Source organism: Comamonas sp. 4034 (assembly GCF_050434545.1).
GTDB classification, from domain to species: domain Bacteria; phylum Pseudomonadota; class Gammaproteobacteria; order Burkholderiales; family Burkholderiaceae_C; genus Comamonas; species Comamonas odontotermitis.
Map to the genome: position 1 here is coordinate 54497 of NZ_JBNDIT010000003.1, position 114561 is coordinate 169057.

At 63.4% G+C, this 114561-nt stretch carries 98 protein-coding genes and 1 pseudogene (2 of these 99 only partly in view); 45 read left to right on the top strand and 54 right to left on the bottom strand.

The genetic code is table 11. The features are described 5' to 3' along the window. Window positions 1-788: the beginning of a DEAD/DEAH box helicase gene (locus ABIE32_RS04500; RefSeq protein ID WP_224152000.1), read on the bottom strand. 985 nt of this gene lie to the left of the window's left edge; 788 of the gene's 1773 nt are visible here — the first part of the coding sequence; it begins with the start codon at window positions 786-788; the stop codon falls past the left edge of the window. Window positions 789-1042: 254 nt separating this feature from the next. Here ABIE32_RS04500 and ettA point away from each other — a divergent pair, with 254 nt between their 5' ends. The 9 genes from ettA (at window position 1043) to ABIE32_RS04545 (ending at window position 19497) form a co-directional block, all read left to right on the top strand. Continuing rightward, a complete protein-coding gene (gene ettA / locus ABIE32_RS04505; RefSeq protein ID WP_224152001.1) occupies window positions 1043-2704 on the top strand; it encodes an energy-dependent translational throttle protein EttA in 1662 nt (553 codons plus the stop codon). Window positions 2705-2767: 63 nt separating this feature from the next. After that, the gene (locus ABIE32_RS04510) at window positions 2768-4708 is read left to right on the top strand and encodes a DUF1631 family protein (RefSeq protein ID WP_429014354.1); all 1941 of its coding nucleotides are present in this window, start codon (window positions 2768-2770) and stop codon (window positions 4706-4708) included. A 528-nt stretch (window positions 4709-5236) separates the two neighbouring features. Beyond that, complete coding sequence (locus tag ABIE32_RS04515) at window positions 5237-6259, top strand: Bug family tripartite tricarboxylate transporter substrate binding protein (RefSeq protein ID WP_429014355.1); 1023 nt, start codon at window positions 5237-5239, stop codon at window positions 6257-6259. A gap of 195 nt (window positions 6260-6454) precedes the next feature. Continuing rightward, window positions 6455-10105, top strand: a complete 3651-nt coding sequence (recC, locus tag ABIE32_RS04520; RefSeq protein WP_429014357.1) for an exodeoxyribonuclease V subunit gamma — start codon at window positions 6455-6457, stop codon at window positions 10103-10105. After that, window positions 10102-14025 carry an exodeoxyribonuclease V subunit beta gene (recB, locus tag ABIE32_RS04525; RefSeq protein WP_429014359.1) on the top strand — a complete coding sequence of 1308 codons (3924 nt, stop codon included), beginning with the start codon at window positions 10102-10104 and terminating at the stop codon, window positions 14023-14025. The genes recC and recB overlap by 4 nt, the downstream gene beginning before the upstream one ends. Before the next feature lie 38 nt (window positions 14026-14063). After that, window positions 14064-16301, top strand: coding sequence for an exodeoxyribonuclease V subunit alpha (gene recD / locus ABIE32_RS04530; protein WP_429014361.1), 2238 nt, complete (start codon window positions 14064-14066; stop codon window positions 16299-16301). A gap of 523 nt (window positions 16302-16824) precedes the next feature. Next, on the top strand, window positions 16825-17151 hold the full coding sequence (locus ABIE32_RS04535; RefSeq protein ID WP_429014363.1) for a hypothetical protein: 327 nt from the start codon (window positions 16825-16827) through the stop codon (window positions 17149-17151). A gap of 230 nt (window positions 17152-17381) precedes the next feature. Beyond that, window positions 17382-18902 (top strand): 23S rRNA (uracil(1939)-C(5))-methyltransferase RlmD, encoded by a 1521-nt coding sequence (rlmD, locus tag ABIE32_RS04540; RefSeq protein WP_429014365.1) that lies wholly within the window; start codon window positions 17382-17384, stop codon window positions 18900-18902. Between the two features lie 187 nt (window positions 18903-19089). Continuing rightward, complete coding sequence (locus tag ABIE32_RS04545; protein ID WP_224152009.1) at window positions 19090-19497, top strand: heme-binding protein; 408 nt, start codon at window positions 19090-19092, stop codon at window positions 19495-19497. 165 nt (window positions 19498-19662) lie between these two features. Here ABIE32_RS04545 and ABIE32_RS04550 read toward each other — a convergent pair whose 3' ends face one another. The 5 genes from ABIE32_RS04550 to ABIE32_RS04570 all read right to left on the bottom strand — a co-directional run bounded on the left by ABIE32_RS04550 (window position 19663) and on the right by ABIE32_RS04570 (window position 24251). Continuing rightward, window positions 19663-19962: a hypothetical protein gene (locus tag ABIE32_RS04550; RefSeq protein WP_429014366.1), complete on the bottom strand. Its 300-nt coding sequence runs from the start codon at window positions 19960-19962 to the stop codon at window positions 19663-19665. Between the two features lie 259 nt (window positions 19963-20221). Then, window positions 20222-20419, bottom strand: a complete 198-nt coding sequence (gene hemP, locus ABIE32_RS04555; protein ID WP_395026206.1) for a hemin uptake protein HemP — start codon at window positions 20417-20419, stop codon at window positions 20222-20224. Window positions 20420-20859: 440 nt separating this feature from the next. After that, the gene (locus ABIE32_RS04560; RefSeq protein ID WP_429014368.1) at window positions 20860-21867 is read right to left on the bottom strand and encodes an alpha/beta hydrolase; all 1008 of its coding nucleotides are present in this window, start codon (window positions 21865-21867) and stop codon (window positions 20860-20862) included. Between the two features lie 123 nt (window positions 21868-21990). Next, window positions 21991-23052 (bottom strand): alpha/beta hydrolase, encoded by a 1062-nt coding sequence (locus ABIE32_RS04565; RefSeq protein ID WP_429014370.1) that lies wholly within the window; start codon window positions 23050-23052, stop codon window positions 21991-21993. Then, the gene (locus tag ABIE32_RS04570; RefSeq protein ID WP_429014371.1) at window positions 23049-24251 is read right to left on the bottom strand and encodes a (R)-mandelonitrile lyase; all 1203 of its coding nucleotides are present in this window, start codon (window positions 24249-24251) and stop codon (window positions 23049-23051) included. The genes ABIE32_RS04565 and ABIE32_RS04570 overlap by 4 nt, the downstream gene beginning before the upstream one ends. A 172-nt stretch (window positions 24252-24423) precedes the next feature. Here ABIE32_RS04570 and ABIE32_RS04575 point away from each other — a divergent pair, with 172 nt between their 5' ends. Further along, a complete protein-coding gene (locus ABIE32_RS04575) occupies window positions 24424-25404 on the top strand; it encodes a LysR substrate-binding domain-containing protein (RefSeq protein ID WP_429014373.1) in 981 nt (326 codons plus the stop codon). A 105-nt stretch (window positions 25405-25509) separates the two neighbouring features. Next, complete coding sequence (locus ABIE32_RS04580) at window positions 25510-26199, top strand: L-2-amino-thiazoline-4-carboxylic acid hydrolase (RefSeq protein ID WP_429014375.1); 690 nt, start codon at window positions 25510-25512, stop codon at window positions 26197-26199. A gap of 100 nt (window positions 26200-26299) precedes the next feature. Here the strand turns inward: ABIE32_RS04580 and ABIE32_RS04585 are convergent, their stop codons facing one another. Then, window positions 26300-26431: a transcription initiation factor TFIID subunit D10 gene (locus ABIE32_RS04585; protein ID WP_224152014.1), complete on the bottom strand. Its 132-nt coding sequence runs from the start codon at window positions 26429-26431 to the stop codon at window positions 26300-26302. A 259-nt stretch (window positions 26432-26690) separates the two neighbouring features. On the opposite strand from ABIE32_RS04585, the gene ABIE32_RS04590 reads away from it, so the two are divergent. Further along, on the top strand, window positions 26691-26870 hold the full coding sequence (locus ABIE32_RS04590; RefSeq protein ID WP_224152015.1) for a hypothetical protein: 180 nt from the start codon (window positions 26691-26693) through the stop codon (window positions 26868-26870). 96 nt (window positions 26871-26966) lie between these two features. On the opposite strand, the gene ABIE32_RS04595 is transcribed toward ABIE32_RS04590, so the two are convergent. Continuing rightward, the gene (locus ABIE32_RS04595) at window positions 26967-27221 is read right to left on the bottom strand and encodes a hypothetical protein (protein WP_429014377.1); all 255 of its coding nucleotides are present in this window, start codon (window positions 27219-27221) and stop codon (window positions 26967-26969) included. A gap of 85 nt (window positions 27222-27306) precedes the next feature. Here ABIE32_RS04595 and ABIE32_RS04600 point away from each other — a divergent pair, with 85 nt between their 5' ends. Further along, on the top strand, window positions 27307-28089 hold the full coding sequence (locus ABIE32_RS04600; RefSeq protein ID WP_429014378.1) for a lipocalin family protein: 783 nt from the start codon (window positions 27307-27309) through the stop codon (window positions 28087-28089). A 399-nt stretch (window positions 28090-28488) separates the two neighbouring features. Then, window positions 28489-29427, top strand: a complete 939-nt coding sequence (locus tag ABIE32_RS04605; protein WP_429014380.1) for a nitroreductase family protein — start codon at window positions 28489-28491, stop codon at window positions 29425-29427. 88 nt (window positions 29428-29515) lie between these two features. Here ABIE32_RS04605 and ABIE32_RS04610 read toward each other — a convergent pair whose 3' ends face one another. The 9 genes from ABIE32_RS04610 to ABIE32_RS04650 all read right to left on the bottom strand — a co-directional run bounded on the left by ABIE32_RS04610 (window position 29516) and on the right by ABIE32_RS04650 (window position 38509). Then, window positions 29516-30544, bottom strand: a complete 1029-nt coding sequence (locus ABIE32_RS04610; RefSeq protein WP_429014382.1) for a Bug family tripartite tricarboxylate transporter substrate binding protein — start codon at window positions 30542-30544, stop codon at window positions 29516-29518. A 412-nt stretch (window positions 30545-30956) separates the two neighbouring features. Next, the gene (locus ABIE32_RS04615) at window positions 30957-31370 is read right to left on the bottom strand and encodes an ExbD/TolR family protein (protein ID WP_224152020.1); all 414 of its coding nucleotides are present in this window, start codon (window positions 31368-31370) and stop codon (window positions 30957-30959) included. A 2-nt stretch (window positions 31371-31372) separates the two neighbouring features. Next, a complete protein-coding gene (locus ABIE32_RS04620) occupies window positions 31373-32098 on the bottom strand; it encodes a MotA/TolQ/ExbB proton channel family protein (protein ID WP_429014383.1) in 726 nt (241 codons plus the stop codon). Between the two features lie 23 nt (window positions 32099-32121). Then, window positions 32122-32853, bottom strand: coding sequence for an energy transducer TonB (locus tag ABIE32_RS04625; protein ID WP_429014385.1), 732 nt, complete (start codon window positions 32851-32853; stop codon window positions 32122-32124). 97 nt (window positions 32854-32950) lie between these two features. After that, complete coding sequence (locus ABIE32_RS04630) at window positions 32951-33223, bottom strand: (2Fe-2S)-binding protein (RefSeq protein WP_184707353.1); 273 nt, start codon at window positions 33221-33223, stop codon at window positions 32951-32953. Between the two features lie 216 nt (window positions 33224-33439). Beyond that, on the bottom strand, window positions 33440-34570 hold the full coding sequence (locus ABIE32_RS04635) for an alpha-hydroxy acid oxidase (RefSeq protein ID WP_429014386.1): 1131 nt from the start codon (window positions 34568-34570) through the stop codon (window positions 33440-33442). Window positions 34571-34616: 46 nt separating this feature from the next. Beyond that, window positions 34617-35306, bottom strand: a complete 690-nt coding sequence (locus ABIE32_RS04640) for a Fe2+-dependent dioxygenase (protein WP_224152024.1) — start codon at window positions 35304-35306, stop codon at window positions 34617-34619. 84 nt (window positions 35307-35390) lie between these two features. Next, the gene (locus tag ABIE32_RS04645) at window positions 35391-37544 is read right to left on the bottom strand and encodes a TonB-dependent receptor (RefSeq protein ID WP_429014615.1); all 2154 of its coding nucleotides are present in this window, start codon (window positions 37542-37544) and stop codon (window positions 35391-35393) included. Window positions 37545-38209: 665 nt separating this feature from the next. Beyond that, window positions 38210-38509, bottom strand: a complete 300-nt coding sequence (locus tag ABIE32_RS04650; RefSeq protein WP_184707359.1) for an SWIB/MDM2 domain-containing protein — start codon at window positions 38507-38509, stop codon at window positions 38210-38212. On the opposite strand from ABIE32_RS04650, the gene ABIE32_RS04655 reads away from it, so the two are divergent. Beyond that, window positions 38436-38744, top strand: a complete 309-nt coding sequence (locus ABIE32_RS04655) for a hypothetical protein (protein ID WP_429014625.1) — start codon at window positions 38436-38438, stop codon at window positions 38742-38744. The two genes, ABIE32_RS04650 and ABIE32_RS04655, sit on opposite strands and share 74 nt — an antisense overlap. Window positions 38745-39012: 268 nt before the next feature. Here ABIE32_RS04655 and ABIE32_RS04660 read toward each other — a convergent pair whose 3' ends face one another. Then, on the bottom strand, window positions 39013-39936 hold the full coding sequence (locus tag ABIE32_RS04660) for a DMT family transporter (protein WP_224152025.1): 924 nt from the start codon (window positions 39934-39936) through the stop codon (window positions 39013-39015). A 184-nt stretch (window positions 39937-40120) separates the two neighbouring features. Here ABIE32_RS04660 and ABIE32_RS04665 point away from each other — a divergent pair, with 184 nt between their 5' ends. Both ABIE32_RS04665 and aceA read left to right on the top strand, forming a co-directional pair. Beyond that, on the top strand, window positions 40121-40288 hold the full coding sequence (locus tag ABIE32_RS04665; protein ID WP_429014388.1) for a hypothetical protein: 168 nt from the start codon (window positions 40121-40123) through the stop codon (window positions 40286-40288). Window positions 40289-40445: 157 nt separating this feature from the next. Beyond that, the gene (gene aceA, locus ABIE32_RS04670; RefSeq protein WP_224152027.1) at window positions 40446-41777 is read left to right on the top strand and encodes an isocitrate lyase; all 1332 of its coding nucleotides are present in this window, start codon (window positions 40446-40448) and stop codon (window positions 41775-41777) included. Window positions 41778-41905: 128 nt separating this feature from the next. Here the strand turns inward: aceA and fabF are convergent, their stop codons facing one another. Further along, window positions 41906-43213: a beta-ketoacyl-ACP synthase II gene (gene fabF / locus ABIE32_RS04675; protein ID WP_429014389.1), complete on the bottom strand. Its 1308-nt coding sequence runs from the start codon at window positions 43211-43213 to the stop codon at window positions 41906-41908. A 95-nt stretch (window positions 43214-43308) separates the two neighbouring features. Here fabF and ABIE32_RS04680 point away from each other — a divergent pair, with 95 nt between their 5' ends. Both ABIE32_RS04680 and ABIE32_RS04685 read left to right on the top strand, forming a co-directional pair. Next, window positions 43309-43974: a TetR/AcrR family transcriptional regulator gene (locus ABIE32_RS04680; RefSeq protein WP_429014390.1), complete on the top strand. Its 666-nt coding sequence runs from the start codon at window positions 43309-43311 to the stop codon at window positions 43972-43974. 94 nt (window positions 43975-44068) lie between these two features. Next, window positions 44069-44440, top strand: a complete 372-nt coding sequence (locus tag ABIE32_RS04685) for a cupin domain-containing protein (protein ID WP_429014391.1) — start codon at window positions 44069-44071, stop codon at window positions 44438-44440. 133 nt (window positions 44441-44573) lie between these two features. Here ABIE32_RS04685 and ABIE32_RS04690 read toward each other — a convergent pair whose 3' ends face one another. Together ABIE32_RS04690 and ABIE32_RS04695 are read right to left on the bottom strand one after the other, a co-directional pair. Further along, complete coding sequence (locus tag ABIE32_RS04690; protein WP_429014393.1) at window positions 44574-45989, bottom strand: sigma-54-dependent transcriptional regulator; 1416 nt, start codon at window positions 45987-45989, stop codon at window positions 44574-44576. Next, window positions 45986-47833 (bottom strand): ATP-binding protein, encoded by a 1848-nt coding sequence (locus ABIE32_RS04695; RefSeq protein WP_429014394.1) that lies wholly within the window; start codon window positions 47831-47833, stop codon window positions 45986-45988. Before ABIE32_RS04695 ends, ABIE32_RS04690 begins: the two co-directional genes overlap by 4 nt. Before the next feature lie 125 nt (window positions 47834-47958). On the opposite strand from ABIE32_RS04695, the gene ABIE32_RS04700 reads away from it, so the two are divergent. Both ABIE32_RS04700 and ABIE32_RS04705 read left to right on the top strand, forming a co-directional pair. Beyond that, window positions 47959-48603 (top strand): DUF4166 domain-containing protein, encoded by a 645-nt coding sequence (locus ABIE32_RS04700; RefSeq protein ID WP_429014395.1) that lies wholly within the window; start codon window positions 47959-47961, stop codon window positions 48601-48603. A 1-nt stretch (window position 48604) separates the two neighbouring features. Then, on the top strand, window positions 48605-50074 hold the full coding sequence (locus ABIE32_RS04705) for a TIGR01777 family oxidoreductase (protein ID WP_429014397.1): 1470 nt from the start codon (window positions 48605-48607) through the stop codon (window positions 50072-50074). Between the two features lie 86 nt (window positions 50075-50160). Here ABIE32_RS04705 and ABIE32_RS04710 read toward each other — a convergent pair whose 3' ends face one another. The 5 genes from ABIE32_RS04710 to ABIE32_RS04730 form a co-directional block, all read right to left on the bottom strand. Beyond that, window positions 50161-51246, bottom strand: a complete 1086-nt coding sequence (locus tag ABIE32_RS04710) for a metallophosphoesterase (protein WP_429014399.1) — start codon at window positions 51244-51246, stop codon at window positions 50161-50163. Window positions 51247-51458: 212 nt separating this feature from the next. After that, window positions 51459-51974, bottom strand: coding sequence for a dihydrofolate reductase (locus ABIE32_RS04715; RefSeq protein ID WP_224152036.1), 516 nt, complete (start codon window positions 51972-51974; stop codon window positions 51459-51461). Further along, window positions 51971-53062, bottom strand: a complete 1092-nt coding sequence (locus tag ABIE32_RS04720) for an acyltransferase family protein (protein WP_429014401.1) — start codon at window positions 53060-53062, stop codon at window positions 51971-51973. Before ABIE32_RS04720 ends, ABIE32_RS04715 begins: the two co-directional genes overlap by 4 nt. A 179-nt stretch (window positions 53063-53241) precedes the next feature. Further along, a complete protein-coding gene (locus tag ABIE32_RS04725; RefSeq protein WP_429014402.1) occupies window positions 53242-54636 on the bottom strand; it encodes a YdgA family protein in 1395 nt (464 codons plus the stop codon). Window positions 54637-54857: 221 nt separating this feature from the next. After that, window positions 54858-56675, bottom strand: coding sequence for a glutamine--tRNA ligase/YqeY domain fusion protein (locus ABIE32_RS04730; RefSeq protein ID WP_429014404.1), 1818 nt, complete (start codon window positions 56673-56675; stop codon window positions 54858-54860). A 428-nt stretch (window positions 56676-57103) separates the two neighbouring features. Between ABIE32_RS04730 and ABIE32_RS04735 the strand changes: the two genes are divergently transcribed. The 8 genes from ABIE32_RS04735 to gsiD all read left to right on the top strand — a co-directional run bounded on the left by ABIE32_RS04735 (window position 57104) and on the right by gsiD (window position 65725). Next, a complete protein-coding gene (locus ABIE32_RS04735; protein ID WP_224152040.1) occupies window positions 57104-57445 on the top strand; it encodes a hypothetical protein in 342 nt (113 codons plus the stop codon). A 147-nt stretch (window positions 57446-57592) separates the two neighbouring features. Next, the gene (aroQ, locus tag ABIE32_RS04740; RefSeq protein WP_429014406.1) at window positions 57593-58054 is read left to right on the top strand and encodes a type II 3-dehydroquinate dehydratase; all 462 of its coding nucleotides are present in this window, start codon (window positions 57593-57595) and stop codon (window positions 58052-58054) included. 54 nt (window positions 58055-58108) lie between these two features. Next, window positions 58109-58990: an alpha/beta fold hydrolase gene (locus ABIE32_RS04745; RefSeq protein ID WP_429014408.1), complete on the top strand. Its 882-nt coding sequence runs from the start codon at window positions 58109-58111 to the stop codon at window positions 58988-58990. Window positions 58991-59017: 27 nt separating this feature from the next. After that, window positions 59018-60040: an isoaspartyl peptidase/L-asparaginase family protein gene (locus ABIE32_RS04750; RefSeq protein ID WP_429014410.1), complete on the top strand. Its 1023-nt coding sequence runs from the start codon at window positions 59018-59020 to the stop codon at window positions 60038-60040. Between the two features lie 271 nt (window positions 60041-60311). Further along, window positions 60312-62216: a dipeptide ABC transporter ATP-binding protein gene (locus ABIE32_RS04755; RefSeq protein WP_429014412.1), complete on the top strand. Its 1905-nt coding sequence runs from the start codon at window positions 60312-60314 to the stop codon at window positions 62214-62216. Between the two features lie 87 nt (window positions 62217-62303). Next, the gene (gene gsiB / locus ABIE32_RS04760; RefSeq protein ID WP_429014414.1) at window positions 62304-63836 is read left to right on the top strand and encodes a glutathione ABC transporter substrate-binding protein GsiB; all 1533 of its coding nucleotides are present in this window, start codon (window positions 62304-62306) and stop codon (window positions 63834-63836) included. Between the two features lie 3 nt (window positions 63837-63839). Beyond that, on the top strand, window positions 63840-64760 hold the full coding sequence (gsiC, locus tag ABIE32_RS04765; RefSeq protein WP_184707402.1) for a glutathione ABC transporter permease GsiC: 921 nt from the start codon (window positions 63840-63842) through the stop codon (window positions 64758-64760). Between the two features lie 11 nt (window positions 64761-64771). Then, on the top strand, window positions 64772-65725 hold the full coding sequence (gsiD, locus tag ABIE32_RS04770; RefSeq protein ID WP_429014416.1) for a glutathione ABC transporter permease GsiD: 954 nt from the start codon (window positions 64772-64774) through the stop codon (window positions 65723-65725). 122 nt (window positions 65726-65847) lie between these two features. Here gsiD and ABIE32_RS04775 read toward each other — a convergent pair whose 3' ends face one another. The 3 genes from ABIE32_RS04775 to gloB all read right to left on the bottom strand — a co-directional run bounded on the left by ABIE32_RS04775 (window position 65848) and on the right by gloB (window position 68636). Beyond that, entirely contained in the window at window positions 65848-66165 is a 318-nt protein-coding gene (locus ABIE32_RS04775; protein ID WP_224152047.1) for a tetratricopeptide repeat protein, read from the bottom strand. 120 nt (window positions 66166-66285) lie between these two features. Continuing rightward, on the bottom strand, window positions 66286-67851 hold the full coding sequence (locus ABIE32_RS04780; protein ID WP_429014419.1) for a transglycosylase SLT domain-containing protein: 1566 nt from the start codon (window positions 67849-67851) through the stop codon (window positions 66286-66288). After that, window positions 67848-68636 (bottom strand): hydroxyacylglutathione hydrolase, encoded by a 789-nt coding sequence (gene gloB / locus ABIE32_RS04785; protein WP_429014420.1) that lies wholly within the window; start codon window positions 68634-68636, stop codon window positions 67848-67850. Before gloB ends, ABIE32_RS04780 begins: the two co-directional genes overlap by 4 nt. Between gloB and ABIE32_RS04790 the strand changes: the two genes are divergently transcribed. Then, the gene (locus tag ABIE32_RS04790) at window positions 68635-69594 is read left to right on the top strand and encodes a class I SAM-dependent methyltransferase (RefSeq protein ID WP_429014422.1); all 960 of its coding nucleotides are present in this window, start codon (window positions 68635-68637) and stop codon (window positions 69592-69594) included. The two genes, gloB and ABIE32_RS04790, sit on opposite strands and share 2 nt — an antisense overlap. A 133-nt stretch (window positions 69595-69727) precedes the next feature. After that, window positions 69728-70177: a ribonuclease HI gene (gene rnhA, locus ABIE32_RS04795; protein ID WP_224152051.1), complete on the top strand. Its 450-nt coding sequence runs from the start codon at window positions 69728-69730 to the stop codon at window positions 70175-70177. 187 nt (window positions 70178-70364) lie between these two features. Here the strand turns inward: rnhA and ABIE32_RS04800 are convergent, their stop codons facing one another. The 7 genes from ABIE32_RS04800 to ABIE32_RS04830 form a co-directional block, all read right to left on the bottom strand. Then, window positions 70365-71078, bottom strand: coding sequence for a Crp/Fnr family transcriptional regulator (locus ABIE32_RS04800; protein WP_224152052.1), 714 nt, complete (start codon window positions 71076-71078; stop codon window positions 70365-70367). Window positions 71079-71488: 410 nt separating this feature from the next. Further along, a complete protein-coding gene (locus ABIE32_RS04805; RefSeq protein WP_429014423.1) occupies window positions 71489-72373 on the bottom strand; it encodes a DMT family transporter in 885 nt (294 codons plus the stop codon). A 73-nt stretch (window positions 72374-72446) separates the two neighbouring features. Beyond that, window positions 72447-73088, bottom strand: a complete 642-nt coding sequence (locus tag ABIE32_RS04810; RefSeq protein WP_429014425.1) for a LysE family translocator — start codon at window positions 73086-73088, stop codon at window positions 72447-72449. 252 nt (window positions 73089-73340) lie between these two features. Continuing rightward, window positions 73341-74843 carry a PepSY domain-containing protein gene (locus ABIE32_RS04815; protein ID WP_429014426.1) on the bottom strand — a complete coding sequence of 501 codons (1503 nt, stop codon included), beginning with the start codon at window positions 74841-74843 and terminating at the stop codon, window positions 73341-73343. 4 nt (window positions 74844-74847) lie between these two features. After that, the gene (locus ABIE32_RS04820) at window positions 74848-77118 is read right to left on the bottom strand and encodes a TonB-dependent receptor (RefSeq protein WP_429014428.1); all 2271 of its coding nucleotides are present in this window, start codon (window positions 77116-77118) and stop codon (window positions 74848-74850) included. Window positions 77119-77461: 343 nt separating this feature from the next. Continuing rightward, on the bottom strand, window positions 77462-77812 hold the full coding sequence (locus tag ABIE32_RS04825; protein ID WP_429014429.1) for a DUF2946 family protein: 351 nt from the start codon (window positions 77810-77812) through the stop codon (window positions 77462-77464). Window positions 77813-77953: 141 nt separating this feature from the next. Beyond that, window positions 77954-78589: an FMN-dependent NADH-azoreductase gene (locus tag ABIE32_RS04830; protein WP_429014431.1), complete on the bottom strand. Its 636-nt coding sequence runs from the start codon at window positions 78587-78589 to the stop codon at window positions 77954-77956. Between the two features lie 308 nt (window positions 78590-78897). Between ABIE32_RS04830 and ABIE32_RS04835 the strand changes: the two genes are divergently transcribed. From ABIE32_RS04835 to ABIE32_RS04845, 3 genes are all read left to right on the top strand, one after another. Beyond that, a complete protein-coding gene (locus ABIE32_RS04835; protein WP_224152609.1) occupies window positions 78898-79824 on the top strand; it encodes a LysR family transcriptional regulator in 927 nt (308 codons plus the stop codon). A gap of 81 nt (window positions 79825-79905) precedes the next feature. Next, window positions 79906-80625, top strand: a complete 720-nt coding sequence (locus ABIE32_RS04840; RefSeq protein WP_429014433.1) for an RBBP9/YdeN family alpha/beta hydrolase — start codon at window positions 79906-79908, stop codon at window positions 80623-80625. A 102-nt stretch (window positions 80626-80727) separates the two neighbouring features. Next, window positions 80728-81372: a trimeric intracellular cation channel family protein gene (locus tag ABIE32_RS04845; RefSeq protein ID WP_224152059.1), complete on the top strand. Its 645-nt coding sequence runs from the start codon at window positions 80728-80730 to the stop codon at window positions 81370-81372. Window positions 81373-81455: 83 nt separating this feature from the next. Here ABIE32_RS04845 and ABIE32_RS04850 read toward each other — a convergent pair whose 3' ends face one another. The 10 genes and pseudogenes from ABIE32_RS04850 to ABIE32_RS04895 form a co-directional block, all read right to left on the bottom strand. Beyond that, window positions 81456-82526: an alcohol dehydrogenase gene (locus tag ABIE32_RS04850; protein WP_224152060.1), complete on the bottom strand. Its 1071-nt coding sequence runs from the start codon at window positions 82524-82526 to the stop codon at window positions 81456-81458. A gap of 305 nt (window positions 82527-82831) precedes the next feature. After that, on the bottom strand, window positions 82832-83332 hold the full coding sequence (locus ABIE32_RS04855; protein ID WP_429014616.1) for a disulfide bond formation protein B: 501 nt from the start codon (window positions 83330-83332) through the stop codon (window positions 82832-82834). Between the two features lie 182 nt (window positions 83333-83514). After that, window positions 83515-84648 carry a sulfate/molybdate ABC transporter ATP-binding protein gene (locus tag ABIE32_RS04860; RefSeq protein ID WP_429014435.1) on the bottom strand — a complete coding sequence of 378 codons (1134 nt, stop codon included), beginning with the start codon at window positions 84646-84648 and terminating at the stop codon, window positions 83515-83517. Window positions 84649-84674: 26 nt separating this feature from the next. Continuing rightward, the gene (gene cysW, locus ABIE32_RS04865) at window positions 84675-85652 is read right to left on the bottom strand and encodes a sulfate ABC transporter permease subunit CysW (RefSeq protein WP_429014436.1); all 978 of its coding nucleotides are present in this window, start codon (window positions 85650-85652) and stop codon (window positions 84675-84677) included. Between the two features lie 3 nt (window positions 85653-85655). Next, window positions 85656-86528, bottom strand: coding sequence for a sulfate ABC transporter permease subunit CysT (cysT, locus tag ABIE32_RS04870; protein WP_224152061.1), 873 nt, complete (start codon window positions 86526-86528; stop codon window positions 85656-85658). A 78-nt stretch (window positions 86529-86606) separates the two neighbouring features. Next, entirely contained in the window at window positions 86607-87611 is a 1005-nt protein-coding gene (locus ABIE32_RS04875; RefSeq protein WP_224152062.1) for a sulfate ABC transporter substrate-binding protein, read from the bottom strand. A gap of 291 nt (window positions 87612-87902) precedes the next feature. Further along, window positions 87903-88607: a glutathione S-transferase gene (locus tag ABIE32_RS04880; RefSeq protein ID WP_429014617.1), complete on the bottom strand. Its 705-nt coding sequence runs from the start codon at window positions 88605-88607 to the stop codon at window positions 87903-87905. 48 nt (window positions 88608-88655) lie between these two features. Next, a pseudogene (locus ABIE32_RS04885) lies at window positions 88656-89609 on the bottom strand (rhodanese-related sulfurtransferase); the annotation flags it as partial. A gap of 133 nt (window positions 89610-89742) precedes the next feature. Beyond that, window positions 89743-90273: a DUF3617 domain-containing protein gene (locus ABIE32_RS04890; RefSeq protein WP_224152063.1), complete on the bottom strand. Its 531-nt coding sequence runs from the start codon at window positions 90271-90273 to the stop codon at window positions 89743-89745. A gap of 173 nt (window positions 90274-90446) precedes the next feature. Then, a complete protein-coding gene (locus ABIE32_RS04895; protein WP_224152064.1) occupies window positions 90447-91328 on the bottom strand; it encodes a LysR family transcriptional regulator in 882 nt (293 codons plus the stop codon). Between the two features lie 114 nt (window positions 91329-91442). Here ABIE32_RS04895 and bla point away from each other — a divergent pair, with 114 nt between their 5' ends. Further along, the gene (gene bla, locus ABIE32_RS04900) at window positions 91443-92333 is read left to right on the top strand and encodes a class A beta-lactamase (protein ID WP_429014438.1); all 891 of its coding nucleotides are present in this window, start codon (window positions 91443-91445) and stop codon (window positions 92331-92333) included. A gap of 21 nt (window positions 92334-92354) precedes the next feature. On the opposite strand, the gene argA is transcribed toward bla, so the two are convergent. After that, window positions 92355-93701, bottom strand: a complete 1347-nt coding sequence (gene argA / locus ABIE32_RS04905) for an amino-acid N-acetyltransferase (RefSeq protein ID WP_429014440.1) — start codon at window positions 93699-93701, stop codon at window positions 92355-92357. A gap of 285 nt (window positions 93702-93986) precedes the next feature. Between argA and ABIE32_RS04910 the strand changes: the two genes are divergently transcribed. Both ABIE32_RS04910 and ABIE32_RS04915 read left to right on the top strand, forming a co-directional pair. Next, window positions 93987-94967, top strand: a complete 981-nt coding sequence (locus ABIE32_RS04910; RefSeq protein WP_429014442.1) for a Bug family tripartite tricarboxylate transporter substrate binding protein — start codon at window positions 93987-93989, stop codon at window positions 94965-94967. 89 nt (window positions 94968-95056) lie between these two features. Next, window positions 95057-95674, top strand: a complete 618-nt coding sequence (locus tag ABIE32_RS04915) for a flavin reductase family protein (RefSeq protein WP_429014444.1) — start codon at window positions 95057-95059, stop codon at window positions 95672-95674. Between the two features lie 89 nt (window positions 95675-95763). Here ABIE32_RS04915 and ABIE32_RS04920 read toward each other — a convergent pair whose 3' ends face one another. From ABIE32_RS04920 to ABIE32_RS04930, 3 genes are all read right to left on the bottom strand, one after another. Further along, entirely contained in the window at window positions 95764-96072 is a 309-nt protein-coding gene (locus tag ABIE32_RS04920; protein ID WP_429014446.1) for a pentapeptide MXKDX repeat protein, read from the bottom strand. A gap of 93 nt (window positions 96073-96165) precedes the next feature. Beyond that, entirely contained in the window at window positions 96166-96948 is a 783-nt protein-coding gene (locus ABIE32_RS04925) for a molybdopterin-dependent oxidoreductase (RefSeq protein WP_429014448.1), read from the bottom strand. Continuing rightward, window positions 96945-97607, bottom strand: a complete 663-nt coding sequence (locus ABIE32_RS04930) for a cytochrome b/b6 domain-containing protein (protein WP_429014449.1) — start codon at window positions 97605-97607, stop codon at window positions 96945-96947. The genes ABIE32_RS04925 and ABIE32_RS04930 overlap by 4 nt, the downstream gene beginning before the upstream one ends. A 95-nt stretch (window positions 97608-97702) precedes the next feature. Here ABIE32_RS04930 and ABIE32_RS04935 point away from each other — a divergent pair, with 95 nt between their 5' ends. From ABIE32_RS04935 to ABIE32_RS04945, 3 genes are all read left to right on the top strand, one after another. Next, the gene (locus ABIE32_RS04935; protein WP_429014451.1) at window positions 97703-98413 is read left to right on the top strand and encodes a winged helix-turn-helix domain-containing protein; all 711 of its coding nucleotides are present in this window, start codon (window positions 97703-97705) and stop codon (window positions 98411-98413) included. Next, the gene (locus ABIE32_RS04940; protein WP_429014453.1) at window positions 98410-99906 is read left to right on the top strand and encodes a sensor histidine kinase; all 1497 of its coding nucleotides are present in this window, start codon (window positions 98410-98412) and stop codon (window positions 99904-99906) included. Before ABIE32_RS04935 ends, ABIE32_RS04940 begins: the two co-directional genes overlap by 4 nt. Before the next feature lie 89 nt (window positions 99907-99995). Continuing rightward, the gene (locus tag ABIE32_RS04945) at window positions 99996-100814 is read left to right on the top strand and encodes a glycine-rich domain-containing protein (protein WP_429014454.1); all 819 of its coding nucleotides are present in this window, start codon (window positions 99996-99998) and stop codon (window positions 100812-100814) included. A gap of 9 nt (window positions 100815-100823) precedes the next feature. On the opposite strand, the gene ABIE32_RS04950 is transcribed toward ABIE32_RS04945, so the two are convergent. The 3 genes from ABIE32_RS04950 to ABIE32_RS04960 are packed head-to-tail and all read right to left on the bottom strand — an operon-like array spanning window position 100824 to window position 103767. Then, window positions 100824-101024, bottom strand: a complete 201-nt coding sequence (locus ABIE32_RS04950; protein WP_429014455.1) for a DUF2783 domain-containing protein — start codon at window positions 101022-101024, stop codon at window positions 100824-100826. An 11-nt stretch (window positions 101025-101035) separates the two neighbouring features. Further along, complete coding sequence (locus ABIE32_RS04955; protein ID WP_429014457.1) at window positions 101036-102784, bottom strand: FAD-dependent oxidoreductase; 1749 nt, start codon at window positions 102782-102784, stop codon at window positions 101036-101038. A gap of 26 nt (window positions 102785-102810) precedes the next feature. Next, a complete protein-coding gene (locus ABIE32_RS04960) occupies window positions 102811-103767 on the bottom strand; it encodes an MBL fold metallo-hydrolase (RefSeq protein ID WP_224152075.1) in 957 nt (318 codons plus the stop codon). 235 nt (window positions 103768-104002) lie between these two features. On the opposite strand from ABIE32_RS04960, the gene ABIE32_RS04965 reads away from it, so the two are divergent. Further along, window positions 104003-104809, top strand: a complete 807-nt coding sequence (locus ABIE32_RS04965) for an IclR family transcriptional regulator (RefSeq protein WP_224152076.1) — start codon at window positions 104003-104005, stop codon at window positions 104807-104809. Between the two features lie 171 nt (window positions 104810-104980). Further along, complete coding sequence (gene hrpA / locus ABIE32_RS04970) at window positions 104981-109132, top strand: ATP-dependent RNA helicase HrpA (RefSeq protein WP_429014459.1); 4152 nt, start codon at window positions 104981-104983, stop codon at window positions 109130-109132. 76 nt (window positions 109133-109208) lie between these two features. On the opposite strand, the gene ABIE32_RS04975 is transcribed toward hrpA, so the two are convergent. Next, on the bottom strand, window positions 109209-110132 hold the full coding sequence (locus ABIE32_RS04975) for a LysR family transcriptional regulator (RefSeq protein ID WP_224152078.1): 924 nt from the start codon (window positions 110130-110132) through the stop codon (window positions 109209-109211). A gap of 176 nt (window positions 110133-110308) precedes the next feature. Between ABIE32_RS04975 and ABIE32_RS04980 the strand changes: the two genes are divergently transcribed. From ABIE32_RS04980 to ABIE32_RS04990, 3 genes are all read left to right on the top strand, one after another. Beyond that, window positions 110309-111145: an alpha/beta hydrolase gene (locus ABIE32_RS04980; RefSeq protein WP_429014461.1), complete on the top strand. Its 837-nt coding sequence runs from the start codon at window positions 110309-110311 to the stop codon at window positions 111143-111145. A gap of 192 nt (window positions 111146-111337) precedes the next feature. Then, on the top strand, window positions 111338-112579 hold the full coding sequence (locus ABIE32_RS04985) for an efflux RND transporter periplasmic adaptor subunit (RefSeq protein ID WP_224152080.1): 1242 nt from the start codon (window positions 111338-111340) through the stop codon (window positions 112577-112579). Window positions 112580-112602: 23 nt separating this feature from the next. After that, window positions 112603-114561 carry the 5' portion of an efflux RND transporter permease subunit gene (locus ABIE32_RS04990; protein WP_429014463.1) on the top strand. Its footprint extends 1272 nt past the window's final position, so the window shows 1959 of its 3231 coding nt (coding positions 1-1959); it begins with the start codon at window positions 112603-112605; the stop codon falls past the right edge of the window.

Genomic DNA, 114561 nt, shown 5'->3' on the forward strand with positions numbered 1-114561 from the left:
ACGTTGTTGGCGCCAAACTTGGTGCGCGTGAACACCAGCACCTGGCTCCAGTTGTTTTCCTGAATGATGTGCAGCAGCACCTGCTTTTTCTTGCCGCGGCCCACAGGGTGGATCACCTGCTTGATGCGCTGCACCGTGGTGTTGCGCGGGGTGACCTGGATGGATTGCGGGTTCTTCAGCAGGCCATTGGCCAGTTCGCGGATCTCGTCGCTGAAGGTCGCGGAGAACAGCAGGCTCTGCTTGTCCTTGGGCACCAGGGCCAGCACCTTCTTCACATCGTGGATGAAGCCCATGTCCAGCATGCGGTCGGCTTCGTCCAGCACCAGGATTTCCACGGTGGACAGGTCCAGAAAGCCTTGCTGCTGCAGATCCAGCAGACGGCCAGGCGTGGCCACCAGTACGTCGATACCTTTTTTGATGCGGTCGATCTGTGGCTTCATGCCAACGCCGCCAAAGATGACGGTGGATTGGATGTCCAGATGCGTTGCATAGTGGCGCACGTTCTCTTCCACCTGGGCTGCCAGCTCGCGGGTGGGCGCCAGGATCAGCGCGCGGATGGCCTTGCCGCCCCATTTGTTGCGGCTACCTTCGGATTGGGTGAGGCGGTGCAGCAAGGGCAGCGTGAACGCTGCGGTCTTGCCGGTGCCGGTCTGTGCACCGGCCAACAGGTCTCCACCTTGGAGCACCACGGGAATGGCTTGGGCCTGGATGGGGGTAGGGGCGTCATAGCCCTGCTCGCGCACAGCCTGCACAATGGCTGGTGCCAGATTCAGTTCTTCAAATGTCATTGGATCAGATGCGTCCAACCTGGACGCTGGGTATCAGCCTTGTCTCAGCAATTTCTTGGAGTTATTGCCGCCAGTCAAAGGCAGATGGGTTCAAAGAGTGGAGCCTGGAACTGATGTCCGTCGTCCCCAGCATTAGCGCTGAAGTCCTAGGCAACTGGAGCCTTTGACTGGGGGTATTGTCGCATGCACCGATAATCCTGGGGTGGCCGCGACCAAAAATCGCATATTTTTTTACTGATTTACCAAAACAACACATGGCTCAATACGTTTTTTCGATGAACAACGTCACCAAGACGGTTCCTCCGAAGCGACAGATTCTGAAGGGCATTTCGCTCAGCTTCTTCCCCGGTGCCAAGATCGGCGTGCTGGGCCTGAACGGCTCTGGCAAATCGTCGCTGCTCAAGATCATGGCAGGCGTGGACAAGGAGTTCGAAGGAGAGGCCATTCCCATGCAGGGCCTGTCCATCGGCTACCTGCCGCAGGAGCCACAGCTCAACCCCGAGCACACCGTGCGCCAGGCAGTGGAAGAAGCCATGGCCGAGGTGAACAACGCCAAGGCGCGCCTGGAAGAGGTGTATGCCGCCTATGCCGAAGAAGACGCCGATTTTGATGCGCTGGCTGCGGAGCAAGGCCAGCTCGAAGCCATCATTGCAGCTGCTGGCACTGATTCGGAACACCAGCTCGAAATCGCAGCGGATGCGCTGCGCCTGCCGCCATGGGATGCCATCGTTGGCAAGCTCTCCGGTGGTGAAAAGCGCCGCGTCGCGCTGTGCAAGCTGCTGTTGTCCAAACCCGACATGCTGCTGCTCGACGAACCCACCAACCACTTGGATGCGGAATCCGTCGACTGGCTGGAGCAGTTCCTGCACCGCTTCAGCGGCACCGTCGTGGCCATTACCCACGACCGCTACTTCCTCGACAACGCTGCCGAGTGGATTCTGGAACTGGACCGGGGCCACGGCATTCCCTACAAGGGCAATTACTCCGATTGGCTCTTGCAGAAGGGCAACCGTCTGGAGCAGGAACAGAAGGGCGAGGAAGCCCGTGCCAAGGCGCTGAAGAAAGAGCTGGAATGGGTGCGCCAGAACGCCAAGGGGCGCCAGGCCAAGTCCAAGGCCCGTATTGCCCGCTTCGAAGAGCTGAGCGACTACGAATACCAGCAGCGCAACGAGACGCAGGAAATCTTCATTCCTGTGGCCGAGCGCCTGGGCAGCCGTGTGATCGAGTTCAAGAACGTCTCCAAGGCCTTTGGCGACCGTCTGCTGATCGACAACCTGAGCATGAACATTCCCGCTGGTGCCATCGTCGGCATCATCGGCCCCAATGGTGCGGGCAAGTCGACCCTGTTCAAGCTGATTGCAGGCAAGGAGCAGCCCGATTCCGGTGAAGTCGACATCGGCCAGACCGTGAAGATGGCCTATGTGGAACAGAGCCGCGATGCCCTCTCCGATGAAAAGACGGTGTGGGAAGACATCTCCGGCGGCCTCGATATCATCAATGTGGGCAAGTTCCAGATGGCTTCGCGCGCCTATGCGGGGCGCTTCAACTTCAATGGTCAGGATCAGCAGAAGAAGGTCGGCAACCTCTCCGGCGGGGAACGTGGCCGCCTGCACCTGGCAAAGACCTTGATCCAGGGTGGCAACGTGCTGCTGCTGGACGAGCCGTCCAATGACCTGGACGTGGAAACCCTGCGTGCGCTGGAAGACGCTTTGCTGGAATATGCAGGGACTGTGTTGGTGATTTCCCACGACCGCTGGTTCCTCGATCGCATCGCTACCCATATCCTTGCTGCAGAAGGGGATAGCCAATGGGTGTTTTTTGATGGAAACTATCAGGAATACGAAATAGATAAAAAGAAGCGGTTGGGCGAAGAAGGGGCGGCGCCAAAGCGTATGCGCTACAAAGCCCTGAAGTAAAGCCGACCACCGCCCGCCGCTTCGCGCAAGCGCCGGGCGTTTTACTTTGGGGGAGTAATTACCGTGGAACAGCGCGCAGCATCCGTATTCGACACCTGCCTGGAGCAGGCTTTGCAGGAGGCAGAGCCCTTGATGAAGGCCATGGGCAATGCCGCCCTGGCCTCTTTGCGTGCCAAGTTGTTGGATTCAGCCAACAGTCATCAGGAACCGGTTCTGCGAGATGCCATAGAGCAACTCAAGCGCCGCCGAGACACCTTGCCGGTCGGTTACGCCAGGCGGCTGCGCGAGCTGGCCTTTCTGATTGCACAGGGAAAAACGGCCGATTACCACCAGTTGATGGGGGGTGACGGCATGGCCTTTGCTGGTGTGCTGGAGTCGGAGATGCTGCGGGCCCAGATCGAGTGGGGCCGTGCCCAGATCAGCCTGCTGCAGCAGACCGAGGAAAGCAGGACTGCACTGGAGCGTGTGTACCAGCCGCTGCGCAAGATCACCCGCTACTGGCGCAATGGCAACCCGTTGCACCATACGGTGTATCTGGACAGCCTGCAGGCAAGCCTGCAGGACCAGGGCATCTCCATCGAAGTGACTTCGCTCTTCCTCGCCGACATGGTGGGCGTGATGGCCGATCACCTGCAGATCAGCTACCGGCGCATCATGACTTTGGCGATGAACAGCTATGCCGAGCTGCTGTCCAAGGCCGAAGCCAAGCGCCAGGCGGATAAAGCCAATACCAAGGCGTTTGCGCGCAAATTGAAAAAGCTGTTCGCGATACCGGAGCATTGCCCCGTGGGCGCCGTGCGTGCCTACAAGCGGCTGATCCCCGTGCTGGAGCGCCTGTCGGAGCACGATGCCGGCTTCTGGACGGATGCAGCGCACCCGGCGCGCCTGCTGGTGCAGGCCATCGTGGACAAGGCCACCACATTGAAAGAGGGCGGCAGCACCGTGTCTTACCCGCAGTTTCCGGGCGTGGTCTCGGAGACGGTCGAGACCTTGTCGGCGCTCAAGCTGCCAGCCAGCGCGGATTTTGCGCAGGCGCTGGTGCGGTTGAATGCTGCCGCACCCGTGGCACCCCGCAAGGCGCCTGTCAGCATCAGGGCTGGCCTTGTCGGCGAGCCCAGCAGCATGCCCATGGAAAGCCAATGGGATGCCTCCGAGCTGATCAGCATCCATCCCGAATCCGAACTGGCGGCATCGGATGGCGTCGGCCTGGAATCTGCACTCGCACCGCTGGCAGAGCCGTCAGCACGCGCCACGCCTGCAGGCAGTGCGCAACCGGCGCACGCAGGCAGCCTTGATGCCATGGAGCAGGACGTCATGGCCATGGTGGCCATGCATGTGCGCAGCATTGACGCTGATCCGGCGGTACTGGCGGTGCTCACCAATGCCTGGCCCCGGGTGCTGTGCCAGACAGCACAACGCGCGGGCATGGATTCGTCGAGCTTTCGCGCCTACCGCCAGGTGGTGCCCGAGGTGCTGGCATTGGCTGATGCCCACGCCGGAGCCGGGGTGCGCATCGAAACGGACATGCTGATCCCGTCCTTGCTGACCCGCCTGAAATCGGGGCTGACCGGCATTGGCTGGATGCCGGAGCGGATTGCACCTGTACTGACTGCGGTGGCCCATATGGCACCCAGTGCCATTGTGGAGTTGCAGGTCGTGCAGGAGGATGAGGTGGCCGAGGTAGCAGAGGTGGTCAGCGGCTCACCGCATGCCCACGCTGCCGTGGCGCAGGCACCCGCTGCCGCGCCTGTTTCGGTGGCGCAAGCAGCTCCGGCGGCCTCAGCCGCTTCGGGTGCAGCAGGCCTGCACATATGTGGCCGCAAGGTGCAAAAAGGGGTGCGTCTGGAGTTCCTCAGCCGTGGCGAATGGGTTGCCAAGGAGCTGAGCTGGTCCAACCCGCAGGCGACGATGTTCCTGTTCACGGCCAGCAATGGCGCCAACCAGTCCATCACCCGGCGCATGCTTGAAAAGCTTGAGCAGGAGCGAGCCGTTCGCGCCACCTGATCCGGTTCCTTCGCACTGGGGGCTGGAGCCGCCTTGCGCCGCAGCGCCGGTGCGTCGTTACGCCGGTACGTCGTTGCGCCGGGGCGGCCTGCAGGCATGGGGCAAGGCCTTTGACAACCGGGTTCGCGACCGGTGACTGCTCGCCTGCCCATCCATGCATGCATGGCTGCACGCCAAGGCCCCGGTTCCGTTGGGTGGCCCATGGCACAATGGCGGCCATTGGTGGTTTCCGGGCAATTACGACCGGCGCCACCTGCCGTCATGTGCGGCTGCGGGCAACGATCCTGCCGCTGTGCATGCAGCGCCACACCCGGTGAGCCTCTGCAAAAATCCCTGCCGTGGTCTGAGCGTGGTCTCGGGCGACCCGCTGCAATGTCTTTTTGTCGATAGCGATGGTTATTGGCTTCAAAAGACGCTTTGTGGTGAGTCCCGATCCACGTTCAGCCCATCTGGCGAGGGTTCTGCGGGGGATCCCTGGCAAACAAACCGGCCTGCCGTGCTCAGCGGCAGGCTCTCAAGGGGACAAACATGAGCCATATTTCTCGCCGCGCCCAGGGCCTGCGCAATGCTGCATCGCGCCGTACCGTTCTGGCCGCTACACTGCTGGGTGCCAGCGCCCTGGTGCCTTTGGCCGCGCAGGCAGCCGACGTCAAAAAATACCCGGAGCGCCCCGTGCGCGTGGTGGTCGGCTTTTCTGCCGGCGGCACCACCGATGTGGTGGCCCGCATCATGGCCAAGGAGTTGACGGCCGAGCTCGGCCAGTCGTTCGTGATCGACAACAAACCTGGCGCTGGCAGCAACATCGCCACCGAACAGGTGGCGCGCGCTGAGCCCGATGGCTACACCTTGCTGTTTGTCGCGGTGACCAGCGCCATCAACCAGACGCTGTACCCCAAGGTGCGTTTTGACCTCGTCAAGGACTTTGCGCCAGTCGCCCTGGGCGCCAAGGTGCCCAATGTGCTGGTGGTCAACCCCAGCGTGCCCGTCAAGAACGTGCAGGAGCTGATCGCCTACGCCAAGGCCAACCCGGACAAGGTGTCCTACGCTTCTTCCGGGAGCGGCACCTCCATCCACATGGCGGGTGAACTGTTCAAGCTGCGCACCGGCCTCAAGACCCAGCACATTCCCTACAAGGGCAGCGCCCCCGCGCTCACCGACCTGATGGCTGGCCAGGTGCAGTTCATGTTCGACAACATGCCCTCCTCGTGGCCGCATGTGATGAACGGCAAACTCAAGGCGTTGGCGGTCACCACCAGCAAGCGCTCGCCCACGGCGCCTGATCTGCCCACCATGGAAGAAAGTGGCATCAAGCCGTTTGATGTATCTTCCTGGTTCGGCCTGATCGCCCCTGCAGGCACGCCGCCCGAGGTGGTCAACAAGCTCAATGCCGCCATGAACAAGGCCTTTGACAAGCCCGAGGTGAAGGAAGCCTATGCCAAGCTGGGCGCCGTATCGGAAAAGAACACCCCCGAGCAGTTCGGCGCTTTCATCAAATCGGAAGTGGCCAGCTGGGCGCCTGTGGTCAAATCCTCGGGTGCCACGGTGGATTGATGGGGCAGGCCGCGCGTAGCGGCTGCCGCAATCTATCAAAACGAGAGCTGTCAGCGCTTGTTGGTGTTGGATTTCATGGTGTTTAAATTCTGAAATCAAGCAATGACATGCGCGGACAGCTATTATTTTTTATAGCCAACCCCTGGGTGGTGTGGCGTGCCATGTTTTCCGCCCTGCAGGACTGATCCGCCATCGATGAACGCCCCCGTATCGCCAGCCATCACCCCCGGTCTGATGGTGATCCACAGCAACCACCCCGAAGCCCTGCGCGATCTGGTGGTGGCCTGGATGCGGCGCTACCCGCTCGCGCCACTGGAGAGCGAAACCATTCTGGTGCAGAGCAATGGCATCGCGCAGTGGCTCAAGCTGTCGCTGGCGCAGCCCGTGGCGCAAGGCGGCTGTGGGGTGACGGCTGCCGTCGATGTGCAGCTGCCCGCGCAGTTTCTGTGGCGCGCCTACCGCACCGTGCTGGGCAAGCACCAGGTGCCCGAGATTTCGCCGCTCGACAAGCAACCGCTGACCTGGCGGCTGATGCACCTGCTGCCCCAGTTGCTGCAGCAGGACACCTTTGCCGCGCTGCGCCGCTTTCTGCAGGATGATGGCGACCAGCGCAAGCGCTACCAGCTGGCCGAGCGCATTGCCGATTTGTTCGACCAGTACCAGGTCTACCGTGCAGACTGGCTCGAAGACTGGGCGCAGGGCCGCGATGTGCTGCGCACGGCCAGAGGCAGCGAGGCACCACTCGCGGCAGACCAGCGCTGGCAGGCCGCGCTGTGGCGCAGCCTGCTGGGCGACGTAGGCGCTGTCGGCATGCAGACCAGCCGTGCTGCCGTGCACCAGCAGTTTCTGGGCTTCTGGCAGGCACCGCACACCACACCCCTGGGGTTGCCACGCCGCATTGTGGTGTTCGGTATCTCGTCCATGCCTGCCCAGACCTTGCAGGCGCTGGCTGCCATTTCTTCTACCTGCCAGGTGCTGCTGTGCGTGCACAACCCGTGCCGCCACCATTGGTCGGACATCGTGGCCGACAAGGACCTGCTGCGCCACCAGTACCGCCGCCAGGCCCGCAAGCGCAGCATGGCCCATGTGCTGAGCGATGACGAACTGCACCAGCATGCCCACCCCCTGTTGGCAGCCTGGGGCAAGCAGGGGCGCGATTACATCCATCTGATCGACGAGTTTGATGACTCGCGCCAATGCGCAGCGCAACTGGCACCCATCAACGGTGGCCGCATCGACCTGTTCAGCGACGATGAACCTCGCCACATGCTGGCCCAGTTGCAGGACGACATTCTGGACCTGCGACCGCTCGCAGAAAGCCGCGCGCGCTGGCCGGCGTTCTCGCCTGTGCAGGACGGCTCCATCCGCTTTGCGACGGCCTACAGCCCGCAGCGCGAGGTGGAAGCCCTGCACGACCAGCTGCTGGCGCGCATGGATGCCGACCCCGCGCTTGCGCCGCGCGACATCATCGTGATGGTGCCGGACATCAACGACTACGCGCCGCATATCGAGGCCGTGTTTGGCCGCATCGGCCGCGACGACCCGCGCTACATCCCCTACACCGTGGCAGACCAGGGCCAGCGCGGCCGTGCGCCGCTGCTGGTGGCGCTGGAGCATGTGCTGGCCATGCCGGAGAGCCGCTTTGCCGTCAGCGAAATTCTGGATCTGCTGGCGGTGGACGCCGTGCGCCAGCGCTTTGGCATTGGTGAAAGCGATGTGCCGCTGCTGCACCGCTGGATCGAAGGCGCGGGCGTGCGCTGGGGGCTGGATGGCGCGCAGCGCGCGCGCATCGGCCTTGCACAGGCCGGAGAAACCAACAGCTGGCGCTTTGGCCTGCGCCGCATGCTGCTGGGTTTTGCCGTGGGGCAGGGCGAGGCGCTGGCAGACATCGAGCCATACGACGAAATTGGCGGCCTCGATGCCGTGACGCTGGGCGGGCTGGCCGCGCTGCTGCGCGCGCTGGAGCAATCCTGCACCCTGCTGGCCGAGCCGGTGTCGCCCGAGGAATGGGTGGAGCGCGCCCGCACCGTGCTGGAGCTGCTGCTGGCACCCCGCCAGGAGCGCGAAAGCCTGCTGCGCGATCAGTTGCTGCAGGGGCTGGACAAATGGCTCACCCAGTGCAAGGTCGCGGAGTTTGCAGACGCGGTGCCGCTGTCGGTGCTGCGCGAGGTATGGCTGGCGGGCATGGATGCCGGCAGCCTCAACCAGCGCTTCATGGCAGGCTCGGTGAGCTTCTGCTCGCTGATGCCGATGCGGGCGATCCCGTTCAAGCTCGTGTGCCTGCTGGGCATGAACGACGGCGCCTACCCGCGCCCCGTCTCCGTACTCGATTTTGACCTGATGCGCCAGGAATACCGGCCGGGCGACCGCTCGCGCCGCGACGACGACCGCTACCTGCTGCTGGAAGCCGTGCTCTCGGCGCGCGATCAGCTCTACATCAGCTGGGTAGGGCGCAGCATCCGCGACAGCACCGTGCGGCCTGCCTCGGTGCTGGTTGACCAGTTGCGCGACCATCTCTCACAAGGCTGGCGACTGGCGGCGGGTGGCGAGGCGCCGGACGGCAGCCAGCCGCCCACCGACGCGGAGCGCGCACGCATGCTTGCCGCCATCACGCTGGAACACCCGCTGCAGGCCTTCAGCCCGCGTTACTTCGCGCAGCCTATGGCAGGCGGCAACCCCACGGGCAGCCTGTTCACCTATGCGCAGGAATGGCACGGCGTGCATGCGCCTGCAATTCTTGATGAATATCAAGAGGCAGGCGCAGGTCTGCTGCCGATGGAGGAGCGCGATACCGCAGTGGGATTGCGCATGCTGCAGGACTTTGCCCTGCAACCCGTGCAGGCCTTCTTCCGTCAGCGCCTGCGCGTCTACTTTGCCGAGGAAGACCTGACCAGCCAGGACGACGAAATGTTCACCCCCGATGGCCTGCAGGCCTGGCAGTTGCAGGCCCGCCTGCTGGCGGATGTGCAGCCCTGGCTGGAGTCGCAGGACGCCCAGGCCCTGCAGGGCCAGAGTCTGCCGGTCGATCTGGCAGCGCAGCTGGCGCTGTCAGCAGCCCGCCTGCAGCGCGAAGGCATGCTGCCGCTGCAAGGCTTTGCCGAATGTGCGGTGCAGCCTGCCACCCAGGCGGCCCAGCGCGGCCTGCTGCATTACGCCCAGGCACTGCGCATCTGGCCGCAGCGAATGGGCGAAGCCTGGGAGCTGCGCAGCAGCGATGCCGATGCCGGTATCGACGTGGCAGACTGGCTGCGCGGCCTGCGCGCGGCGGCGGGCGTGGCCGAGGCGGACCTGCCCCGGCCAGACCTCACACGCCCCGAGCAATGTGCGCGCATCACGCTCTCCGCCGGGCGGCTGCATTCAGGCAAGGAAGTGCGGCATGACCGCCTGCTGCGCCACTGGGTGGAGCACCTGGCCTGGCACGTGGCTGGGCGGCCGCTGGTGAGCGTCGTGTGCAGCGAATCGGGCATTGCCGTATTACCGCCGCTGCCCGGCGAGCAGGCCCGGATGCACTGGCACGGCCTGCTGGCGCTGTGGGCTGAAGGCATGCGCGAGCCACTGCCGCTGGCCGCACGCACCGGCATTGCCGCTGCGCAGGGCATGCAGGCGCAGCAGGTTGCCAGCGTATATGACGACGCCTACCGTGGCACCGGCGAGGTGCAGCGCCTGCCCGAGCTGGCGCGCAGCTACCCCGATTTTGACCACCTGCAGGCCGATGGCCGTTTTGCGCAACTGGCGGCGCAGCTGTATGGCCCGATGCTGGAATGCGTGCGTCTCATCAGCAGCCACGACCCCGCAGCGCTGGGCCGCATCGCCCGTGGCGAGACAGATAAGGGAGGCGCGCCATGAGCGGGCAGGGCAGCGTGCCGCAAGGCCTGGCAGACGCGGTGCAGGCCCTGCACCCCCTGCAGTTTCCACTCTGGGGCAGCCGCCTGATCGAGGCGAGCGCGGGCACCGGCAAAACCTACACCATTGCGGCCCTCTACCTGCGGCTGGTGCTGCAGCATGGCGCAGGCAATGCCTATGGCCGCCCGCTGGTGCCGCCAGAAATCCTGGTGGTCACCTTCACCGACGCTGCGACCCAGGAGCTGCGCGACCGCATTCGCCAGCGCCTGGCCGAGGCAGCTGAGCTGTTTGGCCGCGACCCGGCAGACACCATCGGGCTGGATGCGGTCGACCCCTTGCTGCTGGCGCTGCGTGCAGACTACCCCGACGCACAATGGCCCGGCTGCGCCCGCCGCTTGCGTGAAGCCGCCAACTGGATGGACGAGGCCGCCGTCTCCACCATCCACAGCTGGTGCTACCGCATGCTGCGCGAACATGCCTTTGACAGCGGCAGCCTGTTCCAGCAGCAACTGGTGACCGACCAGACCGAGCTGCTCACCCAGGTCGTGCAGGATTACTGGCGCACCCAGTTCTACGGCCTGCCCGCCAGCGCGTTGCGCAGCCTGCAGACCGTGGTGGCTTCCCCCGCGGCGCTGCAAGATGCGCTGCAAGGCATGCTGGCGCGGCAGGAGGCCGAGTGGCAGTTCGAGGGCCAGGCGCTGCCAGCCTCCGCCGAGGTGGATGTTGCGGCGCTCCTGAACCAGGCCGCCGAGCAGGCCGAGCGCTGCGAGCAGCTGCAGGCAGTCGCTCGTGATGCCTGGCGTGCCCACCGTGCCGATCTGGAGCAACTCTTTGCCACGCTGCTGCCGCACTTCAATGGCACCACCTACCCCAAGAAAGACGAAGAGGGCGTGTTCGACGGCTGGATGGCCGGCATGGCCGCATGGAGCGAAGGGGCCGATGCACCCGCAAAGATCCGCGCCTTCAGCCAGTCGGGCATTCGCCTGAAAAAGGGCGCCAATGTACCCACGCACACCGCGCTGGCAGCGCTGGACGACTGGCTGGCTGCCGACGGCGAAGCCTTGCCAGCCGCAGCGCAGATCAAGCCGCTTTTGCTGCGCCATGCGCTGGGCCACGTCAGGCGTGCGCTGAACGCCGAAAAGCAGCGCCGCGCCGAGCTGGGTTTTGACGACCTGCTGCAACGCCTGGACGCCGCCTTGCAGGCCGAAGGAGGCGAGGCGCTGGCAGCACGCATCCGCGCGCAGTTTCCGGTGGCGATGATCGACGAGTTTCAGGACACCGACCCGCTGCAGTACCGTATCTTCGAGCGGGTGTATGCCATCGACGCCAACGACGCCGCTTTGGGTTTTTTCATGATTGGCGACCCCAAGCAGGCGATCTATGCGTTTCGTGGTGCAGATATCTACACCTACCTGCGCGCCCGTGCGGCAACGGCCGGGCGCCACTATTCGCTGGGCACCAACTACCGCTCCACCACTGCGGTGGTCGACGTCGTCAACCACTGCTTTGCCCATGCAGAGGGGCATGACAGCGGTGCATTCCGCTTTCGCCAGGGCGGAGCCAACCCGGTACCGTTTGTACCCGTGGGCGCCAATGGCCGCAGGGATGGCTTGTTTCTGGAAGGAGCCCCCCAGCCCGCCATGACGCTGTGGACCGTGCTGGCACCGGAGCGGGAAGCGGATGGCGAAGGCGCGGAGGGGGCAGGTGGTGCAGAGGATGCCGCCGCCAGTGCCGCATCCACGCGCACCGGCGTGCCCGAAGGCCAGTACCGCCGCCGCATGGCAGCGTCTGCGGCTGCGCAGATCACCGAATGGCTCAATGCCGCGCAACGCGGGCAGGCCGGGTTTGGCACCGGCCCCGATGCCCTGCAGCGGGCGCTGCGCCCGGCTGATATCGCCGTGCTGGTGCGCGGCCGTGCCGAGGCCGAGCTGGTGCGCGAGCAGCTCGCGCTGCGCGGCTTGGCCAGCGTCTACCTGTCCGACCGCGATTCGGTCTTCCAGACTGCAGAAGCCGCCGACATGCTGCGCTGGCTGCGCGCGGTGCATGCGCCGTCTGATGACGGCCTGCTGCGCGCCGCCCTGGCAACCGCCGCCATGGGCTGGTCCTGGCAGGCGCTGGACCGGCTCAACCACGACGAACAACACTGGGAGCAACTGGCCCTGCGCATGCGCGCGCTGCAGCAGCTGTGGCAGAAAAAGGGCGTGTTGCCCATGCTGCGCCAGTGGCTGCTCGATTTTGACCTGCCCGCGCGCTGGCTGGCGCAGGCCGGAGGCGAGCGCCGCCTCACCAATGTGCTGCACCTGGCCGAATGGCTGCAGCGCACCTCGGCCGCCGTCGATGGCGAGCAGGCGCTGATGCGCGCCCTGGCCGAGCAGATGGCGCGGCCCGAGGGCGACGAGGAAATCCTGCACCTGGAAAGCGATGCCGATCTGATCAAGATCGTCACCATCCACAAATCCAAAGGGCTGGAGTACCCGCTGGTGCTGCTGCCATTCATCAGCAGCTGGCGCGATTTCGATGGCAAGAGCCGGGGCTATGCCCAGTTTCACGACGCGGCCACGGGCGCCCTGGTGGTGGAGCTGAGCAACAGGTACGCGCCCGCCGTGGCCGGCCACAACGACGAGCGCCTCAGCGAAGACATGCGCCTGCTGTACGTGGCGCTCACGCGCGCGCAGTACGCGCTGTGGCTGGGCATTGCGCCCATCGCCAAGGGCAGCAGCAAGGCCGGTACGCTGGAGAAAAGCGCCGTCGGCTACCTGCTGGCGGGCGGCAACAAGCTGCCGGATGCGACGCTGGGTGCCACCTTGCAGGCGTTTGCCCAAGGCTGCACAGGCATGGCCGTGCAGCCGCTGCCGCCAGCAACCAGCCCGGACGCTGTGCGCTACACGCCGCCGCCGGCCCCCGCACTGCATGCGCCGCGCCAACCGCAGCGTCGCTACGACGAGCACTGGTGGATCGCCAGCTTCTCGGCGCTGACCGACAAGCTCGGCCCTGTTGGAGCGGTTGGCCCTGTTGGCGACGTGGCAGGCCTGGCCCCGCAGCCAGTGGATGCTATTGATTTTGATGCCTTGGCGCAGGATGGACGGGTGCCAGAGCCCGAAACGGCCCAGGAAGACCAGTACCTGGAGCTGCAGGACGTGGCCCCCGATACGCCAGGCGCTACGCTGCCCGTGCGTCCAGCTGCTGCCGAGCCCGGCAGCCTGCACGCCTTCCCCAAGGGGCCGGATGCCGGTAATTTTCTGCACGGCATGCTGGAATGGTGCGCGCAGGAAGGCTTTGGCACCGTACTGGCGCAGCCTGCGCAACTCGACAGCCTCATTGCCCACCGCTGCAAGGTGCGTGGCTGGGCCGACTGGGCCGAGCCGCTGCAGGGCATCGTGCGCCAATGGTTGCAGGCGCCGCTGGTGTTGCAGGGCGAAGCCGGGCCATCACTGGCCGAACTGGCGCAGTGGCAGGTCGAGATGGAATTCTGGCTGCCCGTGGTGGGCCAGGCATCGTCTGCCCAGCTCAATGCGCTGGTGCAGCAGCACATTGCGCCCGGCCAGCCCCGGCCTGCGCTCGCTTACAACCGGCTCCATGGCATGCTCAAGGGCTACATGGACCTGGTGCTGGAGCACGGCGGTCGCTACTACGTGCTCGACTACAAATCGAACTGGCTGGGCACGGACAGCACGGCCTATACACCCGCTGCCATGCAGGCAGCAGTGCTCCAGCACCGTTACGATGTGCAGTATGTGATCTACACCTATGCGCTGCACCGCCTGTTGCAGCTGCGCCTGCCTGGTTACGATTACGAGCGCGATGTGGGTGGCGTGGTGTACTGGTTTCTGCGGGGCGTGGATGCTGCGGGCGCCGGCATGTATGCCGACAAGCCGCCGCGCGCGCTGATGGATGCGCTCGATGCCCTGTGGGCTGCGCCGTGATGAAGAATGCAATGACACGAGAAGAACAAGATCTGACTGTGAACACCCCTGGCCAGGAGCACCGCCGGGAGGCGCAGACGCGGCCTGCTGCAAAGGTGGCCGCCGACAGCGCCACGGCCACCCTGCTGCACACGGTGCAGCGCTGGACGGCGCACGGCTGGCTGCGCAGCCTGGATGAGGCGCTGGTGCTCTTTCTGCACGAGCTGGATCCTTCTGCATCGCCGCTGGTGCTGCTGGCCGCGGCGCTGGCCAGCCACCAACTGGGGCGTGGCCACGTCTGCCTGGACTTGCGCGCCACCCTGGCCGGCAGCCGTTTTGTCCTGTCACTGCCACCCGACGCGGCCGACCAGGGCAGCGGCGCGGTGGAGGCTACGCCCCTGCCTTTGCCCAGCGAACTGCTGGCGAACGTGAGCCTGCCCCAATGGCAGGGCGCGCTGCTGGCCAGCGCACTGGTGGCGGGCGAAGGCAAGGCCACGCAAGGCGGCACGCCGCTGGTGCTGCAGGGCGACCGCCTGTACCTTCGCCGTTACTGGCAGCATGAACAGGACGTGGCGCGCGCCATCGGCCAGCGCATCGATGCCAGCGGCATCCTGCGCGCCGCGCGCACGCCCGCGCAGGATGCCGCGCTGCGCGAGGCGCTCGATGTGCTGTTTGCCCCGCAGAGCGCAGATGCCGAGGGCCCTGACTGGCAGAAGATGGCCTGCGCGCTGGCTGCCACCAGCGCCTTTGCCATCATCACCGGCGGCCCGGGCACCGGCAAGACCACCACCGTCGTCAAACTGCTGGCGCTGCTGCAGCACATGGCCTTGCAGCCCGATGCGGCCAGCGGCAAGCCTGCGCGTCCGTTGCGCATTTGCCTGGCCGCCCCCACGGGCAAGGCGGCCGCGCGGCTGACCGAATCCATTGTGCAGGCGCTGGGCCGCATCTCCGATGCCGAAATGCCTGAGACGCCGCCGGTGGTGATGAACGGCGAGTCGCGCAGCCTGAAGCAACTGATTCCCGCCGAGGCGCAGACCCTGCACCGCCTGCTGGGCAGCCGGCCCGAGAGCCGCCACTTTCGCCACAATGCGCAGAACCCTCTGGCGCTCGATGTGCTGGTGATCGACGAGGCGTCGATGGTCGATCTGGAAATGATGGCCGCCGTGCTGACCGCACTGCCGCGCGATGCGCGCCTGGTGCTGCTGGGCGACAAGGACCAGCTCGCATCGGTGGAGGCGGGAGCCGTGCTTGGCGAGCTGTGTGCGCAATCGGAGCGCGGCCTGTACTGGCACGAGACTGCGCACTGGCTGCAGCAGGTGACTGGCCAGCAAGTGCCCGCGCAGCTGCAGGACATTGCGGGCAAACCGCTCGACCAGGCGGTGGTGATGCTGCGCGTAAGCCACCGCTTTCATGCCCAAAGCGGCATTGGCAGGCTGGCGCGCGAAGTCAACGCAGGCAACGGCAAGGCCATCAAGGGCCTGCTCAAGGAGCAGTACCCCGATGTGGCCGCCTACCCGGTGCCGGACATCACCCACTCATCGCTGGCGCAGCTGGTGATTGATGGCGGCGGCAAGCGCTTTCCTGAAAGCATGCAAAAGCAGCAGGGCGGTCCGGTAGGCTATGGCCATTACCTGCAACTGCTGCGCGCCATGCCCCAAGAAGGAGGCCAGGCCGCGCTGGATGAGTGGGCCCACGCCCTGTTGGCCGCGCACAGCCGTTTTCAGGTGCTGTGCGCGCTGCGCAGTGGGCCCTGGGGTGTGGAGGGCATGAACGAGCGCATTGCCCAGCTGCTGGCCCATCGCGACCTGATTGCGCACAGCAGCGGCTGGTATGCCGGCCGGCCGGTACTGGTCACGCGCAACGACTACAGCCTGAAGCTGATGAATGGCGACATCGGCATCACGGTCGAAGTTCCGCTACACAATCAGGAACTGATGGCGCATGCAGGTCGGGCGCAAGAGACCCATACGTCTGCAAACCCGGCGCGCGGCCTGCGCGTGGTATTTGCCACCAGTGAAGGCCTGCGCTGGGTGCTGCCCAGTCGCTTGCAGGCGGTGGAGACGGTGTACGCAATGACCATCCACAAATCGCAGGGCTCGGAGTTCGACCACGCCGCCGTGGTGTTGCCGCCGCAGCTCTCGCCCATCATGACGCGCGAACTCGTCTACACCGGCATCACCCGCGCCAAGAACTGGCTGACGGTGGTGGCAGGCGGCACCAGCAGCTTTGCGGTGCTGGAGCAGGCGAGCCACCTGCAGGTCAAACGCGCCAGCGGTCTGCGGCAGGGCGAGCTGTGATGTGATGCACAAAGGCTGGCAGGTGGCGCGGGCAGAGCCCCGTGCGCCTTGCGCAGCGACTGAAAAAGCAAAAAGCGCCGACAGTGCAGACTGCGGCGCAATGGAAAGCGGAAGCCAGCCCATGCTGGATGGGCAGGCTGAGCGACAAGGCACTCAGGGCCAAAATCGTTTCATCGAAAAAATGCGTGGCTACCCGACAAGTCGTTGGCTGGCTAAAACGACCCCGAAGCTGAACAGGCCCCGAGTGTCGCCCCACGATGAAACAATCACTGTTGCGTTGGCACAAGCGCTTTTTGAGGGAGCGTTTGCGCCGTCTGCAGCGGCGATGGGTGAACTATAACATTGAATGAGAATAATTATCAATAAGAATGTGGATGAATTCTTTGCCAGACCCCAGTTTTGTGTAAGTGTTTGTTTTTGTGTTGGTTCCTGCCGCAAATTGCGCATAGGCAGAGGTGCGCGCGCTGCGAAATTTTGGTAACTTCTAGCTATCAATACAACAAGATTGCGGAGGATTGCAATGATGAACAACAGCGAGAGTTTTCGATCGAGTGTGGTGGCGCTTTTGGCGCTGACGGCTTCTGCATGGTCGCACGCAGCGTGCTACACCGTCTACAACGCCAAGAGTGAAGTGGTGTACCGCAGCGTAGAGCCGCCGGTGGACATGTCCAAGCAACTGCACCAAACACAGAACCAACTGCCTGCCGGCAGCCAGGTGGTGTTTTCGCCCAACAACAGCATTTGCGTGACCGAGGTGAACGAGCTGCAAAAGGGCAAGGGGTTCAAGTCCACCAACGCCAATATGGTCACCGATCAGTTGAATCTGGGCAGCATGATCACCGCCCAGTGATCCGGGTCGTAGAGTCATAGGCAGCTTGCCTGCCTGCAAAGCCAGCTTCGTGCTGGCTTTTGTTTTTTGGGGAGTAGCGCCGGGCCCGCCTTTTGCGCGCTGCGCCTGCCCATTCCGGCTGAAATTGCCAGAGGTTTGCTTTGGGCCATTGCCCGGCCTGCGAAAATAGCGGGATGAGTGAAGCGCAGACCCCACCAACACATCCCACCCCACCCCCGACAGCCGCCGAAATGGCAGCCGGCATTGCCGCCAGCGAAGCTGCGCAATTTCCTGCAGATGCCCTGTGCATCACCTCCATGGACATGGACGCCCAAGGCGTGGCGCGCCGCGCCGACGGCAAGGTCGTGTTTGTCGACGGTGCCTTGCCTACCGAATGGGTCAGTGCCAAGACCCGCCGCAAGAAAAACAACTGGGAGCAGGCCGATCTGCTGCAGATCCACCGCGAGTCCTCGCAGCGCGTGCGCCCCGGCTGCCCCCACTTTGGCCTGCATGCCGGCGCCTGCGGCGGCTGCAAGATGCAGCACATGCATGTGAGCGGGCAGATCGCCATCAAGCAGCGGGTGCTGGAGGACAACCTCTGGCACCTGGGCAAGGTGGTGCCCGAGACCGTGATGCGCCCCATCGAAGGCCCGAGCTGGGGCTACCGCTTCCGGGCGCGCCTGTCGGTGCGCTATGTGGCCAAGAAGGGCAAGGTGCTGGTGGGCTTTCATGAGCGCAAGAGCCGCTACATCGCCGACATGGAAACCTGCAAGGTGCTGCCGCCCCATGTCGATGCCCTGCTGATGCCCATGCGCGAGCTGATCGCCAGCATGGATGCGCGCGAGACCTGCCCGCAGATTGAGGTGGCCTGCGGCGATGAGGTGACCGCGCTGGTGCTGCGCCACCTAGAGCCGCTGTCCGATGCCGATCAGCAGCGCCTGCGCGATTTTGCCGCTGCCCACAACGTGCAATGGTGGCTGCAGCCCAAGGGGCCGGACACCGTGCGCCTGATGGACGAGGGCGGCACGCAGCTGTCGTACGGTCTGCCCGATTTCGGCATCACCATGCCTTTCAAGCCGACCGACTTCACCCAGGTCAACCCGCACATCAACCGGGTGCTGGTCACCCGCGCGCTGCGCCTCTTGGATGCGAAGAAGACCGAGCGCGTGATCGACTGGTTCTGCGGCTTGGGCAACTTCACGCTGCCGATTGCCACCATGGCGCGCGAAGTGCTCGGTATCGAGGGATCGGACACGCTGGTACAGCGCTCGCATGAGAACTACGCGGCCAACAATGCTGCAAGGCCAGCTGGTCAGGCGCTTGCTGCTACTAGCTTTGTAGCGCGTAACCTGTTCGAGATGACGCCCGATATGCTGGTGGCCGATGGCCAGGCTGACAAATGGCTGGTGGATCCGCCACGCGAAGGCGCGTTTGCTCTCTCCAAGGCACTGGCGGACATCCACAAGGCGCGTCACCAGGTGCCCGATGCGCCTGTGCTGCCCACATCTGCCAAGGAATGGACGCCGCCCCGCCGCATTGTCTATGTCAGCTGCAACCCGGCCACGCTCGCGCGTGATGCGGGGCTGCTGGTGCACCAGGGCGGTTACCGTTGCGTGGCAGCGGGCGTGGTCAACATGTTCCCGCATACGGCCCACGTCGAGAGCATGGCCGTCTTCGAATGGGACGGCCACCCGCCCTCCGTCAAGACAGACGCAGAGGCAGACCTGGCCGCGCTGGCTGCAGAGAGCGAAAACAACCTCATGGATGCCTGATAAGGCGGATTACCACCTTTTCAGGCACAAATGATGTGATGACGGCGACGGATTCCATCTGTTCATAGCCGGTTATGCTTGTGGAACGAGGAATGTGCGCAAAGTCCCCTCCTGCCCGGGAAAGTGGCTTTGGACACATCCTTTCCATCTGAACTGAGTTGAACCGATTCGATTGAGGAGAGACACCATGAAAACCAAACCCGTGCTGGAACTGGCCGACGTCAAGGCCATCCTGAACGCTGCCGAGGCCGAAGCGGCCAAGAACAACTGGGTTGTCAGCATTGCCGTGGTGGACGACGGCGGCAACCTGCTGGGCATGATCCGCCGCGACGGCGCAGCCCCCGTGTCTGCCCACATCTGCCAGGCCAAGGCGCGCACCGCTGCGCTGGGCCGCCGCGACACCAAGGGCTACGAAGACATGATCAACGGTGGCCGTACCGCATTCCTGAGCGCTCCCGTGATCGACGGCATGCTCGAAGGCGGCCTGCCGGTCATGAAGGATGGCGAATGCCTGGGTGCTGTGGGCGTGAGCGGCGTCAAGTCCAACGAAGACGCGCAGATCGCCAAGGCCGGTATTGCTGGCATCGGCCTGTAATCACCAGCTTCACTGGCAGGAGAGCAATCTCTATGCGCAAGGCGGCCGCGAGGCCGCTTTTTTCATGCAGGGACGCCACGGCAAACTGCCCGGACTGCCGTCAGGCGCAAGGCTTGTACCCACCGTCTCGGGCACGTCAGCTGCAGGTATGGCTCAATGCCTGGTTCACATCGCCTGAGCCGTTGTACCGAGGATAGAGGGGTAACGGCAGACCGGCTTTCTGCGGGTTGTTGCGCCGCTGGCGGCGGTATAGACCAACTGCTCATGGCGCGTGGTTTTGGTGATGGTCACCCCTTCGATGACCTGACCGGCAAGGCTCAGGCAGATCGCCTTCAATTGCTCTGCAGTCGGCGGGGTAGGCGCTGGAGAAATGCTGCCCCCGCCGCCACAGTCTTGCAGGACCAATCCCGCCGCAAGCAACAGTTCACTCAAGGGCCGGGCGTGGGGCGGGAGTTCTTCGCTCATGGTTGTCTCTCTGACCTGTGTGGCGTAACAGAGGCCGAAGGGGCAGATGCCGTCGGATGACTTGCGTCAAGTGTTGCCGGTTCTGCAGTGCCTGCCGTACTGCAGGAGAGGGAGTTCCAAAACCACAACGGCCGCAATAGCGGCCGTTGTGCGTGTGTGACAGTGGGAAAAAAGTGCCTGGCTACGTGGCAAGCCTCTGGCTGGCAAATACGACCTTTGGAGGGTGTGTTGGCCTCCTAGAGTCGCCCCACGATGAAACCTATTTCGTCAGAATGAGCTTGCCCAGCTTGGTGGCCTGCAAGCGGTAGATGGCGCCATTGTGCAGAATGGAAACGGCCTTGGCGCCTTGCAGCAATTCGCTGCTCTCCAGGGTACCTGCAGGGCACGCGGGCTGGGCCGTGCTGGCAGTGCTGAGCGGAGCAGTCGTTGGAAGGGCAAGAGGTGCGCTGGTTTGCATGGCAATCGCTTGTTGATTCAAAACTCGATCAAATGATAACGATTCTTATTTCCATAGTCCAGAGAATCTTTCGAATAACCATACAGAACGTCAGAAAAAGCCGCATTGGTGGATTGCGTTGCGCGCGCTTTGGCACAAATTTGCACGGGCTTTGGCACACAAATCGGCCAATCTTTAAACAAGCCCAGCTGGCTCGGCTGATCTGTCCTAGTTGTTAATGAGGAGCTCCCCATGTTCGCCCCGGTTTGCCGCTCCTCCAACGGAGTAGTCCAGCTTTAAAGACTTCATATCAAAGGCTTTGAAGCACCTTCGGATTGCCGGGTGCTCAACAGCACCCTTCGGGTCGAACCGGGAACGGATGTCATCGGACAGGGCCTTCTATGAACGCTGCAGGCTGAAGTGGAACCAGAGCATCATTTCGGCCCTTTGAGCGCGAACCATCAAAGCGTTTTGGCGTAAAACGGCATCATCTTGCCCAATGCGGCTTCCACATACTTTGGAACCCAATAGGTCTCGATGTGTGTCGCACCTTCAATCTTGAACAGTTCCTTGTTTTTTGAGCCCGTTGCCTTGGCAAATGCGTCTTCGGTCATGTACAGGCTATCGGCGGCACTACCTGCGATCATCAGCAAGGGCTGCTCGATCAAGTCGATCTGGTCTGTTGCATCCCAGCGCATCAGGTCCAACAAGCTGCTGGTGGTGTATTTGAAGGTCGAGTTGGGGTGCGCGTGGGTGCGCCAGTAGTATTCGTAGCCTTGGCGGTACATCTCAAAGGGGAGCGCCGCGATCTGCGCGTCGGTCATGTCTGCATCTCCTGCGTACAGGATCTTGCCTCCCGCCATTTCCTGAGCCCGCGCATCACTGGCTTGCTGGAGGCGTTGCTGCAACGTAGCCAGTTGCGAGTCTGCAAACCCGTTGCGACGCACGCGTCCCGAGTTGAACATACTCAAGGTGGCAATCGACTTGAAGCGTTTGTCCGACTTGGCTGCAGATAGCGCGTAGCCGCCGCCGCCGCAAATGCCCAGAAGGCCCAATCGCGATGGGTCGACGCCAGCAAAGCGGGCAATGAAGTCGGCCATTCCGTGAATATCTTCCACCCGAAACTGGGGCTTGTCGGTACTGCGCGGGGTTCCGCCACTACCGCCTTGATAGGCGGCATCTGCGGTGATGGTGATGTAGCCCTGTTCTGCGAGGTGCTGGGCATACAGGCCTGCCACTTGCTCCTTGACGCCGCCGTTGGGGTGGGCAACGACGATTGCAGGATATTGATGCTTGGGGTCGTAGTTGGCTGGCGTGTAGACATTGGCCGCAATGTCCAGGCCATTGAGCTTGTATGTCACCGGATGGATATTGATCTTTCCAGCTTCGTTTTTAGAGATCGCACCGGCGTACACCAGCGTGAAGGGATTTTTCTTATCTTCTGCAGCGAATGCTGTGGTGGTGGGCATGGTGGAAATTCCTAGGGTGGAGAGGGAGAGTGTGAGCGCGGAATTTTTCACCAGCGCACGTCGCGTGAGATTGATCATTTCAGGTTGCCTATCCGTCGTTGTTGATGAGCCCGTCACTGGTCATCAGTCAAGCTTTTGCGCCGAGAGGAACTGCGCAACCAATGCCGCAATCTCCTGGTTATTGAGATCCGACATCAGAAAGTGCGTGTTGCCATGCACACCCATCTCGGGCAGATGTACCAATTGCGCATTGCCGCCGTGTTTGTTGATGGCATCCACCCACAGTTTGGCCATGGCAAGTCGCACCCGCCAGTTGTCTTGCCCACGTTCTGCGGTAGGGGTGGTGGGGAAGTTGTCCCCGTAGTAGATGACGATGGGAATGCGGGTCAGTTTCAGAAAATCTGCCAGCGGCACGATCTCGGGCGACAAGGTGCCTGCGGCACTGGGCATGGGCGGCGGTGCGTCTTCCTGTGCAAAGATGAAACCACTGCCGGGTTCAAAAGCCACGATTGCCTTGACATTCGGATTCTTGATGGCCGTCAACCAACCGGGGCCACCTCCCTGGGAGTGCGTGAAAAGGATGCCTGGCCCTACCTGGGAGAACAAGGCGGACATGGCTTGTGCAATCACGCCGGCGTCATAGGGGCCGGTATTGGGAGTGATCGAGCGCAGGAACTGGTTCAGCGTTTGAGGGGACCGGTCAAACTGCACGTTGTCAAAGTGCTTGGGCCATTTGCCAATGCGAAACTGGTCGAAGAACAGTTGGTCGTTCGGCGTGGGCTCGATGGTTGTTGCAACGGTGCTGTTGCCTGCACGTCCCCGGCGAGGCTGGTCAACCAGATACACCGAAAAGCCGCGTCGCAAAAACAAGTTCTGAAAACCTTCGCGACCGTCTGGTGTGCTCTCCCAACTGCGCGCCGACTGGAAAGCCCCATGGAGCATGACGATGGGCAGTGGTTTGGGGTGGGTCGGGATTTGGTAGAAGGTATAGAGGTGGTCCCCATGAAAACTCTGCCCAGCTGCAGTGGGCTTGTTGTTGTCATAGGTTCCCGGGGTCTGCTGTACAACGCCTCCCACTGAGAAGCTTCCTTGTGATTGGATGGTCAGGGGGCCGGGGGTGATTCCTGAGTGCGTAGCGCATCCGGTCGCCAAAGCCGTGGCGCATAACAGCTGGGGGATGTTCATTGCGTTCCTTTCATTGCAGTGGCAAGCGCTTGCGTCAGCGCGGCATTTGCGCGGTCGCTGCTTGCCGTCTGGCCTCGCAGGGCCAGCTCCTGTGTGAGCTCCTGCAATTGCGAAGGGCGCAGTCCCACGCGCAGGCTGGCCAGCATGTGTGAGCGCAGCTGTGCTTGCGCTCCAGGCGTGGCAGCAAGGGCACCGACAGTGGCCAGCTCGCGGCTTTGCCAATCGAGGTTGTCGCGCTCAAAGATGTCACCAAACAAATGCGCCTGCAAAAACTGGTTGATGACAGGCGCAAAGTCAAACACTGCGCCTTGAACAGGTCCACCCGAGATTTCTGTCTGGTTTCTGCGGCCTGCGGCGACAAGGTCCGGGCCTGTGGCGACTGTATGGCTGGGCTCTGCGCCAGGGGTATCCTGAATGCCTTGCTGCTGGCGTAGCTCAACCACTTTGAGCAACTGACCCAGTGCGTTCAGGCTTTTGGGGAATCCTACGTAGGCATACAACTGCACCAGCAATTCCTTGGACTCGCTGATGCTGAGGCCTGCATCCAGGCCTTGGTGCAAGGCCGCATCCAGCTGCGGCATGTCGCTGCTTGCGGTAAATGCAGCAATCAAAGGAATCGCCCTTTGCCTGGCCGTCAGCGTGTCTGAACTGGGGTAGCTGCGTGCTGGGCTGGGAGGCTGAGCCGCATTGAACTCTTGCAGGCCCGCGCTGCGCCAGGCTGTCTGGTAGTCCTGGTCGCTCACTTTGTCTTGCCAGGCCACGGATTGACCATCTTGCTTCTCTGCAATGGCAACGTGGGTCATCGCGCCATGGGGGCCTGCTCCGTGCCAATGACGGACATTGGCAGGAATGGTGACCACGTCGCCCACTCGCATCGCAAGCACAGGCTGTCCCTGTTGCTGCACCAAGCCGAGGCCATCTGTCACGATCAACGTCTGCCCCAAGGGATGGGTGTGCCACGCCGTGCGTGCGCCTGCCTCAAATTTCACCGTCGCACCGCCAGCGCGGCCAGGCGCTTGTGCCGCAAAAGGCGTTGTGATGCGAACCATGCCTGTGAAGGTGTCTGCCGATCCCATTGCCATGGGCTGGTTGGCTGCAGCGCGGATCTCCACGACAGGGAGGCTAGAGGCGGTGCCTGGCGACTGCGCTCCAACGCTGGTTGCTGCACCAGACAGGGCGATGCATAGCAGTGATTTCATGGTGATAACTCCTGCAAATGTAGGCGGCGATACGTGGGCGCACGAAGGTTATTTCTCGTCACCAGACGCTCGGTGGGATGAACTTTAAGCAAAGGATTTAGGTATGGATAGTGGTGAATAGGTTGATTTATTCGCATCAAATTGATGACAATAGGTGTGCAGGGAGATACCTATGGCCATGAACGAGCTGCGATCCATCACCACTTTCATCAAAGCTGCCGAACTCGGAAGCCTGCGCAAGGCAGCCATGGACTTGGGCATCAGCCCTCAGGCTGCGAGCAAAGCGCTTGCTCAGTTGGAAGCGCATCTGGATGCGCGCCTGTTCCACCGCACCACAAGAGTGATGTCACTGACCGATGCGGGCCAGCGTTTACTGGAGGAGGTGCAACCTTCCGTGCAAGGCATGCAACGTGCGCTGGAAAATGCCCGCAAAGGAAAGGACGACTTCACCGGCCCATTGCGCATTGCCGGGCCGCGCAGTACCTTTGGGCCGATCCTGTGGCGCTTGGTGGAGGAGTTTTGTGATCTTCACCCAGGGATTCAACCCGATGTGTTGCTGGAGGACCGGGTGGGCAACTGGGTGGAAGACCGCGTGGATGTGGGCTTCAGACTGGGTGCCTCACCGCATGAGGGGGTGATTGCGCGCAAGTTGTTTGCGCTGCAGATGGTGATATGCGGCTCTCCCGCCTACCTTCAGCGCCACGGGGTGCCGCGATCGCTCAGCGCTTTGGAAGCGCATCGATGCAGTGCGTACCGTCACCCTGCTACGGGCAAGGTGGTGCCTTGGCATGTGCTCATGGGCGAGCAGATTGTGGACCTGCCAGTGGTACCCGCCATTTGCAGCAATGATGAAGGCTTTGAGCTGGAGGCGGTGCTGGCAGGAAAGGTGCTGGGGCAGCTGGCTGGGGTGACCGCCGCTCCCTACATCCGGGATGGGCGCTTGGTGCCGATTCTGGTGGAGCACACGGCAGAGTACATCCACTATTTTGTGTACTTTGGCAGCAGAACCTCTCAGCCGGCGCGCGCACGCGCATTTATCGATCTGGCGGTGCAGCGACTTGTGGGTAACCCTGAATACATTCTGAGCGAAGAGGAGCTTCGGCGATTCATGCAGGTACCCGTGAAGCCAAGGGACAAACAAAAGCCCCAGTGAGCATTGATAGAGTTGGAATAGCTGCTTGCTTGCGGCACATGATCCGTCATAAGCTCTGAGATGGCAGCCTGCTCACCTGCTGCATCTTGATCCGGAAGGCATCCCATGGCTCACTCCACCCATCCGTACTATGAAGAAAACCGTGACGCCATGGTCTCCAGCATGGTCCAGCGCATGGCTTTGGCAGCACCATTGATACGTGAACGCACGCAGCTCACCGACACCGAGGGCATTCAGCACGAGGTACTGGCCGAGTTTGAGGTTGTGCTCACGCAATTGCCGTATGTAGGCGGCAACGCCAATCGTATGAGCCACTTTTTCATGAGGCTCATCGGCTTTTTGGCAATAGGCCGTGTGCTGCAGCGGCACGGTGTACCGCTGCAGGTCATCAGTGATATTGGCCGTCTGACGCTGAAGGAGCAAGGGCTCTTGCAGCCAGAGGCACAGAGGCTTGCCGCTGGGCGACAGTATCTGTCGCCGGAGAATCAAGCCGCGATCAAGGAGCAGGCGGCAATGAGCATGACGCAGGCGCATCGCCAACAGTTTCCGGATGACTTCGCCTACGAGTTTGTGGAGCCAGGCCCTGGCGAGAACTTTGAGTTTGGCATCAACTACCAGGCCTGCGGTTTTTGCAAGTTCGCGGCAAAACATGGAGACAGGGAAATCCTGTCGAGTATCTGCGGCCTTGATTTCGACGACTATGCGACGCGCGGTGTGCACCTGGAGAGAACCCAAACGCTGGCAAGCGGGGCAAGCCATTGCAACTTTCGCTTCTCCCGGATGAACCCAGGGTAGAGCAGGTGGGTGAGACCGAGTCGTTGGAAGCAGCCCGCCCTGGGCGCAACCCGGAGGTCGCTCGCCCTTGCGGGCATGGATTCCTCAAAGGTGGCATCAGCTACATCTGCTTTTTCTGCTGGTCCTGCTTTTGTTGATCGGTCTGTTGACCGGGCTTCTGGGGATTCGATTGGTCTTGCTGTTTTTGACCGGGCTTCTGGTCGTGCTGGTTGGGTTGCTGTTGGTTCGTCATGTCGATCTCCTGATGAACTGGCGGTGGATGACGCAGTATCTCCGCTGTTTCGCCCCATAAAGGGCTGGCGGACACTGCAAGTTCAGAGTACGCCTTGCCCGGACATGCCGCTGTAGTCCGTCGGGCCGCACCGACGTAGTGCCATCTGGCCAGAACGGCTGTTCGAAGTTGAAACAATTGATGCTCCTGGGCGCAGATAGGCATACAGTGAATGGGTCATTTGCCCAAGCAGGGGAGTCCTGCAGCAAAGGGGGACAAAATGACAAATCCAGACAGAACAGGAATCAAAGTCTTCCAGTACCTGCAACGCTTGCAGGAAGAGTTCAGGCAATTGCAGGTTTTGGAGCCTTTGGTAGGATCTTTACAGCATGATCGGATGAAAATAGTTGAGCGAGAGCTATCTGAGTTGAAAGCAGAGCAGCCAGTACCAGCGTTGTAAATCGAAATTGCGAACCAAGCCGCCCACATGGGCGGCTTTCTCAATGCGGGCTGCAGCTCGCAGCGGTTTTCATTGAATGCGGGTGCATTCCTCTACCTATCCTTCAGCGGGCTTCTTGCTGCCCAATGGGCGTCCATCCGTGCCCCGGGCGTCGGTGTTTTCCAGCCCGCGCTTGACATCCTTGAATGCCTGCTGGACTTCCGGGTGCGGTTCCTTGCGGGTCGCGCCAATCGATTGGTCGCGCTCATGGGGAAGTTTTGCAGACGAACCAGGGTTGGATGGTGTCTGCTGCGAGGTTGTATCGACTTCAACTTCTGGCGTGGTTGTGCCTTTGACTGGTTTTCGAGTCATGGAGCCTCCTCAAAAGAACCATTAGGCCGGGGCCCGAGCGCAGGGGGCGTAGGTCTATCGCTCAGTTGCTTGGCTGGATATCTCGATGAATCGCTACTCCACACGCCATCCTGCATGGGGTCTCCTACAGTGCAGCGAACCTGATGAGGAAAAAAATTCGCTGGTACCGGCTTGTTTTCTGGAGCACCAGGCAGGCTTGCACAGAGATCTTCTGGAGGATTTCCTACCTGAAACCGCCTCTGGAGCACCTATAAACAAGGTTTCGAAAGGGAGTTCCATGGAAAGAAAGCTGCCTTCTTCGCGTCGCTCCACGTCTTGCGCTGCAACATGCATTCTCACGGGAGGCGCCGCTATCGTCGCCGGATGGTACTTTGCGCAGCGTGTTTCGGTACCGGACGATGTGCTTCCGGTCGAGGATTTTGACCTTGAGCGCTACCTGGGACACTGGTATGAGATAGCCCGGATCGACTACTTCTTTGAACAAGGGCTCACATCATGCACTGCAGACTACCGCCTTGGCGCTGATGGCTCGCTGCGTGTGTTTAACCAGGGGTTTGATCCCGAGAAGGGCGTCTGGAAGTCTGCAAAGGCCGTAGCCCAATTCATCGGGGCACCAACGGATGGTTCTTTGAAGGTCTCGTTCTTTCGTCCGTTCTACTCCGGGTACTACGTGGTGCATGTGGACGACGACTATCAGCACGCGGTTGTCGTCGGAGATGGATGCAGGTACTGCTGGGTGTTGTCACGCACACCGGAAATGGACGACAAGCTCTATACAGGCCTGCTTTCAGTGGCTGCGGCCAATGGAGTGGACATCAGCCGCATGCACCGGGTTCCCCATGGTGCCTTGTTTGACGATGGCCGCTGAACAGGCCGACCATTCAGGCTGAGAGCCAGACACACCCAGGTATTCCCCTGACGCCGAAAGGCGCGGTTTGTTTCAAGAGCCCGGCTCTCTGAGTGGGAGGTGCAGTGCCGGTAGGAGGTGTTTGCCGCTTGCTCGTCGTCAAGGTGCAGGGCTGCCCATACGCAGCGTGCTTGGCGACATTGACTGGAATCAAGAGGCAGCAGGTTCAAGCCTCATGGCTGATGGGGCCTGGAAGGCCTTTTCTTGTATCGCTATTCCAAAATATAATAGCGATTGCCGAATGGTTCACTGCCGACCTCATGCAAGGACGGATTCTGTTGCAGGGGGTGGCGGGATCTCGGCCTTCCGCTGAGGTTTCGTCGTTGAACCCTAAAAGCCAGTTCCCATGCCGGAGATGCCATGCCCATGCGCGCAGAATCGTTGCCCACAGATCTCCACCTGGTGGATATTGCGCCTCAGTTGTTGGCCTTGCAGCGCACGCTCGACTGGGGCGGTGCGGCACGCGCTTGCGCGCTCTCCCGCGAGGGGCTGCAGGAGTCGATTGCGCGCGCAGAGGCGGAATATGGGCAGAAACTGGTGGTTTGGGGAGACCCATTTGCAGGGTTCACCGAGCCGGGTCTCCAGGTGCTGGAATGGGCCCGCAGCCTGACCGATTCCGTCGAAGAGCTCAAGCAGGTTTTTGCGGCATCCAGAAAAAGGGCGGCGCTGGCCGCGCTGACGGGGCGCAGATCCATTTCGCCCAAGCGCCTGGGTGAGCCAGGGCCTTCGCAGGAGGACATGGATCTGATGATTGAAGCGGCGCTCTGCGCCCCCGACCATGGCAGCCTGCATCCCTGGCGCGTGCTCACGTTCGAGCCGGATCAGCGCCAGGCATTGGCCTGTCTGTTCATGGAGGAGAAGCTGCGCCGCGACCCGCTCGCCTCCCGGGCCGATCTCGACCGCGCCATGGAGCATGCGACGCGCAGCCCCGTTCTGCTCGCCTTCATCGTGTCGCTGCAGGAGCGCAGGAATGTTCCCTTCCGTGAGCAATGGCTTGGCGCTGGCGCCGCAATCGGCAATTTTCTCAATGCGGCGCACCAGCTGGGCTTTGGCGGCATTTTGCTCAGCGGTGATCGCTGTTTTGACCCCCCGCTCAAAGCGGCCTTGGGTGTTGGGCCGCATGAGTTTCTTGCTGGATTCATCAGCCTGGGGAGCATCACTGCAGCGCCTCCGGCTCGCCGCAAGCCGCAGGCGCAGAGCATGCGCAGCCAGTGGGCGCCTGTTTTTCCGGGCCCGGATATGGCTGTGGCGGCACACGCTGGCGCAGCACAAGAGGGGCACGCAGGCAAGCCCGCCTGAACCGCTGGCCTGCAGGGGGTGCGCCCGTCCGGCACGTATCTGTCGCTATCCCCGCGTGCCGTCCTGTGCTTCGGCTTAGAACAGGTTCTTAGGTGGGCTGCACGCCCGCGTCCTGCAGCAGTTGCTTCCAGATCGGTAGCTCCCGCTTCCAGTCAGCCTGGTATTTCTGCGGGCTGTCGTCGGTCAGTGGCACAAAGCCAGCCATCAGCACACGGGCGTTGACTTCGCGGGTCTGCAATGTCTTTCGAATCTGTGCGCCCAACTGGTCTACCACGGCCGCCGGTGTGCTGCCAGTGGCCGCCACCCCCAGCCAGCCCGAGACGGTGAACGCATCCTGCTGGTGGCCCAGCTCGGCAAAGGTGGGAACGTCGGGCAGGGCAGGCACACGGGTGCGGCCGGTGAAGGCGATGGCACGCAGCTTGCCGCTGTCGATATGCTGCTTGAGCGAGAGGATGCTGCCGATGCCGATCATCAACTGGCCGCCCACGAGGTCCTGCACCATGGGGGCCTCGCCCTTGTAGGCGATGTGGGTCATGTCCGAATCCGTGACCTTGCTCAAGGTGGCCAGCGCCAGATGGCCTTGCGAGCCGATGCCGTAGCTGCCGTAGGTGAGCTGGCCCTTGTTGGCCTTGGCGTGGGCCATCAGCTCCGGCAGGCTGCGTGCGGCCAGCTTGCTGTTGACCACGAGCACGATCGGCGCCCAGCAGATGCGTACCACCGGCACCAGGTCCTTTTGCGGGTCATAGGACAGTTTCTTGAACATGAACTGGTTGGACAGCATGGTGCTGGTGGTACCCAGGGTCAAGGTATGGCCGTCGGGCGCCGCCTTGGCGACGGCGTCGCATGCGAGCAGGCCTGCGGCGCCCGGGCGGTTGTCCACGATGGATGGCTGGCCTATCTGCTGTCCCAGCTTGTCGCAGACGGCGCGGGCGAGGACATCGGTGGCGCCCCCTGCGGCAAAAGGCACGATGACACGCACAGGCTTGGTAGGGAACGCTGGTTTGTCACCAGAGGCCAGGGTCCAGCTGGTGGTGCCTGCAGCGGAGGCAGCCGTTGCCAGGCGAAGCAGTTGGCGGCGGCTCAGGGAGGGGAATGGTTGGCCGGATTCAGTCTTCAAAATGTCTCCTCATTGCACGGTAACAGGTCAGGGGAGGCGCTGGAGAGTGAATGCCAGCCGCTGCTTCGGCCAGTGCAGCTCGCCCAGGATCCTGAGACCAGTGTAGAGGCTGGTCCGGCAGGCTGCTTTTGGGGTAAACCTGAGGGCACGGTGTTGTGGAGCGAGCGGCCCTGACGAAGCGCAATGGCATTGATTGCTATCGAAATAATAGCTATATGCGTATGCTGCATTGGCGCATGCGTCAGGAAATGGTTGAAATGCCGTTGAAATGCCTTGCGGGCACCGCACGGGTGTGAACAGGGGCAGGGCATGGGCGCGATGAGCGCGGCAAGAGCGAGCTGCGGCCACTGCAGTGCAAAACAGAAAAGGGCTCCTGCAGGAGCCCTTGTTGTGGTGGCGATACCAATTTTGCTTACTTGGCGGCCTGGTCGGTGATGAAGCCGATTTTCTTGATGTTGCTGCGCTGGGCAGCGGCCATGGCTTGCGCCACCTTTTCGTAGAGCACATCGCGCGCACCACGGATGTGCAGCTCGGGCTGCGGTTCCTTGGTGGCTTCTGCCTGCAGCTTCTGCTCCAGCTCGGCGTCGGTGACGGCCTGGCCATTCCAGTTGTAGCTGCCGTCCGAGAGGATGGCCAGCTGGATGGTTTCGGGCTTGGTCTCCTCCTGCACGTTCTCGGCGCGCGGCAGATCCACGTTCACCGAGTGCTTCATCACCGGCACGGTGATGATGAAGATGATCAGCAGCACCAGCATGACGTCGACCAGCGGCGTCATGTTGATCTCGTTCATCACCTCATCGGATTCGTCTTGGGTTCCGAAGGCCATGTTCAGGCCCCTTTCTTCAGCGGCGTCACCACGGCACGGGCGCTGCCACCTTCCACATTGAGGCGTGCACCGGTCACGAAGAAGGCGTGCAGGTCATGGGCAAAGCTGTTCAAGCGGTTGAGCACCGACTTGTTGCCGCGCACCAGCGCGTTGTAACCCAGCACGGCGGGGATGGCGACTGCCAGGCCCAGGGCCGTCATGATCAGTGCTTCACCGATGGGGCCGGCCACCTTGTCGATCGACGCCTGTCCCGACAGACCGATGGCGACCAGCGCGTGGTAAATGCCCCAGACGGTACCAAACAGGCCGATGAAGGGAGCGGTGGAGCCGACGGAGGCCAGCACGGCCAGGCCCGATTGCGCACGGGCGGTGAACTCGTCGATGCCGTTGCGCAGGCAGCGCGTCACCCAGTCGCTGATGTCGAGCGAGTCATGCAGGTGCTCGGCCGTCTTGCGGTGGTGGGAAGTGGCTTCACGGCCTTCCAGGGCCAGTTGGCGGAAGGGGTTGTCGGTTTGGGCGCCCAGCTTGTCCAGGCCAGCGGCGAAGTCGGCGCTGTGCCAGAAGTCCTGTGCGCTGCGGGCGTACTTCTTGAAGCGCACGATGTCCAGCGCCTTGATGATGATCACGATCCAAGAGGCGAGCGACATGCCGACCAGAATCAAGGCGACTGCCTTGGTCACGAAATCTCCCTGGGCCCAGACGTGGGCGATGCCGAATTGCGAGTCCATAGCTTTTCCTGTTTCCGAAATATTTAATTGAGTTCCCACTTCATGGGCACATTGACCCACATGGGTTGAGGGGTTCCGTTGGACGTGCCGGGCTTGAAGCGCCACTTGCGGATGCCATCGAGTGCAGCCTGGTCCAGGCGGTCATAGCCGCTGGATTTCTTCAGCTGAATGTCGAGCACCTTGCCTTCTTCGTCGATGTGGACGCGCACGATGGTCGTCCCCGTCTCGCCCATGCGCTTGCTGATGCTCGGGTAAGGCGGCAGCGGATTGCTCAGGTAGGCGGCATTGACATCGGGCAGGCGGATCACCGGCTGGGCAGGCGGCGCAGGAGGCGCTGGCGGCGGAGACGGTGGGGTCGGCGGCGCGGGCGGCGTCGGCGCCTCAATGGGCGGCGCTGGCGGTTGCGGCTCTGCACTGCCCTTGACGGCGTTGGGCGCTGGCGTCGGGTCCTTGATCGCCTGCGGCTTGGGCATGGGCTTGGGCGCTGGCGTGGGTTTGGGCTGTGGTTTGGGTGCTGGTGCGGGAGGCGGCGGCTTGGGCGCAGGCGGTGGAGGCGGGGCCACCACGGGCATGGGCTCAGGCGCGATCAGCTGCACCACCACGGGTTCAGGCTTGGGCAGTTCGACGGCAGCGCTTTTGAGCAAGCCCGCCTGCAAGGCCCACAGGCCGGCAACGTGTGCTGCCAGCACTGATCCCGCGACCATGATGTTACGCCCCGTATTCTTGGGGGGGCTGGTAGGGTCTGAAGGATGCATAAGGCGATAAAAAGTGCTGCGGGCAGAGTGCCGCAGCACGGCAAATCAATGGCGGTTTACTTCTGAAAGACCCACCAGATGGAGGCAGCGACCAGGATCAGGCTGCCTGTGACAGCGGCGAGGAGTTCCATGCTTTGCTTTCCGTAATGGCTTTGGCAAGCTGGACCGGCTGTGTCATCGCTTCGTTACGTAAAGCGGCAACCGGGCGCGACGCGCTGCACTGTTCGACCACATCGCGGGCGCAGCCTTCGCAGCAACCGCATTGCAGTCCAACACCCAGTTCGAACTGGATTTCATCAAACGACATGCCTGCATGCGCGTGGCGTGCAATCTCTCGATCCGAGACCCGACGGCAAACACAAACGATCATGGTGTGATGAACAGCGTGGTGGCTGGCTAGTGATAAATGTTGGGTGAATTATAAATAAGAATTTGTCGCATTCGCAATAATCACATGAAAGCGATAGGGATGCTGTGTTGCGGTAATGCGCATTGGCTATGACCTTTTCTGGATGAAATTGATGTCAATCCCAATCAGGATGTGCGATATTTGCTCCTTATTTTGAAGTGGAAAAGTCCTGCTTTGCTAGCTGCGCCAGTCCCCAGCCAGCAGGGCAGGGCCGATATCGGCGATGCTGGGGCAGCCGGTGAGCGCCATGGCGGCCTCCAGCTCATCGCGCAGCAGCCGGATGACATGGGCTACACCGGCTGCACCGGCGGTGGCCAGCCCATACACCAGGGGGCGGCCCACCAGCACGGCCGATGCGCCCAGCGCCAGGGCCTTGAAGACATCGGTACCGCGCCGGATGCCGCCATCCACCAGCACGGGAACAGCGCCGCCCACGGCAGCCACCACGCTTGGCAGCACGCGGGCGGTGGCAGGCATGGTGTCCAGGGTGCGGCCGCCATGGTTGCTGCAGATGATGCCATTGGCCCCCAGTTCCACGGCTTGCTGCGCATCAAGCGGATGGGTAATGCCTTTGAGCAGAATCGGCAAAGTCGTCTGATTGCGAAGCCAAGCAATGTCATCCCAGGTGGGTGCATGGCGCAGCAGGTCGTCAAACAAGGGGCTGTCGGCAGGGGTGAGCTGTACCGACTCGGCAGCAGGCAGACCTGCCATGTTGACGGGCCCAATGCCTGCGGGCAACCTGAACTGGGCACGCCGCTCGCGGTCGCGCACGCCGCTGGTCGGGGCATCTACCGTCACCACCAGGGCCTGGTAGCCCGCCGCTTCTGCGCGGCGCAGCAGGTCGATGTTGAAAGCGCGGTCATGCTGCAGGTAGAGCTGAAACCACAGCGGGCCACGGGCCGCGTCCTGCAGGTAGCTGTCGGCAATGGCATCCAGCGGCTGGCTGGCCTGGGTGCTGACGACCATCCCCGCACCCATGGCGGCGCAGGCATAGGCCATGCCGATTTCACCCGATTCCTGCGCCAGGCACTGAAAGGCCATGGGAGCTGCCAGCAAGGGGTGTGCCAGGCGCTGGCCCAGCAGTTGCATCTGTGTATTGCCGTGGGCCAGCGGGCGCAGCACGCGGGGCGCGAGCTCGATCTGCTGCCAGGCGCTGGCATTGGCGCGCAGGGTGATTTCATCGCCTGCACCGCCGCTGAAATAGGCCCAGGCATTGGCATCCATGCGCGCCTGTGCATGGCGTTCGTAATCGGCCAGGTTGATGGTACCCGGTGGAATGGGAAGCAGGGTGGGCGTAGGGGCGGTCATGTCCTGAAAGCTTCAGTTTGCTATGAATAATGTAGCTAATCGCGCTTTATACATCTGCCCAAAGGCGCAAAAGGTTGTGGTAGGTGCCTGTGAGGCCGATGATGGACGGGTTCTGCTCACCCACTTGCTGGCGCAGGCGCAAAAGCTGCATGTCCATGTCAAACAGCATCTGGCGCTGCTCGGTGGAGCGCACCATGCTTTCCACCCAGAAGAAACTCGCCAGGCGTGTGCCGCGCGTCACCGGCATGACCTGGTGCACGGTGCTGCCGGGGTAGAGGATCATGTCGCCAGCGGCCAGCTTGATCTTTTTTTCACCAAAATGCTCGCGCATCACCAGCTCGCCGCCTTCGTATTCGGTGGGTTCGCTGAAAAACAGGGTGCACGAGATGTCGCTGCGCACCCACTGCTGCGTGGCCCTGGAATGCAGCACCGCGCCATCGACGTGCTCGCCATAGAAGTTGCTGGCGCCGCTATAGCGGTTGAACAGCGGGTTGAAGATGCGCTTGGGCAGGGCCGCAGAGAAGAACAGCGGGTCTCGCTTGAGCGCTGCAAGCACCAGATCCTGCAGCTCGCGCGAGGCATCGCTGTCCTGCGCAAGCTGCTGGTTGTGCTTTTGGTGCACGGCCTGCGCTCCGGCGCTGGTGGCGCCATCGCTCCAGTGAGGGCTGTGGTCCAGCAGTGCGCGGGCGCGGTTCAATTCATCTGGGGTCAGCAGCTTGGGGACGTGAAGAAACATGGCAGAAATCGATGGGCAATCCGGCGATGAAAAAAGGGCGTGCGCTGGATGCGCACGCCCTCAGGCCTTGGAGACTGGCTGACTTTAGAAGCGGTGCTTCAGAGTCATCTGTACGGCGCGCGCAGCACCTGGCTGGTAGAAGCCACGGTACAGCGTATCAGCATACAGCTTGTCGGTCAGGTTGGTGACGTTGAGCTTGAGCGAAGTCTTCTGGTCGAAAGTGTATTCGGCCATGGCGTCGATCGTGGTGAAGCCCGATGCCTGCACCTGGCGGGCGCCTTCTGGACTTTGCGCGCTGCGATAGGTCAGGCCGGTACCAATGCGCAGCTTGGGCAGAACCTGGTAGGTGGTCCACACGCTGCCGCTGTGCTTGGGGGTCAGGCCTGGGCGGTCGCCTTCCACCTGGGCGCCGCCACCATTGGCAGCCAACACCACATTGCTCTTGTCGATCTTGGCACGGGGAATCCAGGTGTGGTTCCACATCACTTCCCACTGAGGTGTGATGCGGCCGGCGAAGTTGAATTCCATGCCTGCAGCGTGGCGCTTGCCAGACAGCAGCTCTTGCGTGGCGGTGGTGTCCGGGTCGGTGTTGCGCTCGTTGTACTTCTCGCTGTAGAACAGGGCAACGCCGGCCAGTGCCTTGCGATCGAACAGCTCCCACTTGCCGCCGATTTCGAAGTTGCGGCTCTTTTCAGGGTCGGTGTTGGCGGTACGGCTGGTTCCGTTGCTGATGTTGACGGCGTACTGGTAGGTATCGCCTGAGGTGTTGTACGAGGTGCCGTACGACATGTAGTAGCTGCTCAGCTCATCAGGCTGGAAGATCAGGCCGATGCGGGGGCTCCACAGGCCGTCGCTGCGCTCGCTCGACAGGCTGCCGTCCGCATTGCGGTACGAAGCCTTGAAGTGGTCATAGCGCAGGCCACCGACCAGCTTGACGGTGTTGGTCAGCGACATGGTGTCCTGGGCATACAGACCCAGGTTGCGGGCCTTGAAGGTGTTGAAGGCAATCGGGCCACGGTTGTCAGGCACCCAGTCGCCATTGTTGGGCGTGCCCACGCTGGTGTTGGGGCGCGTGCCGGTGTTGGCCACGTTGCTGTTGCGGTCGGCATCGTCGTTATAGAAGTCGAAGCCGGTGATGATGTCGTGCTTCATGCCACCGAGCTTGATGCTGTTGGTGTAGTCGCTCTGCAGCTGGGTCATCGTGCTTTCGCCGATGCGGCCCTTCGAGCCACGGGTCAGCTGGGTGCTGTCGGTGATATCGCTGAGCACGGTGGGGCGTGGGTTGGCAAAACCGATGGTCGAGGCCAGCAGGTCACGCTCGTACTTGCCGTGGCGCACGCGGGTCTTGAGCTCGCCGCCGTCGTCAAAACGGTGGATGTGGCCCAGGGTCAGGTACTTGGCCGAGGTGTTCAGGTGGTCACCGTTCAAGCCATAGAAGTTCTTGGCTGGCAGGGTTGGAATGATCTTGCCATCAGCCGTCAGCCAGGGGTGGTTGTAGCTGGGACGGCCCTTGATGTCCAGATAGTAGGCGCCGATCGAGAACTCATCCCGCGTGCCGATGCCCCACGAGAAGGTGGGCGCAATGCCGCGCTTCTTCTGGAAGGCACCATAGTTGTAATCGTTGTTGATCATGGCGTTCAGACGCAGGGCTGCGTTCTCGCCAGTCACAAAGTTGAAGTCGCCGGTCGCGCGATGGAACTGGCCGGTGCCGAAGGTGTAGCTGACTTCCTTCTGGTCGATCAGCAGGGGCGATTTGTTGACCTGGTTGACCACGCCACCGGTCGAGCCCTTGCCAAACAGCATCGAGGCCGAGCCCTTGAGCACTTCCACGCGGTCGAGGTTGAAGGTGTCGCGCTCGTAGAGAGGGGCATCCTTCATGCCGTCCACATAGATGTCGCCAGCCTGACCCAGCGAGAAGCCGCGCAGGCGCACATCTTCTTCACCGGTTTCGCCCGCCTGGAAGGTCACGCCGGCGGTGGTACGCAGCACGTCGCGGAAGTCATCCTGGTTGCGGTCGGTCATCAGCTTTTCGGTGAACACCGTTACCGATTGCGGAATGTCCTTGATGTCCTGGTTGCCTTTGCCGACCGTGGTCTTCTTGACCATGATCGTGTCCTTGCTCTGCACTTCGGCTGCATCCTTAACCGTCACCGTGCCCAGCGTGGTCTCCGGGGTTGCGGCTGGGGCTGCAGGGGCGGGCTGCGTCTGGGCCCAGCTGCTGACGGAGGCGGCCAGCATCAGTGCGCCCAGAGGCAGTATGGCTTTGTCAGCCACGTTGGACACTGGCGCTGCAGAGGCACGCACAGCGAGGCTCGCCTGGTGTGCGCGCTGGCGGTTTTGGCGTTTCTTGGACAAGTTTTTCTCCTAAGGCAGGATGTTATGAAGCTCTCAAACGGGAATGCCAGCGTCCCAAAAAGACGCTGGCATGACAGATGTTGGCTGGCAGAGGGAAAAGGCGAAGGCGGCGCCATCAGTACGCAGCGCAGACCCTCGCGCTCTTCTTCACTCGCTCGGGTCGTAATGCTACGCCAAATGAGTCTGATTCTTATTTTGAATTTTGCACAAAAGCAACAAAAAACCTGAAAATCTTCACAATTGTGCGCTGCGGAATGGAGCTTTCGAGGGGAGTGTGCGCAAGTTGCGCTGCCCATATGTAACCGGAACCGGGTGGCCGCAGACCAAAACAGCAGCCGCGAAGCAGGGTGCAATGGTGGAGAAGGGCCAGGTGATGGGGTGAAGCGGGGTTGCGTGGCCGGGGAACCGCTTTGCCGGAATCAGGAGATCCGCCCGAAAGAGAGCGTCTTTGTGCACGCATAAAAAAACCAGCACGCATGAAGCGGCTGGTTCTTTGGCAGCGCCTGCCTTGTGCGGCAGGCCTGCGGGGCCGGTAACTGGTACAGGACTTACTTGACGTGCTTGCCGATCAGGCCAGCCATTTCGAACATCGAAACCTGTGGCTTGCCAAATACCTTTTTGAGCTTGTCGTCGGCATTGATCATGCGCTTGTTGCTGGCATCTTGCAGGTTGTGCGCCTTGATGTAGACCCACAGCTTGCTGATGATTTCGGTGCGTGGCAGTGGAGCGGTGCCCACCACGGCGCCCAATTCAGCGCTGGGAGTCAGCGGCTTCATGAAAGCAGCATTAGGGGTGCGCTTCTTGGCAGGAGCAGCAGTCTTTGCAGCGGTCTTGGATGCAGTTGCCATGTGTTGGTTTCCTTGTATCAATATCTTTGTCTGCCAGACAGAGATTCCCTCCGCTGGTTACAGCCATGCTAACGGTAAAAAAAGGGCTTTCCAAGGGAGGGGAGCAATTTTTTGCCTCGAAATGTTGCTTCTTTCAGGCCCGCTGACCTTTGTTGATGGATTACAACTATCAATCAAAAACAGTTTTTATTTGATTTCAATAAAGAATTGCGTCTTTTTCGCATCTCTTCTGTAATACCGGCTGCTGGCGAGGAAGACCTTGCGAGGTAACAACACCTGCCGACTCGTGGGGTCATGCCTGGGGCATTTGGAGCCGCTAACACAACTACAACTCTTTCTCTTGATACGTCGTTGCTTTGCCGGGGGCGCTTCGTCTCAACCGCAAATCTACGATTTGCTGGGTTGTGTGAGTGGCGCTTGCTGCAAAATGCCCTGCCGAGGTCTGAACGCGGTCTGGCGCGGTCCATGCACATTCCATTTGCCGGGGTGTGTGCAAAGGAGGCTCAGGCAGGGCTGCGTTCGCGCCCGGGCAACGGAGCCGTGGCCAACACGAGGCTAGACACCGCTATCGCGAACGCCAGAAGCTGCAGGCCCGTGAGCGTTTCGCCGAGAAACACCACGCCTACCAGCGCCGTGGAGACCGGCAGCATGACGGTGAACACCGCGCTTTGCGATGCAGGCACCGCCTGCAGGCCCGTCATCCACAGCCACACGGTGAACACGCAGGCTGCCAGCGCATAGCCCAGCAGCAGCAGCCAAAGCGGTGCTGCCACGCTGCCGAAGTCGAAGTGCCAGGCCAGGTACAGGCCAAATGGCATGGTCAGTACAAAGCCCCACAGGTTGATGAGCGCGGCAATGCGCTTGGGGCTCAGGCTGGCCGTGAGTTTCTTGCCGATGACCGCGTAGCTGGCTTCGCAGAACACGGCAGCAATCAGCAGCAACTGACCGATCCAGCTGTGCTGGGCGGCCTCACCCTGCGCGGGTGCGTGTGCAGGTTTGGCAAAGGCAAACAAGGCAATGCCCAGAACAGCCAGGCCGATGGCGCACAGCACGCGGCCGGTGATGTGCTCCTTGAGCAACAGCCAGCTGAAAAGCGCAATGGCCGCCGGAATGGCCGCCATGGTCACGCTCGCCGCCACGGCGCCTGTCATCGACACCCCGGTGATCATGCAGATGGTGAAGAGAAAGTTGCCGAAGAAGGATTCCAGGAACAGCAGGCCGCGCTCTCGGCCAGACAGCCGTGGCTCGCCCGCAGGGCGCCGCAGCCAGCCTGCCATGGCCACGACACCGATGCCAAACCGCAGCCAGGCCAGCAGCAGCACCGGCAGTACGGCTGCCAGTGGCTTGGAGAGCGCGACATAGGCGCCCACCAGCGACATGCTCAGTGCCAGGTAGGTATAGGCCAGCGGTTTGCTGATATTGCTCATAAATCAATAGCTGAAAGAAATAGTGCGACAGCCGCTGGAGGCTCTTTCTGCGGGGTGTGCAGGGGTGGCTGTCACCGACCTGCCATGGGGCCGGGCGATCATCATGCCAGAGCCATCCGTGGCAGATGCGCCGCGCAGGCGACCGGTGCGGCGTGCCTGGCAATGAAGAGGCGATGCTCTGCGGATGGATGCCTGCCGCGGGCGCCCGGTTGCTATCGAAATTGCTGCGCGGCAGCATGATTTTTCAGCAATGAAAATGGCTTTTTGCATTATGAAATTTCAAAATGCTGCATTGCGCAAAAATTTCTCAATACGAGAAATTGAATTTCATAATGTGGTTTTAAATACATAATTTTATGATTTTAAATGATTTAATTTTGGTCTTATATAAGACATAAGACAAAAAATAGTGGACGATCGGGCGTACAGTTAAAGCCATGGACAGCACAGCGGTCCTCCGGTTCTTCCCACAGTTTTCAACTACCACCTTTTTTTGATAGGAGTTCCCCATGTCTCAGAAACTGAACCAACAACTCAGCCGCGAACAGCAAATTGCCGCCCTGGAAAAGGACTGGGCACAAAATCCTCGCTGGAAGGGCGTCAAGCGTGGTTACAGCGCAGCCGACGTGGTGCGCCTGCGCGGCAGCCTGCAGCCAGAGTACACCCTGGCCCAGCGCGGCGCCGATGTGCTGTGGGAAAAGATCAATGGCGGCGCCAAGAAGGGCTACGTCAACGCCTTTGGTGCCATCTCTGCCGGCCAGGCCATGCAGCAGGCCAAGGCTGGGCTGGAAGCGGTGTACCTGTCGGGCTGGCAGGTGGCTGCCGACGGCAATAGTTCTGAAACCATGTACCCCGACCAGTCGCTGTATGCCTACGATTCGGTGCCGACGATGGTGCGCCGCATCAACAACACCTTCAAGCGCGCCGATGAAATCCAGTGGGGCAAGGGCGTCAATCCTGGCGACAAGGAATTCATCGACTACTTCCTGCCCATCGTGGCCGATGCGGAAGCCGGTTTTGGCGGCGTGCTCAACGCTTTCGAGCTGATGAAGAACATGATTGCCGCAGGTGCTGCAGGCGTTCACTTTGAAGACCAGCTGGCCGCCGTCAAGAAGTGCGGCCACATGGGTGGCAAGGTGCTGGTGCCGACCCGCGAAGCCTGCGAAAAGCTGATCGCCGCACGTTTTGCCGCCGATGTGATGGGCGTGCCCACCATCATCCTGGCCCGCACCGATGCGGAAGCCGCCAACCTGATCACCAGCAACCACGATGCGAATGACCAGGCTTTCCTGACCGGCGAGCGTACGCAAGAGGGCTTCTACCGTGTCAAGAACGGTCTGGAGCAATCCATCAGCCGCGGTGTGGCCTACGCGCCATACGCCGATCTGGTGTGGTGCGAAACGGGTGTGCCTGACATCGGCTTTGCCCGCGAGTTTGCCCAGGCAGTGCATGCGGCTGCACCCGGCAAGCTGCTGTCGTACAACTGCTCGCCTTCGTTCAACTGGAAGAAGAACCTCAACGACAGCCAGATCGCATCCTTCCAGGAAGACCTGTCTGCGCTGGGCTACAAGTTCCAGTTCATCACGCTGGCCGGTATTCACAGCAACTGGTACAACACCTTCAAGTTTGCCCACGAGTACGCTCGCGGCGAAGGCATGAAGCACTACGTGGAAATGATCCAGGAACCCGAATTCGCCGCTCGCGACAAGGGCTACACCTTTGTGTCGCACCAGCAGGAAGTGGGCGCCGGTTACTTCGACGACGTGACCACCGTCATCCAGGGCGGCAGCTCCAGCGTGAAGGCGCTGACGGGCTCGACCGAGGAAGAGCAATTCCACTGATCAGCGGGTCTGCAAGACACACCGGGGATTGGTCTCCCCGGTGGGCAAAAGAGAGAAAGGCGGTCTGCGGACCGCCTTTTTCATGGGCTTTTGGCGTTTGCGCGGGTGACAAACCCAGGCGCGAGGCCTCAACCCGTATAACGCTTCAGAATGAGCGTGGCATTGACACCACCAAAACCAAAACCATTGAGCATGGCGTGCTCGATATGCTGCGGCCGGGCCTCGCCCCGGATCAGGTCCAGGCCTTCGGTCAGCGGGTCCGGGTTTTCGAGGTTGAGCACGGGCGGTGCGACCTGGTCGCGCAGCGCCAGTACCGTGAAGATGGCCGCCGCACCGCCCGCCGCGCCCAGCATGTGGCCCAGGGCAGATTTGGTGGCGGTGATGGAGGGGCCTGCCGCTGCGTCCGCGCTTGCACTTGAACCAGCTTCTGCACCGCCACCAAATACTTCGCGGATGGCCGCCAGCTCGCCCCTGTCGCCCACGGGCGTGGAGGTAGCGTGGGCGTTGAGATGCTGAATGTCACCGGGCTGCAGGCGCGCATTGCGCAAGGCGTTGCGCATGGAGCGCGCGGCGCCCGCGCCATCTTCCGGCCCGGAGGTGATGTGGTAGGCGTCTGCCGACGTGCCGTATCCCACGACTTCGGCCAGCGGCGTGGCTCCGCGCGCCAGTGCATGCTCCAGTGACTCCAGCACCAGAAGGCCCGCGCCTTCAGCCATGACAAAGCCGTCCCGTGCCTGATCGAAAGGGCGGGACGCGCGCGCCGGGTCATCGTTGAAGCGGGTGGCCACCGCCTTGGCAGCAGCAAAGCTGCCCAGGGCCACGCGGTCGATGGTGGCTTCGCTGCCGCCGCACAGGGCCATGTCGGCTTCGTCGTTGCGAATGAGGCGTGCCGCGTCTCCAATCGCCTGGATGCTGGCCGCGCAGGCGGTGACCGGCGCGCCGAGCGGGCCCTTGAGCTGGTGCCGGATCGACACCTGGCCTGCTGCCAGATTGGCCAGAAAGGCAGGCACCGTGAAAGGCGAGAGGCGCTGCGGGCCCTTGGTGTCTGTGGTGCGCACTGCTTCTGCAATGGTGCCAAAGCCGCCCACGCCAGAGCCGATGATGGTTGCCGCGCGCTCCTGCTGGTCGGCACCGCCCTGCGTCCAGCGCGCATGCGCCAGCGCCTGGTCTGCCGCGCCCAGGGCAAAGGCGATGAAGCGGTCCATGCGGCGCAACTCCTTGGCGGAGATGACGGCCTCGGCATTCCAGCCGGCCTGGGGGTCTTCGTCCAGGCCGGGAACCCGTCCGGCAATGGCGACCCCCGTGCCTTCTCCCACCTCGCTGGCGAGGGCGCGCACGCCCGACTGGCCTGCCAGCAGCCGCTGCCATGCCATCTCCACATCGCACCCCAGAGGGGAGACCAGGCCCAGGCCTGTGATGACCACCCGTCGATTCATATCGCACCTTTCGTCTGCAGTGGCCAAGGCCTGTTTTGCAGTATTGATGATGATCGTCATCATACTGAGTTTTGATGATGGTTATCATCTAACGTATGAAAGTCAGCAAAGCCCAGGCCGCCGAAAATCGCGAAGGAATCGTGGATGCCGCAGCGCGCCTGTACCGACAGAAGGGTCTGGATGGTGTGGGCGTGGCCGAGATCACGCGCGACGCCGGGTTGACGCATGGCGGCCTGTACCGGCACTTCGAATCCAAGGACGCCCTGGCACGCGAGGCTTGCCTGCGCGCCTTTGACTGGACGATCACACCGCTCGATGGCCTGGCCGCGGCGGGGGCAGGGGATGCGGATGCGGCATCTACCGCCAGGCTGCACGCGCTGGTGCAGGGCTATCTTTCTGCAGACCACCGCGATCACCCTGGCGAGGGCTGTCCCGCTGCGGCGTTGGCTGCCGATGCCGCGCGCGCCGGGCCGGAAATGTCGGAAGTGTTTGCCCAGGGGGTAGAGCGCAATATCGCGCGCTTCATGGACGTGTTGCCGGGCGAGGATACGGCCGCTCGCCGCACCCGGACCATTGTCACGCTCAGCAGCATGGTGGGCGCCCTGGTGCTGGCGCGCGCCACGGCAGCGGGCAACCCGCAACTGTCTGAAGAGATACTGGCCACCTTGCGCGGACACCTGACAGCGCCTACCGATGCGCCGGGATCAACTGCGGAGGGCGGATCTGGCTCGGGGCAGTCGGTACATGCTAAAAAACGCTGATACGCATCAGCCAATTGCTGTAGATGCAATCGCTGTGGGGCATGCGCTGCCCCGTCGATAATCACTTCTTTTCCCTTTTTGAGTTTTCGCGATCATGTCCGGCACCTCTGAAAAAACCGTCTCCATCGTTCACTGGCCCGCCAGGACCCTGGTCAACCCCGTTATCGGCAAACCCAGTCGTCCGATCAGCGGCGATACCGAGTACCAGACCATGCATGTGTTTGAAGGGCTGGGCGGCAAGGTGAGCTCCGGCACCTGGCAGTCGACCGCTGGCACCTTCCGCTCCAACATCGTCGGCTACATCGAGTTTTGCTACATCGTCGAAGGCGCATGCCGCCTGGTAGACCCGGACGGCACGGTGCATGCGTTTGGCGTGGGTGACCATTTCATCATGCCCGAAGGCTGGACGGGCCACTGGGAGGTGGAGGAGTTTGTGAAGAAGGTCTACATGGTGGCCGAGGCCTGATTCTGCAGATGTTTGATGAAAATGGCTTGCAGCGCTTGTTCAGAAAGCGCTATTTGCTATCGATTTTGCAGCTAAGGGCCATGCGAATGTCGCCGTGCCATTGCCGCAGGCGGCTCGGATCGCAGACCCATGCTTACTTCAGGCCCAGCCGGCCCAGTTTTTTGATCAGCCCCACGCGCGAGATGCCCAGGCGCCGCGCCGCCTCGGACTGGTTGCCGCCAGCCTGCGCCATGGCATCGCGCAGCATGCGGGTCTCCAGCTCCAGCATGGCTGCATCGAGCGCGCCGTGGCCATCGGCGGCAGTGCCCTGGGTGCCTGCTGCGTCGGCGCCGGGGGATTCGGGCAGGTGGGTGGTGTCGCCGTTGGCAAATTTCAGCAGTTCGGCATCTACGAGGGCGCTGCCCGGGGTGATCAGCGCGCCAGCGGATTCCACCACCGCGCGCAGCTGGCGCACATTGCCCGGCCAGTCACGCGACTGCAGCCACTGCATGGCGTCGGCGGACAGGCGCGCCTGCGGTGCCACATTCTTCAGAAAACGTGCTGCCAGAACGGGAACATCTGCCGCACGCTCGGCCAGAGATGGCGTACGCAGCACCATGCCTTTCAAGCGGTAGAACAGGTCTTCGCGGAAGGTGCCTGCCTGCACCATGGCTTCCAGATCGCGGTGGGTGGCAGCAATCACGCGCACTTCGGCGCGGCGTAGTTCGCGCCCGCCCACCGGCAGAAAGCTGCCTTCCTGCAAGAAGCGCAGCAGCTTGACCTGCATGGGGGCGGGCATTTCGCCCACTTCATCAAGAAACAGGGTGCCGCCGTGTGCAGTCTCCAGCAGCCCAGGCTGGTCGCGGTGGGCCCCAGTAAAGCTGCCTTTGAGGTGGCCAAAGAGTTCGCTCTCCAGCAGCTCGGCCGACAGCGCGCCGCAGTGGATCACGGCAAACGGCCCGTCGGCGCGCGGGCTGCATTGGTGCAGGGCGCGCGCCACCAGCTCCTTGCCGGTACCCGTGGGGCCCAGCACGATCAGGTTGACCGAGGTGGCACCCACGCGCTGCACCAGTGTGCGCAACTGCTGCATGGCTGCTGTCTGGCCGATCAGCCCCATCTCGCCCGGGTCCTGCCCCTGCTGGGCACTGCGCAGGGCGCGCACCTGCTCGTCGAGCCGGGCCTTGTGCATGGCGCGCGTCAGCACGAGGCGCAGCACATCGGGGTCGATGGGCTTGGTCAGGAAATCCCAGACGCCGCGCTCCACCGCCTGCAGTGCGATGTCGCGCTCGCCATGGCCGCTCAGCACCACAACGACCGATTGCGCAAAGTGCGGAATCAGCGACAGCCCGGCCTGCGGGTCCATGCTGGGCGGCATGGCCAGATCGAGCAGCACCACATGCGGCCGGTCGCCCGCAAAGGCCTGCAGCGCGCTGTCCACATCGCCTGCTACCGACACGCGGTAGCCCAGCTGGCGCAGAAAGCTCGCGCCCAGGCGCTGGTAGGCAGGTTCGTCGTCCACCAGCAGCACGTGGCCGGATACCGAGGGTGTGGATGGGGCGGCAGAAGTCATGGTGCAAGCAGGCCGGAGGCCGAAGAATCAGTGGACGCAATCCGTGGAAAGCGCAGTGTGAAGCAGGTTCGCCATGGCGCGCGCTCGGTCACGGAGGCCGCGCCGCCATGCGCGGCCATGATGCGCGCCGCAATGGCCAGGCCCAGGCCGGTGCCACCGGGGCTGCGTGAGGCAAAGGGCTCGAAGAGGCGTTCGCGCAGATCGGCAGGAATGCCCGGGCCGTCGTCGCACACATGCACCAGCACCGCATCGGGCAGCAGTTCGGTATCCACCAGCACCCGCCGTTTGCCTGCGGCCGTGCAGGCGTTGGAGAGCAGGTTGCCCAGTGCCTGGTCGAACCGGGCCGGGTCGATGGTGGCCATGCGTGGCTCCTGCAGCGCGGCGCCCAGCTCCACCTCGGGGCGATGGCGTACCTGGGCCTGGATGCGGGCGTGCAAGTCGGTTGCCACCGGTGCAATCTGCCAGGGCTTGGCGTAGTCGAGCAGATCGCTGGTCAGGTGCGAGATGCGGGCAATCTGCTCGCCCACTTCCTGCCGGGTTTCGGCCGGGGCCATCGCCACGGCCATGGCGATGATGTTGAGCGGATTGCGCACATCGTGGGCCACCGTGGCCGCCAGCGAGCCCAGTTCTGCCAGGCGCGCCTGCAACTGGCGCTCGCGCTCGCGCTGCTGGGCCAGTTCGGCCAGCTCGACCTGCGCTGCCGCATCGGCCAGAGCATCGCCAAACAGCGCCGCCAGATGGCGCTGGCCGGGCGGCGCTTCTTCAAAACCCAGCAAGTGCGTCTGCCAGTCGCCCTGAGGGCCCTTATGGCACAGCAGGCCCGGCTGGCTGCGGTCGGTGGTGGCGGGTGGCGCGCCATCGGCCTGTACCTGCATCTGCAGCGGCGTGCCCATGCGGGTGGACAGCAGGGTGGCGGCAACCGCCTCCAGTGCTGCCATGGATTCGGCTTGCCCCATGGCACTGCGCCACTGGCGCAGATCGCCCGCAGAGGGTGTGCCGCCCGGGTACACCAGGCGCGAGGCGAACCGCCACACCGGACCGCTGAGGATGAAGCATGCGGTTGCCACGGCGGCGGCGTTGAGCCATTTCGATTCAACCGGCAGCAGCACGGTCAGCGACACCACCGCCAGCCCCAGCACGATGAAGATGGCAGACGCCAGCGCGCGCCGTGCCCAGACGTTGACGACAAACACCCGGTAGCGCAGCACGCCATACACCAGCAGCAGCGGAAACACCGGCATGGTCAGCACCGGCCAGGGATAGTGCTCGAAACCGAGTGCCGCAAAGGCAAAGCCGGAAATGGCCAGAAGCCCCCAGGCACACGAGATGGCAATCGAGGCGAACTGCTTGCGGCGCAGCGGCGAGGGCGCATGCAGCCAGCCCCAGCCCAGCACCAGCAGGCCCGCAGTGGCGAGGATGCCCCAGGCCAGGCTGTGAACCCAGCCCACTGCATTGGGCACCACCACCCATTGAAAGCCGGTGAACGGCGGAAAGTGGACGAAGTCGCCCGGTGAACGCACAAGCGACAACAGCGCCACCAGCATCGCCATGGCATAACCCGCGCGCACCCAGTGCCGGTGCAATGGCGCGCCGCAGAAGATCACGCAGAAGTGAAAGAAGGCGGCAGAGGTGAAGGTGAGCGAAGACAGCAGGGCCATGGCGACCGGCACGCTGCCCAGGCCTGCCCAGTTGGGCAATTCGTTGCCAACGATCCACGTCGCCACACCCAGGAGGAACACCACCAGCAACCGGGCACCGGCCACCTGTTTGGCCCACAGCAGCAGAACGCTGCCAAGGGCCAGGATTTCGAGCAGGGTGAGCAGCAGGGCAAGGTGAATGGCCATGGCAGGACTGTATACGGCGTTGACGCCTCCGGCAACGGTGTTGTATCTGGCGTTTACAGGTAAAAGAAAAATTTCAATAAAATCAACATGCTATTGAATGGCATGGATGCTGCATTGGTGTAAGTATGAGCACCTTGCATTCCCCCCATCCGAACATCCATCTGGCCCATGCCGATGCGTTGGATATCAGCGTGCTGGTCGGGCCCGCTGCCTGGCAGCAGCTCTCCCCCGCCATCCGTCGCCGTTTTGCCAGCCAGCATGCGCCAGTGGCCTATGCCGGGCACATGGAGCTGCGCACATCGCGTATCGGCCGGTTGTTTGCGTGGGCTGCGCAACTGTTGGGCAGCCCGCTGGCTGGCAGCCGCGCTGGCCTGGTGCCCACGCAGGTGCAGGTGGCAAGCGACGGGCGGGGTGGCGTGGTGTGGTCGCGCCAGTTGGGCGAGTGCGGCAGTGCGGGTAGCCAGGCCGTGCGATCGACCAAGCGCCTGGGGCCCGGTGGCCAGCTCGAAGAGTGCACCGAAGGCGGCCTGTCGATGGCGCTGGAGGTGTGTGTGGAGCAGGGCGCTCTGGTGTTTTACAGCCGCCGCTACTTCTGGCTGCTGGGCCGGTGGCGGCTGCCGGTGCCAGCGCTGCTGACGCCCGGTGTGTGCCGTGTCGAGCACCGCGACGAAGGCCCAAGGCGCTTTCGCTTCACGCTTGAGATGACGCACCCGCTGTGGGGCCGCACCTTCTACCAAACCGGCGTTTTTTCCGATCCTCTGGAGTCCTGAGATGACTATCGTTTTTGTGTTGCTCACCGTGCAGTCGCTGCTGGGCGCGTTTGACAACTTCTGGCACCACGAGCGCGAAGCGCGCCTGCCGCAGCGCACATCGGCGCGCTACGAACTGCGCCTGCACGCCGCGCGTGAAGCCATCTACGGCCTGCTGTTTGCCAGCTTTGCATGGCTGCAGTGGCGCGGATGGTGGGTGCTGCTGCCTGCGGGCCTGCTGGTGGCCGAGATGTTCATCACCATTGCCGATTTTCTGGAAGAAGACCGGAGCCGCAAGCTGCCGCCGCTCGAGCGCGCGCTGCACACGGTGCTGGCGGTGAGCTATGGCCTGCTGGTGGGGCTGGTGGGGCCGCTGTTCTGGCAGGCGGCGCAACTGCCTGCGGGTGTTTCGGTGGTGACGCATGGCGGGTGGACAGCGATGTTCAGCGTGGCATCGGTCTGCGTGCTGGCCTGGAGCGTGCGCAATGCATTGGCGGTGCGCAAGCTGGGTGCGGCCGTGCAGCAGACCGGCTCGGTCCCTCGTGCCCAGGGCGCTGCCCTGCAAGGGCTTGGGCAGCAGACGGTGCTGGTGACCGGTGGTACCGGCTTTGTCGGCCAGGCGCTGGTGCAGCGCCTGCTGCGCGAAGGCCGTCGGGTGCTGGTGCTGAGCCGTGACCCCTTGCAGGCGCGTGCAGCGCTGGGTGATGGCGTGTGGGTGGTGGACAGGCTGGACGACATTCCCTGCGAAACCCGCATCGACGCCGTGGTGCACCTGGCTGGCACAGGCATCCTGGGCGCGCCTTGGACGGCCGGCCGCCGCCGCCTGCTGCTGCAAAGCCGCCTGCAGGTGATGGCGCAATTGCAGAATCTGATGACACGCCTGTCCCACAAGCCCGAGGTGCTGGTCTGTGCATCGGCAGTGGGCTACTACGGCGTGCCGCCGGATGCTGCGCTGCTGGACGAGGCTGCGCCACCGCAGCCGGGGCGCTTTCAATCCGATCTGTGCAGGCTGGTCGAAGCCGCTGCCTTGCGCAGCAGCGCGCTGGGGGTGCGCGTGGTCTGCCTGCGCCCCGGCATTGTGCTGGGCCAGGGCGATGGGGCCTTTCCTGCGCTGGCGTTTGCAGTCCGCTGCGGCCTGGGCGCCGTGCTGGGCGGCGGCCTGCAGCCCATGCCCTGGATCCACCTGGACGATGCCGTGGGTCTGGTCTGCCATGCTTTGGCGGAGCCCGCGCTGCATGGCCCGCTGAACGCTGTGGCCCCGCAGGCCGTCACGCAGGGGCAATTTGCCCGTCGCCTCTCGGCTGTGGTGGGGCGCCCCCTGTGGCTGCGGATGCCCGGCTGGCCACTGCGCCTGCTGCTGGGCGAGATGTCGGAGTTGCTGCTTTGTGGCCAGAATGTGGTGCCAGCGCAGGCCCTGCGCAGTGGCTACCGCTTTCGGTATGCCAGCCTGGCCGCGGCGCTGGCCCAACTGACAGGCAAGTCAGCGGCTTGAGGGCCCATTAGGCCATTGGGCCATCGGGCCTTTGGGGCGCGATGTGGCGTGGCGATCACGTGGACCCGTTTCTGGTTGCTGCCGTATCAGGCTGCGATGGATTCGGGGCTGGTCATGAAGCCGGTAGTGGCGTGGCGGCTGCCGTCGTCAAGCACCAGTTCACGCTCAGGCCAGCGCATGGCAGCCAGTTTGAAGTCGTCTTCGGGCCGCGTGCCTGCGAGGCGCGCCGTCCAGCGTGCGCCGACGGAGAAATCAACGCAGAACACATTGTGGCGCAGGCCATGCCATGACGTGGGGGCGATGTCTGCAAACAGATCCTGGTCGCCCTTGCCCAGCACGGCACGGTCGACCGGCGTGATGCGGCGCCAGTAGTGGCCTATCAGCACGGGGGTGGCATCGGCATAGCGGTCCCACCATGCCACGCGCTCCACAAAGCGCCATTTGCCGCCGGCAAAGAAGGGTTCGGTGCCACGGCGCTCCACGCCACAGGTCAGCACCTTGAGCGGGTTGTACTGCGATTTGTTCAGTTCGCTGTCGGCATGGGCGGGCATGAAAGGGGGCTGGTGCGCGCCATCTTCCAGGCTGTAAGGCCAGGCGGCACTTTCGGCAGCGGAGCGGGCCGGAATGCCCTGGGCGCGGGCATGGACGGCTGCGCCTTCCTCCAGCCGGTCGTAGTCGTCTGCCACCTCGCCGGTCTGCAACTGGCGGGCCTGGGTGATTTTCTCGTCCATCCACGCGGCATGCACGATGCGGATATCGTCGCGCTCCAGCGCCAGGGGGAGCTGGCGCAGGAACGGGAACATGGCCTGCGGAAAGTCACGGTCTGCGCGCTGGTAGGGGGCGTACTTGCGGTTGTCGGCCTCAATGCGCTCGTCAAAGAACCAGCCCGAGCCGTCCTTGGCGTCGTCGCGCAGCAGGTTGATCTCGTGGTTGCCCAGCACGGCGTAGGCATGGCCTGCCTCGACCCAGCGGCGCACCAGGGCGAGCACGCCGGGGCTGTCCGGGCCGCGGTCGCAGAAATCCCCGACGAACACCAGCTTGCGGCCTGCCGGATGGCGGCCGTCGTCGTCATAGCCCAGATGCCTGACCAGCTGCTCCAGTGCCTGGCGCTCGCCATGCACATCACCGATCACATCCAACGGGCCGGGGGGCAGTGTATGTACCAGGCTCATCGTCGCTGTTCCATCAACAGTGCAGCGCGAATTCATGCATGTCATGCATGCGCTGCGGCGTATTACAAACGGATGACCCATTGTGCCCGATTATGTTGCGCTGCACCAGAGAGGGTGCACGCAAGCCGTTGCAGGACAAAAGCAGGCCTTGGCGCTTTACCTGTAAGTGCTATCAGCTATCAATTTTGATAGCCTTGTCTTGCCCGACACATCTAGGCGACAGTGCGTCGATAGCAAACAAAGCTGAACGGCAATCCGCTGGCGCTGGTGTGCGCTTCGCGCGAGGCTTGCTGCCACTCGGCGCCCAGGCTGGGCGCGTAGGCGTCACCGGCAAAATCCTGGGCGATTTCGGTCACCCACACCTCGTCGGCCAGGGGCAGCGCCTGGGCATAGATCTGCGCGCCACCGATCACCCAGGCCGGTTTGCCGATGGCACGGGCTGCATCCAGCGCCTGGGCGACATCACCCGCGACGGTGACATGCGCGGATGCCGGGTCTGGCTGCCAGTCTGCCTGGCGCGTCACCACCACATTGTGGCGGCCGGGCAAGGGGCGAAAACGCGGTGGGAGCGAATCCCAGGTCTTGCGGCCCATGATGACGGTGCCGCCGGTGGTCTTCTGCTTGAAGAAGGCCATATCTTCTGGCAGATGCCAGGGCAATTGGTTGTTGATGCCGATCACGCCATTGGCGGCACGGGCGTAGATGAGGTGGATATGCGGTGTGGTCATGCAGAAGGGCCCAGCCAGCGGGCGATCTGGCGCCGGCAAGCCTGGTAGAGAGGACGTTCGATGGAGTGATGGTACAGCGCGGCAAAGGCGACCAACAGCAGCAGCACGGCCACCGCTGCGCCTGCGCGGGGCAGGGCCTGCCAGCCCAGCGCCTGCAGCGCGCGGCCCGCCAGCAACAGCACCAGGGGATGCAGCAGGTAGATGGCAAAGGAGTAGTCGCCCAGGCGGCCCAGCCCGTGCTGCAGCGATTGGAGGCGAGGGCTGTGAGGCACGGGGGCCAAGAGGGCTGCACCGACAAGTGCCACGGCGGCTGAACCTGCCCACAGGGCGCGTTCGGGCCAATGGAAGAAGCCGCTCATTCCGGGCGCGTGCGGGCTGTGGAACCAGGCCACATAGGTGGCCATGCCGGCCAGCACAGCTGCTGCCAGCAACCACCAGCCCCAGTGCTGGCGCGGAAAGCGCTGCACCAGCAGGTAAAGAAAATACCCGGCAAAAAACTCCAGCACCAGCGGCGCTGCGTAGAACCACACGAGCAGCGTGGCACGATCAAACGCGCCGGGGGCATACCGGCCCGTGAACCAGAAATGGAGCACCAGAGTCGCGATGCCGCCTGCCAGGGCCGCCATGGCACGCTGGCGCCACGGCGGGGCCAGCAACAGGCTGGCAGCGACCAGCAGGTAGAAATACAGCTCGTATACCAGCGTCCAGATCACATTGCTGATATGTAGCGAGAAATTGCTGGGGTAGAGCAGGGCCGATGACAGCAGGTTGACATTGGCTGGCAGGCTGCCGATTGCGACAAGTGCCAGCAGGCTGATGCCCATTACCGGCCACCAACCCGTGTAGATGCGGCCAAAGCGCGTCAGCGCAAACTGGCTGGCGGCACGGATGCCGGGCGCGCTGCGTGCCGTGCCCAGCGCCATGATCACGCCGCTGATGACAAAGAAGATATCCACCCCGGCATAGCCACCCGCTGCAATGGTCTGGAACCATGAGGGCGCATGGGGAAACCAGCCCCACAGCTGCGCATGGTAGACCGCAACCCACATGGCCGCCGCAAAGCGCAGCATTTGGATGGACTGGATCATGATGGGGCGAGGGCAGTTCGGCGGGGGGAATGAAAGTGCACGATGATAGCGTTTTGATGGAGTTTTGATAGCGGCATGCGCGCTGTGGGTGTGCGCTGACGGCCTGAAACACATGAAAAAGGCCTGCAAGGCAGGCCGATTCATGGGGTGCGAGGCAGCATTGGCTGCGGCAACCGCTGTTAAGGCATTGCCGCCATCACTCCCATCATTTCTTCGCCGCCCAGCTTCTTGCCATTGGCCTTGACTTCGCCACCGGCGTACTCGATCAGTGCGCTCATCTGGTTGTCCTTTTCCTGCAGCACGCCCGCTTGCATCAGGGTGTCGATGCGCAGCTTCACATCGTCCTGCACCAGCGTGGCCAGTTGCTGCACGTCGTAGTCCTCATCGCCTTCATTGTCGGCAATCAGGGCATCGCGCACCCTGCTGCTCATCAGCGACTCCAGCACGGGCTTGGGCATGTTCAGCTTGGCGTGGGCCTTGATGTCGGTGGCCGGGTTCAGCCCCTTGGTGGCGTCGCCCTGGTAGGACACGCCAGCCGACAGTTCGGCTGCGCCTTCATCCGAACGCCAGGCAAGGCGCTTGATTTCCAGCTCCGGCTTGCGCGCCAGCAACTGCTGCAGGCCGCCCATCATCAAGGCCTGCAGCGCCTGCGGATTGCCCTGGGCTTGCTGCGATTGCTTGGTGAACTGGTTGAGCCAGGCAGCATCGAGGTTGCGCAAGGCCAGGTCCACAGCAATGTCGTTGATCTTCTTGCCCGGAATCGTCACCAGCTTGACGGCGGTGTTGACGCCGGTGTTGACCACATCACCCTCTTGCTTGGTGTCGATGTCCATGGTCAGGCCATCGATCTGCACGGGTTCGCCGCCATTCTTGGGCTCGGTGTTCAGGCTGTCGAGCTTCCAGTTCACGCTGCCCACCATGAATTCCTGCCCCTGGGGCTGGAACAGGTCAAAGCGCATGCTGTTGCCCTTGAGCAGCATCTTGGCAGGGCCGCTGCTGTCGCCTTCTTCATCGTCCACCGGCGATGCGGTCGAGTCCAGTTGCAGGCTGGGCATGGTGGCCGTGCCCTTCATGCCCTTGAGGTCGGCAGACATTTCAAAATCTGCCGTCAGCCCTGCAAAGCTGACCTTGTCCTTGTCGAACTGGCCGGTCACGGCGGGCGAGCTCATCTGGTGCTTTGACGTGTGGGTCCAGCCGACCTGGGTGTTCCACTCCAGGGGCGACTTGTCCTTGTACAGGCTCAGCAGCTCGGGGGGCGCATCGTCATTCCAGGCAAAGCGCGAGGCGATCTCTGCGGCGTGGCCACGTGGCCAGGGTCCGTGCGAAATGTCGTGGCTGGCGGTGAAGCTCAGTTGTTCCTCGCCGGTATTTACCGTCCACAGGGTCTTGGCGGTAGAGGTGAACAGGCCGCGCTCATAGCTTTGCACCTGCACCATCAGCGGCGGCTTGCTCCACTCCTTGGCGGTCGACTCAAACCCCTCCTGTACCTTGCCGCCCATCACGTAGCTGGTGGCAACACTGCCCGCCAACAGCACAGCCACAGCGGCTGCAATCCCGATTCCAAGCTTTTTCATGTGTTTTCCACTGGTGTCGCACGCCTGCGTTGTTGTTGTGTGAGTTCTATTGCGGCGCAGCAATTGATGAAGCGGGAATTGTATGCGGTGGAGGTCTGCGTGCGAGGTGTTTTTGTTTGACCTCGCGATACGACAACAAACGGGGGGATTGGGCAGTCAGGGAATGAAAAAGGGCTGCCATAGATGGCAGCCCTCCGAGGCAGACAAGGCGTGATTCCGAATCACTTGCCCCAGGAATCCTTCAGTCCGGTGATCTTGTTGAACACCGGCTTGGCGGCTGTGTGGTCCTTGCGGTCTGCCACAAAGTAGCCAAAGCGTTCGAACTGGTACTTGTCATCGGCCTGGGCCGACTTCAGCGACGGTTCGACATAGGCAGTGACTACCTTCAGGCTGTCGGGGTTGAGCAGGGCGAGGTAATCCTTGCCGCCGGCATCGGGTTGGGGATCGGTGAAGAGCCGGTCGTAGAGGCGCACTTCGGCCTCAATGCCGTCCTGCACGCCCACCCAGGTGATGGCCGCCTTGACCTTGACGCTGTCGGCGCCGGGCGTGCCGCTCTTGGTATCAGGCACCACCGTGGCCAGCACCTTGCTCACGTTGCCGTCGGCATCCTTCTCGCAGCCCGTGCACTCGATCACATAGCCGCCCTTGAGGCGAACCTTGTTGCCGGGGAACAGGCGCTTGTAGCCCTTGGGAGGCACTTCGGCGAAATCCTCGCGCTCGATCCAGACTTCGCGGCCCAGTGTGAAATGGCGCTCGGGCACGGTTTCACCTTCGGCGTGGTGGGGCAGGGCCGGCAGCGTGCATTGCTCCAGATGGTCTGCGCTGCCAAATACCTCGGCCCAGTTGGTCAGCTCCAGCTTGACGGGGTCCAGCACCACCATCGCGCGGTGGGCCTTGTTCTCCAGGTCTTCGCGCAGGCAACCATCCAGCGTGCCGTAGTCGATCCAGGCGTAATCCTTGGTCACGCCGATGCGCTCGCAGAAATTGCGGATGGATGCTGGCGTGTAACCCCTGCGGCGCAGGCCGACGACGGTAGGCATGCGGGGGTCGTCCCAGCCGGTCACGAAGTGGTTGTCCACCAGGTGCTTGAGCTTGCGCTTGCTGGTGATCACATAGGTGAGGTTCAGGCGCGAGAACTCATACTGGCGCGGCTGCGGCGCGTCGATCAGGCCGCCCGTGCGCAGGTTGTCGAGCAACCAGTCATAGAACGGGCGCTGGTCCTCGAACTCCAGCGTGCAGATGGAGTGGGTGATGTGCTCGTACGCATCCTCGATGGGGTGCGCGAAGGTGTACATCGGGTAGATGCACCATTGGTTGCCGGTGTTGTGGTGCTCGGCATGGCGCACGCGGTAGATGGCCGGGTCGCGCAGGTTGATGTTGGGCGCGGCCATGTCGATCTTGGCGCGCAGCACGGCGGCGCCGTCCGCCAGCTTGCCGTCCTTCATGTCGGCAAAACGCTGCAGGTTCTCGGCCACCGAACGGTCGCGGAACGGGCTGTTCACGCCGGGACGGGTGAAGTCGCCCCGATTGGCCTTCATCTCGTCGGCAGACTGCTCGTCCACATAGGCCAGGCCCTGCTCGATCAGGTAGACCGCGCAGCGGTGCATGAAGTCGAAGTAGTTGCTGGCGAAATACAGGTTCTCGTGGCCGTCCGGGTCCTTCCAGTCAAAGCCCAGCCATTTGACGGCGTCGATGATGCCGTCCACGTATTCCTGGTCTTCCTTTTCGGGATTGGTGTCGTCAAAACGCAGGTGGCACACGCCGCCGAAGTCGCGCGCCAGACCGAAGTTCAGGCAGATGGACTTGGCATGGCCCACGTGCAGATAGCCGTTGGGCTCGGGCGGAAAGCGGGTGCGCAGCCTGGCCTCGTCCACCTGGCCCTGCTGGTGGTGCTGGGCGTCGCCGGGCGAACCACCCCAGTGGCGGCTGGCGTAGGTGCCTTTGTCCAGGTCGGACTCGATAATGTGTCGCAGAAAATTGGTGGGTTTGACCACTTCGTCACTACCACTGTGCGAAGCGCTCGAGACAGGTGCATTCATAAGGGGTTATTCTAAGGGACTACCCTGGTGCTTAGAACGTGTTTATGATCTCTATGCAGCCGCGTTGGAGTGCAATCGGGATGAGTTCGAAGCGGTGGACCACAGCTTGCACCGAGGTGCAAGCAAGGGCCAGCGTGCAGAAATCGCCCGATTTCACTCCAACCCGGAGGGACAGTGGTTTTGCGGGCGGTCTGCGTTGTTGCAAATCCTCGCAATAGCGGGGCTATTGCTGCGGTATTGCGCCTCGCAGCCCATCCCGCAAAGCCACTGTCGCGGCGCAAGGAGATCGTAAACACGTTCTTACGATTGGCAACACGATATCCTGTCTTGAAACCACAATTTGCAATCGCTTTGGTATCTTTTGAGGGTTGGCGTACGTTAAGGTTGTGATGACAATCTTTCAAGGTCACCCTCGCAAGGAGAAACAAATGACCAATTCAACGCTGAAACAGTGCTCTCGCTGGGCTGCCGCCGCAGCATTGGCGGGCTTGGGCCTGGTGTCCGGCGCCGCACATGCCAGCCGCGTTTCTTGGTCGGTGGGCATCAATGTGCCAGCGCCCGTGTATGTGGCGCCTGCTCCCGTGTACATGCCGCCACAACCTGTGTATGTGGCACCGCAACCCGTCTATGTTGCGCCGCCGCCACCGGCTGTGGTGTATCGCCCGGCACCGGTCTACCGTCCCGCACCCGTGTACTACGGTCCGCCTCCTGGCCACCGTCGCCACCACCACCGCCACTGGGATCGCGACCGCGATTACTACCGCTACTGATCCCGCCCCCATCCGCGCCTGTGCTGCGCGGGTATGCACCAGCCCCGGCCTGCCGGGGCTTTTTGTTGGCCCTCCTGTCGCCTCCAGCAATGAAGACGGCTGCTTTTGCTCTGATAATCGATAGCAAAGACCGCTTGTGGAGCCTGCATGAAAACCGTCTTCGTACTCAATGGACCCAACCTGAACCTGCTGGGGCTGCGCGAGCCTGCCATCTATGGCGCGCATACCCTGCAGGACGTGGAGCGGCTATGCGAGCAGGCGGCCGCGCGCAACCATCTGGCCCTGCGCTTTCACCAGAGCAACCACGAGGGCGCGCTGATCGACTGGCTACATGAAGCCGGTCAGATGAAGCGCGACGGCCAACTCGCCGGTGTCGTGCTCAATGCAGCCGCCTACACCCACACCAGCGTGGCGCTGATGGATGCGATCAAAGGGGCCGATCTGCCGGTGATCGAGCTTCACATCAGCAATGTGCATGCGCGTGAGGCTTTTCGCCACCATTCCTACATCGCCCCGGTGGCCAAGGCAGTGATCTGCGGCCTGGGCGTGCAGGGCTATAGCATTGCCATCGATGCCGTGGCGCAGGTGCTGCTGGCGCAGCCTGCCTGAAAGCGGCCCATGGTGAACCATGCGCCAACGTCGGCAGAGCCTATACCCGCTGCCATGCCCTCCGACATGCCTGCGGATTGCACAGCCTTGCTGGCGCGCGCAACCCGCCTGACCACGCCTTGTGGCGACGGCGAGATGGTGTGGCACACATGGGGCGCGCGCCAGCCGGGCGCCTTGCCGCTGGTGATGCTGCATGGCGGCAGCGGCAGCTGGACGCACTGGATTCGCAACATTGACGCGCTGGTGGCTGCGGGCCACCAGATCTGGCTGCCTGACCTGCCGGGTTTTGGCGATTCTGCCGCGCCCCCTGCCGGTTTTGATGCCGATGCCATGGTCGAGCCCTTGTACCAAGGCATGCAGCAGCTGGGCCTGCTGCCCTGCAAGCTGATCGGGTTCAGCTTTGGTGGCATGACCGCCGGCATGCTGGCGGCGGTCCATCCCGATGCGGCCGAACGTCTGGTGGTGGTGGGCGCCCCCGCCATGGGCGTAGTGCCGCAGAAACAGTTTGTGCTGCGTGGCTGGCGCCATCTGCCCAATGCGACCGAGCAGCGCGAGGTGCACCGCTACAACCTGGGTGCCTTGATGCTGTGGGACGCCACCCGCATTGACGACGAGGCCCTGGCCCTGCACCAGAACAATGTGCAGCGCGACCGCCTGCCGCGCAGGCGCCTGGCCAATACCGATATCCTGGCGCAGTCGCTGCCGCAGATTGCGGCTCCGGTGGCTGCCATCTACGGCGCGCACGATGCGCTCTACAAAACCTATATGGGTGCGCTGGGCGACAAGTTTCGGGCGGTCACGCCACAGCTGCTGGACTTTGTGCTCGTGCCCGACAGCGGCCATTGGGTGCAATACGAGCAACCCCACGCATTCATGGCGGCCCTGCTGCCGCTGCTTTCCTCAACTATTGATGTAAATAATGCCTTTGGCGCTTGATAGTAAAGCGCTGGCAGCTATCAAAATATGAGTCCAACCAAGTTCACCCCCGTCATTGCCATCCATGGCGGCGCAGGCACCATCACCCGTGCGTCGATCACGCCCGTGCAGCAGCAGGCGTACCGCAATGCATTGCGCGATATTCTGCTGGGCGCGCAGCGCAAACTGGCAGAAGGCGCGCCAGCAGAGGCTGTGGCGGTGGAAGCCGTGCGCCTGCTGGAGGAATGCCCGCTGTTCAATGCCGGGCGTGGAGCGGTGTTCACTGCGGACGCCACCCACGAGATGGATGCCTGCGTCATGCGCGGGCACGATCTGGCCTGCGGCTCCATCGCAGGGGTCAGCACCGTGCGCAACCCCGTCATCGCTGCCCAGGCGCTGATGGAGGCGGGCGGGCCGGTCTTCATGATCGGCGCGGCTGCCGAGCAGTTTGCCCAGCGGCAGGGCTGTGAAATGGTGGCCAGGGACTGGTTCTCCACCGAGCAGCGCCTCGCGCAGCTGCGCACGGTGCAGGAAGCCGCCCGGGCATCGGGCAGCGACACCATGGCGCTGGACCACACTGCGCAGAGCCTGGCTGCCCCGCAAGGCAAGGGCGATGCCCCCCTGGATGAGCGCAAGAAGATGGGTACCGTGGGCGCCGTGGTGCTTGATGTACATGGCAATCTGGCGGCAGCCACATCGACTGGCGGCCTGACGAACAAGAAGCCCGGCCGTGTGGGCGACTCGCCCGTGGTGGGTGCTGGCACCTACGCCAAGAACGGCGTGGTGGCCGTATCGTGCACCGGCGTGGGCGAGGCTTTCATTCGCGGAACGGCAGCACATGCCGTGGCTGCGCGCATTGAGCTGCTGGGCGCCGGTGTGGCCGATGCGGCAAGCGCCGTCATCCACCGCGTGCTGCCGCCACTGGGGGGCGACGGGGGCCTGATTGCCGTGGGCGCGAGCGGCGAGGTGTCGCTGTGCTTCAACTCCGAAGGCATGTACCGCGGCCAAGTGGGCGTTGCTGGCGAACCGCTGGTGGCAATTTACGAGAACGACGCATTGGCAATCGCTTAGGCCGCTGCGGCCAACCTGCGCAAAAAGGCTGCCTTGGGCAGCCTTTTTTTCATGCAATGACGGGTTTTACTTAGGTGAAAACACTAGGGTAATTTCATATGAAACCGCTTTCGGCGCTTTCTACAATGCGAGGACTGTCACCGAAGTGAGTGCGCAGATCCGTGCGATCTTGCCAAAGTGGAACCCAGTCTTCGGGGTGCCGCATCTGCTGCGGCTATTCCTTTTTTCATAGCACATTGCGCTTGCTGCTTGTGCGCTAAAGCCCAATTTTATGTCCACCCTTGCACACTCCTCCGCCGAGAATGCTGCGTTGCCCGCGGTGTTGCAGGTTCGTGACCTGTCGGTCAGCTTCAAAACCGAGCAGGGCCGGGTGCAGGTGGTCAAGAACCTGAGTTTTGACGTGCATGCCGGCCAGACGCTGGCCGTGGTGGGCGAATCGGGTTCGGGCAAATCCGTCACCTCGCTGGCGCTGATGCGCCTGGTGGAAAACGGGGGTGGTCAGATCGACAGCGGCTCCATGCTGCTGCGCGGGCGCCACGTGGGCCAGTTGGATCTGGCCAAGGCCAGCAACGCGCAGATGCGCCAGGTGCGCGGCGCGGACATGGCTATGGTGTTCCAGGAGCCGATGACATCGCTCAACCCCGTCTTCACCGTGGGCGAGCAGATTGCCGAATCCATTCGCCTGCACCAGGGAAAATCGCGCAGCGAGGCCATGGCCGAGGCGCTGCGCATGATGGAGCTGGTACGCATTCCCGAGGCGCGCAACGTGCTCACGCGCCACCCGCACCAGCTCTCAGGTGGCATGCGCCAGCGGGTGATGATCGCGATGGCGCTGTCGTGCAAGCCGTCGCTGCTGATTGCCGATGAACCGACGACGGCGCTGGATGTGACCATCCAGGCACAGATTCTGGCGCTGATCCAGGAGCTGCAGCGCGAAATGTCGATGGGCGTGATCTTCATCACCCACGACATGGGCGTGGTGGCGGAGGTGGCCGACCGCGTGCTGGTGATGTTCCGTGGCGACAAGGTGGAAGAGCAGGACTGCGTGCAGCTGTTTGCCCACCCGCAGCAGGCCTACACCCGCAACCTGCTCGCGGCGGTGCCGCAGCTGGGAGCCATGCGCGGCAAGGATCTGCCAGAGCGTTTTGCCTTGCTGGGGCAAGGGGCGGGTGGCGCTGCAGGAGAGATTGCGCCGCAGGCCACCGTCAAGGCGGGCGCGCCGGTGCTGCAGGTGGACAAGCTGGTGACGCGCTTTCCGATCAAGGAAGGGCTGCTGGGCGGCGTCAAGCGGCAGGTGTATGCGGTGGAGCAGGTGAGCTTCAGCCTGCAGCCGGGCGAAACGCTGGCGGTGGTGGGCGAATCGGGCTGCGGCAAATCCACCACGGGCCGGGCGCTGGCGCGGCTCATCGATTTCCAGTCGGGCCAGGTGCAGGTGGCGGGGCGCGATATTGCGCGGCTCAAGGGCGGCGATCTGCAGGCTCTGCGCCGCGACATCCAGTTCATTTTTCAGGACCCGTTTGCCTCGCTCGACCCGCGCCTGACGGTCGGCTACAGCATTCTGGAGCCCATGCTCATCCACAAGCTCCTGCCGCGCGAGCAGGCAGAAAAGAAAGTGGAGTGGCTGCTGGAGAAGGTGGGCTTGCCTGCCGCAGCGGCCAACCGCTATCCGCACGAATTTTCGGGCGGCCAGCGCCAGCGCATTGCGATTGCGCGCGCGCTGGCGCTCAACCCTCAGGTGGTGATTGCCGACGAGGCAGTGTCGGCGCTCGATGTGTCGATCCGCGCGCAGATCATCAACCTGATGATGGATCTGCAGCAGGAGTTCGGTATTGCCTTCCTGTTCATCTCGCACGACATGGCGGTGGTCGAGCGCGTCAGCCACCGGGTGGCGGTGATGTACCTGGGCCAGATCGTCGAGATTGGCCCGCGCCGCGCCGTGTTCGAGAATCCGCAGCACAGCTACACCAAGCGGCTGATGGCGGCAGTGCCGATTGCCGATCCGACACGCCGGCGCGCGCACACCTTGAACGTGACCGAGATACCCAGCCCCGTGCGTGCGGTGAATGACCCACCCAAGGTGCTGCCCATGCGCGAAGTGGGGCCGGGCCACTGGGTGGCGACCGATGTATCTGCCGCAGCGGCGCAAAGCGCGGCTGCGGGCCGGGCGGTGGCCTGAAAAGCGCCACGAACGGATCATTTTTGAAGGGGTCTGGCGGCCACGGTGGCGTGCCAGAGTATGCAAAACCTGAAGAGGAGAGTTGATATGCAACGACGTTTGACTTCGATCGCCGCCGCCATGCTGCTGGCGGGTACTGCGTTTTCGGCCCATGCGGCCAAGGACGTGGTGGTGGCAGTGGCTTCCACCTTCACGACCACCGACCCCTACGACGCCAACGACACCTTGTCGCAGGCCGTGGCCAAGTCCTTCTATGAAGGCCTGTACGGTTTCGACAAGGACATGAAGATGATCCCCGTGCTGGCAACGGGCTTTGACGTGAGCAAGGACGGTCTCGTCTACACCTTCAAGCTGCGCAGCGGCGTCAAGTTCCACGACGGCACCGCCTTCAACGCCGAAGCGGTGAAGGCGACCTTCGACCGCGTGACCAACCCGGACAACAAGCTCAAGCGCTACAACCTGTACAAGAACATCGCCAAGACCGAGGTGGTGGACGATCTGACGGTGAAATTCACGCTCAAGGAGCCATTTGCACCTTTCGTCAACTCGCTCGCCCACCCTTCGGGCGTGATCATCTCGCCCGCTGCGCTCAAGCAGTACGGCAAGGAGATCGTGCAGCACCCCGTGGGTACCGGCCCGTTCAAGTTCGTCGAGTGGAAGCCTTCCGACTACATGAAGGTCGCCAAGTTTGACGGCTACTGGCAAAAGGGCCTGCCCAAGGTGGATACCATCACCTGGCGCCCGGTGGTGGACAACAACACCCGCGCATCGATGATGCAGACCAACGAGGCGCACTTCGCCTTCCCGGTGCCGCCAGAAGCCGTGGCCAACCTCGAGAAGAAGCCGAGCCTCGAAATCACCAAGGCGCCGTCGATCATCCATCGCTACATCTCGATGAATGTGACGCAGAAGCCTTTCGACAACCCCAAGGTGCGTGAGGCGCTGAACTACGCCATCAACAAGGAAGCGCTGTCCAAGGTGGCGTTTGCGGGCTCTGCCATCCCTGCCGAAGGCGTGCTGCCCAAGGGCGTGGAATTTGCCACCAAGCTCGGCCCATGGCCCTACGACCCCGCCAAGGCCAAGGCCCTGCTGAAGGAAGCGGGCTACCCCAACGGTTTTGAGAGCACGCTGTGGTCGGCCTACAACCACTCCACCGCCCAGAAGGTGATCCAGTTTGCGCAGCAGCAGCTCGCCCAGGTCGGCGTGAAGGTGACCGTGCGCGCCCTGGAAGCAGGCCAGCGCGTGGCCGAAGTGGAATCGGTGCAGGACCCTGTCAAGGCGGGCGTGCGCATGTACTACGTGGGCTGGTCGTCGTCCACCGGCGAAGCCGATTGGGCCATGCGCCCGCTGCTGGCGGGTGAAAGCGCGCCACCCCGTGGCTTCAACACCGCCTACTACAACAACCCCGAAGTCAACGCCGACATCGCCAAGGCGCTGGTGACCACCGACACGGCTGCGCGCGGCAAGATCTACGCCGATGCCCAGCAGAAGATCTGGAAGGACGCACCCTGGATCTTCCTGAACACCGAGCAGCTGGTGTCCGTGCGCGCCAAGAACCTGTCCGGCTTCTACGTGATTCCTGACGGCAACTTCAACTTTGTTGACCTGGACCTGAAGTAATCCATGCATCGCTACCTGCTCAAACGCTTGCTGGGGCTGATACCGACGCTGCTCATCGTGGCAGTGCTGGTGTTCGGTTTTGTGCACATGCTGCCTGGTGACCCCGCGCGCCTGGCGGCAGGCCCCGAAGCCGGGCCCGAGACGATTGAACTCGTCCGCAAGGACCTGGGGCTCGATCTGCCCCTGCACCAGCAGTTCATCCGTTTCTTCGGCAATGCGTTGCAGGGCGATTTTGGCAAATCTGTCCGCACCAAGCGCCCGGTCTCGCAGGAGATCGCAGAGCGCTTTGGCCCGACCTTCTGGCTCACCGTGGTGGCCATGGCCTGGTCGGTGGTGCTGGGCATGTTCCTGGGCATCGTCTCGGCGGTCTGGCGCAACAAGTGGCCCGATCGCCTGGGCATGACGCTGGCGGTGTCGGGCATCTCGTTCCCGTCATTCGCCCTGGGCATGCTGCTGATGCAGTATTTCTCGGTCAACCTGGGCTGGCTGCCCACGGTGGGGGCCGATACCTGGAAGCACTACGTGCTGCCATCGCTCACGCTGGGGGCTGCCGTGGCCGCCGTGATGGCGCGCTTCACGCGCAGCTCGTTCATCGACATCCTCAAGGAAGACTACGTGCGCACCGCACGCGCCAAGGGGCTGAAGGAGACCGTGGTCGTCATCAAGCACGGCCTGCGCAATGCCATGATTCCGGTCATCACGATGATGGGCCTGCAGTTCGGCTTTCTGCTGGGCGGCTCCATCGTGGTGGAGGTGGTCTTCAACTGGCCCGGCATGGGCCGCCTGCTGGTCGATGCGGTCGAAATGCGCGACTACCCGATCATCCAGGCCCTGGTGCTGCTGTTCTCGCTGGAATTCATTCTGATCAATCTGGTGGTTGACCTGCTGTACGCATGGATCAACCCCACCATTCGCTACAAGTAAGGAGCATGGGCATGACTACTCCAAATGCTCCCCAAACCCAGGCCAGCGCTCCGGCAGGCACCGCACCTGCCAACGCCGCCACTGCCACGCTGCCCGCCAACCTGACCGCGTCGACACGCATGCGCACGCCCATGGCCGAGTTCTGGCGCAAGTTCAAGCGCCAGAAGCTGGCGCTGTGGGCCGGGGCCTTCATCATCGTGCTGGTGCTGGTGGCCATTCTGGCGCCGTGGCTTGCACCGTTCGACGCCGAGAATTTCTTCGACTACGACGCGCTCAACTCGCCGCCGACTGCCAAGCACTGGTTTGGCGTGGATTCGCTGGGTCGCGACATTTTCAGTCGCATTCTGGTGGGGGCCCGCATCTCGCTGGCAGCGGGCTTTGTGTCGGTGGCCATCGGTGCGGTGATTGGCGCCGTGCTGGGCCTGCTGGCGGGCTACTACGAAGGCTGGTGGGATCGCATCGTCATGCGCATGTCCGATGTGCTGTTCGCCTTTCCCGGTATTTTGCTGGCCATTGGCATCGTGGCCATTCTCGGCAACGGCATGATCAACGTCATCATGGCCGTGGCTGTGTTCAGCGTGCCGGCGTTTGCGCGCCTGGTGCGCGGCAATGTGCTGGCGCTCAAGCAGCAGACCTATATCGAGGCGGTGCGCTCCATCGGCGCGCCCGACTGGGTCATCATGCTGCGCCACCTGCTGCCCGGAACGGTGTCGTCGGTGGTGGTGTATCTGACCATGCGTATCGGCACATCGATCATCACGGCGGCCAGCCTGTCCTTTCTGGGCATGGGTGCCCAGCCGCCAACGCCCGAGTGGGGTGCCATGCTGAACGAGGCGCGCAGCGACATGCTCAACGCCCCGCATGTGGCGCTTTTCCCCAGCCTGGCCATTTTCGTGACCGTGCTGGCCTTCAACCTGCTGGGCGACGGCCTGCGCGACGCGCTCGACCCCAAGCTGGACAATTGACAATCGACAATCAACAACTGACCACCACGGGCTGATACGCAGTCTGCTATCAAAAACAAAGCTGCTCGCGCTTGATGCATAAGCGCCAGCAGCTTTTTTCATGGATATTCGATCAGCTCATCTCATTGCGCCGCATCCTTGTGCAGGCGCTTGAGGAAGACCGTGATCTCCTTGGCGGTCTGTGCGTCGCCATTGGCATCTGCCGCCTGCATGCCTTGCTGCCAGGCCGATTCCGCCTTTGCCCGCTCGCCCAGTGCAAGCCAGGCCTTGCCCAGCAGCTTCCAGGCGGCAGAGTATTGCGGGTTGTGTTCCACCGCCCGGCTCAGATGCTCTGCGGCTGCGGCATGGTTTTCTTCCCGCAGGAATGCGTTGCCCAGGCCAAAGCGCAGCAGGGCGTTGTCCTGGCCGCTGGCCAGCAGTTTTTCGAGACCTTCGCGCATCGCTCATCCTTTCGATGCCATGGAGGATAGCGGCGTGGGCTTGTCCGCAACGCGCGTGGGTGCTATGCATCAAAAACAAAAGCGCCCCGTGGGGCGCTTTGCGGCATGCCTGTCAAAGGCTCAGCGCTTTTTCTTTGCCGTGGCCGTGCTGCGCTTGGAGGGCGCCGCCTTGGTGGGCGTGTTGCGGGCCGTGCCCTTTTGTGCAGAGCTGCCCTTGCTCGATTTGCTGCTGCGGCTGGCTGCATGGTTGTTGCGGTTGCCCGCGTGGCGTTCTGCGCCCACGCGCACCGGCAGGTACAGCACCACTTGCTGGCCCGCCTTGAAGGCGGCTTTTACACCCACGTCGTTCCAGTCCGCCACCTGGGCGGCGGTGACCTTGTAGCGCTGCGCGATGCCGGTCACGCTGTCGTGCTTGCGGGCCTTGACGGTGGTGCGCCGCGTCACGATCTCGGGCGTGAGGGCAATGTGCGCGTTGTCGGCCAGGTGGCTGGAAACGTCCTGCTTGACGGCGGCCGATCGGGGCACCATCAGTGCCGAGCCGCCCTTGACCATCATGCGTGGCGGAATGTTGTTCACCGCGCGCAGGTCGCCTTCGCTCATGCCGACCATGCCTGCGGCGGTGGCCACGGTCATGGTGCTGGGCACGGTCCAGACCGTCCAGCTGGCGTACTGGCCTTTTTCATGGGCTTGCAGGTTGCGGCGGAAGACATTGGCGTTGTCCCAGGGCAGCAGCACCTGGGGCGTTCCGGCCTTGAAGATGACGGGCTTGTTGAACGAGGGGTTGAGCGATTTGAGCTCATCCATGGTCACGCCGGCGAGTTCGGCCACCTGCGCAGTGTCGATGTCGCGGTCCAGCGTGACGGCCTGGAAGTATGGGTGGTTCTCGATCAGCGGCAGCTCGGTCTGGAAGCTCTCCGGCCGGGCGATGATGTTCTTGACCGCCTGCAGCTTGGGCACGTAGTTGCGCGTTTCATCGGGCATGTTCAGGTCGGTGTAGCCCATGCCCAGGCCCTGCTTCTGGTTGCGTGCCAGCGCGCGGCCCACGCTGCCTTCGCCCCAGTTGTAGGCGGCGAGGGCCAGGTGCCAGTCGCCAAACATGTTGTAGAGCTTTTGCAGATAGTCGAGTGCGGCACGTGTCGAGGCGAGCACATCGCGCCGGTCGTCGCGGAACATGTTCTGCTTGAGCTCGAAATACGTGCCAGTGGAGGGCATGAACTGCCACATGCCGGCGGCCTTGGCGCTGGAGACTGCCTGAGGGTTGTACGCGCTCTCGATGTAAGGCAGCAGCGCCAGCTCGGTCGGCATGCCACGGCGCTCCAGCTCCTCGACGATGTGGAACATGTACTTGGAGGAGCGCTGCGTCATGCGCTGGATGTAATCGGGCCGGCTTGCATACCATTGCTCCTGGTTGCTCACCAGGTCGCTTTGCAGATCGGGCATGGCAAAGCCACGGCGGATGCGGTCCCACAGGTCATCGGGCACGGCCAGGTTGGCCACGCCATTGCGCTGCACGCTGGCGGAGTTGATGGGGCTGAGCGGCCCACGGGGGTAGCTGGGGGTGTGGGAGGCGGTGCTTTGTGTTTGCGCCTCTGCTTCGCTCTTGTTGGCCTCAGGGGGGCTGGTGGTGGCGCAGCCGGTCAGAACGAGGAGCGCACTCAGGCTCCACAGGTGCAGGTAATTCTTCAAAATTGGTTCTTCCAGCGACGCAGCGATGCCAGTACCGATACGGAATCGCCGCTGGGGGTGGATGGATCAAATTGCTGAGCAGCATGTGCCACGGCGGGGACTGTGCTGCGCAAAAACGGGTTGATGCGCAGCTCGTTGCCAAGCTGGGCAGGCAAGGTGGGGGTGCCCTGGGCACGCAGCGCTTCACAGTGCGCCGTGTACCGGGCGATATCGGCATTGTCCGGCTCCACTGCCTGCGCAAAGCGCAGATTGGAGAGCGTGTATTCATGCGCGGCGCACACCAAGGTATGGGGAGGCAGGGCTGCCAATGCAGACAGCGATGCATGCATCTGTGCCGGGGTGCCTTCGAAAAGGCGGCCGCAGCCTGCAGAAAACAAGGTATCGCCGCAGAAAAGAACGGGGGCGGGCAGGGGCGCCTCGCCCTCCACCAGGGGGCAGTAATAAGCAATGTGCCCGGCGGTATGGCCGGGCACATCGATCACCTGCCAGGTGTGGCCCAATAGCGGCAAGGTATCGCCGCCCCGCAACGGGTGGTAGGGGGCGGGAATGTCTTCGCGTGCCGGGCCGTACACCGCCGCTCCGGTGGCTTGGCGCAGCTCGGCAACGCCGCCCACATGGTCGCCATGGTGGTGGGTCACTACAATGGATTGCAGATGCAGCCCGAGCGCTTGCAACGCTTCCATCACGGGCGCGGCCTGCCCGGGGTCGACCACCAGCGCCTGTCTGCCGTCGTGCAGCAGCCAGATATAGTTATCGGTAAAGGCGGGCAAAGGGTGCAAGTGCATGAATGAACAAATTATAGGCACGCAAAACTGGTGGAACATGCCGTTGGGCCGCTACATGCTGGCCTGGGAGCAAACATGTTACGACGATGCGGTGGCCGACATCTTTGGCTTTCACAGCCTGCAGATCGGGCTTTTCCCATTGCAGGGGCTGCGGGCCAATCGCATGCCCCATCGGTGGCTGGCGCTCGACTCCGTGGAGCAGCAGGCGCAATGGCAGACGCTGGAAACTGTAAATGTAAACAGCTTTGCACAGGGTTTACAAAGCCCGCAGGGCGCGCCCCCTGATCCGGGGCCTGCGCCGGGGGCGTTCGAAGAAGGTGCCGGTGCGGTACAGGCCGAGGGCTCCCAGGTGCCGCCGCAGACGGCTGTGCTGCTGTGCGCCGGGCAGGCGCTGCCTTTTCCCAACGACTCGCTCGACCTCGTGTTGCTGCCCCACACGTTGGAGCTGAGCGCCGATCCGCACGCCGTGCTGCGCGAGGTGGCCCGCGTGCTGGTGCCCGAGGGTAGGGTGCTCATCAGCGGCGTGAACCCCGCCAGCCTGTGGGGCATGCACACCTGGAGCCGCCGTCTCCCAGGCTTGCAGAAGCTCCCTCCCATGCCTGATGACCGCAGCCTGATCGGCTATGGCCGCCTGCGCGACTGGCTCAAGCTGCTCGATCTGGAACTGCAGACCGCCAGCTTTGGCTGCTACCGCCCGGCCATGCGCACCGATGCCTGGCTGCGCCGCTGGGACTGGATGGACAGCGTGGGGGCCAGCGCATGGCCGATATTGGGCGGTGTGTACTTTGTGGAGGCGGTGAAGAAAGTCGCGGGCGTGCACATGCTGGCAGCGCCCTGGAAGGCGGCTGCGCCTGCCGCCATGGGCCGGCCCGTGGCGGCGCGCGATGGCGTGCTAGAGAAAAGGGACACAGGAGACGCCAGCCCGCCGAAGGGGGATGGCTGGGAAAGGCCCGTTTAAGCGCTTTTTGCCGCCTGGCACTTGTCTGTCAAGCGCAGATAGCTATCAATTGTGAAGCGACTTCTGGCGCCATTCCTTCCTGAAAACCGCTTATAGTTGCCGAACTGACAGTGGCATGCGCCAAGGAGCTGGTTTGAACCAAGTTGTGATTTATACGGACGGTGCCTGCAAGGGCAACCCCGGGCCTGGCGGCTGGGGCGCATTGCTGCGCGCTGGCCAGGCAGAGAAAGAGCTGTATGGCGGCGAGTTGAACACCACCAACAACCGCATGGAATTGATGGCCGTCATCCAGGCGCTCGAAGCGCTGAAGCGCCCTTGTGACGTGGCGCTCTACCTGGACAGCCAGTACGTGCGCAAGGGCATCACCGAATGGATTGCCGGGTGGAAGGCCAAGGGCTGGCGTACCGCGAGCAAGGAACCGGTGAAAAATGTCGACCTGTGGCAGCGCCTCGATGCGCTCGTTCACGGCGGCGCGCACCGCATCAGCTGGCATTGGGTCAAAGGCCACGCCGGGGACCCGGGCAACGAGCGAGCCGACAGCCTGGCCAACAAGGGCGTGGATGTAGCGCTGGGTCGGGCTTGATTCAAGTCATATTTTACGAAGGAGCAGCCATGGGACGGGCAATGCAGATTCTGGCAGTGATCGGAGTGGTAGCTGCGCTGTACGTGGCCTACCGCTACGGTATCTTTTAAAGAGACGAGCGCTTATCCAACGTAACAAAGCCTGATGACGAAGGTCATCAGGCTTTGTTTTTTGAGGGATGCGCCGCTTACTCGGCAGCGGCAATCCGGCGCAGCGCGTCCGTATCGCGCACGATCAGGCCGGAGGGCTCGATGCGGATCGACGATTCACGCTCCATCGACTTGAGCTCCTGGTTCACGCGCTGGCGCGACGCGCCCAGCAACTGGGCCAGCTCTTCCTGCGCCAGTTGCAAGCCGATGCGGGTCTCGGTGCTTTCCTTGCCCGGCACGCCGTAGCTGCGCGAGAGGTGCAGCAACTGCTTGGCGAGGCGCGCGCGCAGCGGCAGCGTGTTGAGGTCTTCAACCATGCCGTACAGGCTGCGGATGCGGCGCGCATGCATGCGCGAGAGCGCCTGGTAAAACTCCACATGGGTCTGCAGAATGCGCTGGAAATCGGCCTTGCTCACGCATACCAGGGTGGTTTCACCGTGGGCGTACACATCGTGCGTGCGGCTGTCGTCGTCAAACAGGCCCACATCGCCAAACCAGGTGCCGGGCTCCACATAGGTGAGCGTGATCTGCTTGCCCGTGAGCGAGGCAGAACTCACACGGGCCGAGCCGCGCGCCACCGATACCCATTCCTCCGGCGTATCGCCGCGCGAGAAAATCAGCGCGCCGTCCTTGAAGCGCTTGACATACGCACAGCGCAGGATGTCGTGGCGCAGGGTGGGTGAAAGCGTCTGAAACCACCGACCGGTGTTGATGGCTTCGCGTTCTTCTTGCGTGAGGATGGGATCGTCCATGGCGTGTCGTCTCAGTGACTGAAGTTCTTTGTTTTGTCGCTTGCGCGACGGTCACGCTCGAATGTAAGGCATTGCCGGTGAATTGTTAATTGTCGTCTGACATCGTAGGAGGGCCGACAAAGGAAAATTTCCCCATTTGGGGGCCGTTATTCAATCGGGAAATAGCGTAATTTGTATACCGGTAGTGCGCTTCCAGCTATTAGTTTTGAGAATGGGTTTTCCCTAGGTGCGCCAATGGTGAAGAGAGCCTTCTGCATCGGTGAAGGGTCGGTGATGGCGCAACAAATCAGTGGGGTTTTGCGGCAGGCCACCACGCAGCGGGCCATTTGCTGGCAGTGGCTGTCAGCGGCGTGTCAGTGCACGCTGCTACCGCAACCGCTCACATACATCAGGAGGCCACGCCTGCGCGATCAGGCAGCCGCGCCTGCGCGGCGGCGCCGCTGCTGCTGCCACAGCTCGATCAGCACCACCGCCAGGCCCGCCAGGCAGATGAGTGCCATGCCGGCCGCAGTGGTTGCACCCGGCAATTGGCCAAACACCAGCCAGCCCAGGGTGGTGGCAGAGACGATCTGCAGGTAGTTGAAGGGCGCCAGCAAGGTGGCGCTGGTCTTGCTGTACGCGGTGATCTGCAACCAGTGGCCCGCAAAGCCGGTGAGCCCCGTCGACAGCAGCAGCGCCCATTGCCAGGGGCTCAGGTCGAGCGTTTTCCAGAAAAACGGCAAAAGGGCCGTCAGCACGATGGCGCCCAGCAGTCCGCCGTAGAAATTGCTGGTCAGCGGGTCATCGCCCGCCACGCGGCGCGTGCTGATCTGAAAGAGCGCAAAAGTAGCGGCGGTGATGGCGCCCCAGATCGCGCCTTCAGTCGACAACTGGCCACCCGGCCGCACCACGATCAGCATGCCGATAAACCCCAGCAGCACGCCTGCCAGGCGGTGCCAGCGGGGCCGCTCGCCCAGCAGCCACGGCGCCAACACCATCACCAGCAGCGGCGCCATGAAGTTCATCGCCGTGCCCTCGGCCAGCGGCACCAGGCTCAGCACATGGAAAAACAGCAGGGTGGTGGCAATCATCAGTACCCCGCGCTGCAGCTGGCGCGGCAGCGACTGGGTCGTGAACAGGCTGCGACCGCGCCTGGGCAACACAAAAATCGCCATCAGCACCACGTGGCCGACATAGCGAAACCACGACACCATGAGCACCGGTACGCCCGCCATCACCAGCAGCTTGCCGCTGGCGTCCAGGCTGGAGAGAATCCACAAACCGCACACATGCAGGGCGATACCGACGATATTCATGGCTTTGCAAGGCCTTAGCGCAAGACGAGGGCGGCATTGTAGCTATGAATTTTGTAGTCGCCTGTCCGCTGCGTTACGCCTGTGGGCCGAGGAGATCGCGCAGCGCCATGACAAGGCCTGCCACGCCAATCAACAGCAGCAGCCATGACGAAACCTGCAGCAAAAGGCGCTGCAGGCGCGGTGACACGAGTTTGCGCATGGCCAGGGCCAGCATGCTCAGTACCGAGAAATCCAGCACGATCCACACCACCGTGAGCAGCACCAGGCTCGGCCCCACCTGCGGCATCACGCCGCTGAACTGCGGCAGAAAGGACGAGAAGAAGATGATGTCCTTGGGGTTGGAGATGGCCAGTGCAAAGCCGCGCCCAAAGCCACCAGGGAGGGCACTGCCAGCAGCAGGCAAGGTGCCCGAGGCGGGTAACCGTGCATCGCGCTGCATGTCCCACGCCATTTTGCAGATATACAGGCACCCGAGCAGCCGCACCAGGGCAAACACTGCTGGGTGGATCACCAGAAAGCCCTGAATCAGCAAGGCCGCCAGTGCAATCAGAACCAGCGACGCCAGATTGGTGCCAGCAATGGTAGCCAGCGCCGGGCGCATTCCCGAGGAAAGCCCGGTCTGCACCACGAGCAGTGTGACGGGGCCGGGCGTGGCGAGCAGCGAGACGACGGACGCGGCATACAGGGCCAGCAATCCCCATTGGATATCGGTCATGAATCGGATTGAAAGAGGTAGGGAGCGCGCTCGGGCTTGGAAATGGCTGGAGCGCATGGTGTGGCGCGGCCATGTACGGGCGCGGATGCGCGCTGCGTCAGCGGTGTGCCTTTGTGCGTTGAAGAATTCGCTATTCTATTTTTGAATAGCGAATTCTAATGGTGAATTTGGAAAACTCGCCATACGCCATGACCCTGCGGTTGAAGTCGCAGGGTTGTCTGGAGGCAGGCTCACTCAGCCACGGCTACAGCGCTAGCGGCGCAGCGTTGCCCGCAGTCTGCGCCAGCCCACCACCACGCCGGTGGCGCTGAGCAGCAGCCCGCCTAGGCTCAGCACGATCAGCAATACATCCCACAGCGGGCGGCGCTCCAGCAGCGGCAGCCAGTCCCAGCTGTGCAGCATGGCAAACAGCCAGCGGTTGGCGCGGCGGTGGCTGTCGAGGCTGCCCAGAACCGCTCCGGTGCGCGGATCGACATGTACCCAGGTGCGGTTGGCGTCGTCAAACACCACGCGCCAGATGGGCAGGGGCTTGTCGCTGCCGCCCGTCATGCTGTGTTCGGTGCGGGTGTAGTAGTACAGGTCGTAGGCGCTCAGTGTGTCGATGCGCGCCACGGGCGCAGCCAGCAGGCGGGGCAGGGCAGCGCGCAATGCGTCGGTATCCACATGCCAGGGCTGCGCCGTGCGGGCATCGAGCAGTTGCGCGGTGGTGCTGGCGCCATAGGCCTGTACCACGGGCTGGCCCAGTACCATGGTCCAGCGCAGCTCGCGCGTGCCGGGGCCTGCGGCCTGCAGCAGTTGCTCCGGGGTGGCGCTGGCGCCCAGGTCTGCCAGTGCCTTGTCATGCAGCGCGGCTGCCTGCACGGGAGGCGCGCCGCTGCTCAGCACCTTCCACGGGTTCATCGACATCAGGCCGCTGAAGATCCAGGTGAGGGTGACGGCGGCAAACAGCAGACCGCTGATGTGGTGCCAGCGCATCAGGCGGCCGGGGTAGGGCGTGCGGCGTCCATTGCGGTAGCGGGTGCCAAAGCGCCAGCGCATCACCCCCACCACGCTGCCGGTGATGGCGCCTGCGATGCCCAGGATGGAGAGCCACACGACCGTATCGTTCCAGTACTTGTCGAGCACGCCGCCGCGCAGCGGATAGAGCCAGTGCAGCCAGGCGCCCGCATAGTTCCAGGCGCGCTCGCTGCGGGTGGCATCGCGCACCACATCGCCCGAGGGGCCCGATACATAGAGCCAGGTGCCATCGGCCAGCGCCACCTTGTGCAGTGGCCGGTGGGCATCGAGCGCGCGTGAATGGGTGGCTGCGTCTTCCTCCAGGGCACCCAGGTACGTGAGTTGGCCGCCTCCGCCCGCCCAGGCTGCAGCGCTGGCGAGGGCCGTGGCTTCGTCGGCGGCAGGCAGGACGCGGCCGGTGCGCGCATCCACCACCACAGTTCCCGCGCCTGCCTTCTGATGCACACCTTTTGCCGGGGTGAGCTGGTAGACCGGCTGGCCTGCGCGGCTGGCGGACAGCCGCAGCTCCCCCAAGGGCTGCTGCCACCCGGCCAGGTGGAGCGCCTGCCGCGGTGGCAGAAGCCCCGCCTCGGCCTGGAGGGCAGGCAGGTGGGCGAGACGTTCGTGCGAGGTGAGCTTGGGGTAGCCCACGTACATCATCACCACGCCCGATACGAACCACATCGCAAACAGCAGGCACAGCGCAATGCCCAGCCAGCGGTGCGTCACATACCACCAGCGCTTGAGGGATCGTGCCATGGCCTCAGAACCTCACGCACAGCGTTACATCGGCCGTGCGCGGCGCGCCCAGGTAGGCCATCGTGCCCACATTGGCGGCGTAGACCTTGTCGGTCACGTTGCGCACGCGGGCGACCACGGTGGTGTTGCGGCTCCATTGGTAGCTGGCGCCCAGGTCGAGCAGGGTGTAGGCGCTCCAGGTCTGGGTATTGGCGGCATCGGCATAGACCTTGCCCACATGGCGCAGGCCGGCGTTGAACTGCCACCGCGGGCCCGCGCGGTAGGAAGTCCACAGGTTGGCGACCACGCGCGGCGTATTGGTGGGCGTCTTGCCTGCGAGCGATATGCCGCCCTGCGTGAAATCGTCGTACTGCGCATCCACCAGCGCCACATTGCCTTGCACCGACCAGGCCCGGGTGGGCTGCAGGCCCATGGCCAGTTCCACCCCGCGCGACGACTGCTGGCCCACCAGCAGCGTCTGGCTCGGCTGGTTCGGGTCCTGCGTGGCGATGTTGTTGCGCTGCAGGTGGTAGAGGGCCACCGTGGCCGTGCCCTTGCCCTGCCAGAAATCCAGCTTGCTGCCCAGCTCCACCTGGCGGCCGGTGGTGAGGGCGCTGTTGTTGCGCACGTCGGCAAACGATGCGGTGGTGAGCACGCCCGAGGGCGGATCGGCCGCTGTGGCGTACTGCGCGTACAGGTTGGCGCCCGGTGCTACATCCCATACCAGGGCGAGGCGGCCGGTGGTGGGCTGGTAGCTGCGCGAGAATTCGGCCGGGTTGGTGGCAGTCACTTCACGGCGGTTGGTCAGGTCCAGATCGATGCGCTCGTGCCGCAGTGCGCTCACCAAGTGCAGGGTGGGCGCGAGCTGGGTGCGGTTTTCGGCGTACAGCGCCACGGTGGTCACGCGGTTTTCGCGGTCCGGGCGAAAACCCGGTGCCATGCCCGGAATGTCGAAGAAATGCTCGGTGCTGAAATCGTACGGATCGACGGTGCTGACGGTGGTGGACAGGCTATTGGGAAAGCGCGTCTGCCGGTTCACGCTCACATCCAGGCCAAAGGCCCAGTCACTGCGCAGGCCTGCCAGCTCGCCCTGGTACTGGCCATCGATGCGGTTGCCCACCAGCCGCTGCTGGTGGCGCTGCAGCAGGGGGGACGAGCGCAGCACGGCGGTGTTGTCCGGGTTGAAGCGGTAGACCTCCACATTGCGGTAATCGCGCAGTGCGTCGTAGGCGTAGAAGGTGTTTTTCAACTGCAGCCGGTCATTCACCCGCCAGTCGGTCAGCGAGCGCAGCCACTGCACCCGCTGGGCGTACAGGCCGTCCTGGCTGTTGTAGTTCTTGAAGCGCGTGCCCGGGTCGATCCGCAGCGTGCCCACCATGGGGTTGAGCAGTGGCGTACCCCAGTAAGGCCGGTCCACTCGCTCGTGCTGGGCTTCGTAGGCCAGGGTGTGGGTGACGCCGCTGCCCAGGTCCGACAGCAGCGAGGCAGCCAGCTGCGTGGCCTCGGCCCGGGTGCCTTGCGTCCAGCCATGGGCGTTGCGGTGGTTCAGGTCCAGGCGCAGGTAGTGGTCGCCAGCGCCCGTACCGTCGCCTGCCACGCGCCGGTTGATGCCGACGGACGCTTCCTTGGCGGCGTGGCTGCCCAGGCGCAGCTGGCCTTCGCTGAAATCGCTGCGCTCGGCCAACTTGGTGATGATGTTGATGGTGCCGCCCACGCCCCCTGCGCCATACAGAAAGCTGCTGGCGCCGCCGATGGCTTCGACGCGGTCGTAGATCCAGCTGTCCACCGGGCGCGCTGCAATGCCGTATTGCACATTGATGCCGTTGAAGAGTTGGTTGAGCGAGCTGCCGCCAAAGCCGCGCCAGCTCACCCCGACGTTTCCGGGCGCATCGTGCGCGGTCACGCCGGGAATGCTCTTGAGCATCTCCTGTGTATTGGTGGCGCCTCGCTCTTCGATGGTCGCGCGGTCCACCACCGTCACCGCAGCCGGTGTGTCGCGCACCGTCAGGCCCAGGCGGCTGCCGGTGGCTGCAGGGGCGCCCAGGTTCAGCGTGCCATTGAGGCGCTCGGCACTGCCTTGCACCGTGACGGTGGGCAGTTCTGCTTCATGGGCGGGTGTTTCAGGAGTGGAGGCTGATTGCGGTTGCGATGGAGATTGCGCGCTGGCTGCAAGGGGCAAGGCGCCCAGCGCCATCCAGGCCGCCACGCCAAGGGCCGAAAAAGCAACGCCATGGGGCGCGCGCAAAGCGGTGCGGGCTGGCGCAGGCGGCGCAGCCACAGAGATCAGGGAAGACATGGTTCATCCGGGTAAAGCAGGGCGCAGCCACGCACAGCGGCAGGGCCCGGTTGGTTTCAGGCAGGGGAAACGGCTTTAGAACGTGTTTACGATCTCTACGCAGCCGCGTTGGAGTGCAATTGGGATGAGTTCGAAGCGCTGGGCCGCAGCTTGCACCGGGGTGCAAGCAAGGGCGAGCGCGAAGAAATCGCCCGATTTCACTCCAACCCGTAGGGACAGTGGCTTTGCGGGCGGTCTGCGTCGTTGCAGCGCTTGCCAATAGCTGGCTATTGGCTGCGCACTGCGCCTCGCATCCCATCCCGCAAAGCCGCTGTCGCGGCGCGAGGAGATCGTAAACACGTTCTTACACGGACGGAGGCGGCCCGCGCGGGGGCAGCGGCGCCCCCACCACGGCTGCAAGACGCGCGGCAACAATGGGCTGCGCGGCCCGGCCCAGCGGCTGGGCCTGGGGGAGCTGGGGCATGGTATCGACCCCGGGCAGTGCCAGCGTGGTCAAACACATCGGGCAATCGAGGTGGTGCGGCGCCAGCGCGCTGTCGCCCACCACCACCAGCTTCATGTCACCGCTGCTGGAGCAGACCACATCCCACTGCTGTGGCGCGACGATGGGCGAGGCCATGCCCACGCCCAGCGTCAGCGCAAACCACACCAGCACGAGGCGGGCGGTCAGGCGGAGTGAGCGAAGGGCTTGCATGGCGCCGCATTATGCAGGATGAGGGGGGCAGTGGCAAAAAAGCCGCCGGGCAATGCCGGGCGGCCAAAAAACTGCCGCAATGGGAGCGGCAGCGTGCGCGGGGGGGCGGAGGGGCTCGCCACCCCGGGCATTTCGTCAGCGTCAGGCGGCTTGTGCTTCCAGAACAGGCGTGGCCACGGCACGGGCGATCTCTGCCTGGCCATTGGCGATGCCGGCGGCACGGGCCTCGGGGCCCATGCCCAGGCCTTCGGCGCGCACAAACTGCACGTCGGTCACGCCGATGAAGCCGAAAATGGTCTGCAGATAGGTTTCCTGGTGCTCCATGGCGCGGCCCGCTTCGGTGGCCGAGTACTGGCCGCCGCGCGATTCCACCACGATCACCTTCTTGTCGCCTGCCAGGCCTTCGGGGCCGTTGGCGGTGTAGCGGAAGGTGCGGCCCGCCTGCAGCACGCGATCGATCCAGGCCTTGAGCTGGCTTGGAATGGTGAAGTTGTAGAAGGGCGCGCCCATCACCACCACGTCGGCAGCGAGGAACTGGCTGACCAGCTGTTCGCTGATGGCGTTCTGCGCGCGCTGCGCTTCGGTTGTGGCCTGCTGGCCAGTGCGAAAGCCCAGGGCATCTTCATTCAGGTGGGGTGGCGTGTTCACGGCCAGATCCAGGTGCTCCACCTCGGTGTTGGGGTGAATGGCGACCCAGGCCTTCACGGTCTCCGCTGTCAGTTGGCGGGATACGGAGTTGGCGCTCAGGATGGACGAATCGATGTGCAGCAGTTTCATGGTCTCAAAAATAGAGTCAAAGATGGAAATAAGCGGGCTTGCCGTCGCGGCAGCATGCTGCGCCTTGACCTAGAAATTCTGTCAGGTTTGCCTCGCGCAATTGACCCGTAAAAAGGAAATAGATTGTTCTATTTTTAGAACCATGGTGGCAAAATCTAGCCAACTGTCTTGGCCACGCGCCGCGTGGGTGCGATGCGGTGCAGTGCTTTGCATTGGTATCGATTTCGCTATTAAAAATGTAGCTTCTGGCGCTTTTCTATATTGAGTTTCAAGGCATTCTTATTCATTGTTTCTGAGCCACCACCATGATGCACGACCTCAATGACATGTATTACTTTGCCGAAGTGGTGGAGCGCGGCGGCTTTGCTGCTGCGGGCCGCGCGCTGGGCATTCCCAAATCGCGCCTGTCGCGGCGCATTGCCGAGCTGGAAGGCAAGCTTGGCGTGCGCCTGCTGCAGCGCACCACGCGCCGCCTGTCGCTGACCGACGCGGGGGAAACCTTTCTGCGCCACTGCCAGTCGGTGCGGGAGGCCGCGCAGAACGCGCAGGCCGCCATCGAGCAGACCCAGCGCGAGCCATCGGGCACCGTGCGTGTTTCATGCCCGGTCACGCTCAGCCAGGGAATCGTTGGTGCGCTGCTGCCGGAGTTTCTACGCCGCCACCCCAAGGTGCGCATCGAAATGATGGTGAGCAACCGCACCATCAACCTGCTGGAAGAGGGGATCGACGTGGCGCTGCGGGTGCGCGTGTCGCTCGACGACAGCGGCAGCCTCGTCGTCAAGCGCCTGGGCATGACGCGCCAGGTGCTCGTGGCCAGCCCCGAGCTGCTGGCCATCCATGGTGAGCCCACCTCGCCGCAGGATCTGGGCACCAAGCTTCCCACACTGGCGCTCAACAGTGCCGATGGCCACTCCACGCTGCAACTGCAGACCAGCGCGGGCGAGCCCATGGTGCTGCACCACCAGGCGCGCTATGTGGCCGACGATCTGGTGACGCTGAAATACGCGGTGATGGACGGCATCGGCGTGTACTGGATGCCCGACTACATGGTGCGCGAGGAGTTGGAGCGCGGCGATCTGGTGGAGGTGCTCAAGGACTGGCGCTTGCCGGAAGGCATCTTCCACGCAACTTTCGTGTCGCGCCGTAACATGGCACCGGCGCTGCGCGTGTTTCTCGATTATCTGGGCGAGAAACTGCCGCAGCAGCACCCGCGCCTCATCAACCGGCTGGCGTAGGTGCTTTCAAATATCAATTAGGTATAACAAAACAAAAAATAATTCGTTGTGGTTTGAAGGGCTGGGCCGGACAATGCGCCCATGTCTGTCTCCGCTGCCGCTGGCTCCACGGGCTTGAAAGCCGCCCGCACCGCACTGGAAGGTTCCGCCTTGCTGGCGCGCCCGCTGGTGCGCGGCGCCTCGGCTGAGAGTGCCAGAGGCGCTGAAGACAACGGCGCGGATGTGGGCGCTCAGCCTGTGACGGTCATCATCGTGCCGGGCTGGCGCAATTCCGGCCCTGGCCACTGGCAAAGCCTGTGGGCCGAGCGCATACCAGGAGCGATCCGGGTGCAGCAACTGGATTGGGCCAAACCCCACCGCGCCGCCTGGGCAGCCGCCGTGCAGCAGGCGATTCTGGGCGCGCCGCATCCCGTGGTGATTGCAGCGCATTCGCTGGGCTGCATTGCCAGCGTGCATGCGCTCGCCAGCCTGCCGCCCGAGGCCCTGGCACGTGTGGCGGGGGCCCTGTTCGTGGCGCCGGCCGATCCGGAGCGCCGTGCGCTGTTTGAGGATTTCAGCCCCGTGCCAGCGCAGCCGCTGCCGTTTGGCAGCATCGTGGCAGCTGGCAGCAACGATCCCTATTGCCCCATCCGCATGGCCAGCGCCTATGCCAAAAGCTGGGCCAGCACCTTTGTGCGGGTGCCCGATGGCGGGCACATCAACATCGAATCGGGCCACGGCGAATGGCCGCTGGGCTGGGCCCTGCTGGGCGCCCTGGTGGCGCAGGCACGGGTGCGGGCGCCCATACGGGCGGCGGCCTGAGTTGCTGGCTGGCCTGCAAAGCGGGCGCCTTGCCTGTCTCGCGCTTGCGACACAGGGGCAGCACGGGCGTGCATTTGCTGGCGTTGCGCCGACAATGCCGCCATGGCCATCAACACGCCCCAGATCATTGACACCGCCCGCCAGGTGCTGGAGATTGCGGCGACCATTGCGTTTGCGCTCTCGGGGGTGATCAAGGCCGCGCACAAGAAACTCGACGTGGTGGGCGTGTGCGTGGTGGCCTTCATTGCAGCGTTCGGTGGTGGCACCCTGCGCGATCTTCTGCTCGACCAGCGGCCCTTCTTCTGGGTGCGGCACGAAAACTTCGTCTGGGTCGTCATGCTGGTGAGCCTGCTGGCCGTGGGCTTCATGCGTCAGCGGCACTTTGCAGTCACCGAGCGCGCCATGCTCTGGCCCGACATGCTGGGCCTGGGCCTCTTCGCTGCCGTGGGCGTGGACATGGCGGCAGAGCAGGGCATGTCGCCACTGATGTGCGTGATGATGGGCGTGATCACCGGCGTATTTGGCGGCGTGCTGCGCGATGTGCTGTGCGGCGAGATTCCGCAGGCCTTCCGCGACCACCAGCCCTATGCCGTGTGTGCCTTCATCGGCGGCTGGGTGGACATCCTGCTGCGCAACTCCCCGGTGCCGGAGATGGCACCCATGCTGGCCTGCGTGTTCGTCACCGCAGGATTGCGTGCCATTGCCCTGTGGCGGCAGTGGCGCCTTCCGAGCTGGCGCGTGGAGTGAGAGACCAATGGCCGTGTTGCGTTGAATAAAAACCACCGCTGCACGGTGGTTGGTGAAGAGAGGATGCAGCGAGGCGCAATGCGTCAGGCCGCTTCTCCTTCTGGCGTCAGCACGAGGCGCCCCACGGCCTTGCCCTGTTCCAGCGCCACAAGCGCTGTGAACGCCTTGCTGAAATGCATGCAGGTGGTGGGCACCGGGCTCAGGTTCTTGTCCTTGACCAGCTGGATCAGCTCCTGCAGATCGCGCAGGTTGCCTACGTAGGTACCCTGGTAGGTCAGCGCACGGATGGCGTGCGTGGGGGTTGGCAGGTCCACATGGCCGCCGAACAGGCCAATCTGCACCAGGTGGCCGCCCTTGGTGAGCAGGTCGATACCGGCCTGCACAGTCTGGCTGGAACCCACGCAGTCGATGATCGCCCAGACGGCGCCGCCAGCGGCTGCCTTCACATCGGCCAGGAAGGTGGGCGACTTGGGGTCGATCACCGTGTCGGCACCGGCTTTGAGCGCCGCTTCGTGCTTGCTCACGTCAGGCTCGATCACCACCACGCCTGCGCCGCCCATGGCTTTCATCAGCAGGATGGCCATGAGGCCCAGGCCCCCGGCGCCAAACAGTACGATCTTCTCGTCCTTGAACACCTGCGGGTCAATCTTCTTGATGGCACTGTAGGTGGTGAGGCCCGAGCAGGCATAGGGCGCTGCGCGCTCGGGCGGCATGTCGCCAATATCGACCAGGTAGTAGGCGTGCGACACCAGCACATGGTCGGCATAGCCGCCGGGCTGGTACACGCCCATCGATTTGCCTGCAAGGCACAGGTTCTCATCACCACGCTTGCAGACCTTGCACTGGCCGCAGCCGTGCCAGGGGAAGACCACGTATTTCTTGCCCACTTCCACGCCCTTGGCGTCGGGGCCCACGGCGATGACTTCACCGGCAATTTCGTGGCCCATGGTGAGCGGCAGCTTCATGCCACGGTCGGCCATCGACAGCTTCTTGCCATTGCCCAGGTCGTACTCGCCATGCCAGATGTGCAGGTCCGAGTGGCACACCCCCGCTGCCTCGATGCGCACCAGCACCTGATCGCCGGTGGGCACTGGGGTTTCGCGCTCGGTGCGCACCAGGGGTTCACCAAAGGCGGTGACTTCGTAGCTGATCATGGACTGTCTCCTTCGTAGTCGAATCGGTAATGGTGCGACCCGCTTGCGGGCCTTGCAACAATTGATGGTAGTGCCAGCCGCCCTGCGGAGAAACTGCCCCGGTGCCGCACCAGTCACCTAGGGGATAAAGCGGTGCGGGCGATTTTGGTCAAGAAGTGGTTGAAGAGTACCCATGGCGGTTGCCTGGTGCCATGGACTGGGCCACCCAAGGTGTTTTTGCAGGCGCAATGAAAAACGCCCCTTGCAAGGGGCGTTTGGTGTGCGTGCGATGGGTGTGTGGCTAGCGCTCTCTGCGCCAGGTTGCATCAGCGCTTGGCTTTGAAGATGGCCAGCAGCAGCACGATGAAGAACATCGTGAAGGCCACGAACGACCAGTTGGCGATGGAGCCGCCCAGGAAGGTCCAGTCAATCGCCGTGCAGTCGCCCGAGCCACGGAAGATCATGGGCAGCGAACGGCTGATGGGGTAGTTTTCGATCATGCCGTAGAAATCGCGACCGCAGGTTGCAAACTCGGGCGGATACCACTGCAGCCAGCTTTGGCGGGCAGCGGTAAAGGCGCCAAAACCGGCAAACAGCACCGCCAGCCAGGCAAAGCTCTTCCACCAACCTGCGGTCGATGGCTTCAAGCTGCCGATCAGCGCAAACACGCCAACGGCAATGAGGCAGTAGCGCTGAACGATGCACATGGGGCAGGGCTCCAGGCCCACCACATGCTGCAGGTACATGCCAAAGCCCAGCATGGCCGCGCAGGCCACAAAAATCAGCGCCAGGGTGCGGCGCGGTGCGTTCCAGATCCAGTTCACGATGTTGTTGTCCTTGTTGCTGCCTTATCGGGGCGAGCCCGATATCCGGCCATCTTAAGCGAAGCGGTCAACTCCGCTCAACCCGTCACAGACAGGCAGTTGAGGCAAGGCAGGAAACCTTGTTGCAGCAATGCAGCAGCGGGGTTTCAGCAACAAAGCATCAAAAGGGCAGTGACCAGGCCAGATTAGATGTTGGCAGCGTAATCGACGAAAACCTTGGCTTGGCGCGGTGTCACCACCAGCGTTTCGCCTTCCTTGAGGCCCATGGCACGGTATTGCTGCGCAGGAATCTGCGCTTCAATCAACCGTTCTCCATCGGCACCCTGGGCTTGGTGTCCGTTCGTTGGAATAAGTTCCAGGCGCGCAATCGGCCCCACGACAATGGCACGGTCAAGTTGGGCGATGATGCCGCGCGGGCGGCCCTGGGCGTCCTTTTCCTGGCCGGGCGAGTAGCGCTCCACGTCCAGCTCGTGCGGGCGCACGTAGGCCAGGGTCTGGGCGCCGTTGGCTGCATTGGAGGCAGCCAGCTCGGGCGAATCGATCTGAACGCCGCCTTCGACCACGGTGTGGCCGTCCACGGCGCGGCCGTGGAACAGGTTGACATCGCCCAGAAAGCCGTAGACGAAGGGGCTGGCGGGGTGGTCCCACACCTCCTGCGGCGTGCCGCTCTGCTCGATTTGCCCCTTGTTGATGACGACCACGCGGTCGGCCACCTCCAGCGCCTCTTCCTGGTCGTGGGTGACGAAGATGCTGGTGACGTGCAGCTCGTCGTGCAGGCGGCGCAGCCAGCGGCGCAGCTCCTTGCGCACCTTGGCGTCCAACGCGCCAAAGGGCTCGTCGAGCAGCAGCACCTTGGGCTCCACGGCCAATGCGCGGGCGAGCGCAATGCGCTGGCGCTGGCCGCCCGAGAGCTGCGAGGGGTAGCGGTCGGCAATCCAGTCGAGCTGCACCAGTTTGAGCAGGCTCATCACCTTTTCCTTGATCTGTGCTTCGCTGGGGCGTTCCTTGCGCGGCTTGACGCGCAGGCCGAAGGCGACGTTCTCGAACACCGTCATGTGGCGGAACAGGGCGTAGTGCTGGAACACGAAGCCCACGTTGCGGTCGCGCACATGCACGTCCGTCGTGTCTTCGCCGCTGAACTGGATGGTGCCGCTGTCTGCGGTTTCCAGCCCGGCAATGATGCGCAGCAAGGTGGTCTTGCCGCAGCCCGAGGGGCCGAGCAGCGCAATGAGCTCGCCCGACTGGATGTCGAGGCTCACGTTGTTCAGCGCCTGGAAGCTGCCAAACGACTTGGAGATGTTTTGGATTTCGATGCTCATATCCAAACTTTCAAAATTTTATATATTCAGGTGGCCACGGCGCTGTCATCGCGTGGGCGCTCGGGGGGCAGGCTGGCGGCGGCCTGGCGGTCCTTCTCGGCCCGCCACTCTGCAAAAGTCTTGAGCACGAGCGTGACCAATGCCAGCAGTGCCAGGAGCGAGGCCACGGCAAATGCGGCCGACGACTGGAAGTCGGCATACAGGATTTCGACCTGCAGCGGAATGGTCACCGTCTGGCCCCGGATCGCGCCCGAAACCACCGAAACGGCCCCGAACTCGCCCATCGCACGGGCATTGCACAGAATCACGCCGTAGATCAGGCCCCACTTGATATTGGGCAAGGTTACCTTCCAGAAGGTCTGCCAGCCGGTGGCGCCCAGCACGATGGCGGCTTGTTCTTCGTCGCTGCCCTGGGCCTGCATCAACGGGATCAGCTCGCGGGCGATGAAGGGGAAGGTCACAAAGATGGTGGCCAGCACGATGCCGGGCACGGCAAAGATGATCTTGGTGTTGTGCCCCTCCAGCCAAGAGCCGAACCAGCCGTTGGCGCCAAACAGCAGCACATAGGTGAGGCCCGCCACCACGGGTGATACCGAGAACGGCAGATCGACCAGTGAGGTGAGCAGTGCCTTGCCCTTGAACTCGAACTTGGCAATGGCCCAGGCTGCCGCCACGCCAAACACCAGGTTCAGCGGTACGGCGATCAACGCCGTCAGCAAGGTGAGCTTGATGGCCGACCAGGCGTCGGGCTCGGTCAGCGCCGCCACGTAGGTGTCCCAGCCTTTGCGCAGGGCTTCCACAAACACGGCCAGCAGCGGCAGCACCAGAAAGACGAGCATGAAGACCAGGGCCGCGCCAATCAGGCTCCAGCGCACCCAGCGCGGCTCGGTGACCGTGCTGGTGGGCTGCGGGCCCTCACGGTGCGATACATACAGGTAGCTGGCGATCACCGCGCCCAGCACGGCCACCACACCGGCCAGTAGATACAGGTACATGGGTTGCATGGTTCAGATCCCCGCGCGTTTGCGTTGCCAGCTTTGCAGGCCGTTGATGAGCAGCAGCAGCACGAACGAGATGACCAGCATCACCATGGCAATGGCGGTGGCGCCAGCGTAGTCGTGCAGTTCCAGCTTGGCCATGATGACGAAGGGCGTGATCTGCGACTCCATCGGCTTGTTGCTCGAGACGAAGATAACCGAGCCGTACTCGCCCACGGCGCGTGCAAAGGCCATGGCAAAGCCGGTCAGCAGGGCCGGGCCGATGGCGGGCAGGATCACCTTGTAGAAGGTCTGCCAGCGCGAAGCGCCCAGGCTTCCTGCGGCTTCTTCCAGCTCTTTCTCGAAATCTTCCAGCACGGGCTGCACGGTGCGCACCACAAAAGGCAGGCCGATGAAGATCAGCGCAATCACGATGCCCACGTTGTTGAACACGAGCTGGATGCCCAGCGGCGCAAAGTACTGGCCGATCCAGCCGTTGTCGGCCAGCAGGGCGGTGAGCGAGATGCCCGCCACGGCCGTAGGCAGCGCAAAGGGCAGATCGACCAGCGCATCGATGATCTTCTTGCCCGGAAAGCTGTAGCGCACCAGCACCCAGGCGATCAGCATGCCAAACACCAGGTTGACCACGGCGGCAATGGCCGAGGCGCCAAACGTGACCTGGTAGGCCGACACGGCGATCGGGTCGGAGATGACTTTCCAGAACTGCGCCCAGGTCAGCTCAAAGGTCTTGACGAGCAGGGTGGCCAGCGGAATCAGCACGATGATGCTGAGGTAGAAAATGGTGTAGCCCAGCGTGAGGCCAAAGCCCGGCAGCACGCGCCGGGCAGCACCCCGGCGGGAGGCTGGCGCGGCGGTGGCCGGGGCAGTGAGTGCAGCAGACATGAATCGCAGTCCGGTATTTACTATGAATGCAGGAGCGCATAGCGCCCGACTGGCGGGCGCTATAGACAAAATTGACTCTTACTTCTTGTCGCCGGTGAACAGCTTGTCAAACTGCCCGCCATCGCCAAAGTGGGTCTTCTGCGCTTCGCCCAGGCTGCCAAAGTACTTGGCGACCGTGAACTGCTTGATCGGCTTGAACACGTCGGCATGCTTTTTCAGCACGGCTTCGCTGCGGGGGCGGATGGCGTGCTTGGCCGCAATTTCCTGGCCCTCGTCGGAGTACAGGTAGTCCAGATAATCCTTGGCCAGGGCGCTGGTGCCCTTTTTCTCGACGGTGCGTTCAACCACCGCCACAGGGTTCTCGGCTGTCACGCTGACCGATGGGTACACCGCATCGACCTTGCCCTTGCCGAATTCGCGCTCGATGGAGACGACTTCCGACTCGAAGGTGATCAGCACGTCGCCCACATTGCGCTGCAGGAAGGCGGCGGTTGCGTCGCGCCCGCCCTTGGCCAGCACGGGCACGTTCTTGTAGAGCTTGCTGACGTAGGCTTGCGCATCGGCGTCCGAGCCGCCCTTCTCACGCACCTGGCCCCAGGCGGCTAGGTAGGCGTAACGGCCGTTGCCGCCCAGCTTGGGGTTGACCACGACGACCTGCACGCCGGGCTTGACGAGGTCATCCCAGTCCTTGATGCCCTTGGGGTTGCCGTTGCGCACCAGGAACAGCATGGTCGATGTGGTGGGCGATGCATCGTTGGGGAACTTCTTGGTCCAGTCCTTGGCCACCACGCCCTTTTCGGCGAGATACTCCACGTCGGTCGTGGTGTTGAAGGTGACCACATCGGCGGCCAGCCCTTCGGCCACGGCGCGAGATTGCGCGCTCGATCCGCCGTGCGACTGGTCTACCTTCACATCGATGCCCTTGGTCTTTTTGTAGTGGGCGATGAAGGCGGCGTTGTAGTCCTTGTAGAACTCGCGCGCCACGTCGTACGACACGTTGAGCAACTGGTTCTGGGCCAGGGCCGAACCACTGGCCACCACGGCAGCCGCTACCAACAAAGACTTGATTCCACCGAATTTCATGTTCTGCTACCCGCTTGTATGGATTGATGTAGCAAATTGTGGACTTCTGTTTTTAAAACTCAAACGAATATATTCTTTTTTATTTATGGTGTTTTTGGAATATAGAACGGGTGAGGTGTGGATGCGCCCTTGGGATGCCGCCAATCGTGAAGACCGAGCGGGAGGGCTCTGACCCCGTTTTTGGTGCTGGTTTCGGGTTCAAACGGGTATCAAATGGCATAAAAAATAGCTGCAAGCGCCCAACCATCAAGCGCCAGCAGCTATTTATTTTGTAGTGTGAACGCCGCCGAGTCAGGCGGATGCCTGGCCTTCCAGCGTATCGGCGTCTGCGGGAAACAGCACACCTGCTTCGTCCGGGTGCCAGGCGGGGTACTTGTTCATCACCTGTTCAAACAGGGCAGAGTCGGTGAGGCGCGTCACCCATGCTTGCAGATGCGGCCAGGGCTGGGCCTGCCAGGCGGCTTCGTCGATACCGGCGAACTGGCGCACAAAGGGGCGGATCGCCATGTCGGCCAGGCTCGGGTCGCGGCCAAACAGGTAGCCGGTGGCAGCAAGCTGCTCGTTCAGCCCCGAGAGGAAGGCTCGGGCGGCGTCTTGTGCAGCAGCGGCGTCCGCTTCGGGGTGGCGGTTGGGGTATTTGCAACGGTCCAGTGCCTGCTTGAACTCGCCATCATTGCGGGCAATCAGGGCGCGCATGTCGTCCATGCTGCCTGCCGTGGGGGCGAGCCAGCCGTCCGGGTCGTTCTGGCCAAGCGCCCACAGCATGATGTCCAGACTTTCGTCGATGACCGTGCCATCGGCCAGCACCAGCACCGGCACGGTCGCCTTGGGCGAGGCGGCCAACAGGGCCGCAGGCTTGTCCTTGAGCACCACCTCGCGCAATTGGCACTCTACGCTCGCCTGGGCCAGGGCAAGGCGCGCGCGCATGGCATAGGGGCAGCGGCGGAAGGAGTAGAGCACCGGCAGGCCCTGCAGGGCGGTGAGCTGCTCGGCCATCTTCTGCTGGCGCGGCTGCTGCGAGCTGGCCTGCGTATGGCCCAGGTGCGATTCGCCACGCGCGGCGGCCAGATCCATCTGACGCTGGCGCTCGGCCAGGGCGGCTTCCTGCTCGGGCGTGCGTGTGCCATGGCAGTAGGGGCAACTGACGCCGCGCACATAGTGGGGGTGCTGCATGTCCGCCTCGCCCAGGGGCATGCGGCAACTGCGGCATAGCTGGTGCGGGCCGCGCTGCAGGCCGTGGCCCACCGAGACGCGCTCGTCAAACACAAAGCAGTCGCCCCACCACATCGATGCGTCCTGCGGAATCTCTTCGAGGTACTTGAGGACGCCGCCCTGCAGGTGGTAGACGTTGTCAAAGCCCTGCGACTTCATGTAGGCGGTGGATTTTTCACAGCGGATGCCGCCGGTGCAGAACATGGCAATCTTGTCCTTGCCATGCAGCACGCCGCCCGGCTGCGATTGCTCGGCCACCCATTGCGGAAACTCGGTAAAGCTCTTGGTGTGCGGGTTGATCGCGCCTTCAAAGCTGCCAATGCCCACTTCGTAGTCGTTGCGCGTGTCTACCAGTACCACATCGGGCTGGCTGATGAGGGCATTCCAGTCTTCGGGTTTGACATACTGGCCGGCATTCAGCGCGGGGTTGAGCTCTGGCACGCCCAGCGTGACGATTTCGCGCTTGAGGCGCACGCGCATGCGGTAGAAAGGGTTGGCGGCCGCAAAGGCCTCCTTGTGCACCAGATCGGACAGGCGCGCATCGCGCTTGAGCCAGTCCAGCACCGCATGCACATCATCGGGCAGGCCAGCAATGGTGCCGTTGATGCCTTCGTGGGCGAGCAGCAGCAGGCCTTTGACCTGGCGGGCGTCGCACAGGTCTTGCAGGGGCTGCTGCCAGTCCGCGAACTCTGGCAAATCGATGAACTGGTAAAGCGCGGCGGTAAGGTATTGCTGGGACATGGGGCCAAGATGATAGCGCCCGGGCCGTGCTGGGGTGGTCTGCATGGTTTAAAAGCCGCCCAGCCTGCCACGCTATCTGCCACTGGTTTGCGCTGCATCGAACGGGCTTTGATTGTCAGTTGACGGCAACGAAAAAGCCCGGCAAGGCCGGGCTTGGGTGCGCGAGCGTACGGGCAGCTTATTTGGCCTGCAGCCCGGTGATGTCGTAGAAGTTGATCTTGTTGCCATCCGGGAACATGCGGTCGCCGGGCTTCATGCCAGCCGGGCAGGCACCCATGTATTCGCCCTTGATGTTGCGCGTGGTCTCGACGATCTGGCCGTCGGGCATCTGCTGTTTGGTGACCGAGAGCACATGGAAGTTGGTCTGGAAATCGCCGGTGATCTTGCGGCTGGTTTCGATGCGCTGTTCGGTCTGGCCGACCTTGCAGTTGGAGGTGAACTGCCAGCCATTGCTGTCCTTGTTGCTGCCTGTCTGGCACTGCTGGACGTCGTGCTTGGCCTTTTGCAGCTCACGGGTCTTGTAGAAGGTGTCCTTGTCCATGCAGTCCTGGAACGTCACGGTCTCACCGGTCTGGTCGGTCGAGCTGACCTGCCAGTGGCCGGACTTTGGACGGGGCAGGTCTTCGATACCGCCGGTGGAGGCGCAGCCTGCAGCCAGCAAGGCAGCGGCAATGACCGACAGGGAAGTGGTGTAACGGATGGGTAGCATGTGATCCTCTCAAGGTGAGCCATCCCGCAGGGGATGTTTTTGCTAGGGTGTTATGTCTTGATCCTAGGAGACCCGCTGGCAGCACTCTGTCTGACGAGTGCCGCCTCTCGTGTAGGAGAGGGGAGCGGGCTGAACCGACTGTAACTGAATTTGCGGCGCTTTCCGGGAAGGTTTTAAGCGCTGTGCAATTCATGGCCTTGGGTGCATTGCTGCTGCAGCCAGGTCTCGAAAGTCTGCAGGGCAAGTGAGGGCGCGCGTGCCTTGGGCTGGGTCAGCCAGTAGCTGCCGGTGTCCAGCGTCTGGGGAAAAGGGGCGATCAGGCGGCCTGCCTGCACGTCACGGGAGAACAGGCGCATGGGCAGCAGGGCCACGCCCAGCCCCTGGGCAGCGGCCTCGGCCAGGGTCAGCGACGAATCAAACACCGTGCCGCGCAGTGCAGGGCATTCCATGTCCGCATGGCGGAACCAGTCGTTCCATTCGCCCGCGCGGTAGGAGCGCAGCAGGGTTTCGCGGGCCAGATCGGCGGGTTGGGAGAGGCGCGCGGCGATGGCAGGGGCGCACATGGGCGTGAGCGGGGCATGCAGCAGCAAGGTGGCAGCGGTGCCATGCCAGGCGCCATCGCCAAAGCGGATGGCGCAATCGAGCCCTTCACCGGCCAGATCCACCCGGTTGTTGTGGGTGAAGATGCGCAGGTCGATGAAGGCGTGGGCTTCCTGCAGAGCGCGCAGCCGGGGCAGGAGCCAACCGACGGCAAAGGTGCCGACCACGCCGACCGACAGCACCTCGCGTGGGCGCCTGTCGTGTACCTGCTCCAGTGCGCGGGCAAGGCTGCCGAATGCGCCGCTGACCACGGGCACCAGGGCCAGGCCTTCGTCGGTCAGCGCAAGGCCGCGCGGCAGACGGCGGAACAGGGGCTTGCCCAGCTGTTCTTCCAACTGGCGGATGTGCTGGCTCACCGCTGCCTGGGTGACGTGCAGCTCCAAGGCTGCCCGGGTGAGGTTGAGGTGGCGGGCGGCGGCTTCGAAGGCGCGCAATGCGTTCAGCGGCAAATGCATTTGGTATAAGTTTTTCTATGGGTTCTTCTTGGTTTTCATCGTTGGTCAAAGGGGCCTATTCCTTATAAATTCACATCATCCTCAACGAATGATTGATTTTAAGGATTGAAGATCATGAAAAGAAGAAAGTTTTTCTTGGCTATCGGCAGTGCCGGCATGGTGGCTGCAGCGCATGGGAAATCTCCAGCGCCCAAGGCGGCGGTCAGCGAGACCCAGCGCAGCTTCACCAGTGCCATGCAGGCGATCGAGCAGCGCGTGGGTGGGCGCCTGGGCGTGGCGGTGCTGGACACGGGCTCAGGTCTATCCCTGGGCTGGCGGCAGGGTGAGCGGTTCCCGATGTGCAGCACCTTCAAGATGCTGCTGGCCGGACAGGTGCTGTCCGAGGTCGATGTGCGGCGCGAGCGGCTCGACGCCGAAGTGCGGTTTGACCGCTCCATCCTGGTCGAGCATTCGCCGGTGACGGAAAAGCACGCCGGCATATCGCCGATGACGGTGGCGCAGCTGTGCGATGCGGTGATGACCATCAGCGACAACGGGGCGGCCAACCTGCTGCTGGACCGTGTAGGCGGGCCAGCGGGTTTTACCCGCTATATGCGCAGCTTAGGCGATACGGTGACGAGGCTCGACCGGATCGAACCCGCCATGAGCGAGTCGCGCCCGGGCGATGTGCGTGACACCACCAGCCCCGAGGCCATGCTGACCAGCATGCGCGCGCTCACCCTGGGCCGTGCCCTGAGCGTGACCGGGCGCAAGCAATTGGTGGACTGGATGCTGGCCAACAAGACCGGGGACAACTGCCTGCGTGCAGGCGCCAAGGGCTGGACGGTGGCCGAGAAGACTGGCTCAGGCCCGGGCACCCGCAATGATGTGGGCCTGCTCTGGCCGCCCGGTGGCGGCGCGCCGATTCTGGTCACCAGCTTTCTGACAGCCACCAAGGCAGAACCCCCGGCCCGCGATGCAGTGCTGGCCAGCGTTGCGGCGCAGATCGTCCAGCAATGGGGCTGACACTGGGGAGCGTTGGCAGGTCTACAGGTACTTGACCAGCACCTGGCTCTTGCGGCTCCAGTTGTACTTGGCCTTGCGCTGCTCGGGCAGCCAGTCGGGGTCGACCGGCTGGAAGCCGCGCTTGATGAACCAGTGCATGGTGCGGGTGGTGAGCACGAAAATGCTCTTGAGGCCGATGGCGCGGGCGCGCTGCTCGATGCGTTTGAGCAGCTTTTCCCCATCGCCCGTGCCCTGGCTTTGCGGCGAGACGGTCACGGCCGCCATTTCGCCCGTCTGTGCCTCGGGGTAGGGATAGAGCGCCGCGCAGCCGAAGATCACGCCATCGTGCTCGATGATGGTGTAGGCGGAAATGTCGCGCTCGATCTCGGTGCGGCTGCGCTTGACCAGCGTGCCATCCTTCTCGAAGGGCTCGATCAGCTGCAGGATGCCGCCCACGTCGTCGGGCTTGGCTTCGCGCAGTTCTTCGAGGCGCTCGTCAATGATCATGGTGCCGATGCCATCGTGCACATACACTTCCAGCAGCAGTGCGCCATCGGTGGCAAATGGCAGGATGTGGCTGCGCTCCACGCCGTCCTTGCAGGCCTTGACGCAGTGCTGCAGGTAAAAGCCCACATCGGTGGGCAGGGTGGCAGGCGGCAGTTCGGCCAGCAGCTTCTGCGCAACATCCAGTGGCAGCTCGGTATCGATCGGGTTGTCCTCGCCCTCAGGCTCCAGCGGCTTGAGGCGGATGCCCGGCACCTCGGTCAGGAACATCAATTTGTCGGCCTTGAGCTCGATGGCAATGCGGGTGGCGACTTCTTCCATGCTCAGGTTGAACGCCTCGCCCGTGGGCGAAAAGCCAAAGGGCGACACCAGCACCATGGCACCCATGTCGAGCGTACGGTGGATGCCGCCGACATCGACCTTGCGCACCAGGCCCGAATGCATGAAATCCACGCCATCCACAATGCCGACCGGGCGCGCGGTAACAAAATTGCCGGAGATGACGCGCACCGTGGCCCCGGCCATGGGCGTATTGGGCAAGCCCTGGCTGAAAGCGGCCTCGATCTCGAATCGCAGCTGGCCCGCAGCTTCCTGGGCGCAGTCCAGCGCAACGGAATCGGTCACGCGGATGCCGTGCGAATAGCGGGGCGCGTGGCCTTTGGCAGCCAGTTGCTCGTTCACCTGCGGGCGAAAACCATGCACGAGCACGATCTTGACCCCCAGGGCCTGGATCAGCGCCAGATCCTGCGCAATCGATTGCAGCTTGCCTGCCGCGATGGCTTCACCGGTGATCCCCACCACAAAGGTCTGGTTGCGGAACTTGTGGATATAGGGTGCCACTGAGCGGAACCAGGGCACGAAGGTGAAATTGAATACAGCGGACATTGGGTGGCGTGGAGTATCTCGGTGGCAAGTGACCTGGCCTGCGTGGGGAACTGCAGGAATTCGTCAATACATTCGTTGGCCGCTATTGTTATACAAACCCAGGCCCCGCGTGCACAAGCGCCGCGCTTTGTGCCACTGAAAAGGCGGAAAAACTGTAGCCTATGCGATACGCCGTTTTCGCCCTGCGGAAGTGGAGGTTTGGCAAACGCAAACCGCACGGTGCACACAAAGCGCGGGCCTGCCCCGATGATGGCGGTTTTGAAAAACCAGAACCGGAGACAAACCATGGCCATCTTCAATCGCCGCCAACTGCTGGCCCTCGGCGCCTCGCCCCTTGCTGCCGCGCTGCCCTGGCAGGCGGCGCACGCGGCAGACTACCCCAGCAAGCAGGTGAAATTCATCGTGCCATTCCCACCTGGCGGGCCGGTGGATACCACGGCGCGGGCTTTTGCCGTGCCGTTGGGGCAGTTGTGGGGCCAGGCCACCTTTGTTGACAACCGCGCAGGCGGCGGCGGGATTGTGGGTGCCGAAGTGGCCGCCAAGCAGGCGCCCGACGGTTACGGCCTGTTTGTGGGCGCCATCCACCATTCGGTCAACCCTTCGCTGCATGCCAAGCTGGGCTACGACATTCAGAAGGACTTTGCGCCTATCAGCTTTGCCGCCATGTTCCCGGTGTTCCTGGTCGTCAACCCCAGCGTGCCGGCCAAGAATGTGAAAGAGTTGATAGCCCTGGCCAAAAAGCCGGACAGCAACCTCAGCTTTGCCTCGTCCGGCAATGGTGGTGGCACGCACCTCGCGGGCGAGCTTTTCAACATGCACGCGGGCACCAAGCTTTTGCATGTTCCATACAAGGGCAGCGCTCCGGCCATGACCGATGTGCTGGGTGGCCAGGTGGCCATGATGTTCAGCGACGCGCCGTCGGCCATTCCCCACATCAAGACTGGCAAGGTGCGGGTGCTGGGCGTGGCCAGTCCCCAGCGATCGGCGCTGCTGCCCGATGTGCCCACCATTGCAGAGCAGGGCCTGCCCGGTTACGACGCATACTCGTGGGCTGCCCTGTTTGCACCGGCAGGTACGCCCAAGGATGTGATCGCCAAAATCAACGCTGATTTCAACAAGGTGATGCGAGACCCGGAGGTCAAACAGCGCCTGTATGTGGCAGGCGCCGAGGCCGACCCCGGCGCACCCGAGGACATGGCCAGGCGCCTGCAGTCCGAGATGGAAAAATGGGCCAAGGTGGTCAAGGCGGCAGATATCAAGATCTGAACCTGGGCGCCCCATGCCGGGTGAGGCCGGGTGGGGGCCAGAGGGTATCTGCGCTGCACAATAGGGCGATCTGAAAGCAGTGTAAAACTATGAATTCAATAGCAGGTACCGAACAACAGCTGGGCGCTGAAGCCTATTTTCAATCTGTTCCGCTGGAGAAGGCCTACCGGCTCCTCAACCATGGGCCGACGGTTCTGGTGTCTGCCCAGCACGCGGGCGAATGCAATGTGATGGCGGCCGCCTGGGCGTGCGCGCTGGATTTCAGCCCGCCCAAGGTGACCGTGGTGCTGGACAAGGCCACCAGAACCCGGGCGCTGGTGGAAGGCAGTGGGCGCTTTGCGCTGCAATTGCCCACGGTGCCGCAGGCTGCCATGACGGTGGAGCTGGGTACGGTGAGCGCCCTGCAGCAGCCGGACAAGCTGGCGCAATCGGGCGTGCAACTGTTCTCTGCGCCTGGGCATGGCACGCCCCTGGTCGCCGGTTGCGCAGCCTGGCTGGAGTGCCGCCTGATCCCAGAGCCACACAACCAGCAGGCCTATGACCTGTTCATTGGCGAGGTGACGGGCGCCTGGGCCGACAGCCGTGTGTTTGCCAACGGCCACTGGATGTTCGAGACCGCTCCGCCCGAGCTGCGCACCCTGCATTACGTGGCAGGTGGGCACTTCTACGCGACGGGCGCAGCGGTGGTGGTGCCGTCGCAGCCCTGATGGGCCTTGAGCCCGGCCAAGGCGCGGCTGCGGTGTTGTTCGGCCAGAACGGACCGTTGCGATAGCGACGTTCTGGCCAAGACCCAGGGTTACTTGCTCATGCCATCCTTGGACATGGCGTCTTTGCCCATGGCGTCCTTCTTCATGGCGTCCTTACCCATGCTGTCCTTGGACATGGCGTCTTTGCCCATGGCATCCTTACCCATAGCATCCTTCTTCATGGCGTCTTTGCCCATGGCATCCTTACCCATGGCATCCTTCTTCATGGCGTCCATGCCCATGGCCGATGGTTTGTCCATGCCCATGGCATCCTTGGCCATCGGATCGGCTGCGAATGCGGAAGCGGTGCCCAGAGCCAGGCACAGGGTGAGCGCGGTGGTGGTGAATGCGTTTTTCATGATGGAACTTTCAAAGCTGAGGTTGCAGGAAACGGCAGAAGCCGTGGGGAGAAAACGGCATGTGCCGTGGGGAAACGGAAACGCTGGCAGTCATCAGCTGCCGCCGAACCAGTTGTAGCCCTGGTCTTCCCAGTAGCCACGGTTGTAGGTGTTGCTCACGAAAATGGCTGTGATGTGCTTGGGGTTCTTGTAGCCCAGCTTGGTCGGCATGCGCAGCTTCATCGGAAAGCCATAGCGGGGCGGCAGCGGCTGCCCGTCCCAGTCAAGAGCCAGCAGCGTCTGCGGATGCAGGGCCGTGGCCATGTCGATGCTGGTGTAGTAGCTGTCGGCGCATTGAAAGCCGACGTAGCGAGCGCTCAGATCGGCGCCCACGGCGCGCAGGAAGTCGCCAAAACGCGGGCCACCCCACTTGCCGATGGCGCTCCAGCCTTCCACACAGATGTGGCGCGTGACCTGGCTGTGCTGGGGCAGGGCGCGCAGCTCGTGCAACTGCCAGCGGCGCTTGTCGGCGACGAGGCCGGAGACTTCCAGCCGGTAGCTGCCCGCATCCACGCGCGGTACCTCGCTTTCGGCATAGAAGGCATTGAATGGGAAGGGGCGCGCGATCATCGAGTCGGGGTAGGTCGGCGCAAGGCGCGAGCCGTCGAACAGCCAGCCCTGCACGGCATCGTTGACGCGGGAGATGCGTGTGAGCGCGGCTTCGGCAGTGGCGCTGTCGTCGATGCGGCAGCCGCTGAGCAAGGCAAGGCCGCCCAGCGTGAGTCCGCGCCTGAGGAATTGTCTGCGCGCATCCTGCGGCAGCTGTTTTGTGATCAGCTTGCGTGCCTCGGACACGACTGCGTCCGCGTTATTACGCTGCCAGATGAATGGGTTCATGCTGCGCTCTCCTGTTGTGTTTTGCGTCGCAATGTGGAGCGGCCCAGTAGCATGGTGAGCAGCGAACGTGGCACCAGCACGACCATGGCGATGTGCACCGCGATGAAGCCGACCAGCAAGGCCATGGCTATGAAGTGAATGCGCCGCGCCATCTCGTAGCCGCCCAGCAGCTCGCGCAGCAGCGGAAACTGCACTGACTTCCAGATCACCAGGCCGCTCACCACCAACAGCACCAGGTCTGCCACGGCAAACAGATAGGCCGCGCGCTGCACCTGGTTGTAGTGGCCCAGGTCTGCGTGGGACAGCCGTGCGGTCAGTGCAAGCCATGCATCGCGCAGCACGCCGCGCGGCGAGACGGGGAACATGCGCCGTGCCCAGCGGCCGGTAAGCAAGTTGAGCAGCAGGTAGGCGAGGCCATTGAGAACCAGCAGCCACATGCCGGCAAAATGCCATTGCAACGCGCCGCCCAGCCAGCCGCCCAGGGTGATGCCGGCGGGAAAGCGGAAATCGCCAAAAATGGGCGAGGCGTTGTAGATGCGCCATCCGCTCATCACCATGACCACGACGGCCACGGCATTGAGCCAGTGGGTGATGCGCAGCCACAGTGGTTGCAGTGGCCTGTGATGAGGGGGCGAAGCTGATGGGGTGTGCTTTGGCATGGGTACATTGTTCGGCGCGCCTGTTCCCGAAGTCCTCACCAAAAGTTCAAAAAATCGTGATACTTGCCCGCGCCCTTCTGCGAGAGAATGGGCCGATGGACACCCCCAAACGCATTCTGATCGTCGAAGACGACGAACACATCGCCGAGCTGCTGCGCATGCACCTGAGCGACGAGGGCTTCGAGGTCGAGCATGTGGCAGATGGCCACCTGGGCCTGGCCGCCGTCGAGCGTGGCGGCTGGCATGCGTTGGTGCTGGACCTGATGCTGCCCGGTGTGGATGGCCTCGAGATCTGCCGCCGCGCGCGAGCCATGGCCTATTACGTGCCGATCATCATCACGAGCGCGCGCTCCAGCGAGGTGCACCGCATCCTGGGGCTGGAACTGGGCGCCGACGACTATATGGCCAAGCCGTTCTCCGTCATGGAACTGGTGGCCCGCGTGCGGGCGTTGTTGCGGCGCAGCGAGGCGCTGGCCCGCAACGCTCGGCTGGAAGCTGGCGTGCTGGCGCTGGGCGGTCTCAGCATCGACCCGATTGCGCGCGAGGCGCGGGTGGACGGGCAGGCGGTCGAGCTCACGCCGCGCGAGTTTGATCTGCTGTACTTCTTTGCACGCCAGCCTGGCAAGGTGTTTTCCCGGCTCGATCTGCTCAACCAGGTCTGGGGTTACCAGCACGATGGTTACGAACACACCGTGAACACGCATATCAACCGGCTGCGCACCAAGATCGAGAAGAACCCGGCCGATCCCCGACGCATTCTCACCGTCTGGGGCCGTGGCTACAAACTCGTGGAGGAAGCCCTGTGATTGAAAGCCTGTCGCGCCGTCTACAGCGCCTTTCGCTGTCGCAGCGGCTGTCTTTCGTATTCGTGGCGCTGCTGCTGGCCTGCTGCGCGGCGTCGGTTGCCCTGCAGATGCGCGGCAGCGAGCGCCATGAGCAGGAGGTCATCCAGCGCCTGTCGCTGGACCTTGCGCCGCAGATTGCGCTGTATCCGGAGCTGATGGAGCCGCAGGGCTTCAACCCCACCGCAGTAAGCGGCCTGTTCGACAAGCTCATGGCGGTGAATCCGAGTGTTGAGGTGTATTTGCTGGATGCTGCAGGCCGCATCCGTTCGTATTCGGCACCCGAAGGTGCCGTCAAGCGCGAGCAGATCGATCTTGCCCCTGTACACCGCCTGCTGGGTGGCAGTGCATTGCCGGTGTTTGGTGATGACCCGCGCAGTCCCCAGGGCCACAAGGTGTTCAGCGCTGCACCGCTGCAGCTGGCGGGCCGCGACGCGGGCTATGTGTATGTGATTCTGCAGGGTGAGAACCGCGAGACATTGGCCTCGCGTGTGAATGCGGGCAGCGCGGCAAACGCCATGCTGTGGTCGATGGCGCTGGTCGCCTTGCTCGGTACGGTCGCGGGGCTGGCGGCGTTCCGCCTCATCACGCGCCCACTGCGTGCACTGGCCGATGGTGTGCGCGGGCTGGAAGTCAGGGGCCTGTCGTGGCTGCCGCAGGCCAGGCCCTTGCTGCACCGCGCGGCGCGTGGCGGCGGCGAGATGGCCTTGCTGAGCCAGAGTTTCGAGCGGCTCGCAGAGCGCACCGAAGAGCAATGGCAGGCGCTGAGGCAGCAGGACGAGCAGCGCCGCGAGCTCTTTGCCAATCTGTCGCACGATCTGCGCACGCCGCTGACGTCGCTGCACGGCTATCTGGAGACGCTGCGCATGAAATCCGAGGTGCTGGCGCCGCACGAGCAGGGCCGCTACCTTGACATTGCACTGGAGCAAAGCCGCAAGGTGGGGCGCCTTGCGCAGGAGATGTTCGAGCTCGCGCGGCTGGAGTACGGCGTGGCCAAGCCGGACATGGAGCAGTTCTTTCTCACCGATCTGCTGCAGGATGTGTTCCAGAAGTTCGAGTTGACCGTGCAGGCCAAGCAGCAGCGCCTGATGGCCGACATCGCACCCGATCTGCCCCCGGTGACAGCCGATCTTGCGATGATGGAGCGCGTACTGGTGAACCTGATCGACAACGCGGTGCGTGCCACGCCAACCGGCGGAGAGATCACGGTGGGGCTGCAGCCGCATGCGGCCGGAGGCATTGAAGTGACAGTGCGCGATACCGGCCCGGGGGTATCGTCCGCCTTGAAGAAGCATTTGTTCGAGCGCCCGGTTGCAATGGATGCCGCATCACAGGGCGCGCGCGCAGGAGGTTTCGGGCTGTTGATCGTGCACCGCATCCTGCAGCTGCATGCCAGTAAGATACGGCTGGTGCCGGAGGCCGGTAGCGGAGCGGTCTTTCACTTCGTGCTTCGATGATTGCAGCCTGTACAGGAGCAATGGCGATGGTTGAAGGCACCGCGTAAGGGCTTCAACAGGCTAAGAACCTGTTCAAAGAGGTGTTCTGGATGTATCTGGTTTGGCTGGCAGGTGCGGTGGCACTGGTCGTTGGGGTGTGGTGGCGCAGGCGTATGGGGCGCTCTCGCTTGCGGCAGCAGCGTCTGCGCTATGTGCAGGCCTATGCATTTCAGCCACGCTACTACGATGCGCTGCGCGTTGCCTATCCGAGGCTGGACGCGGAAGGCTACAAGCACGCAGAGCATGCGCTGCGCCAGTTTTTCGTCATGCATCTGCTGGCACCTGGCGAGCGCTTGCTGATGCCTTCCAACCTGGCAGATGCGCTCTGGCATACCTTCATTCTGGATACGCGGCGCTACCAGCTGTTCTGCCACCAGGCGTTCGGGCAGATGTTCCACCATATTCCATCGCATGACATGCCCCCTTCGGCAGGTGCCGCAGGCGAGGCGGGCCGAGAGCGCATGCAGGCCACCTGGAATGCGGCAATGGCGTCGAAGCGCTGGCTGCCACTGGCCATGCTGGGAGGCATACCGCTTCTGTTTGCACTGGACGCCCACAGCGGCATTGAAGGAGGGCAGCGCTTTGCCGAGGCCGATCTGCGCTATTGGGCGGTGCAGTATGCAAGGATGGCATCTGCCGCCAATGCAGACGCATCAGGCGGCAGTGCGGGCTCCGGTCAGTCAGACAGTCAGAGCAGTGGGAACTCGGATTGGAGCACCAGCGATCAGTCGTGTGCCAGCACGCGCAGCGCGGGCGGCGATGATGGCGGCAGTAGTGGCTCCAGCGCTGGCTCCTGTGACAGCAACAGCTCCAGCTGCAGTGGCTGCAGCTGTGGTGGAAGCAGTTGCGGCGGTGGCGGCAGTGACTGATGCGGGCCTTCAGCGTGCATCGCCAGCAGGCAGCCGCGCGGCTGCGAGGGCTGCTTGCAGCACCTCGCTGTCGCGTACATGCTGGGCCAGCAGCAGGATGAGGCGGGCGTTGAAGGCGTGGCTGTCTTCTTCGGTCAGTCCCTGGTGGGCTTCCAGCAGGGATTGGTAGAAGTCATCGCTGCCCGGCCAGGGCGTCTGGGTATCAAACATGGGCTTTTCCTTCATACCGCGCAGGCCTGCGCTGCGGCTGTTGGCGTATCGCAGAGACCGTGGCCCAGCGCCCGGGCCATGGCGGCGGTGATGGCTTGGGCATCGGCACTGCGCCAGCGGGCGCAGATGTGCTGGTCGGGTCGCAGCAGGTACAGGGTGCCGGTCTGGGCACCCAGGCGCTGCGCCAGCAGGCCCTGGGTGTCGTGCAGCGCATGGCTTGCCTGGTGTGTCTGGGTGCTCGGTTGGTCGCCGATGCTGATGGTTTGCAGGCCGGCAATACCTGCAGCCCAGGCGGGCGGCGGGCCAAAGCACAGCAGGTTGAAATCCGGCCCCAGCTCGCGCAGGATGAAGCTGTGGCGTCCGGTGCGTGCGCACTGTACGGGAGCGTCCGGCAGCACGGCGCCCAGTGGTGCGGCGCTGGCAAAGCCGGGCGTTGCATTGCCCGGCTGGTGCAGCGGGCTGTGCTGCAGCACCGCGGGCACGGACAGCCGCCCGCTGTTGACCATGCGGCGCGCAAAGCCATGGTGCTGGGCCAGTTGCAGCACGGCCTTGCGAAAGAGGTGGCTGATGGCGCTCTTGGGGGTGATGAAATCGGTCGACCGGGTCGAGTTCAGAATGTTCTCGTCGGCCGCGTATTCGCGCTCGCTGCCATAGGTGTCGATCAGGCGGGCAGGTGCGTCGCCGCGCACTACGGCGTCGAGCTTCCAGCCCAGGTTGTCGGCATCCTGCACTCCGCTGTTGGCGCCGCGTGCGCCAAAGGGCGACACGCCATGGGCGCTGTCGCCGGCAAACACCACGCGGCCATGCACGAAGCGATCCATGCGCTGGCAGGCAAAGGTGTAGACGCTGGCCCAGACCAGTTCCACATCCACATCGGGCCCGAGCATGGCCTCGATGCGAGGAATGATGCGCGCGGGCTGCTTTTCCACCTCGGGGTCGGCATCCCAGCCCAGCTGGAAGTCGATACGCCACACGCCATCGGGCTGCATGTGCAGCAGCACGCTCTGGCCCGGGTGGAAGGGCGGGTTGAACCAGAACCAGCGCTCGCAGGGGAAGGGTGCGCTCAGGCGCACATCGGCGATCAGAAAGCGGTCCTTGAAGACCTGGCCGTGCGTCTCCAGCCCCAGTGCGCGCCGCACGGTGGAGCGCGATCCGTCGCAGGCCACCAGCCACTGCGCCTGCAGGTGGTAGCTGCCCTCGGGTGTCGATACTTCAATGGCTGCGCCACCCGCCGTGTGCTGCACCTGCTCCACCTTGTGCTGCCAGCGGATGTCGATCAACGGCAATTGCAGCGCGCGCTCCACCAGGAAGGCCTCGGCATAGTACTGCTGCAGGTTGATGAAGGCTGGGCGCTCGTGGCCGGCCTCGGGAAGCAAGTCAAACTGGTAGACGGGATCGGTGGCAGCGCCTTCAAAGACCTTGCCCACCTTCCAGGCCACGCCTTTTTGCACGGCCCGCTCTCCCACGCCCAGGCGGTCCCAGATCTCCAGTGTGCGCTTGGCAAAGCACAGCGCGCGCGATCCGGTGGAGAGGTGTCTGTCATTGTCCAGCACCACCACAGGCTGGCCGCGCTGGGCCAGATCAATCGCAAGGCTCAGGCCAACGGGGCCTGCCCCTACGATGACGATCGGGTGCTGGGTGGGGGTTGCTGCATCCTGATCAGGGCTGCGCAGGTACGGAAACTCCATCGCCTGCAGGGCATCGCCGTCGGCGTGCTGCAGTTGATCGAGCAGGGATTGGCGGACAGCGGCATCTGGCATGGCGGCTCCTGGCGGTGGATGGGGAATCAGCCTTCCAGTGCCTGCCACATGGCTTGATCGCGCTCGGCTGTCCAGATGCGAGGGTCCGGGTACTGGGTGGCCTCGTCGTAGGCACGGGTCACATCAAACGGCATGCAATGGTCAAAGATCACCCATTGGCCGTACTTGGGCTGCAGCGCGGCATAGGCTTCCTTGTAGGCCAGCTTCAGGTCCTTGCCGGCCTGGGCGCTGGCGGCAATGCTCTGGTACAAGTCCTGGATGAAGCTGCGCGTGCCCGCTAGACCGGCTGCGACCTGTTCGGGGGTCTTGAGTGCCGCCCCACGGCCAGGCACCAGATTCGCGGGCTGCAGCGCGGCAATGGCGTCCAGCGTGTGCGGCCAGTCCTTGAAGTAGGCATCGCCCGCGTATGGCGTGGCGTCAAACTCCACCAGATCGCCGCTGAACAGGGTGCGCTCACCCGGCAGCCAGACGACGGTGTCGCCCTTGGTGTGGCCACGGCCGAGTTGCAGGATCTGTACTTCCAGCTTGCCCAGCCACAGGGTCATCTTGCCGGTGAAGGTGATGGTGGGCCAGGTCATGCCTGCAGGCACGCTCTCGACGTTCTGGAACAAGCGCGGAAAGCGGCCGATCTCGCTGGCCTTATCCTGCTCGCCACGCTCCACGATGAGGTCGTAGGTGTCCTGGCTGGCAATGATGTGCTCGGCGCCATAGGCCGATGCCCCCAGCACGCGCACCGCATGGTAGTGGCTCAGTGTCACGTAGCGGATGGGCTTGTCGGTCACTTCGCGGATGCGGCGGATCACGTCCTGCGCCATCACGGGTGTGGCCTGGGTGTCGATCACCATCACCGCGTCATCGCCGATGACGATACCGGTGTTCGGATCGCCTTCGGCGGTGTAGGCCCAGGCATGCTCGGACAGTTGCTCGAACGTCACCTTCTTCACTTCGGTGTCGGCATGGGAGGCAAAGGTTTTGGTATTCATGGCGGGTGGTGAATTTGCTTTTGACAAATCAATTTGGTTTAGTTGAATTAATTGTCGATCAAATATTTGTTTTTGTGTAATGCATTTGATAATGGTTAATACCTAGTGCGCGGTCGGTGCTGCCTTGGCACGCTCTGGCACAGGTAGCTGGCATGGGCGTTGGTGCAATGCATTGCTGCACAATCTGCGCTGCTGCCCATCCTTATTCTTCTCTTCCATCTTCTTGACGACTGCGATGTCCCTTCAAAATCCGTCCACACACTCCGCGCCCCTGCCTGCCAGTCGGCAACGGGGCATTCAGAGCGTCGAAGTGGGCGGCCAGCTGCTGCTGGCGCTGGTGCGTGCGGGGAGCAGCCTGGCGCTCAAGGATCTGGCGGCGCAGGCCGGCATGACGCCTGCCAAGGCGCATCCGTATCTGGTCAGCTTTGGCCAGCTGGGTTTGGTGGTGCAGGATGCCGCAGGTCTGTACGGCCTGGGGCCGCTCGCGTTGCAGATGGGGGCGATTGCACTGCAGCAGGCCGATCCGGTGCAGGTGGCCAGCAGCGCGTTGCCCGAGATTGCGCAGCAGTTCGGTTGCTCGGCATCGGTGGCGGTATGGAGCAGCCAGGGGCCCATCATCGTGCACAGCGTGCAGGGGCCGCAGCAGGTGAATGTCACCATGCGGCTGGGCATGACTGCGGCGCTGTTCGAGACGGCCACGGGCCAGGTGTTTTCGGCCCTGTTGCCTGCGGCGGAAGTGGAAGCCGTGGTCAGAAACCAGGGCCTGCTGCGGCCGTGGCGCAGCGCGGCATTGGCGCAAACTCTGCAGGCCGTGCGAAAAGAGGGCATTGCCGAGGTGCGCGATGTACTGATTGAAGGGGTGACTGCGCTCGGTGTGCCGGTGTACAACGGCCTGGGCCAGCCAGTGGTGTGCATTGCGGTGATTGGCCCGCACGCACGCTGGCAGGCCTATGCCCAGCGTGCGGGCAGCGCTCCGGCTGCTGACTGGCTGCGCGAGCGCGCAGCGCGCCTGTCGGCGCAGTTGGGGTTCTATCCACGCTAGTTCTGCAGAAAGTCGGCCTGCAGCGTACAGCCTGTGCGCGCATGGCTATCAAATTTCATAGCAATCACTGCTTGACGAGTTGGTGCTCCGGGCGCAAGACGCCTGCCCGCCGCAGGGCGTTGGCTGTACGCGCCTGCGGGCTGGGCCGCGGGCGCGGATAATACGCCGCTTATGTCTTTGCAGATCACGTTTCCCGAATCGCTCCCCGTCTCCGCCCGCCGTGAAGAAATCATGGAGGCCATGGAGCGCCACCAGGTCATCATTGTTTGCGGCGAAACGGGGTCGGGCAAAACCACGCAGCTGCCCAAGATTGCGCTGGCGCTGGGGCGTGGAAAGCTCAATGCAACGCCCAATGATAAATGGCCCCCACGCTCCTCCGCTGCGCGTGATTCGCTGCCCCCCGAGGGGGCGCTTTCCATCTTGGGGCGGCCCGGCGATGGAAAAAGCGAAGTGCGCGGTCACCTGATCGGCCACACGCAGCCGCGCCGCATTGCAGCCAGCAGCGTGGCCAAGCGCATTGCCGAAGAGCTGAACACGCCGCTGGGTGAGGTGGTGGGCTACAAGGTGCGCTTTCAGGACCGTCTGTCCAAGGACGCCTCCGTCAAGCTGATGACCGACGGTATCCTGCTGGCCGAAACACAAACTGATCCGCTGCTCAGGCAGTACGACACCCTGATCATCGACGAGGCGCATGAGCGCAGCCTGAACATCGATTTTCTGCTGGGCTACATCCGCCAGATTCTGCCCAAGCGCCCGGATCTGAAAGTGGTGGTGACTTCGGCCACCATCGATGCGGACCGCTTTGCCAAGCACTTCGAGTCCAAGAGCGGGCCCGCGCCGGTCATCATGGTGTCTGGCCGCACCTACCCGGTGGAGATGCGCTACCGCCCGTTTGAAGATGCCAAGGACTATGACCTGAACGACGCCATCGCAGATGGTGTCAATGAATTGTGGCAAGGCGGCAGCGGGGGCGACATCCTGATCTTTCTGCCCGGCGAGCGTGAAATCCGCGAGGCGGCCGATCACCTGCGCAAGCACCTGCAGCACTCGCCGGTATTGCGCAACGCCGAAGTGTTGCCGCTGTTCTCGCGCCTGTCGCAGGCCGAGCAGGATCGTATTTTTGAAGGCCACACCGGCCGGCGCATCGTGCTGGCCACCAATGTGGCCGAAACCTCGCTCACAGTGCCGGGCATCCGTTATGTGATTGATGCAGGAACGGCGCGTGTCAAGCGCTATTCATTCCGTAGCAAGGTGGAGCAGCTGCTGGTTGAGCCCATCAGCCAGGCGGCGGCCAACCAGCGGGCGGGGCGTTGTGGCCGCGTAGCCAACGGCATCTGCATTCGCCTGTATGACGAGGCAGATTTCAACAGCCGCGCGCGCTTTACTGATCCGGAAATCCTGCGCTCGTCGCTCGCCGGCGTCATTTTGCGCATGAAGGCGCTGCGCCTGGGCGATGTGGTGCATTTTCCGTTTCTGGAGGCACCCTCGGGCCGCGCGATTGCCGATGGCTACCAGCTGCTGCAGGAGCTGGGCGCGGTAGACGACCAGGGCGAGCTGCTGCCCATGGGCAAGGAGCTGTCGCGCCTGCCGCTGGACCCGCGCGTGGCGCGCATGATTGTGGAGGCGCGCGAGCGCGGTGCGCTGGCCGAGGTGCTGGTGATTGCAGCTGCATTGAGCGTGCAGGACGTGCGCGATCGCCCGCTGGAGGCCCAGCAGCAGGCCGACCAGCAGCACGCCAAGTTCGACGACGAGAAAAGCGAATTCAGCGGCTACCTGCGGCTTTGGAAATGGCTGGCGGATGCGCGCGGCGGTAAGGTGGTGGCCAAGACCCGCAAGGAAATGGCCGCGCAGGCTGCGCCCGTCAAGGGCCTGGCCAACCTGCGCAATGCCGCCTTTTTGCCGGTGGCCCAGCGCAGCTCGGGTGCAGCTGCCGTGGCGCAGACCCAGCAGGCGCCGCTGGCAGCCTTCACCCCGCAGGACGCCGTGGCCGATGAAGCCACGCACAAGCTCAGCAACCGCCAGTGGGAGCAGTTGCTGCGCCAGAATTTCATCAACATCCGCCGTGTGCGCGAGTGGCGCGATATCCATTCGCAGCTGCTCACGGTGGTGAACGAGCAGCGCTGGCCGGTGAACCAGGACGCAGCGGGGTACGAGGCCGTGCACCTGTCCATGCTCTCGGGCCTGCTCGGCAACATCGGCTTCAAGACCGACGAGGGCGATGGCTATCTGGGCGCGCGCGGCATCCGCTTCCACCCGCATCCGGGGGCGCATCTGTCGAAAAAGCCAGGGCGCTGGATCGTGGCGGCCGAGCTGGTAGAGACCTCGCGCCTGTACGGCCGTGGCATTGCCGCCATCGAGCCGCAATGGCTGGAGCAGGTGGGCGCACACCTGCTGCGAAAGCAATTGCTCGATCCGCATTGGGAGAAGAAGCAGGGCGAGGTGGCTGCCTACGAGCGCGCAACACTGTATGGTTTGGTGGTGTACAGCCAGCGCCGCATCAGCTATGGCAAGATTGATCCACAGGGCGCGCGCGACATCTTCATCCGCCAGGCCCTGGTGGAAGGCGATTGGGAAACGCGCCTGCCGTTCCTCGCCGCGAACCAGAAGATGATCGCCAAGGTCGAAGAGCTGGAGCACAAGAGCCGCCGCCAGGACGTGCTGGTGGACGACCAGTTGATCTACGCCTTTTACGACCAGCAGATTCCGCAGGACGTGTGCACCGGCCGCGCGCTGGAGCGCTGGTTCAAGGACGCGAGCGCGCAGAACCCGGAGCTGCTGCGGCTCTCGCGCGATGAGTTGATGCGCCACGAGGCTGCGGGCATCACCACGGCATCCTTTCCCAAGACCATCAAGCTGGGCGGAGTGGATTGCACGGCCAGCTACCTGCACCAGCCGGGCGATCCGCGCGATGGCGTGACGGTGACCGTACCGCTTTTTGTGCTGAACCAGGTGAGCGAAGAGCGTGCCGAGTGGCTGGTGCCGGGCATGCTCAAGGACAAGATCCAGGCCCTGCTCAAGAGCCTGCCGCAACGCCCGCGCAGCCGTTTTGTGCCGCTGGCCGAAAACGCGCAGCGCCTGGCCGAGTTGCTGGGCGCGGGCGAGCGCTTTGGCGACGGAAGCTTGACGGAGGTGCTGCTCAAGCAGGCGCGCGATGAGACCTCGCTCGACATCAAGCGCGCGGATTTCAAGCTCGACATGCTCAGCCCGCATCTGTTCATGAACTTCCGCATCACCGACGAGCACGGCCGCCAGTTGGGCCAGGGCCGCAACCTGGGTGCATTGAAGGCCCAGTGGGGCGCCAAGGCGCGTGGCGCCTTCCAGGCACTGGCTTCATTAAAGATAGCGGGCAGCGCCGGTGAGTTGGCGGGTTCAGATGAAAAACCAGCTGAAGCGAGCGTAAAGAAAGCGCAGCCTGCTCCTGAAAAGGAAGCCGCCCAATCACGCAAGGCGCAGCAGGCGCCCAGCATGCCAGCGGAGGCGCGCCACACGGACTGGAGTTTTGGTGAGCTGCCTGAGTTGATGGAGATCAAGAAGGGCAGCCAGACCCTGATCGGTTTTCCCGCGCTGATCGACCATGGCAGCGCCGTCGGCATCGAGGTGTTCGACGAGCCCGAGGTGGCCGCGAGCCGCCACGCGCTGGGCCTGCGGCGCCTGTTTGCACTGCAGATCAAGGATGCGCTCAAGTACCTGGAAAAGAACATTCCCGATCTGCAGAAGATGGCCGTGGCCTACATGCCGCTGGGTACGCAGGAAGAGCTGCGCGAGCAGATCATCAATGTGGCCATTGACCGCGCCTTCTTGCAGGAGCCGCTGCCGATGAATGCCGAGCAGTTCAAGCAGCGCGTGCAGGACGGCCGGGGGCGCCTGACCCTGATCGCCAACGAGGTGGCGCGCATGGCCGCCGGCATTCTGCAGGAGTACATGGCGGCGGTGCGCAAGATCAAGGACACCAAGAATGCGCCGGACGCCACGCAGGACGCGCAGCAGCAGTTGCAGAAACTGATGCCCAAGAACTTCATCGCCGTAGCGCCTTGGGCGCAGCTGGGCCACTATGCGCGCTACCTCAAGGCGATCACCGCGCGCCTGGACAAGTACCGCGCAGACCCAGCCCGCGACGCCACCAGGCAAAAAGAGTTGCAGCCGCTGGAGCAGCGATACTGGCGCCTGGTGGCCGAGCGCAAGGGGCAGGTGGATGCCCGCATGCAGGAATACCGCTGGATGCTGGAGGAGCTGCGCGTGAGCTTCTTCGCGCAGGAGCTGCGCACGCCATACCCGGTCAGCACCAAGCGGCTGGACAAGGTGTGGGCCCAGTTGCAGCAGTGATGGTGCAGCGCCGTGCCACCTGTGGCACGGCGTGCTCCAGTTGCAGCCGCGACCCAGGATTGTTGGCAAATACGTTCTAAACGCTGCTCTGGCCCTGCAGCAGTGGGTTTCTTGCGAACAGATCGACCACCCAGTCCACAAAGGCGCGCACCTTGGCGCTGAGGTGGGAGTTGGGCGGGTAGACCACGTAGACCGGCAAGAGCGGGTGCTTCCAGTCTTCCAGCACCTGCTGCAGCTGGCCGTTTTTCAGGTGCTCGTTGATCTGGAAACGGCTCGCCTGGCCAATGCCCTGGCCTGCCAGCAGCGAGAAGATATAGGCATTGCTTTCGTTGACGCACAAGTGCGCGGGACCTGCGATCTCGATCACTTCGCCATTCTTGTGAAACTCCAGCGGATAGCGCCGCGCAGACACTGGCGAGAAATAGATCACGTTGCGATGGCCGGTTTCCAGGTCACGGGGGTGCTGGGGAATGCCGTGGCGCTCCAGGTATTGGGGAGCTGCAACGGTGATGAAGTCCAGGTTGCCGATGCGGCGCGCCACAAGCGATTGGTCGGCCAGCTCGCCCCCTCGGATCACGCAGTCCACACTGTCGCTGATGAGGTCCACGGTGCGGTCGCTCACGCCCAGGTCCATCTGGATTTCGGGATAGCGGGACTGGAACTCGGCCAGGTGCGGAATGATGAGCAGGCGCGCCACTGACGTTCCTACGTCCACGCGCAGGCGGCCGCGCGGCGTGGTGCGAGCCTGGCTCACGCTGGCCTCCAGGTCGTCGAAATCAGCCAGCAGGCGCACCGCGCGGTCATAGTAAGCCGCGCCGTCGGCCGTGACCGTGACGCGGCGCGTGGTACGGTTGAGCAGTTTCACGCGCAGGCGCTCTTCCAGCGCCTGCACGTTCTTGGTCACACTGGCTTTGGGCACCTGCAGCGAATCGGCTGCCCGCGTGAAAGTGCCGGCTTCCACAACCCGCGCGAAAATACGCATGGCCTGAATCTGATCCATGGGATCTCCTTGTCCTCGCGAAATCTCGGGCTCGCCGAGGATTCGGGATTCTCACACACAGCTTGGCCTGTCATTATTCAAGAATTGGAAACAGTGTGGCCGCGTTTGCGGGGTTTATGCCGCCAATGCGTAACGCTACATTCTCATCTCATCGGCCGGACCCGTCCGGAAACCCCATGTTGAACACCAAAAAACCTGCACCAACCACCAACTCCCATACCGACACCACCATTGAGGTGGCAGGCGGCATGCAGGCCAGCGTGCGCATGTATGGCAGCAAGAAGCGGGGAGAGGTCTCTCCGCTGGTGGTGCATTTTCATGGTGGCGCTTTTGTGACGGGTGACCTGGACAACGGCTGCACCGTGGGCAATGCCCTGGCAGCTGCCGGGGCCTGCGTGGTGTCGGTGGCCTACCCGCTGGCGCCGGAGCACCCGTTTCCCCGCCCGCTGGAGCTGGGGTACGCGGTGCTTCAGTGGGCCCACAAACAGCGTGTCAGGCTGGCCGGCAAGGGTGCGCCGCTCTATCTGGCGGGCGAGGAGGCCGGTGCCAACCTGGCCGCCGGCGTCTGCATGATGGCGCGCGACCAGTTGCACCCGCCGCTGGCGGGCCAGATTCTCATCTCGCCCATGCTCGACCCCTGCGCTGCCACGCCTTCGCAGCGCGCTGCGCAGGGCGATTCCGTCAAATGCAAGTGGGCCTCGGGGTGGTGCCAGTACCTGGGCGGCTCGCACGATGCCGAGCATCCCTATGCCGTGCCCGCCAGGGCGCATCGGCTGGCGGGGCTGCCACCCTCACTGATTCTGGTGGGGGGGGACGACCCGATGCGCGATGAGGCCCTGGGGTATGCCCAGCGCCTGGAAGCTGCCGGATTGACCGTCTTCCAGCATGTGTTCGAGGGCGCCGGCCAATGGCCCGATGCCCTGGTGGAGCCACCGCCCGAACCGTGCCCTTGTGCCGTGCAGATGCAGGAGCAGCTGCACAAGTTCTTCGAGACAACGCGATGTCGGCTGTGAGCTGACCGTGCCTTGCTGAGACCGCTGCCTTGATCCGGCCCCTGTATCCATAGGCCGGAGCAAGCAAAAGCGCGCTTTTTTCGTTTTTTGATCCTCATTCGATTCCTGGCCCGAGCGCTGGAAGGGGTGAGCTTTGCCTGCCGCAGGAAGGTTTTTTTCCTGCATCCACTCATAGAACCTGAAGACACTGCCATGAACGACAACACCCAACCCTCCCTCCGCCGCCGCTGGTGGGCCGCTGCTGGCGTTGCTGCAGCCATTACCGCAACGGCCGGAGCCGTCCTGGGCCTGCAGCCATCGCACGCCGAGGCGCCCGCGCAACAGGCAGCGCCGCCAGCCGTGCCGGTTTCGGTGGCGCAGGTTCTGCAGCAGGATGTGACGCTGTGGAATGAATTTTCCGGCCGCCTTGAAGCGGTGCAGCGCGTCGATGTGCGCCCGCGCGTCTCCGGCGCCGTGCAGGCCGTGCACTTCAAGGAAGGCGCGCTGGTAAAGACGGGCGATCTGCTTTTCACCGTGGACCCTGCGCCCTATGCGGCCGAAGTTGACCGCGCCGAGGCGCAGGTCGTTGCCGCCAGGGCGCGCATGGCCTATACACAAAGCGAATCCGAGCGGGCCACGCGCCTGTGGGATGAGCGCGCCATCGCGCAGAAGGAATACGACGAACGCGTGAATGCCCAGCGCGAAGCCGATGCGAACCTGCGTGCTGCCCAGGCAGCGCTGCAGACGGCCAGGCTGAACCTGGGCTACACGCAGGTGAAGGCGCCGGTGAGCGGACGGGTGGGGCGCATCGAGATCACCGTCGGCAACCTCGTGAGCTCCGGCGCCGGAGCCCCGGTGCTGACCACCCTGGTGTCGGTGGATCCGATGTACGCCAGCTTCGATGTGGATGAGCAGATCGTGGCCAATGCCCTGCAGGGCCTGGAAGACACCCGCAAGGGCCGCAGCGCCCGCGCGATGATCGAGACCATCCCCGTGCAGATGGGCGTGGGCGTGAACGGCGCAACGCCCTATACCGGCCACCTGCAACTGATCGACAACCAGGTCGATGCGAAAAGCGGCACGGTACGCGTGCGTGCGGTGTTCGGCAATGCCGATGGCATCTTGATGGCGGGGCAGTTTGCCCGCATCCGCATGGGCCAGCCGCAAAGCACCCAGGCCGTGCTCATCAACGAGCGCGCCGTGGGCACAGACCAGAGCAAGAAGTTCGTGCTGGTGATCGGCGACGGCAACAAGGCCGAGTACCGCGAGGTGCAGCTGGGCGCGCCTGTCGATGGCCTGCGCGTGGTCACCACCGGCCTCAAGGCGGGTGAGCGCATCGTCGTCAACGGCCTGCAGCGCGTGCGTCCGGGCGTCGTCGTCGCGCCGCAGGACGTGCCCATGGACGCCAAGGCCGAACTGGCTGACAGCCGCCCTGCAAAGCAGCCCGCGGCCTGAGAACCCTTACCTCCTCCGACATCATGAACCTCTCCCGATTTTTCATCGACCGCCCGATCTTTGCGGGCGTGCTGTCGGTGCTCATCTTTCTCGCGGGCCTCATCGCCATGCGAACACTGCCGATCTCGGAGTACCCCGAAGTCGCGCCGCCCTCGGTGGTGGTGCGCGCGCAGTACCCGGGTGCCAGCCCCAAGGTGATTGCCGAAACCGTGGCCACGCCACTGGAAGAGTCCATCAACGGCGTGGAAGGCATGCTCTACATGGGCAGCCAGGCCACGACCGACGGTGTGATGACGCTCACCGTTACTTTCAAGCTCGGCACCGATCCTGACAAGGCCCAGCAGTTGGTGCAGAACCGCGTCTCGCAGGCCGAGCCGCGCCTGCCCGAGGAAGTGCGCCGCCTGGGCGTGACCACGGTCAAGAGCGCACCCGACCTCACCATGGTGGTGCACATGGTCTCGCCCAATGGCCGCTACGACATTGATTACCTGCGCAATTACGCCGTGCTCAACGTGAAGGACCGGCTGGCCCGCATTCCTGGCGTGGGGCAGGTGCAGATCTTTGGCGGCGGCGATTACTCGATGCGCGCCTGGCTCGACCCGCAGAAGGTGGCGCAGCGCGGCCTGTCCGCCAGCGATGTGGTGGCGGCCATCCGCAAGCAGAACGTGCAGGCGGCCGCTGGCGTGGTGGGTGCATCGCCCGGCCTGCCGGGCGTGGACACGCAGATGTCGATCAACGCGCAGGGGCGCCTCTCCAGCCCCGAGGAGTTTGGCGACATCATCGTCAAGACCGGTGCGGACGGCGCTGTGACGCGGCTGCGCGATATCGCCCGGCTGGAGTTGGGGGCTGCCGATTACTCGCTGCGCTCGCTGCTCAACAACGACCCGGCCGTGGGCATGGGCGTCTTCCAGGCACCCGGATCGAATGCGCTGGAAATCTCGGACAACGTGCGCAAGACCATGGCCGAACTGGCCCAACTCATGCCCGAGGGCGTGGAGTACCGCATTGCGTATGACCCGACGCAATTCGTGCGCGCATCCATCGAGTCGGTGATCCATACACTGCTCGAAGCCATTGCGCTCGTGGTGATCGTGGTGATCCTGTTCCTGCAGACCTGGCGTGCCTCCATCATTCCGTTGCTGGCAGTGCCGGTGTCGGTGGTGGGCACGTTTGCCGTGCTGCACCTGCTGGGTTTCTCGATCAATGCGCTCTCGCTGTTCGGCCTTGTGCTGGCCATTGGTATCGTGGTGGACGACGCCATCGTGGTGGTGGAAAACGTGGAACGCAACATCGAAGCGGGGCTCACGCCGCGTGAGGCCACCTACCGCGCCATGCGTGAGGTGTCGGGCCCCATCATCGCCATTGCGCTGGTGCTGGTGGCGGTGTTTGTGCCGCTTGCTTTCATCAGCGGCCTCACGGGGCAGTTCTACCGCCAGTTTGCGGTCACCATTGCCATCTCCACGGTGATCTCCGCCATCAACTCGCTGACGCTGTCGCCTGCGCTGAGTGCGTTGCTGCTCAAGGGCCACCATGAGCCCAAGGATGCACTCACGCGCGGCATGGACCGTGTGCTGGGCGGCTTCTTCAAGCGCTTCAACGCGGTGTTCCACCGGGGCTCCGAAGCCTACAGCGGTGGCGTGCGCCGCGTGATCGGGCACAAGGCTGGCATGCTGGTGGTGTACCTGGCGCTGGTGGGCGCGACCTGGGGCCTGTTCCATCTGGTGCCCGGCGGCTTCGTGCCGATGCAGGACAAGCAGTACCTTGTCGGCTTTGCGCAACTGCCCGATGGCGCGACGCTGGACCGCACCGACAACGTGATCCGCCGCATGGGTGAGATCGTCAAGAAGAACCCGAACGTGGAGGATGCGATTGCCTTCCCGGGCCTGTCGATCAACGGCTTCACCAACAGCTCCAACGCGGGCATCGTGTTCGTGACACTCAAGCCCTTTGCCGAACGCACGCGCGCTGACCAGAGCGGCGGC

Coding starts and splice junctions, on each gene's coding strand:
- ettA (WP_224152001.1), top strand. CDS start 1,043: ATGGCTCAATACGTTTTTTCGATGAACAACGTCACCAAGACGGTTCCT.
- ABIE32_RS04515 (WP_429014355.1), top strand. CDS start 5,237: ATGAGCCATATTTCTCGCCGCGCCCAGGGCCTGCGCAATGCTGCATCG.
- recC (WP_429014357.1), top strand. CDS start 6,455: ATGAACGCCCCCGTATCGCCAGCCATCACCCCCGGTCTGATGGTGATC.
- recB (WP_429014359.1), top strand. CDS start 10,102: ATGAGCGGGCAGGGCAGCGTGCCGCAAGGCCTGGCAGACGCGGTGCAG.
- ABIE32_RS04535 (WP_429014363.1), top strand. CDS start 16,825: ATGAACAACAGCGAGAGTTTTCGATCGAGTGTGGTGGCGCTTTTGGCG.
- rlmD (WP_429014365.1), top strand. CDS start 17,382: ATGGCAGCCGGCATTGCCGCCAGCGAAGCTGCGCAATTTCCTGCAGAT.
- ABIE32_RS04545 (WP_224152009.1), top strand. CDS start 19,090: ATGAAAACCAAACCCGTGCTGGAACTGGCCGACGTCAAGGCCATCCTG.
- ABIE32_RS04550 (WP_429014366.1), bottom strand. CDS start 19,962: ATGAGCGAAGAACTCCCGCCCCACGCCCGGCCCTTGAGTGAACTGTTG.
- hemP (WP_395026206.1), bottom strand. CDS start 20,419: ATGCAAACCAGCGCACCTCTTGCCCTTCCAACGACTGCTCCGCTCAGC.
- ABIE32_RS04560 (WP_429014368.1), bottom strand. CDS start 21,867: ATGCCCACCACCACAGCATTCGCTGCAGAAGATAAGAAAAATCCCTTC.
- ABIE32_RS04565 (WP_429014370.1), bottom strand. CDS start 23,052: ATGAACATCCCCCAGCTGTTATGCGCCACGGCTTTGGCGACCGGATGC.
- ABIE32_RS04570 (WP_429014371.1), bottom strand. CDS start 24,251: ATGAAATCACTGCTATGCATCGCCCTGTCTGGTGCAGCAACCAGCGTT.
- ABIE32_RS04575 (WP_429014373.1), top strand. CDS start 24,424: ATGGCCATGAACGAGCTGCGATCCATCACCACTTTCATCAAAGCTGCC.
- ABIE32_RS04580 (WP_429014375.1), top strand. CDS start 25,510: ATGGCTCACTCCACCCATCCGTACTATGAAGAAAACCGTGACGCCATG.
- ABIE32_RS04585 (WP_224152014.1), bottom strand. CDS start 26,431: ATGACGAACCAACAGCAACCCAACCAGCACGACCAGAAGCCCGGTCAA.
- ABIE32_RS04590 (WP_224152015.1), top strand. CDS start 26,691: ATGACAAATCCAGACAGAACAGGAATCAAAGTCTTCCAGTACCTGCAA.
- ABIE32_RS04595 (WP_429014377.1), bottom strand. CDS start 27,221: ATGACTCGAAAACCAGTCAAAGGCACAACCACGCCAGAAGTTGAAGTC.
- ABIE32_RS04600 (WP_429014378.1), top strand. CDS start 27,307: ATGAATCGCTACTCCACACGCCATCCTGCATGGGGTCTCCTACAGTGC.
- ABIE32_RS04605 (WP_429014380.1), top strand. CDS start 28,489: ATGCCCATGCGCGCAGAATCGTTGCCCACAGATCTCCACCTGGTGGAT.
- ABIE32_RS04615 (WP_224152020.1), bottom strand. CDS start 31,370: ATGGCCTTCGGAACCCAAGACGAATCCGATGAGGTGATGAACGAGATC.
- ABIE32_RS04620 (WP_429014383.1), bottom strand. CDS start 32,098: ATGGACTCGCAATTCGGCATCGCCCACGTCTGGGCCCAGGGAGATTTC.
- ABIE32_RS04625 (WP_429014385.1), bottom strand. CDS start 32,853: ATGCATCCTTCAGACCCTACCAGCCCCCCCAAGAATACGGGGCGTAAC.
- ABIE32_RS04630 (WP_184707353.1), bottom strand. CDS start 33,223: ATGATCGTTTGTGTTTGCCGTCGGGTCTCGGATCGAGAGATTGCACGC.
- ABIE32_RS04635 (WP_429014386.1), bottom strand. CDS start 34,570: ATGACCGCCCCTACGCCCACCCTGCTTCCCATTCCACCGGGTACCATC.
- ABIE32_RS04640 (WP_224152024.1), bottom strand. CDS start 35,306: ATGTTTCTTCACGTCCCCAAGCTGCTGACCCCAGATGAATTGAACCGC.
- ABIE32_RS04645 (WP_429014615.1), bottom strand. CDS start 37,544: ATGCTGGCCGCCTCCGTCAGCAGCTGGGCCCAGACGCAGCCCGCCCCT.
- ABIE32_RS04655 (WP_429014625.1), top strand. CDS start 38,436: ATGAAAGCAGCATTAGGGGTGCGCTTCTTGGCAGGAGCAGCAGTCTTT.
- ABIE32_RS04650 (WP_184707359.1), bottom strand. CDS start 38,509: ATGGCAACTGCATCCAAGACCGCTGCAAAGACTGCTGCTCCTGCCAAG.
- ABIE32_RS04660 (WP_224152025.1), bottom strand. CDS start 39,936: ATGAGCAATATCAGCAAACCGCTGGCCTATACCTACCTGGCACTGAGC.
- ABIE32_RS04665 (WP_429014388.1), top strand. CDS start 40,121: ATGGATGCCTGCCGCGGGCGCCCGGTTGCTATCGAAATTGCTGCGCGG.
- aceA (WP_224152027.1), top strand. CDS start 40,446: ATGTCTCAGAAACTGAACCAACAACTCAGCCGCGAACAGCAAATTGCC.
- fabF (WP_429014389.1), bottom strand. CDS start 43,213: ATGAATCGACGGGTGGTCATCACAGGCCTGGGCCTGGTCTCCCCTCTG.
- ABIE32_RS04680 (WP_429014390.1), top strand. CDS start 43,309: ATGAAAGTCAGCAAAGCCCAGGCCGCCGAAAATCGCGAAGGAATCGTG.
- ABIE32_RS04685 (WP_429014391.1), top strand. CDS start 44,069: ATGTCCGGCACCTCTGAAAAAACCGTCTCCATCGTTCACTGGCCCGCC.
- ABIE32_RS04690 (WP_429014393.1), bottom strand. CDS start 45,989: ATGACTTCTGCCGCCCCATCCACACCCTCGGTATCCGGCCACGTGCTG.
- ABIE32_RS04695 (WP_429014394.1), bottom strand. CDS start 47,833: ATGGCCATTCACCTTGCCCTGCTGCTCACCCTGCTCGAAATCCTGGCC.
- ABIE32_RS04700 (WP_429014395.1), top strand. CDS start 47,959: ATGAGCACCTTGCATTCCCCCCATCCGAACATCCATCTGGCCCATGCC.
- ABIE32_RS04705 (WP_429014397.1), top strand. CDS start 48,605: ATGACTATCGTTTTTGTGTTGCTCACCGTGCAGTCGCTGCTGGGCGCG.
- ABIE32_RS04710 (WP_429014399.1), bottom strand. CDS start 51,246: ATGAGCCTGGTACATACACTGCCCCCCGGCCCGTTGGATGTGATCGGT.
- ABIE32_RS04715 (WP_224152036.1), bottom strand. CDS start 51,974: ATGACCACACCGCATATCCACCTCATCTACGCCCGTGCCGCCAATGGC.
- ABIE32_RS04720 (WP_429014401.1), bottom strand. CDS start 53,062: ATGATCCAGTCCATCCAAATGCTGCGCTTTGCGGCGGCCATGTGGGTT.
- ABIE32_RS04725 (WP_429014402.1), bottom strand. CDS start 54,636: ATGAAAAAGCTTGGAATCGGGATTGCAGCCGCTGTGGCTGTGCTGTTG.
- ABIE32_RS04730 (WP_429014404.1), bottom strand. CDS start 56,675: ATGAATGCACCTGTCTCGAGCGCTTCGCACAGTGGTAGTGACGAAGTG.
- ABIE32_RS04735 (WP_224152040.1), top strand. CDS start 57,104: ATGACCAATTCAACGCTGAAACAGTGCTCTCGCTGGGCTGCCGCCGCA.
- aroQ (WP_429014406.1), top strand. CDS start 57,593: ATGAAAACCGTCTTCGTACTCAATGGACCCAACCTGAACCTGCTGGGG.
- ABIE32_RS04745 (WP_429014408.1), top strand. CDS start 58,109: ATGCCCTCCGACATGCCTGCGGATTGCACAGCCTTGCTGGCGCGCGCA.
- ABIE32_RS04750 (WP_429014410.1), top strand. CDS start 59,018: ATGAGTCCAACCAAGTTCACCCCCGTCATTGCCATCCATGGCGGCGCA.
- ABIE32_RS04755 (WP_429014412.1), top strand. CDS start 60,312: ATGTCCACCCTTGCACACTCCTCCGCCGAGAATGCTGCGTTGCCCGCG.
- gsiB (WP_429014414.1), top strand. CDS start 62,304: ATGCAACGACGTTTGACTTCGATCGCCGCCGCCATGCTGCTGGCGGGT.
- gsiC (WP_184707402.1), top strand. CDS start 63,840: ATGCATCGCTACCTGCTCAAACGCTTGCTGGGGCTGATACCGACGCTG.
- gsiD (WP_429014416.1), top strand. CDS start 64,772: ATGACTACTCCAAATGCTCCCCAAACCCAGGCCAGCGCTCCGGCAGGC.
- ABIE32_RS04775 (WP_224152047.1), bottom strand. CDS start 66,165: ATGCGCGAAGGTCTCGAAAAACTGCTGGCCAGCGGCCAGGACAACGCC.
- ABIE32_RS04790 (WP_429014422.1), top strand. CDS start 68,635: ATGAATGAACAAATTATAGGCACGCAAAACTGGTGGAACATGCCGTTG.
- gloB (WP_429014420.1), bottom strand. CDS start 68,636: ATGCACTTGCACCCTTTGCCCGCCTTTACCGATAACTATATCTGGCTG.
- ABIE32_RS04800 (WP_224152052.1), bottom strand. CDS start 71,078: ATGGACGATCCCATCCTCACGCAAGAAGAACGCGAAGCCATCAACACC.
- ABIE32_RS04805 (WP_429014423.1), bottom strand. CDS start 72,373: ATGAATATCGTCGGTATCGCCCTGCATGTGTGCGGTTTGTGGATTCTC.
- ABIE32_RS04810 (WP_429014425.1), bottom strand. CDS start 73,088: ATGACCGATATCCAATGGGGATTGCTGGCCCTGTATGCCGCGTCCGTC.
- ABIE32_RS04815 (WP_429014426.1), bottom strand. CDS start 74,843: ATGGCACGATCCCTCAAGCGCTGGTGGTATGTGACGCACCGCTGGCTG.
- ABIE32_RS04820 (WP_429014428.1), bottom strand. CDS start 77,118: ATGTCTTCCCTGATCTCTGTGGCTGCGCCGCCTGCGCCAGCCCGCACC.
- ABIE32_RS04825 (WP_429014429.1), bottom strand. CDS start 77,812: ATGCAAGCCCTTCGCTCACTCCGCCTGACCGCCCGCCTCGTGCTGGTG.
- ABIE32_RS04830 (WP_429014431.1), bottom strand. CDS start 78,589: ATGAAACTGCTGCACATCGATTCGTCCATCCTGAGCGCCAACTCCGTA.
- ABIE32_RS04835 (WP_224152609.1), top strand. CDS start 78,898: ATGCACGACCTCAATGACATGTATTACTTTGCCGAAGTGGTGGAGCGC.
- ABIE32_RS04840 (WP_429014433.1), top strand. CDS start 79,906: ATGTCTGTCTCCGCTGCCGCTGGCTCCACGGGCTTGAAAGCCGCCCGC.
- ABIE32_RS04845 (WP_224152059.1), top strand. CDS start 80,728: ATGGCCATCAACACGCCCCAGATCATTGACACCGCCCGCCAGGTGCTG.
- ABIE32_RS04850 (WP_224152060.1), bottom strand. CDS start 82,526: ATGATCAGCTACGAAGTCACCGCCTTTGGTGAACCCCTGGTGCGCACC.
- ABIE32_RS04860 (WP_429014435.1), bottom strand. CDS start 84,648: ATGAGCATCGAAATCCAAAACATCTCCAAGTCGTTTGGCAGCTTCCAG.
- cysW (WP_429014436.1), bottom strand. CDS start 85,652: ATGCAACCCATGTACCTGTATCTACTGGCCGGTGTGGTGGCCGTGCTG.
- cysT (WP_224152061.1), bottom strand. CDS start 86,528: ATGTCTGCTGCACTCACTGCCCCGGCCACCGCCGCGCCAGCCTCCCGC.
- ABIE32_RS04875 (WP_224152062.1), bottom strand. CDS start 87,611: ATGAAATTCGGTGGAATCAAGTCTTTGTTGGTAGCGGCTGCCGTGGTG.
- ABIE32_RS04880 (WP_429014617.1), bottom strand. CDS start 88,607: ATGGCCGAGCAGCTCACCGCCCTGCAGGGCCTGCCGGTGCTCTACTCC.
- ABIE32_RS04890 (WP_224152063.1), bottom strand. CDS start 90,273: ATGCTACCCATCCGTTACACCACTTCCCTGTCGGTCATTGCCGCTGCC.
- ABIE32_RS04895 (WP_224152064.1), bottom strand. CDS start 91,328: ATGCATTTGCCGCTGAACGCATTGCGCGCCTTCGAAGCCGCCGCCCGC.
- bla (WP_429014438.1), top strand. CDS start 91,443: ATGAAAAGAAGAAAGTTTTTCTTGGCTATCGGCAGTGCCGGCATGGTG.
- argA (WP_429014440.1), bottom strand. CDS start 93,701: ATGTCCGCTGTATTCAATTTCACCTTCGTGCCCTGGTTCCGCTCAGTG.
- ABIE32_RS04910 (WP_429014442.1), top strand. CDS start 93,987: ATGGCCATCTTCAATCGCCGCCAACTGCTGGCCCTCGGCGCCTCGCCC.
- ABIE32_RS04915 (WP_429014444.1), top strand. CDS start 95,057: ATGAATTCAATAGCAGGTACCGAACAACAGCTGGGCGCTGAAGCCTAT.
- ABIE32_RS04920 (WP_429014446.1), bottom strand. CDS start 96,072: ATGAAAAACGCATTCACCACCACCGCGCTCACCCTGTGCCTGGCTCTG.
- ABIE32_RS04925 (WP_429014448.1), bottom strand. CDS start 96,948: ATGAACCCATTCATCTGGCAGCGTAATAACGCGGACGCAGTCGTGTCC.
- ABIE32_RS04930 (WP_429014449.1), bottom strand. CDS start 97,607: ATGCCAAAGCACACCCCATCAGCTTCGCCCCCTCATCACAGGCCACTG.
- ABIE32_RS04935 (WP_429014451.1), top strand. CDS start 97,703: ATGGACACCCCCAAACGCATTCTGATCGTCGAAGACGACGAACACATC.
- ABIE32_RS04945 (WP_429014454.1), top strand. CDS start 99,996: ATGTATCTGGTTTGGCTGGCAGGTGCGGTGGCACTGGTCGTTGGGGTG.
- ABIE32_RS04950 (WP_429014455.1), bottom strand. CDS start 101,024: ATGTTTGATACCCAGACGCCCTGGCCGGGCAGCGATGACTTCTACCAA.
- ABIE32_RS04955 (WP_429014457.1), bottom strand. CDS start 102,784: ATGCCAGATGCCGCTGTCCGCCAATCCCTGCTCGATCAACTGCAGCAC.
- ABIE32_RS04960 (WP_224152075.1), bottom strand. CDS start 103,767: ATGAATACCAAAACCTTTGCCTCCCATGCCGACACCGAAGTGAAGAAG.
- ABIE32_RS04965 (WP_224152076.1), top strand. CDS start 104,003: ATGTCCCTTCAAAATCCGTCCACACACTCCGCGCCCCTGCCTGCCAGT.
- hrpA (WP_429014459.1), top strand. CDS start 104,981: ATGTCTTTGCAGATCACGTTTCCCGAATCGCTCCCCGTCTCCGCCCGC.
- ABIE32_RS04975 (WP_224152078.1), bottom strand. CDS start 110,132: ATGGATCAGATTCAGGCCATGCGTATTTTCGCGCGGGTTGTGGAAGCC.
- ABIE32_RS04980 (WP_429014461.1), top strand. CDS start 110,309: ATGTTGAACACCAAAAAACCTGCACCAACCACCAACTCCCATACCGAC.
- ABIE32_RS04985 (WP_224152080.1), top strand. CDS start 111,338: ATGAACGACAACACCCAACCCTCCCTCCGCCGCCGCTGGTGGGCCGCT.